Source organism: Deinococcus marmoris DSM 12784, from assembly GCF_000701405.1.
Taxonomy (GTDB): Bacteria; Deinococcota; Deinococci; order Deinococcales; family Deinococcaceae; genus Deinococcus; species Deinococcus marmoris.
Map to the genome: position 1 here is coordinate 1 of NZ_JNIV01000001.1, position 111,844 is coordinate 111,844.

Below are 111,844 nucleotides of genomic sequence, written 5' to 3' on the forward strand. Positions count from 1 at the left end.
CATCCACCTTGAAAGCGGCCACCACGGCAGGAATCGGACAACCGAAGATCAGCAGGGTCAAGATGATGAACACCACATGGACATCAGTTTTGAGGCCATACAGTGGCGTCCCATACGTCTGGGTGAAGGTTTTCTTGCACTGGTGGCAGCGGTAGCGTTGATCTGCCTTGGAGTGAACGCCAACTTTGGTTGGCGTCGGGCAGAACGGGCAGGGCGGCGTACATTGAGCGGGCCGGGCGGCTTTGGTTGTCTTCACACACTCCAGATACCAGCCCGGCCCTCTTTTTGGCTACTCCACGCTGTCCTGTGGCCCTACCGGAATTCCCATAGATGAAGTTTAAACGTCGCGGTGGGCAGCGGGGCGACCTTGAATCTGTCCGTTGAATTGTGGGGGCGATCTGACGGGTTAAGACTTTTGCGCCTGTGCCATAAGCCCCCGCCCGCGCGCCGAGCGGGTATGCTGTGCGGCGTGAGTCCCACCGAACCGCAGGCCGGAGGCCGCGCCGCTATCCGACTGTTGCAAGGCTATATCTGGCACGCCCAGGACGCCGACGTTGACCTGGAGCATTTCCTGCCCCGTGAACTGGACCTGCCCACCCCCCCCGGTCTGGCCGAGCAGGAAAGCGCCCATGTGCTGTGGGACACGGTCAATCCGCCCTTTGCCTTTTTCGAGAACGGCGATCCCACCGCTTCCCAGATCTTTTACCAGTTCACGGTGCTGCGCGTGTACGACGAGCGCCCCGACAACACCGAACTGCACGAGGACGCCGCAGCAGCCTCGCAGGCCCTGGGGCCGCTGCTGGACGGCACCCCCGAGGGCGTGGGCTGGCAGCTCTGGGAGGACCTGAGAGAGCTGTGATGTCTGGGCAGAAACTGTGATGGATGGGCGAGCGCTGTGATCGGCTGGCTCGATCTGCTGACCGAGGGGGATACCCACCCGCGTCGCTTTGACGGCCCGGCCAGTCTGCGCCCCTACCTGCTGCGAATCGAACGCCTCTCGGAGGAAGCCGCCGACGCGCTGATCAAGGATGGCCACGTCGCCCCGCCTCTGGCCCGCCGGGAGTACCGGCTGCGGCCCCTGGTCCCCTCTACCTCGCCGTGAGTGACTCCGGGGTGCAGTCCGCAGAGCAGGAAACTGGCGGTCCCATCGTCGCCATTCCCGTCTACGCGGGCGTCAGCGAACTGGAACTGGGCATCATGGTCACGGTCTGCCGCTTGTGCGGCGGCGAGGGCGCGGCCATGACGGTCAACCGCTCGCGTGCCAGCATCGTGACCGCCGGGGGACTGGTCAGCACGCCGCATGTGCTGTACGCCGCCCTGCCCGAGCCTGCTGCACTGCTGCTGCCCGGCGGCCCCGGAGCTTTAAAGGCGGCCCGCGATCCACTGCTCAAAACCTTTCTTCTTGCCCATGCCGCCCTGCCCATCGGCGCAAGCGGCAGCGGCCTGTTGCTGCTGGGCGAGGCTGGCGTGCTGACCGGGCGAGAGGTGGGCGGCCCGGCAGATCTGGCCGACACCCTATGGGGCCACGGCGCAGGCGACGTGCATGCGGGCGAGGTGTGGACCGACGCACAGCTTTGCACCACGCCGGGCGGCTTTCCGGCCCTGCACGCTGCCCTGCATGTCGCCGCTGCCGTCTGGGGCGTAGAGGCGGCGGCAGACGCGGCGCGGCGGCTGGGGACGCTGTAGGTCAATCTGGGCCGGGTTCAGTCCAGCCCTTCGCCCCCCGCCACACCGTCGAACAAGCCCTTCAGGGGCCAGTTGCGAATGGGTGTGCGCGTGCCGCCAATGCTGAAGTTCTCGTAGCCCAGCATGCGGGTTTCCATCTCGTCGCGCTCCTCTTGCGACATCTGGCCCAGGCGGCTGTCCGGCCCCATCTGGGTGCCGTGCGCGGCCAGCCCTGCTTTCTTGTTCTCGCGGTAGGGGCTGACATCCATGCTGACGGCGATGGTGCTGTCGGACACGCCGTAGACCTCTGGATCGAGATCGGTGCCCATGCGTGCCAGACCCTTGGCGGCCTCCACGTTCAGGGCCGTGAAATACAGCCGCTGCGGCCCCCCGTAGGGCAACACGCCCGTGCTGAAGAAGGCGGCGGTGGCGGCCCGGTTGATCTGGAGGTGATCGATGTGGCCGTACCCGCCGTGCGGATCGAAGGTCACCAGCACCTGCGGCTGATATTCCGCGATCACGGCGCGCAACTTGACCTCGATCTCCAGCGGAGTCACATTCATCATTGCCAGCGGATCGTCGTAGCGGGTGCGCTCGAAGCGGCCCGAGTCGTGGAAGTCCAGAAAGACGGGTTCAGGGATTTCCAGCGCCTTGCACGCCTCGCGCAGCTCATGTTCACGCTGCTGGCCCAGGTCGTCCACGGTCATCCCTGGCACGGTGATCTTGCCCGCCTCGCCCCGGTTGGCGCAGACCAGTTGCACGCGCACACCCTTGCGCGCGTAATGCGTCAGCGTGCCGCCTACGGAAAATGCCTCGTCGTCGGGATGGGCGAAAACGGCCATCAGGGTGGGTTCGTTGCCAGTCGAATCGTGTGAGTCGCTCATGCCCCGGAGTCTAGTGCGGGAACGCGCCCAGCCCGCGCAACGTATCTGAAAGCATGAAGCCGTCTCCAGAATCCGGCTCGCGTCGCGCGGGCTGGCCGCTCAGGCAAACGCCACCGCTTGTGCCATCCGGTCCGCTGTGGCTCTCTGTCCTGAAGGAGACGCTCAGAGACGCGGTGTATGCCGTGATGGACACCCTGAATTTCTTCGCCTTTGACGGCTGGTGGCACGCCAGAGGCAAGCCCCAGTATCGGCCCACCCGGCGCAGGCGTTTATTCGATGCGAAATGCCCTCAGCTCTCTCTGGGCCGTGTTCCGCGCCCTGTTCCTGGGAGTGATCGGTCAGCCGGATGGCGGCAGCGAGCCAGAAGCTCAGGCCAGAAAGGCCCGCCAGAGGGTGCACGTGCAGGAAAATCGGTCCAGCGGTCCCCTCCAGACCCTTGGGACGCTGATCCGCACAGTTTTCTACGCCGCCATTCATCAGCCTGACAGTCAGCCCCAGGACGGCGAGGACTCTCCAGCATCCAGGCGCAAACCGCGCAAATAGAAGTCCCACACGGCGTCCGGCCAGGTCTGGTAGATCAGGCGGCGGTTGGGTACGTCGGCGGCCTCCAACGCCTCCCCGATGGCGCGGTAAAAGCGGCTGCCCTGCTGTTTCATCGCCAGCGCCGTCCAGTACACCTCGGCGGCCATCAGCGTTTCCAGGCGTTCGGCGTCCATATCCATGCCCCCATCATGCCTGACGCAACCCGGCGGCCCGTCTGCTACGCTCCCTCCATGCCCCGCGTCCTTGCCATCACGTCCGAGAAGGGAGGCGTGGGCAAAAGCACGCTGGCGGTTCATCTGGCCGGAGCCTTCACCGAGCGCGGCCTGTCCACCGTTCTGATCGACGAGGACGGGCGCGTGGGCAGCAGCCTGCGCTGGGCCGAGCGTGCTGGAGAAGCTGGCCTGAGTTTTCCCGTGCTGACCCCGGACGATGTAAAACCCAAGAAACTGGCCGCCGCCGATGCCGTCCTGATCGACACCGAGGGCCGCCCCAAACGCAAGGAACTGCGCCGCCTTTCCGAACGCGTGGACCTGATCCTGGTCCCATCTGGCGTGAGTGCGCTGGAACTGGACTCCACCCGCGAACTGCTGGACTTCTTGCTGGAGGCGGGCGATGTGGGCCGCAAAACCCGCATCGTCCTGACCCGTGTGCCGCCCGTGGGCCACGCCGGAGAGGACGCCCGCGAGAACCTGCGCGACGAGGGCCTGACCGTCTGCAACACCCTCGTGCGGCAGTACGCCGCTTACCAGAAGGCTGCCGAACTGGGCACGCTGGCCCGAGACGTGCGTGACACCCGCGCCGCTGTGGCCTGGGCCGACATCCTGGCCCTGTCGCGGGAACTGCTGTGAGGGCTGGCTAGTGCCCCGCTTCGAGTATCTGGACGGTCAGAAAAAGAAGAAGATCAAACTCCGCAAAGCCGCCCCCGCACCCGATGGCCGCCACAAGGGCGAATCTGGCGAACGCGTGGAAGTCGTCTACATCCGCAAGGAGACGTTGCGGGCCGTATGGCGCGAGGTCCGGCGTGACGGCGACACCGCCGAGAGCGTCAGCGAGCTGGTGGAAGACCTGTTGCTGGCGTGGCTGCGCGAACGGGCGTAAACGGTGACTCCGCTTCAGCGCAAGGCGGCACGTATCGCGGGGTTGCTCGTGGCTCTTATTTTTATCGTCCCAGGCGTCATTCACCCGCTTCAGAACCATCCCCTTGATCTGGTCAATCTGATCTTCCACGAGGCGGGCCACGTTCTGCTGATCTGGGCGGGTGAAACGGTCATGCTGCTGGGCGGCAGCCTGTTCCAACTGCTGATTCCTGCCGTCTGTATCGCCGCTTTCCTGCTGCGTGGGGACCGCTACGCGGCGGGCATCGTGACGCTGTGGCTGGGGCAATCCTTCGCGGGGGTGTCCGCCTACATCCGCGACGCGCCCACCCGCAATCTGGACCTGATTACAGGCGATCCCGATACCCATGACTGGTGGCAACTGCTGGGTGGCTGGGACGCGCTGAATCTGGCCGAACCGCTGGGCCGGGTGGTCTTTTTCCTGGCGCTGGCCTCGGTGATCGTCGGCGCGGCTCTGGCGTTGTGGGACGACGTGCGCTGAATCGCCAGACCTGTGCATGACAGCAAAAAGCCCCCTCCACGCGGGAAGGGGCAACAGAGGATTCTTTCGCCGCTTACGCCGGGTTCAGAATTTCCTCGATCTTCTGCTGCACGTCGTCGCTGAGGCGCACGCCGCCCGCTTTCACGGTGTCCTGAATCTGGGAAACCTTGGTGGCCCCGGTGATCACGCTGCTGACCCCCGGCTGGCGCAGCAACCATGCCAGCGCCAGTTGCGCCCGGGTGATGCCCAGATCGTCGGCAATCGGCTTCAGGTCCCGCACCTTCTGAATGTTCTCTTCCGTCAGGAAGTTCTTGCCCCAGTTTTCCTTCTCGGTCAGGCGTGCGCCCTCAGGTTTGCCGTCGTCGTACTTGCCGGTCAGCAGGCCCATCGCCAGCGGACTCCAGACCACCAGACCGATGCCCGCACTCGCCGTGTAGGGCAGGATTTCCTTCTCCACGCGTTCGCGGCGCATCATCGAGTATTCCGGCTGCTCGGTCACGGGGCCGTGCAGACCGTTGGCGCGGGCAAATTCTGCGGCCTGGGCAATCCGTGCGGCGGGCCACATGGAGGTGCCCCAGTACATGGCCTGACCGTTGCGGACCACCTGATCAAAGGCCATCACGATTTCTTCCATCGGCACGTCGGGGTCATAGCGGTGGGCGAAATAGATGTCCAGATAATCGGTTTCCAGACGCTTGAGGGTCTTGCCGATGCTTTCCAGCACATGCTTGCGGCTCAGGCCCCGGTCATTGACGTCGTCGCTCATGGGCCAGAAGACCTTGCTGGACAGCACCAGCGTGTGCCGGGGCAGTTCCTTGAGGACCGCGCCCATCAGTTCCTCGCTGCGGCCCTTGGCGTAAATGTCGGCCTGATCGAAGAAATTCACGCCGCCCTCGTAGGCCGCCGTCACGATATCGCGCACCATCTTCTGATCGTCCACGCCCACGCCGTAGGTTTCCCAGCCGCCCAGCGCGACTTCACTGACTTTCAGACCACTCCTGCCCAGATTCCGGTATTCCATAAGTTGCTACTTTAACTCTTAAAGCATGGAGTGAGGCCAGATTCAAAGTTGGGTGAAGGATTCGGGGTCGGGAACGGGTGGGGAAAAACCCGATTTACGTCCCTTCTTCCCCTAGCAATTCCACCAACAACTCCACGTCCAGATTGCCGCCGCTGACCACTGCCACCACCGGGCCAGGGCCGAAGTCGTACCCGCCGTACAGGGCCGCCGCCACCGTCACTGCGCCGCTGGGTTCGGCTATCAATCGGGCGCGCAGGGCCGTGTCGCGCACCGCCCGCCGCATCTGCACCTCGCTGACCGTCACGATGTCATCCACATGGGCGCGGATGTGTTCCCAGGTCAGCTCGCCCAGTGTCGTCACGCGCAGGCCGTCGGCCAGGGTGCGGGCCACCTGCGCCGGTTCCCAGTTCACACGCTGCCCGGCCCGCAGACTGGCCTGCGCGTCCGCCGCCAGTTCGGGTTCGACACCGATCACGCGCACATCCGGGCGCTGAGATTTGATGGCGATGGCCACCCCCGAAATCAGTCCGCCGCCGCTGACGGGAACCAGCACCGTGCCGACTGTGGGCAGATCCTCCAGAATCTCCAGCCCCACCGTTCCGGCCCCGGCGATGATGTGCGGATCATCGTAGGGCGGCACTGGGGTCAGACCGCGCTCCGTCGCAAGTTCTCTGGCTCTGGCGGCCCTTTCCTCGCTGGCGTTGCCCACCAGCACGATTTCCGCGCCGCACGCACGGGTGGCGGCCAGCTTGGTCTGCGGCGCACCGGAAGGCATGACCACCACCGCCGGAATACCCAGCGCCCGCGCCGCATAGGCCACGGCTCCGGCGTGGTTGCCGCTGGAATGGGCGACGACGCCTCTGGCCCGTTCATCAGCCGTCAGCGACAGCAGCTTGTTGAAGGCCCCGCGCAACTTGAAAGCCCCAGTGGGATGCAGGTTCTCGGCCTTGAGCCACAGTTCCTCGTTGGGAAAGGCGATGAGCGGTGTGCGGCCCACCCAGCCGTTCAGGCGGGTCTGGGCGGCCTGAATGTCGGCCAGGGTGACGAGCATTTCGGCATTGAGGGTCATGGGTGCGCCTCCTGCCTCCACGCTACCCTGTCTGCCATGTCCCTGATTGCCCTGGCCCCCGGCGTCCTCTACTTTCCCGGCGCGGTGAACAGTTTCGTGGTGGTGGGCCGGGGAACGGACGCGCTGCTGGTGGATACCGGCCTGGACGACTCGCACGCGCGCAAGCTGCTGCGGGCGGTGGCAGAGGCGGGCCTGACGCCCAGCGGCATCCTGAACACCCACAGTCATGCGGACCACCACGGCGGCAATGCGTTTATCCTGGAGCGTTTTCCTGAGCTGAAAGTCTTTGCCCCACCGCTGGAAGACGCCATCATCACTCACCCGATTCTGGAGCCGCTCACGCTGTTCGGCGCACGCCCGCCGCGCGAGTTGCAGAACAAATTCCTGCTCGCGCCGCCCAGCCCTGCCCGACTGGCTCCTGAGCCGGGTCTGTGCCGCATCGGTGGGGCCGACATCGAGCTGATCGAGGTGGCCGGGCACGCCTCCATGATGTACGCCGTGCGCGTGGGCGAGGTCCTGTACGCCGCCGACGCGCTGTTCGGCCCGGAGGCACTGAATAAACACCCGCTGACCTTCTGCGCCGATTCGGCGTTGCAAAAGCAGAGTGCCGCGAAACTGGCGGAACTGGAGGGCGTTCGCACCGTGCTGCCGGGCCACGGCGATCCATCAGATGATTTAACTGGAATGGTGGCCTTCAACCTCGCCTCCTATGAACGGACGACTGAGGCGGTGTTGGATGCGGTGAAGGGGGGAGAGGCCAGCATCGACGAACTGCTGGCTCGCGTCTGCGGCGCACTAAATGTCGAGATGACCAACGCCGGGGCTGTCCTTCTCAACCGTGCGGTGGTCAGCGCCCATCTGACCGAACTGCTGGAATCCGGGCAGGTGGAGATGAAGGTTCTGGGCAACAAACTCATCTTCGGCGCACAAGGGTAAAGAAACACGCATGGCCCGCACCCGTGCGGCGGGGGTAGCGTGGGGTATGACCAAGAAGAGCAAGACCGATCCCTCCAGCCCCAGCAAGGCCAGCAAAAGCGCCGCCGATCAGGCCAGCAAGGCCAAAGCTGCCAAGCCCGGCGTGACCCCCGGCGGTGAATCCAAGGCCGACGCTGCCCATCTGGACACCCCGTTCAACGCCTTGGTGGACCACAACTACCTGACGGAGAGCGAGTTCGACACCGTGGCCGAGACGCTCCAGCGCAACCTCGCCACCACCATTACTCTGTACCTGAAGTTCAAGAAGTACCACTGGGACATCCGGGGCCGCTTCTTCCGCGATCTGCACCTGGCCTACGACGAATTCATTGAGGAAATCTTCCCCGGCATCGACGAGCAGGCCGAGCGTCTGGTGGCCCTGGGCGGCAGCCCCATCGCCGCACCCAGCGATCTGGAGCGCTTCAGCGTGGTCAAGGTGCCCACCGAAACCGTGCGCGACGCTCGCGCCCAGGTGGCCGATCTGGTCAGTGACCTGACCCGCGTGTCCAGGGGCTTCCGCGACGACAGTCAGACGGTGGACGAGGCCAACGATCCCGCCACTGCCGATATGTATAACGGCTACGCGGGCACCATCGACAAGATTCGCTGGATGCTCCAGGCGATGATGGACGACGACCGCATGAACTGAAGTTTGAATGATTGAAAGTGGGTTACTGGTTAAGTCCGGTGGCCCATTTTTTCGTCTGTGAGGAGGGGAAATGCCCAAATTCGACTATGACCTGAACTACGCCGAACTCGATCTGCGTGCCCAGCCCGAGCTGTACCGCGTGGGCCGGGGCGAACAGGGTGTCCTGCTGGTGCAGCCATACAAGGGTGAGATTCTGCCCCACTGGCGGTTCGTCACGCCGGACGCCGCCCAGGAAAGCAGCGAGGCAATCTATTCCATGTTCGAGAAGTATCTGAAAGACGGTGATTTTGTCGGCGCAGACATGGCCCGCAAGTTTTTGCAGATGGGCTTTACCCGTGCCCGCCGCTACGCCAACCACAAGGGCGGCAAGAAATACGACGGTCCTGTCCCCGACGATAAAAAAGGCCAGAGTGGCGCGCACGGACGGGCCGAGTTGCCCCGCCAGCCCGAGGACCCCGTGAAAGCCGAGTCCGCCCGCATCTTCAAGGCGAAATGGGATGAGGCGGAGGCGAACGAGGAATACGCGCGTCTGAAGAAGGAACACCGCACAAAGTACGGCTGACCCTTTATTTCCCCACGCAGAAGTTGCGGAACACGGCGTCCACCACATCCTCCTGCACGTCCTGCCCGGTGATCTCGGCCAGGACACGCAGGGCTTCTTCCAGCTCGTACCCTGCCAGATCGTCGGGGAGGGTCTGCGCGGCCTGCACATGGCCCAGCGCCCGCCGCGCCGCGTCCGCCTGTCGCTCGGTGGTCAGCCATGCCTCGCCGCGTGCTGCGTCTCCCAGCAGGGCCATCCGCACCGCCTCGCGCAACTGGGGGAGGCCAGCGCCCGTCACCGCGCTCACGTCCAACGACTCCAAATCGGTCCACGCGGCGGGCAGATCAGCCTTCGTTCTGAGCCGGATAACGCGGGCGGGCGTGCCAGTCACGTCCAGCGGCAACTCCTCGCGCATTGTGCTGCCGTCCTCTAAAACCAGCACCAGATCGGCAGCTTCGGCCAGTGCCCGTGCCTGCCTCACGCCCGCCGCCTCGATCTCGTCCACCGTTTCGCGCAGGCCCGCCGTGTCCACCAGCGTCACGGGCACGCCTGCCAGCTCCAGCCCGGCTTCCAGATAGTCGCGGGTGGTGCCGGGTGTGGGCGTCACGATGCTGCGCTCGAAGCCCACCAGGGCGTTCAGCAGGCTGCTTTTCCCGGCATTGGGCCGCCCGATCAGGGCCAGCCGTGCGCCGCGCGTGCTGACCTGTCCGGCACGCGCGCTGGCGAGCAGGGCCTCCAACTCGGCCTGGGCCTGGGCCAGCGGTTCGGCGCGGTCCTCGTCCGGCACGCCTTCTTCCGGGTAATCGAGCATGGCCTGGATGGCGGCCAGGGCGCGGATCAGTCCAGCAGCCACCCGCGACACCCGCGCGCCCAGCGCCCCGGACAGACCCAGGCTGGCCTGCCGCCGCGCGCCGTCGGTCTGGGCTTCCACCAGCCCCAGCACGGCCTCGGCCTGCGCCAGATCCAGGCGGCCCGCCAGATACGCCCGCAGGGTGAATTCGCCGGGCCGCGCCGGACGTGCGCCCAGTTCCAGCGCCCGTGCCAGCACGCGACTCAGCACTGCCGGGCTGCCGTGCGATTGCAGTTCCACCACATTCTCGCCCGTGTAACTGCGTGGTTCCCGGAACACCAGACACAGCCCCTCGTCCAGCACCTCGCCGTCGTCGGCAATCAGTTCGCCAAAGAGAAAACGCCCACCCGCCGTTCTGGAGGGTGCGCGCTTGCCCTTAAATACGCCGTCTGCCACGTTCAACGCGTCCGGCCCGCTGACCCGCACGATGCCCACGCCCGCGCTGCCGGGGGCGGTGGCGATGGCGGCGATGGTGTCGGACAGGCCAGAACGGGTCACGGGGCCAAGGGTAGCAGGGGGGAGGGGGATCTGGAGTTCGTCAGGCTCTCAGCGTTTCCAACGTCCCCGCCCGCGCGCCCCCGCCTTTGCCCCTGGCGTGCTGGTGCGGACCCTGATCTGCTCGTCGTCGTAGCGCAGCATCACGGCCAGCCTCGCGCGGCTGATGATGTGGTGCGGGTGCCTGGGCACGAAGGCCGTTACGATGTCCAGATGTCCATCCCGATGATACTGCACCACCACATGCAGCGGCAGGGCCACGCCGCAGGCTTCAAAGGAGCCGTGAACCAGCCAGCGCCGGTCTTCCGGGTACACCGCCCGCACGCGCCCGCACAGCAGCACATCGATAATGTCGTGTTCCAGAAAGCCCTCGGCGCGGGCGTGGCCGATGGCGTGTGGGCACAGGTGATAGTGCGCGTCGTACACGGCGTCACGCAGCCGGGCGTGGGCGCGCGACAGGCTGAAATCGTCGGTGGCGATTCCGGCCAGCTCCACCTCGCGCTGGGGCTTGACCGGGGCCGGGCGGACCGCGCGGGCGGGCAGAGGCGTGGGGGCGCGGCGGGCCGCCTTCTCGGCGCGCGACAACTGGGCACGCAGGGCCAGCAGATCGGTTCCGGTCTGGACCTCGGCCAGCAGGGACTTCTGCGGCGCGGCGGGCACGCTGTGGCGGCCTCCCTGACGGTTGTGGTTGATCCCAAGCGGCTTGCTGGACTGTTTGGTCACGGCGAACACCTCCGAAAAAACGTTCCCGCCTCCCTGCCCTCAGTCCTTTTTGTCGGGTCAAGCTGCTGACCTGCATCCCCCAAAAAAGAAAAGGCCCCTCAAACACGGCTTCGTGTCTGGGAGGAGGCAGGCGTCGTACCCTGTTCAGGGCATGCGCCCAGCATAGCACGGCGCGGCAAAAAAGGGCGTGACGCACTCGGCAGACAGCGCACCATTCCGCCTCCTAGGCTGGGAGGTAGCACCTCAACCTGCCGCCAGAACCTGCCGCCAATCCGCATCGCCTTTCCGCACGGAGGACACCCCCATGATCCGTTCCATGCAGGCCACCGATATTCCCGACGTTCTCGCGCTGCTGCACTGGATGGACGCGGCCCCCGAACGCGAGGTCTTTGCCCCCGATTCCCGTGACCCACGCGAACTGCATCTGGAGTGCGAGGAGGGGTTGTGTCTGGTCGAGGAGGATGACGACGGCGTGCGCGCCTACTGCGCCCTGTCGCCCTTCCGCGACGGTCTGGTGCTGGAAGGCCCCATTGCCGAGAATGCTGGCAGCGAGGGCGGCTCGATGAAGGCCCTGCTGGGCCGCGCCGTGCAGCACACCGACGGTCAGCCGGTGTACGCCTTCAGCGCCCGCGACAATCTGCCCGTGCGGGCCGCGTTGGAGAAGGCGGGATTTGCACCCCTGCACAGCACCGCCTTCTATTCTGCGCCGCTGGCCCAGATCTCGCGTGGTGCCCGTGTGCCGGACGGAATGCGGACCACGGACAGCCTGCCCATCGCCGAGTACCGCGCCCTGTACCGCGCCGCCGAGGACGCCTGGGCCGGACGCCTGGACTGGACCCCCGAGCAGTACGCCGCCCACTTTGCCGACGACACCGTGCGGCTGGTGGCCCTGTGGCGCGGCAACCATCCGGTGGGTTTTGCCGAGCTGGAATTCAGCCCGGACGACGCCCGCGCCGACGTGACGTATCTGGCGGTCCACCCCGCCGAGCGCGGGCAGGGCCTGGGCCGCGTGCTGCTGGCCCTGGCCGCCGCCGAGGCCCAGAGCCATCCCGAGTTGCGGACCCTGCGCGTGCGCGCCCACGATCACCTGCACTCCGCCCGCACCCTGTACGCCCGCATGGGCTTCACCCACTGCCGCAGCATGGTGACCTACCTGCTGGACGGGGATGAGGAGGCGTAGGTTTCTGCCTTTCAGCATCAAGATTAAGCAGAACAAAGCCGCCCGGAGCTGGTCTCGCGGGCGGCTCTGCTGAATTTGAGGGCTGAAGCTCAGCTTCCCCGGTAGGTGCTGTAGGACCACGGCGTCATCACCAGCGGAACGTGGTAATGCGCGTCCGGGTTGCCCACCGTGAAGCGCAGCGTCACCACGTCCAGAAAGGGTGGATCGGTGGCCGCGTCGAAATCAGAGAAGTAGTCGGCCACATGAAAGGTCAGCTCATAGGTGCCGCTCTGGAGGCTGCCGCGCTCGATCAGTGGGGCGTCGGTGCGTCCGTCCGCATTGGTGACCGCCTCGGCGAGCGGCTTGCGCGTCTCACCCTCGACGCGGTGCAACTGGACCGGAATGCCCTGCGCGGGACGGCCCCGCGCGGTGTCCAGGACGTGCGTACTCAGTCCGGCGTGTGCGCCCATCAAGCGCGCTCGACCCAGCCTTCCATCAGGCCGTAGGGTTCGGGATCGACGTGCATGATCTCCAGGTTGTTGTCCAGGTCGAAGCGGCCCAGGTTGTACTGGAGGTGGTGCATGTTGGGCATGCGGAACCAGATGCGCGAGATTTCCGGGCACAGCGACAGCACGGCCTCGCCCATCAGGTACAGCGTGTTCTGGAGGCTGGGCGAGTAGTGATCGGTCAGCGTTTCCTGAAGCTGCGTAAACACCTTTTCCCACACGGCGTCGTAGTCCACGTCATCGGTGTTGTACTCCCACCTGGCGGTCACGAAGGTGGCCATCACGCGCTCATGCGTTTCGGGCAGCGTGGTGAAACGCTCCTCCAGCAGGTAGTTTTCCCAGCCGCTCTCGGTGGTCTTCAGCACGTACAGCTCTGCGATGCCGGAGGTGACCTTGAACGCCTTGCCGTCCTCGCTCTCCACACGTCCGGTGCGCTTGGGCATCTGGCGCACGAAGGAGTGGTCATGGCCCTGACCGCCGACCTGTACGCGGTCCCACAGGTGTTCGGTGAATTCCATGAAGCCGCCAGTCACCCTGGGGCCAGTCTTGACGAAGTGCGCGATCAGTTCCTTGCCGAACACTTCGGGGCTGCTCGTGAAGCCTTCCTTGGCCAGCCCGTACACGGTGTTGCGGACGGTATCGGTGGCAACCAGTTCGGAGTTGTCGCCCTGGCTGTGCGCGGCATCGAAATCGCCAGTCATCGCCACGCGCACCTGCAATTCACGAATCTCGTGGCGCTTGCCGCCCCGGTTGATCTTCATCAGGTTAATTTCGGCCTTGCCGTAGTTGTTCTCGCCGAGTTTGACTTTCACGGTGGCCTTCTTGCCTGCATTGTTCTGGTCTGTGGTCTGCGTCATGTCGCTTCCTCCCCTTATTTCCCGTCGCCGTCGGCGATCAGGTCCAGAACGCGGAGCCGGGCAATCCGGCTGATCTCGTGCAGGGCGGCCTGCCTTTCCTGCTCGGGGGTGTTCGCCAGCCGCCGCCTGGCCCCCTCGAAGATGCTGTCTTTATCGTTTTCGCGCACGCAGACCACGTAGGGCAATTCAAATTTCTCGTGGTAGGCGTCGTTCAGCCGTCCGAACTCGGCAAATTCCTCGGGCGTCAAGCGGTCTAGACCCGCCGAAGCCTGCTCGTGGGCGCTCTCGGCGGTCAGTTCCCCGGCCAGCGCCGCCTTGCCCGCCAGATCCGGGTGGGCGCGGATCAGCCGCAGTTGCGCGCTCTCGGAGTCGGTCTGCACGGCGTCCTTGAAGGCGTCGGCCACCTCTTCGGCATTCTGAAATGGGCGCTGGGCGGCAGCGGCCTGGGCATACTGCGGCGAGTACTCCAGCACCCCGGCGAAGTAGTCGGTAAAGGCGTCGGCGCTCAGCGCGTTCACGGCTTCAAGGCTCAGCGGGGCGGTGTGGGCAGGACTTTGCGTCAAGAGATTCCTCCGGCGGGTGGGGCAGCAAAACTACTTAGATGACTAACTAATTGGACCTCTGCATCTTACGGATTCATGACCGGGGTGTCAAGCCGGGAATTTTTGGACCCAGTGCAGGCTGGCCTTGCCGTCACGCTCGAAAGTGGGGGCGGACTCCAGGCCCTGCTTCCTGATGCAGACCCGCGACTGCGCCGCGCCTACTTTTCCTGAGTGTGGTCATGTTAACCTATTGAGCGGAGGCCCGGCACCTCAGAGTCAGTGATGACGCCCCAAGATGAAGGCTGCCCGGCGGAATACGACACATGGATTATTACGAATTACTGGGCGTGACCAGAACTTCAAACGCCGACGAAATCAAATCTGCCTACCGCAAACTGGCCCTCAAGTACCATCCGGACCGCAACAAGGAAGAGGGCGCGCACGAGAAATTCGCCCAGATCAGCGAGGCATACTCGGTGCTGTCTGACGCCGAGAAACGCGCCCACTATGACCGCTTCGGCTCGGCTCCGGGGGCGAACATGCCTGGTGGCGATCCCTTCGGCGGCATGGGCGGCGCAGGCTTTGACCCGATGGACATCTTCGAGCAACTGTTCGGCGGTATGGCAGGCGGGCGCGGGCGGCGCGGCCCGGCACGCGGCGACGATCTGGAAACGGAAGTTCAGGTCACGCTGCTCCAGGCCCGCGCGGGCGAGGAAGTCGAGGTGGTCGTGGACCGCCTGACCGAGTGCGAACACTGCCACGGCAGCAAGACCGAACCGGGGGGCAAACCGCCCAAAACCTGTGCCACCTGTGGCGGCGCGGGAGCCGTGCGCGCCCAGGCCCGGACCATCTTCGGCGTGGTGGAAACCCAGCAAGCCTGCCCCACCTGTCGGGGCGAGGGCCAGATCATTCAGGACCCCTGCACCGTCTGTAAAGGGCGTGGCCGCACCCTGAAGGCCGAGAAAGTGGGTGTCAAGCTGCCGCGCGGCATCGACGAGGGCTACCGCATTCGCGTATCCGGCATGGGCAATGAGGGACCGGGAGGCAGCGGCGATCTGTACGTGCACATCGAGATGGAACCCCATCCAGCCCTGCGCCGCGAGCAGGAACACCTGATCTACCCGGCCCGCATCGGCTTTGCCAAGGCGGCGCTGGGCGGCCAGATCACGGTGCCCACGCTGGACGGCGAACAGGCCGTGGAGGTCAAGGCGGGCACCCAGTACGGTGAGTTGCACCGCCTGACCGGTCAGGGCATGCCCCGCTTGCAGGGACGCGGCAGCGGTGACCTGATCGTGGAATACGACGTGATCGTGCCGAAGCCCAAGGACCTGACCCCCGAGGCTCGTGAAGCGCTGCTGGCCTATGCCCGCGCCGTGGGGGACGAGGTCAACGAGAAGCACGAGGGCTTTTTCGACAAGGTGGGCAAGATTTTCAGAGGCGACTGAGCCAGGGATTTTCTTGCAGTGGACTCCGAGCCTTAGCCTGGAGTCCACCCTTTTTGGTCAAGTTCTGGTGAGAGGGGAGGTCACATCGCCGTCAGTCGGGCGGGCCAAGATGATGTTCGACACGCCCCGGCGTGAACTCTGGAAACGATATGAAACGAAGCCTTTTGACCCGCTGTATGATCCTCTGCGCCGCCCTGACCCTGACCACCGCCTCTGCCGCGCAGATCGCCGACGGCACCTGGACGCTGAGCCGCCTGAGCGACGCTGAGGGCACCGTCACCACGGGCGGCCTGGACGCGCCCACGCTGAAGCTGCTGGGCACCAGTATTTCCACCGCAGACGGCACGCAGGTTTCCGGGTCTGCCGGGTGCAATGTCTTTAGCACCTCCGGCATATTCGGAAACAATCTTCAGATGGGCGGCACCCTCAAACTCGGCCCGATTGCGGCCACGCGCAAGCTGTGCGCCGAGGCGCAGATGACGCTCGAAACGCGCTACCTGAACGTGCTGGCCCAGGCCCGCGCCTTCGTGCGGGTGGGCGATACATTGATTCTGACCTCTGGCACATCAAAGGCGGTGTTTACGTTGGGAAGCGAGATGGAAAAAAGGCTGCGGGCCACCTGGCGGCTGGTGGGCGGACAGGGCAACGAACCTCTGACCCTGACCTTCGGCGAAGGCGGACGCATGAGCGGCACCACGGGCTGCAACAACCTGATGGGCCAGTATGACGTCATGGACGGCGGGCTGACCTTCGGGCCGCTGGCGACCACCCGCCGCGCCTGTGCCGATCCCGCGCTGGCCGAGCAGGAGCAAGCGTTCCTGAAAGACCTTTCCGAAGTGACAAGTTATGAAGTCGCTGGCTCGATGCTCAAGCTGACCACCCGTTCCGGCAAGGTACTGGAGCTGGCGCGTCCGGTGAACTGAAACTAGAAAACTGAGGCGGGGCAGACGGTGGGCGTTCTATGCTGGCGGGAGAATTTATATCCGTTCAGCACAGCACCCACCGTCTTTTCTTCAGGAGGCCCACCCCATGCTCTGTCCATCCCGATTGCTGGCCCTGTCGGCCCTCGCCTTCCTGAGTCTTGCCCACGCCCAGCAGCCCGTCACGGTTCAGACGGACCAGGGGGCGGTTGTCGGTCAGCAGGCCGCCGCCCGCACTTTTCTGGGCATTCCCTACGCCGCGCCGCCCGTGGGCGAGCTGCGGTGGAAACCGCCCCAGCCTGCCGCCGCCTGGAACACGCCGCGCGACGCCAGTAAATTTGGCGGCGAGTGCGCGCAGACCGTGCTGGCGCTGTTCGCCCTGCCCGGCGAGACTCCCGGTGCGGTCAAGGGCCAGGAAGATTGCCTGTACCTGAACGTGTACGCGCCGAAGGGGGCCACCCCCGCCAGCAACCTCCCGGTGATGGTCTGGATTCACGGCGGGGCCTACACTGCCGGGTCCGCCAACGCCTATGACGGCAGCGTCCTGGCCGAGAAAAACAACATGCTGGTGGTCACGCTCAACTACCGTCTGGGCGCGCTGGGCTGGCTCTCGCTGCCTGCGCTGGGGGGTGAGGCAGGCGGTGGTCAGTCTGGCAACTACGGCCTGATGGACCAGCAGGCAGCGCTGAAATGGGTGCAGAGCAACATCACGGCCTTCGGTGGCGATCCCGCCAAAGTCACCATTGCCGGGGAATCGGCAGGCGGCATGAGCAACTGCGCGCATCTGGCCTCGCCCGCCTCTGCCGGACTGTTCCGGGGCGCGATCATCCAGAGCGGGCTGTGTACCAGCCCCGGCAACAGCGTCACCCTGGCCGACGCACAGAACCGCAACCAGAAGTACGCCTCGAATCTGGGCTGCAAGGCCGACGATCTTGCCTGTCTGCGCGCCGCGCCTGTAGACAAACTGCTCTCCACTAAAGTCCCTGGCCTGCGCCCGGCAGCCAATCTGGTGTGGTCCCCGGTGTATGCCTCAAAGCTCCTGCCGCTGACATTGCGTGACGCCTTTACCACTGGGCAGTTCAACCGCGTGCCCGTCATGAACGGCACCAACCACGACGAGGGGCGGCTGTTTGTCTCGGTGGCCTCGCCAAATGGGAAACCGATCAGTCCGGTGGTGTACTGGGGCGGCACGGGTCTGACGGTGGGGGCCGCGAATACGACGAAGGTACTCAGGCAGTACCCGTACCGCAACTTCGGCACGCCCGCGCTGGCCTTTGCCACCATGTTCACCGACGCGGTGTTCAGTTGCCCGGCGCTGCGGGTGAATGCGGCGCTGTCGAAATACGTGCCCGTCTACGCCTTCGAGTTCAACGATCCGAACGCCGTCACCATCGTCAAGACCCCTGTGGATTTGCCGAGTTTGGGCGCGCACCACTCCAGCGGGCTGGCCTACGCCTTCCAGAGCAAGGTGGACGGTCTGGCCGACTTCGCCGATTTCACCCCAGCCCAGCGCCAGCTCTCGGACGCCTTCAGCGCGGCGTGGGTGGCGTTTATCAAAACTGGAAAGCCTGCCTCGGCGGACTGGAAGACCTTCGATCCTGCCCAGAACAACGTGCAGGTCTTCACGCCGGACGGGGTTCGGCCCAGCATCCTGTTTTCCAATGACCACCGCTGCAACTTCTGGCAGGAATTGGACTTGAAATAAGGGATACCCTTTCTGCGCCCCTCTTCTACCGGAGGGGCTTTTTTGGCGCTGTTCATCCCCAGGACACGTTGAAACCGGTGTTCAGTTGCCCACGGTCCCACGCGTCAGCTCCGCCGCCTCACCGTCGCCCGGATCGCCCAGCAGGTCGGCGCGTTCCTGCGGGGTCAGGGCCACCATCACGCGCCGCAAAACCACGTCCACGGCCTGATCGGCACTCTCGTCCAGGGTCAGGCCGTCCAGCAGCGGCACGTCCTCCTGGCGGGCCAGATCTTCCAGCTCGTCCTGCATGGCGCGGATTTCACCGAAGTACTGCATGTAGCGGTGCAGCGGGCGGCTGGCGGCAGTCTCCACGTCGCGGCTCTGGAAGTGGCGGCGGTGTTCCTCGGGATCGGGTAGGGTAACCAGCATCGGGATCACCAGCGCCCCGGCGAAGGCGTCGGCACGCAGGTAGCCGGGCACCAGATGCACGCCCTCCAGCACCAGACTGCTGCCCTCCTGTACCGAGCGGGCCACCACCGCGCCCAGCCCCACGTTGACCTGTTGCACCTGATCCCGAAAACCTGCCAGCAGCTCGGGCTTGCTGGGGGTTTCGGGGCGCGGCGTGCCGGGGGGCAGCAGCGCTTCCCAGGCGCTGAACGTGCTGGCGTGCAGCGTGGGCAGCAGCGCTGGGGACACCATCGCGCGCATCACCTCGCGGATGGAATCGGTGCTGACCACACGGGCAATGCCCAGGCGGTAGGCGATTTCTGCGGCCAGAAAGCTCTTGCCAGTGCCGCTAACGCCGCCCAGCAGCACGATCACCGGGCGCGGCGGGCGGCGGATCACGCGCAGCAGGCGGTAACGGGCGCTGACATCCGGCCCTACCTCGTCGCGCAGCAGGGCCTCCACCTTGGCGCGGATGGCGGCGCGGGTCACCACGCGGTCTTCCTGGCCGCGCAGATCGCGCTGGGTCACGCGGGCCACCTTGCGGGCCACGTCCGGCGTGACCCCGGCGGCCAGCATGGACTGGGTCAGGATGCCCTTGGAAAACGGTGTGGGCAGCGTACTCCCGCTGCTGATCACGCCCAGCTTGCCCCGGTTGTGGCGCAGGTAGCGGTAGGTCAGGCGCAGATGTTCGCCGTAACGCGACGCCAGCGCCCGCTCGGTGCGGTTGTCGATGTCCTCGGCGCTCAGGCTCCGCACGCCCTCCTGGCGCAGTTCCACGTCCACGGCGCTGGCGGTGGCATACGCCTCGCGCCCGGTCAGGCCCGCGTCTTCCAGCGTGCGGGCCAGCACGCCCCGGCTGAACGGCAGATCACCCTTTCTGGCCGTGACCAGAATGTCCACGAAGGCGGGAATTTGCGCCTGCGCCGCCCGCGCCACCTCTTCCCCGGCCAGATCACGCGCCACCTCGACCATCAGGGCCTGCAATTCGCCCGGCGTGACCAGACTGCGCCGCGACAGCCGCAGATTCTGCTCGATGCGCCGCGCTGCCGCCGCCGCCACGTTGCCCGAGGCCCCAGCGTTCACCAGAGACTCCACCACCAGCCCGCGGCTGAACGGAAAGGCGTGCCGGGGCGTGCCGATACGCAGTTCAGGCTGGGTCAAGGGGAAGGCTCCTTCGGAAACGGGGGAGAGGGGAAAGGGCGTTCCTGGCAGTCTAGCCGGGAAAGTTGCAAGGAGGGTGATGGGATGCGGGTGAGCTGGGTTGGGACAAGGGGGAAAGTGCCGTGAGATGGAAGGCGAACCCCTCAGTCTGCTTTGCAGCCAGCTCCCCTCAAAGGGAGCCAAGAAAAGCGACTGGCACGGCAACTCCGCAACTCTTGCCTCCCTTCTAAGGGGAGGTGGCGCGGAGCGCCGGAGGGGTTAAACCGCAAACTGCCAACCAGCAATCAAAGTTCGCGGTGAAGCTACTGCCGCACCAGATCACGCCGAACCGCCCCTTCCAGCAGCAGATTCAGCGCCAGCCGCATTTCCTCCTGCAAGGGGCGTTCGGTGCCGTAGGCGCTCCAGCGCAGGGCCACCATCAGGTACGTGTCGGCGATCAGGTTGCTGATGCGCTGCAAGCTGAGGTCCGTCCGCATCTGCCCGCTCTGATGCAGTGGGCGCAGGATCAATTCGATCACCTTGCTCAGTGGCAGCGCCTGATACGCGGTGCGGGCGCGTTCAGGGTTGGGGTTCATGACCTCGTAGGCCAGCGGTGGGAACAGATCGCGCTCGCGGGCATTTTCCTCGGCCAGTGCGTCCCAGACCTCGTACAGTACGGTCAGCGGGGCAACACCCTGGGCCAGCCGCGACTCGGCCTGATCGCGCAGGCGCTCCATGACCTCGGAGCCGTAATCGAGCAGCACGGCTTCCTTGTAGGGGTAATAGTTGAAGAAGGTGCCGCGCGAGACGTTGCTGGCCTTGGCGATGTCGGTGGCCGTGGTGGTCTGGAAGCCGCCGCGCTTGAACAGCTCAATGGCGACACTGTAGATCCGGGCGCGTCGGCGCTCCTTCTGACGTTCACGCAGCGAGGAAGAATCCATAGGGGTGACACAGGTATAGCGCTTCCAGTCTAAAATTGCACCCCGTCTAAATTAGGGAAGACCCAAGGCCGAAAAGAAACCCCTCAGTCAGCTTCGCTGCCAGCTCCCCTCAAAAGGGAGCCAAGAGTGCGCTGCTGGCCGGGCAATTCCGAGACCCTTGCCTCCCTTCTAAGGGGAGGTGCCCCGAAGGGGCGGAGGGGTTAAGCGGGCAGGGCGATTCCAAAACCGGACTCCATATTCGCCACACCCCAGAGCCGTGATGAAGAAAATTGAGTCTTCCAAAAGCGACTTCTTCCCCAGCGTCACGGGCCAACCTGCCCAACCTCACCCCGTCGCCCACCCCGGCACCCAACTTCGCTTAGGCTGTAGCGCATGAGCGTGATTCTGGGCATCGACATCGGCGGCAGTGGCATCAAGGGCGCACCCGTGGACACCGCCACCGGCAAGCTGCTGGAAGAACGGCACCGCATTCCCACCCCCGAAGGCGCGCACCCGGACGCGGTCAAGGATGTGGTGGCCGAGCTGGCAAAGCACTTCGGCGTGGGCGGCCCCATCGGCGTGACCTTTCCCGGCATCGTGCAGCACGGGCGGACCCTGAGCGCCGCCAACGTGGACAAGGACTGGATCGGGCTGGATGCCGACGCGCTGTTTACGAAGGCCACCGGGCAGGACGTGTATCTGATCAACGATGCCGACGCCGCCGGACTGGCCGAGGCCCGTTTCGGTGCGGGCGCGGGCGTGGACGGCGTGGTGCTGGTGCTGACCTTCGGCACGGGCATCGGCAGCGCTTTAATCCACAACGGCGTGCTGGTGCCCAACACCGAACTGGGCCACCTGTGGCTGCGCGACAAGGAAGCCGAGGGCTGGGCCTCTGACCGCGCCCGCGAGCGTGACGATCTGAACTGGAAACAGTGGAGCAAGCGCGTCAGCACCTACCTGCAACACCTGGAACTGCTGTTCAGCCCGGACCTGTTCATCATCGGCGGCGGCGTGAGCAAAAAGGCCGACAAGTGGCAGGACCACATCAAGCTGGAGCGCAGCAAACTGGTGCCCGCCAAGCTGCTGAACGACGCCGGAATCGTCGGCGCGGCGATGCTGGCGCAGGAATCTCAGAATGAAGAGGCGAAAAAGTCTGTGGCCTCCAAAGCCGCGCCGAAGGCTGAGAGCAAGGCGGGCAAGAAGAAGTAGGATTCGCGTTCCAAAGAAGCTTCAGGCAGGGCCGAGGGCGAAAATCCCCGCCCCACCCCACTAACATGCCCACATGACCCTTTCCACGCCTGATCCGTTCACGCCGCGCCTGCTGATCTGCGACGTCCTTTACACCGGCATGGGCGGCGGCCACGCGCCCGGCGGAGTCGTGGTGGTGGGCGGTACGGTGGCGGCCACGGGCGATCCGGCGCAACTTCGCCTCCAGTATCCGCAGGCGGTTGTGGAAGAGATTGGAGGCATCATCGCCCCGCCGCCGATCAACGCGCACACGCATCTGGACATGAGCGCCTACGCGTTTCAGGCCCTCCCTTATTTCCGTTGGCTGCCCGAAGTGGTGATTGCCCAGCGCGAGCAGCGGGGCGTATCAGGCGCAGTGGCCGGAGCCGACAAACTCTCGCGGCTGGGGGTGGGCGGCGTGGGCGACATCGTGTGGTCAGGTGAAGTGATGGACGCCCTTTTGGCGCGGGAGGATCTGCGCGGCGTCCTCTACTTTGAGGTCCTGAATACCTTTCCCGGCAAGGCCGACGAGGTGTTCGCCGGAATGCGGGGACGGGTGGAGGCGTGGCGCAAGCTGGAGCGCCCCGGCGGCCCCCGCATCGGCCTGTCGCCGCACACGCCCTACACGGTCAGCCACCGCCTGATGAAACTGGTCTGCGACTACGCGGCGGGCGAGGGCCTGCCCCTCCAGATCCATGTGGCCGAGCATCCCAGTGAACCTGAGCTGTTTGCCACGGGCGCAGGGCCGCTGTGGGAACATCGATTCGTCGCCATGACACCCGATAACTTCGCCGAGGTCATCGGGCGCACGCCGGAGCCGGAACTGACCCCGGTGCGCTATCTGGACGAACTGGGCGTGCTGGCCGCCAAACCCACGCTGATTCACATGGTCAACGTCACCCCAGACGACATCGCGCGGGTGGCGCGGGCTGGTTGCGCGGTGGTCAGTTGTCCGCGCAGCAACCATCATCTGGAATGCGGCACCTTTCCGTGGACCGCTTTTGCCGCCGCTGGGGTAGAGATCGCGCTGGGTACGGATTCCGTCGCCAGCGGCGAGAGCCTGGATGTGCGCGAGGACGTGGCCTTTGCCAGTGGCCTCTACCCAAAGCTCGATCCACGCCTGCTGGTGCGCGCCGCCGTCAAGGGAGGCGGGCGCGTGGTGGGCCTGCCCGCACCATTTATCCGGCGCGGAGAGGCGTGGTCAGAGGCTTTCGTGTGGAGTCGGGGCGACTAGGACTGGCTGCTGAGGTTGGCTTCGCAGGTGCCGTTGGCCACCGCTTTGCCGTTGCGTGTGTAGGTCAGCGTGCCGATCAGCGGATTGCCCGCCAGATTGTCGAGCTTGCAGGTGTAGACCACCTTGTCGAAGCTGGCTGCCCCGGCGTCGCCCACCCAGCGGAACTCGGCGTTGCGGCGGTCCGGGTCATAGGTGGCCACGGCAAATCCAGCGCGGTTGTCGTCGAAACCGGTGTACTCGTCCCGAGCGCTGTAGGAGGCGAATTTGCCCTGCACGTTCACCAGATCGGGAATCTTGACGGTGGTGACCACGTTGCGGCTGTCCACCACGCCGCTGAGGGTCCAGGTCTGCCCGACGGCCAGCGGCCCGAATTGCAGCGGCCCCTTCTCACCGTCGGTAGAGGAGAGCAGCGAGGCCACTGGCCCGCACGCTCCCAGCAGCAGAGGCAGGCCCAGGGCCAGCGGTAAAACAGCGCGTTTCAACATGCCCGCAGGATACGGGCCATACATGAGGAAGCTGGGAAGCGCGTGACGGGTCAGGGTTGCGCTGGAAACAAGCCGCCCCCGCCCCCTTCCAGCAGTCGCCGGATGGGCGCAAAGGTCCGGCGGTGTGCCGCGCTCACGCCCAGTTCCTCCAGCGCGGCGCGGTGGGCGGGTGCGCCGTAGCCCTTGTGGGCAGCGAAACCATAACCCGGATGCCGAAGGTCCAGTTCGCGCATCACGGCGTCACGCTCTGTTTTTGCCAGCAGGCTGGCGGCGGCCACGCTGTAGCTCAGGGCGTCGGCCTTTGGGGGGGCGCTGATGGGAATTTTGACGCGGAGTTTCAGGTAATCCGTGACCAGCGCCTGTGGGGGCGGGTCCAGCCTTTCCAGCGCCAGCAACGCCGCCGCGTGCGTCGCGCCCAGGATGTTCAGTTCGTCGATTTCATCCGGCCAGGCGTGTTCCACGGCGTAGGCCAGAGCCACGCGGCGGACCTCGGCGGCGTATTCCTCGCGTTGCGGCGCGGTCAGTTGCTTGCTGTCCCGGAAGGGGTAGTCCATCGCCAGACCGGGGAGGATCACCGCCGCCACCGTGACCGGCCCGGCCCAGGCCCCGCGCCCGGCCTCGTCCACACCCGCCACCCGGAAATACCCGCGCCGCCAGTGTTCGCGCTCATAGGCCCAGTCCGGCGTGACAGAGGGGGGCAAAGAAGGCATGGGGAGAGGCTAGCAGGCGTGGACTGCGCCGTGTTTCCAGCCCGCCAGTCTCAGCCGCCTCCACATTTGTGAGCTATGTCGTAAACTGCCCGGCGTGAGTGCCCAAGTCGAGACTGCTCAAGACAACTCTGCCCGCCCCGTCAAACTGGCCCCCAGCATCCTGTCGTGCGACTTCGCGCATCTGGCGGATGAAATGGGGGCCATCGCCGGGGCCGACTGGGCACATGTAGACGTGATGGACGGGATGTTCGTGCCCAACATCAGTTTTGGGCTGCCCATCCTGGCGGCGGCGCGGCGGGCCAGCAACCTGCCGCTGGACGTTCACCTGATGATCGAGCGCCCTGAACGCTACCTCAAGGACTTTGCCGCCGCCGGGGCCGACAGCCTGACCGTGCATGTCGAGTCCACGCCGCACGTTCACCGCGCTGTGCAGCAAATTCGGGAACTGGGCAAGCGGGCAGGCGTGACCCTCAACCCCGGCACACCGTTAGAGGCCGTGCGGCCCCTGCTGGGCGACGTGGATCTGGTGCTGGTCATGAGCGTCAACCCCGGCTTTGGTGGCCAGAAGTTCATTCCGGCCAGCCTGGAGCGGGTTCGCACGCTGCGCCGCTGGCTGGACGAGATGGGCAGCGACGCCGAATTGCAGGTGGACGGCGGCGTGTCCAGCACCAACGCCCGCGCGGTGGTCAGTGCCGGGGCCACGGTGCTGGTGGCCGGGAGTGCCGTCTTCGGGCCAGGGGGCGCAAAGGCCGGGCTGGAACGCCTGCGGGAAGCCCTGAAGTGAAGGGCGCGGCGGCATGAAACTGCGCATCGATCTGCTGCCACACGGGAATTACCCGGACGTGGTGCTGGTGATCGATGTGTTGCGCGCCACCACCACCGCCGTTGCTTACCTGGAACGCGGCGCACAGGCGCTGCTGCTGACCAGCACGCCGGAAGTGGCGCTGGCCCTGCGCGGCACGCAGGAAAACCTGCTGCTGGCCGGGGAACGTGGCGGTCTGCCCATCCCCGGCTTCGATTTCGGCAACAGTCCGGCGGAAGCGGGCACGCAGACGTTCGCGGGCAAAACGGTGGTCATGAACACCACCAACGGCACCGGGGCCGCCCACATCGCCGCGCAGAGCGGCAAACATGTGCTGCTGGCCGCCCTGACCAACGCCCACGCCGCCGCCCGCCGCGCCCGCGCCCTGGCCTCCGAGGGCATTGCCATCGTCTGCGCCGGGACGGATGGGCGGGTGGGCCTGGAAGACGTGTATACCGCTGGCGTGCTGGCCGAGTACCTGCTGGCGATGGGCGAATTCACGCTGGACGACGGCGCGCGAATCGCCCTGACGGTGCGCCGGGGCGACGGCAGCCCCGGTGAAGCCCTGGCAGGGAGCGATCACGGCGTTCATCTGGCTGCGCTGGGTCTGGGCGAGGACGTGCGGCTCGCGGCGGGCCTCAGCACCAGCACAGTGGTTCCCACACTGGAGCGCGGCGAGGATGTGCCAGAGGGAACGCTCCGGTTTGTGGCAGGCTGACAGAAAACAAGGACGCCACTCAAAATCTGGGTGGCGTCCTCTAATGGTCCGTATCAGACCCGCGTGAAGTCCGGCCCTTCCTCCAGATCCTTCACCCACGCCGCGATGATGTCGATGCACGCCTTGACATCATGGGCGTCCACCATTTCGCTGGGGCTGTGCATGTAGCGGTTGGGAATGCTGACCACGGCGGTGGGCACCCCTGAACGCACCAGCGTCAGCGCGTCGGCGTCGGTGCCGGTGCGCGAGGTGTTGGCCCCCAGCGTGAAGGGAATGCCGTTCTTGCGCGCGGCCTCTTGAAGCTGGCGCACCACCACCGGGCTGCTGGTTGGCCCCACACCCAGATTCGCACCGCTGCCGAAGTGGATCACGCCGTATTTCTTCTCGCTGACGCCGTTCTGCTTGGTTTCATGCGTCACGTCCACCGCGATTCCGGCGATGGGATCGATTTTGTGGCCGCCCATCTGTGCGCCGAACAGCCCGATTTCTTCCTGGCTGGTGCCCACCGCCACCACGCGGTGCTTGAGGTCCGTATCTTGCAGCGCCCTGAGCGCTTCCAGCACCACGAACGCGCCCACGCGGTTGTCCAGCGCACGGCTGACGATCCTGTCGCCCACCATGATCGGTCCCTGCTCGATCACGCCGTAGGTGCCCACCGGAATGCGCTCCTGCGCGGTTTCCTTGCTCAGGCCCACGTCGATCCACAGGTCTTCCAGTTTGCTGGCCTTGCTGCGCTCCTCGGATTCCATGACGTGGATGGCCTTCTTGCCGATCACGCCGATCAGGTCACCGCTGGGGGCCAGCAGGCGGATGCGCTGGCCCACCAGCACCTGCGGGTCCCAGCCACCGATGGGCAGCACGCTGAGAAAGCCCTCGTCGCCCACATGCGAGACGATCAGACCGATCTCGTCCAGGTGGCCCATCAAGGCAATCGCGGGCGCGCCTTCCGGCCCCAGTTCGGCGTACACGTTGCCGTAATGGTCCTCGGAGACGCGTGCAAAGGCGCTGGCCTCGGCCTTCCAGACGTCGGCGGCGCGGCGTTCCAGACCGCTGGGTGCAGCTTCGGAGAGCAGCGCGAAGAGGAAGTCCTTGTTGATGCCCAGTTCTGAATTAGAAGTCACGCAGGGCAGTGTAGAGCAGGCTTCCGCGCGCTGTCTTCAGTACATGACCCACCGATTGCTCATGCGGTCTGTCGGGGCTTGTTGCGGCGGTGGCCTCCGCTATCCTCTGAGGGCCATGAGCCGTCCTCCCCCCGATTCAGAACGTTCAGACCCTCCCAGCCCTGATTCTGTGGCCGACACCGCGCCGGACATCCGCGTCAGCGTGCAGGTCAGCCATCTGGCCGCGCAGAGTACGCCGGAGCGCAGGGTTTTTTCTTACGTGATCCGCATCGAGAACCACCACGATCAGACCTGGCAACTGCTGGCCCGCCACTGGGACATCGTGGACGCGCACGGCCACGAGATCAACGTGGACGGCGACGGCGTGGTGGGTGAGCAGCCGGTGATCGCGCCGGGCGGCACCTTCGTCTACGATTCCTTCGTGACGGTAGAGGCCACGCCGGGTGTGATGCGCGGCTATTATGTGATGCAGGACGCCTGGGGCGCGCGGGTGCGGGTGCCGATTCCGGCCTTCATGCTGGATGTACCGGGGCAACGGACGCTGAATTAGGTTGATAGTAGATGGAGAAATGTTGATGAATAAAGCCCACAAATCTCCATCTACCATCAACTTTCAACCATTGCCCCGTTCCAGCAGCATGGCGTCCCCCAGAGAATAGAAGCGATAATCCCCCACCAGCGCCGCGTCGTAGGCCGCCCGGACGCGCTCCTCTCCACCAAAGGCAGACACCAGCAGCAGCAGGGTGCTTCCCGGCAGGTGGAGGTTGGTGATCAGCAGGTCTGGAACGTGAACGGGGGTGCCGGGCGTGATGAAAATTCGCGTGTCGCCCTCGCCCGCCTGCACCATCTGCCCGTCCCAGGCGCTTTCCAGCGTGCGAACCGTGGTGGTGCCGACGGCCACGATGCGGCGGCCCTCGGCCCTGGCGCGGTTGATGGCCTGCGCGGTGGCCTCGCTCACCGAGTACCGCTCGGCGTGCATGGTGTGGTCCGCCACCGATCCCTGGATGGGCCGGAAGGTTCCCGCGCCCACATGCAGGGTCACGGCGCAGCGTTCCACGCCCATGCTGTCTAGCTTTGAGAGCAATTCCGGCGTGAAGTGCAGCCCGGCAGTCGGGGCGGCCACGCTGCCGGGATCACGGGCATACACCGTCTGGTAGCGCTCGCGCCACACCTCATCGTCGTCGCCCGCGTCAATGTACGGCGGCAGCGGTAGCCGTCCGATCTCGTCCAGGTGGGGCTTGAGATCATGTTCGAAACGCAAAAGGCGTGCGCCATCTTCCAGAATGCCAACGACTTCGGCCCGATGCTGCTCACCGTCAGCCTGGCCCAGCCACAACTCTTTTCCAGCACGTTTCGCGGGTTTGAGATATGCGCTCCACACGTTGTTTTCTTCCTCGCGCAGCAGCATGACTTCTACACTGCCACCGCCGTGGCCTTCAGGGGTCACGGGCTTGCGGGCCATCACACGGGCCGGAATGACGCGGCTCTGGTTGGACACCAGCAAGTCGCCGGGGCGCAGCAGCGTGGGCAGATCGCTGAAGACACGGTGCGAAATCTGGCTCTGGCCCACCACCATCAGGCGGGAGGAGTCGCGCGGTTCGGCCCCGGTCTGGGCGATGCGCGCCGGGGGCAGATCGAAGTTCAGGCGGGCGAGAACGGCGTCGGCGTCGTGGGTATTTGGGTCGTGCAGATTCGAGTCGGGCATCGCTGGATTACTGAACGGGTTCTTCCGGCTTCGGCTCGTCGGCCTTGGCGTTGTTGCGCTGGCGGGCGGGCATCAACGCGTCCTCAATGTCGGGCAGGTGCATAAAACGATCTGCGGCGTCGATCAGGCGCTGGGCGGTGTGTTCCCGGAAGGCGATGACCTCCACCCGCTTGCCGCGCTCCTGCAAGACCTCCACCATGTCGGTAAAATCGCCGTCGCCGCTGCCCAGCACCACCACGTCCAGATGGTCCATCAGGCGCACCATGTCGGCCACGATGCCCATGTCCCAGTTGCCCTCGTAGATGGGCTTGCCGCCGTCGGTAACATGGTGCAGGTGCAGGTTCATGCGCCGCACCTTGAACCCCAGCGTGGATAGCTTGTAGATGAAGGGCCGGGCAGTGGCCTCGTTCTCGCGCTCCACCGTGTAGGAGATGGCGTGCAGCAACTCGCGGCCATCCACGGCCACGTTCAGCAGCGTCTCGAAGTTGACGGTGCGCTCCAGCAGGTCACGCGCGGAGTGGTACAGGTTCTGGGTATCGATAAACACGCCCACGCGGGGGCGGTGAACAACGTATTGCATTGTGGTTTCTCCTGTTGTGGTCAGAGCAAAAAGGGATGGGGCGGAAAATGGGATGCTCTCAAAGGGCTTCCTCGGCTCAGGAGAGCTAGGTCTGCCGCAGGAAGTCTAACACCGGGGCATGTTCTGAAAAATGGCCGGGGTGAGATTGTCAGTGGCCGGGTGACACCCAGAATTCTCCAGCTCCTGCAAATCCATCCCGTCAAATCCTGCCCGCTCCCACAGCCTGCGCCCGCGCGACCCACTAGAATCCTGGGCAATGATTGCTTACCTGTCCGGCGTGGTGCGCGAGGTGCGCGAGAACAGCGCCGTGGTGGTGGCTGGCGGCGTGGGTTACGAGGTCCAGTGTCCGGCGGGAACGCTGGCGAAACTGGTGGCTGGGCAGCCCGCCGAACTGAACACCCGTTTCATCGTGCGCGAGGACGCCCAGTTGCTGTTCGGTTTTGCCGACACCGACAGCGTGCGGCTGTTTGACCTGCTGACCGGGGTGAGCGGCGTGGGGCCAAAGCTGGGGCTGGCGATGCTGTCGGCCATGCCGGTCTCGGCGCTGGCGCAGGGCCTGCTGAGCGGCGACGCCAAACTGCTGTCCAGTGTCTCTGGCGTGGGCAAGAAGACCGCCGAGCGGCTGGTGCTGGAGCTTCAGGGGAAGGTGCCCGAACATCTGGCCGCCCCTGCCGTGGGCGGCGTGAAGGCTGCCAGACCAGTGACGACAGAGGGCCGTGACGCCGTGGACGCGCTGCTGGCCCTGGGCTTCCGCGAGGCCGGGGTGCGCGCCGTGGTGGCCGAACTGCTGTCCGCCGAGCCGGGGCTGAGCGCCGACGCGCTGATCCGCAAGGGCCTGGGCCGTTTAAGGTAACGGGAAGACCCAGGTGACGCACGGACAGCCCGATCACGTCGATATCCAGAGGACGGTGGACCCCCCCGCCAGTCCACAGGATCAGGCCACCCCTCAGGATCAGGATAGTTCTGTCTATCAGGAACAGAAGGTGTCCTGGCTGGAACTGTTCTTTGACCTGATCTTCGTGGTGGCCTTCGATCAACTGGCCAAGCGGCTGGGCCAGTCGCCGGACGCCGCCAGTCTGCTGCATTTCGGGCTGCTGTTCGTGGCGGTGTGGTGGGCCTGGGCAGGCAACGCCACCTTTGCCGCCCGCTACGGCAACGAGACCCGCACCTACCGCTGGGGCACGCTGGCGCAACTGGTGTCGCTGGGCATGATCTCCCTGACTATCCGTGGGGACCTGATGGACACGGGTTCGGCCTTCGCGCTGGCGTATGGGGTCAACCGCATGATTCAGGCGGCGCTGTATCTGATGGTGTCGCGGCGTTCACCTGGTGCAGCCGCGTTCGCCGGACGCATGGCCCTGTCGTTCGGCACGGCGGCGGCGCTGTGGCTGGTCTCGGCAGCGTGGCCCGGCGGCTCGGCGGTGCAGATCGGGCTGTGGTGCGTCGCGCTGGCGCTGGACGTGCTGACCCCGGTTTTCATCCGCAACCACAGCCGCCACGCCCTGCCGCACGAGGGCCACCTACCGGAGCGCGTGGGCCTGCTGCAAATCATTGCGCTGGGGGCCATCGTCACCGAGATCGTGGGCGGCAGCCGTCAGCAGGCGCTGGACGCGGGCAATCTGATTCCGGCGCTGGCGGCCATTATCACGGCGGTGGCGCTGTGGCGGATGTACTTCGATCAGGCACGCGCGTTGCCGCTGCTGGGGGCGCGGGTGGAGCAGCGTGTGGGCCGCATGCTGGCGTGGCTGTACGGCCACATGCCCTTCACGCTGGCGGTGGTGCTGCTGGGTGTGGGGCTGGGGCATGGCCTGTCCTCTGCCGGGTCCAGAGAGGCTGCCGGGGACCAGCGGCTGGTGGCCGTGGCGCTGGCACTGGCGCTGCTGACGCTGGCCTTTTTGCGCTGGAACTCCCTGCGGGTCACGCGCCGCTTTTTCCCGGATAGAAGCTTGCCCGCGCTGCTGGTGGGGGCGGGGCTGGCCCTGGGGCTGCTGTCCATCGATCTGGATACCCTGCGCGTGCATCTGGCGGTGGCCGCGCTGACCACGCTGCTGGCCCTGATCATTGCCACTGATCCGGTCACGCAGCGGCTGGGCCGACTGGAAGAAGCGGTGATGGAGCGGCTGGGAGAGGGCGATCAGCCCGATTCGGTGGACGAAGCCCTGGATGGGCCGCCCCCCGCCCCCCCCGCCCACAGTGCCGAAACGTCCGGGTAGCCGCCGACGAACAGGGCCACGCGCAATTCCCCAATGAAGTTCGCCAGCCAGTCCTCCACGGCTTCAGCGCTGTCCAGCGCGGGCGCAAGCAGGGGCCGGGCCACCGCCACCACCCGCGCGCCCAGGCTGAGGGCGCGGGCGGCGTCCAGCCCCGTGCGAATGCCCCCGGAGGCGATCAGGGGCATCTGGGGCGCAGTGGCGCGGGCGTCACGGAGTGCCTGGGCCGTCGGCACGCCCAGCTCGCACAGATCGGGGCTGATCACCGCGCCGTGTTCCACCAGTTGCTCCACCCGCGCCCAACTGGTGCCCCCGGCTCCGGCCACGTCCAGCGCGGCAAATCCCAGGTCACGAACGGCGGCAACGGTGCGGGCGTCCAGCCCATGCCCCACCTCCTTCAATACCACCGGGAAGGGCAGGTCCGGCAGCAGTTCGGCCAGCCGCGCAGTCAGGCCCGCCCAGTTCGTGTCGCCACCCCGCTGCAAGGCTTCCTGCAAGGGATTGACGTGGATCGCCAGCGCGTCGGCCCCCACCGCCTGCACGGCGCGGCTGGCCTCTTCTGCGCCGTAGCCCAGCAGGAACTGTGCCCCGCCCAGATTGCCGATCAGCAGGATGTCGGGGGCCAGTTCGCGCACCTGGAAGGTGACAGCGGTGTCGGGGCGCTCCAGCATCACGCGCTGCGAACCCAGCATCAGGCCAATGCCCAGCTTCTGCGCGGCCTGTGCCAGATGGGCGTTGATGCGCCCGGCCCGCTCGGCCCCGCCGGTCATCGCGCCGATCAGGACCGGGGCCTTCAGAGTGTGGCCCAGAAACGTGGTGGTCAAATTTACCTCGCTCAGGTTGCGCTCCGGCAGGGCGCGGTAGGGCCACGGCACCGCCTCCAGCCCGGTGGTCACGCCCGCGTACTGGCTTGCGGGCAGCAGGCAGGCGTCCACATGGCGCAGTTTGCGCGCCGCGATTTCGGAATCTGCCGTGGGGGTCACGCCCCCAGCCTAGCGCCCGTCGGGTCAGGCTGGCGCACGAATTCACGCACTGCTTTCCGCACCCCACCGCCCTATGGCAACCCCATGCACAGTTGACAGTCCGGGCGGGGGGCTGTACTATTCCCAAGCGCTGAGAAGAGGAAAGGCAGCGTGAGGCACGTCAAAAGTGCTATGGAGTTTCAAAAGAGCTTTAAAGGGTAACGCAGGGTAGAGCAGTCTGGTAGCTCGTCGGGCTCATAACCCGGAGGTCGCAGGTTCAAATCCTGTCCCTGCAACCAAAGTCAATAGAGTCCCCACTTCGCGGTGGGGCTTTTTTATGTCTACCAGGCAAGGATAGGAAACTTCAGCGCTCTCCGGGCCGTACTGTGGAGCGATATGAGCCTCGCCTTTCTGATTTTTCTTGTCGCCTGGATCGTCGGCATGGTGGCGACCTTCGTGCCAGTGCTGCCCGCCACCCTGATCATCTTTCTGGGGGCGCTGGGGGCCACGCTGCTGGACGGCTTTCAGGTCTGGCCGGATCTGCCCTTTCTGCTGACCTTCGGGGTCATCACTATCCTGATCGGCTTCGTGGACAACCTCGCCTCGGCGTGGGGGGCCAAGCGCTACGGCGGCAGCAAACAGGCGGTGTGGGGCGCATTGATCGGCGGGCTGGCCGGGCTGTTCATTCCCTTCGGCCTGATCGTGGGGCCGCTGGCCGGGGCGCTGCTGGCCGAACTGCTGGTGGTCCGCAAAAACCTGCCGGACGCGATGCGCTCGGCCTGGGGAACGCTGGTGGGCCTGCTGACCGGCTTGACCGCCAAGCTGATCCTGCACCTGCTGATGGGCATTTACGAGCTGTGGCGGCTGTGGGAGCCTGCGCGGAGTGTGGTGGGCGCTTAGAAGGTTGGTCTGCAAATAAGAATGCTCAGCTCAAGGCCCCGTGAACCCCGCCCAGCACAGCCCCACGCCGCGCCGCTCTAGCCTGACCCCCATGACCACACTCAATAGCGTTCCCCTGACCCTCACGGTCAACGGGCAGGCGCACGCGCTGGATATTCCCGTGCAGGCCACCCTGCTGGACGTGCTGCGCGAGCGGCTGCACCTGACCGGCACCAAGAAGGGCTGCGATCACGGCCAGTGCGGGGCCTGCACCGTGTTGATGGACGGCGAACCCCACCTGAGCTGCCTGACCCTGGCCCTGAGCGCCCAGGGCCACGAAATCCGCACCATTGAGGGCCTGAGCGGGCCGGACGGTGAGCTGCACCCGATGCAGGCGGCCTTTATCGAACACGACGCTTTTCAGTGCGGCTACTGCACGCCCGGCCAGATTCTCAGCGCGGTGGCCTGTGTGGAAGGTGGACATGCCGCGAATGACGCCGAATTGCGCGACTTCATGAGCGGGAACCTGTGCCGCTGCGCCGCCTATCCGCAGATTGTCGAGGCCGTCAAGAGTGTGGCTGGAGAACGCCAGTGAGGCCCTTCGAGTACGCGCGGGCGCAGAGTGTGGAAGGTGCAGTCGGTCAGCCGGGTAAATTCCTGGCAGGCGGCACCACCCTGATCGACCTGATGAAACTGGATGTGGAACGCCCTACGCACCTGACCGACATCACGCCGCTGCGCGAGGACGGGGAGTTGTCGCAGATCGTGGAGGACGGCAAGGGCGTGAGAATCGGCGCACTCGCCAGCATGTCGCAGACCGCCGAACACGCTCTGATTGCTGACCGTTACCCGGCGCTCCGTGAAGCCCTCCTCGCAGGAGCCTCCCAGCAGATTCGCAACATGGCGAGTATGGGCGGCAACATCATGCAGCGCACGCGTTGTCCGTATTTCCGCGATCTGGCTTTCACCGAATGCAACAAGCGCGATCCGGGCAGCGGCTGCGGCGCAATTCAGGGTCATCACCGCAAGATGGCGATTCTGGGCGGCTCGGATCAGTGCATTGCCACCCACGCCTCGGACGCTTCGGTGGCGCTGGTGGCGTATGGAGCTAACGTGATTCTGCGCGGCCCGGATGGCGAACGCACCGTCAGGCTGGAGGACTTTAATCTGCTGCCCGGCGACACTCCAAATATCGAACACGACTTGAAAGAAGGGGAGTTGATCGTGGCGCTGACCCTGCCCGCTCCCGTCGCTGAGAACGGCGTGTATCTCAAGGTGCGGGACCGCGAGAGCTACGAGTTCGCGCTGAGCAGTTGCGCCGCCGTGCTGGACGTGCAGGACGGGAAAGTGAATGCGGCCCGTGTCGCGCTGGGTGGAGTCGGCACCAGGCCCTGGCGTTCGCCGGAAGCCGAAGCCGCGTTAACCGGCCAGCCCGCCACCCGTGAAACCTTCGAGGCCGCCGCCCGCGCCGCACTTCAGCACGCGCACCCGCTGGCGCAAAATGCCTTCAAGGTGCCGCTGACGGCCCGCGTGATCGTCCGGGCGCTGATGCAGGCGGCGGGGCAAGTGGATGAGGCCGGAAATCCTATCGAAGGAGCAGACGCATGACCGTTCAGAAAGGCCAGCCTCAGAACTACGTGGGCCAGCGGGTCAGCCGCGTGGACGGCCCCGACAAGGTGCGCGGCGCGGCGACGTACACCGCCGAATTCGATCTGCCGGAACTGGCGCACGCCGTCCTGGTCAGCGCCACGATTCCCCACGGCAGCATCAAAAGGATCGACGAAAAGGCCGCCCGCGCCGTGCCGGGGGTGCTGGACATCCTGACGCACGAGTCTCAGGGCATAGAGCTGAAGCCGGTCAAGGCGTACCCGCGTGGCCCCGCCGGAACCTCCGTTTTGCCGTTGCAATCGCCTAAAATTGAGTTCCGGGGGCAGCCGGTGGCTCTGGTGGTGGCCGAGTCGCTGGAAGCCGCGCAGCACGCCACGCAACTGCTGGAAATTGAATACGACGCCTCCGACTTCCGCGCCACGCTGGAGCAGGGTTTACATGGGCTGCCGCTGCTGGACAAGCTGCCGCTGCCGCCGCTGGGCCATTCGCGTGGGAATGTTAAAAAAGCTCTGAAGGCCGCCGCCAGCACCTTCGAGGCCACCTACGACACACCTGTCCACCACCACAACCCGCTGGAAATGCACGCCGTGATTGCCGCCTGGGACGGCGACGAGCGCGTCACCATCTACGAGCCGACGCAGTGGATGCAGTCCGCCCAGCACACCCTGGCCGCCATGCTGGGGCTGGAGCCGGACAACGTGCATGTGATCAGCCCCTTCGTGGGCGGAGGGTTTGGCAGCAAGGCCACCACCTGGCCGCACCTGCCGATTGTCGTGCTGGCCGCGCGCAAACTGGGCCGCCCGGTCAAGCTGGTGCTGTCCCGCGCCCAGATGTTTGCCGCCGTGGGCTACCGCGCCGCGACGACTTCAGCGTACTCGGTAGGGCTGGACGACAACGCGCATCTCACGGCCATGAAATTGGACGCGCAGACGCAGACTGGGGTGTCGGACATCTTCCCCGAGCAGGTGGGCAACGTGCCCAAGATGCTGTACGCCAACCCGAACATGGACCTGAAGTACACGCTGATCCGCACCCACGCCGGGCCGAACATCATGATGCGCGCCCCCGGCGAGGCCAGCGGCAGCTTTGGTCTGGAAGTGCTAATGGACGAGCTGGCCGAGAATGCGGGCCTGGACCCCCTGGAATTCCGCCGCCGCAACCACGCCCCCGAAAACAGTGATCCAGAGAGCGGCAAGCCGTACAGCAGCAAGCACCTGCTGGAATGCTATGACCGCGCGGCAGAAGCCTTCGGCTGGTCTGAGCGCAATCCCGAAATCGGCTCCATGCGCGACGGCAATACCCTGATCGGCTGGGGCATGGCCACCGCCACCTACCCGGTCTACGCCAGCGCCGCCACCGCCCGCGCCCGCCTGTGCGCCGACGGCCATGTGGAAATCGAGGCGGGCAGCCACGACATCGGCACGGGGACCTATTCCATCCTGGCCGGAATTGCCGCCGATTCGCTGGGTCTGGACATCGAACGGATTACGGTCAAGCTGGGCGACTCCCGCTTGCCCAAGAACGGCTATTCCGGGGGCAGTCGCACCGCCAGCAGCGTGGGCAGCGCCGTGCTGGCCGCCGCGATGGGCCTGCGCGAGGAGCTGATGGAAGCCGCCACGCACAATTCCGCCTCCCCGTTGTTTGGCGTGGCTGGGCGGGACATCCACCCACGCGACGGCGGCCTGTATCTGGGCGAAACGGATCAGGGCGAGGATTACACCGCCATCCTCAAACGCCTGGGCAAGGACCAGCACGAGGTCTACCGCGAAACCATTCCGCACGAGGGCAGCCAGAAACACCTCGATCAGCTCAAGGCGGGCAAGGACGGCAGCGTGGCGGCAGTGGCCGAACGCTTCGCCCGCCATTCCTGGGGCGCGGTGTTCGTGGAGGTTCGCATCGATCCCGACTTCATGACCCCGCGTGTCAGCCGGGTGGTGGGGGCCTTCGACATCGGGCAGGTGATCAATGCCAAGACCGCCGAATCGCAACTGACGGGCGGCATGGTCTGGGGCGTGGGCATGGCGCTGCACGAGGAAACCCACACCGACGCGCGCACGGGCCTGATCCTGAACAGCAATCTGGCCGAGTACCACATTCCCGTCAATGCCGATATCGGCAGCGTGCAGGCCATCGCGCTGGACCATCCCGACTTCCACGTCAGCGCTCTGGGGGCACGCGGCGCGGGCGAAATCGGCATCGTGGGCACTGCCGCCGCCGTCGCCAACGCCATCTACCACGCGACAGGCAAGCGGGTGCGCGAGACGCCGATCACGCTGGACAAGCTGTTCTAGGGGCTGATTTGAGAGGAAGCGCATCGCGGAACCAGGGGATGAGCCGTGGGGCCAGCCCTTCCTCTCCTTCCTCTCCTTCCTCTCGCCACCCTCTGCCGCGCTACATTCATTCCCGTCATGACCTCATCCACACCGCCCCGCCTGACCGTCTGGAACGAGTACCGCCACGAGCTGGAAAACCCCAAAGTCAGCGTTCATTATCCAGATGGCATCCATACCGTGATTGCCGACGGGTTACGGGCGCACGGCTTTGAAAGTGTCCAGACCGCCACCCTCGATCAGCCGGAACATGGCCTGACCGACGAGGTGCTGAACAAGACAGACGTGCTGCTGTGGTGGGGACACAAGGCACACGGCGACGTGTCGGACGCCGTGGCGGCGAAAGTGGTGGCCCGCGTGCTGGACGGTATGGGCCTGATCGTGCTGCACTCCGGGCATTTCAGCAAGCCATTCAAGGCGCTCATGGGCACCGGCTGTGACCTGAAATGGCGCGAGGTGGGCGAAAAGGAGCGGCTGTGGGTGGTCAACCCGGCGCACTCCGTCGCGCAGGGCGTGGGCGAATTCATCGAGCTGGAGCATGAGGAGATGTACGGCGAGCATTTCGACATCCCTGCCCCCGACGAACTGGTGTTCGTGAGCTGGTTCGCGGGCGGCGAGGTCTTCCGCAGCGGCTGCACCTTCACGCGCGGCAGCGGCAAGATCTTTTACTTTCGCCCCGGCCACGAAACATTTCCGACGTACCACAACCCGCAGATTCAACAGGTGATTGCCAATGCTGCACGCTGGGCCATGCCTACCGCCAGTGCGCCGCGTTCGTTCGGACACCGGCCCCAGCCACTGGAAACACTGCCGCTGGAAAAGCTGTGACCACTGTGCTGCCTCAGTCTGCCCCGCTGAATGTCGGCATCATTGGTGCGGGGGCCATCTCGCAGCGGCACTTCGAGGGCTACAGCCACGCCGGGGCCAATGTGGTGGCCTTTGCCGAAACGAACGGGGCTGCCCGGCAGCGGCGCGAGACCGAGTGGAACGCGCGGGGCTACAGCGACTTCACGGAATTGCTGGACAGTGGCGGGGTGCAGGCGGTCAGCATCTGCACACCCAACGCCTTCCACGCGCCCGCCGCCCTGGCTGCCCTGCGGCGCGGCATTCATGTGCTGTGCGAGAAACCGCTGTCCCTCGATCTGGCCGCCTGCGACGAGATGATCGCGGCGGCGCGGGAGGGTGGAGCCATTCTGCAAACCGGGCATCACCTGCGCTCCAGCCCACTGGTGCAGACCGCCAAACGCCTGATGGACGAGGGCCGCATCGGGCGCGTGACCTTCATGCGGCTGCGGCAGGCGCACGACTGGGGCGGTGCGCCGGAAGTGCGCGGGGCCTTCGGCAGCCTCGCGGCCAGTGGGGGCGGCACCCTGCTGGACAACGGCTGCCACATGATGGACCTCGCCCGGCACTTCGGCGGCGACGTGGAGAGCATCTACGCCCGCATGGCCACGCTGAAATTTGAGATCGAGGTAGAGGACACCAGCATTGCCACCCTGGAGTTTAAAAACGGCGGCTTTGCCAGCGTGGAAAACGCCTGGACCGCCACCGGCTGGGAGGAGAGTTTCGCCGTCTACGGCACAGAGGGAGCGCTGGAATGCAGCAACCGCCTGGGCAAACCGCGCCTGCGTTTCGTGAACCGCGAATCGGGTTACGGGCAGTGGGGCCAGACGGACGAGACGTGGTACGACTTCGCCGCGTCCGACAATGCCCACGTCCGCAGCGTCGTGCGCTTTGTCCAGAGCATTCAAAGCGGTGCGCCCGTCGTCTGCACGGGCGAGGACGGGCGCGAGAGCGTGCGGCTGGTGCTGGGCGGCTACGAGAGCGCGCGGACGGGACTGCCTGTTCGCTGGTGAATTGCTCCGGGCTGGCGAGTCAATCGTGTGTGCAACAGCAGAAAGGAGGTGGCGTGAATAGACTGCCCTATTCGCTCCACCTCCTCAAACCCTGGATTCAAAACCTGTCGATCAGAACAGCGCCTCTCAGCGTCGTCCGCTGAACATCCCGATCAGATCGTTGAGGGCATTGCCGTCGCCGTCGCGGTCCAGCACATTGTTGAGGGTGCCGACAATGCCGCCCGCGCCACCCTTCTGGGTGTCCTGCTGTGGCTGGGCATTCTGTGGGGGCAGGCCAGAAATGACCGGGCCGCCGCCCAGTATGCCGCCGCCGCTCTGGGGTTGCTGGGGTTGTGGGGCCTGCTGACCGCCGCCCAGAAGACCACCGAGCATGCCGCCCAGACCTCCAGCGGAACCGCCGCCGAGGAGTCCGCCCAGCAAACCGCCGAGGTCCGGGCCACCGCCCTGCCCCCCCTGCTGACCGCCGCCCTGCTGCTTCTGACGGCCCAGGTAGGCCAGCACCAGTGGCGCGGCCATGCTCAGAATCTGCATGGCAAGCTGGGGATCGATGCCCGCGCGTTTGCCCACCGCATTGGCGGCAGACTGCTGCTGGTTGCCGAACACATGGCCCAGGATTTTCTGGCCTTCCTGCATGTTGGGTGCGCCGCCCTGGCTGAACATGTCCAGCGCACTGCCGTCGTGCTGGCCCAAAGCCCCGGCCAGCGAGGCCGCACCCTGGGGGCTGCCCGCGTTGCGGGTCATGGCCCCCAGCAGCAGCGGAATGGCCGCTTCCATCGCGGACGCGGATTGTTGTGGGGTGGCCCCGGTCTGCTGGCTGACCTGCTGCTGCGCGTTGCCCATCCCGCCGAGCATGTTAAAGATGTCCATCATAATTGTTGACCTCCTGTGGGTGAATGTGAACTATTGAAGAGAGGCCAGCCTATCCCTTGCGTCTGAGGCCGGGCTTCAGAAAAGGCAGAGGTTGGGAGGGGTGTGGCGCACGGACCACTCCGCCATCTGGCCCATGCGCCCCGGCCCAGGCAGCCGCTAAGCTTCTTGGCCTGTATGCGAGCGGCCCCCAGTATTGCGCCAAGCCTCAACCTGCCGCTGTACGCCTCGGTGGCGCGGCTGGGCTTCCGGCGGCAGTTCGCGTACCCGCAGGCGGCGCTGTGGGGGCTGATCACCAACCTGTTTTTTGGCGTGTTGCGAATCTCTGTGCTGGTGGCGCTGTTCGGCAGCAAGCCGCAGGTGGCCGGATACACCGTTCAGGACGCCATTACCTACACCGGACTCACGCAGGCATTCATCATGGCCCTGTCCCTGTTCGGCTGGACCGATTTCATGCGGACGGTTCACCGGGGCGAGGTGGCCTCCGATCTGCTGCGCCCCCATAACCTGCTGGCCTTCTGGGCAGCGCAGGACGCGGGGCGTGCGGTGGGCCAGTTCGTGCTGCGCGGGTTGCCGATGCTGGCGCTGTTCGCGCTGATCTGGGGCGCTACGTTTCCCACTGGGTTTACGGGCTGGCTGCTGACCACCCTGAGCCTGCTGCTGGCCTGGGCCTGCGGCTTCGCCTTCCGTTTTCTGGTCAACTGCGCGGCCTTCTGGTCCCCGGACGCCGTGGGCTTCGGGCGCTTTGCCTGGGCGGTGCTGGGCCTGGGCAGCGGCTTTCTGATGCCATTGGCCTTCTTCCCGCCGTGGTTTCAGGGCGTGCTGGCCTTCACTCCCTTTCCCAGCATGATGAACACCACCGTGGAAATCTGGCTGGGCGTGAAAACTGGTACGGAAGCGTGGACGGGATTGGCCGTGCAACTCGGCTGGGCGCTGCTTCTGTCTGGAGCGGCGGCGTTCGTGCTGTCGCGCGGATTGCGGCGCCTGGAGGTAGCGGGTGGCTAGGTCATTCAACTCACGCCCAGGCCAGAAAGAGGGCCTGCTTCCATCAACCATCTACCATCTCCGTCTCTACTTCCTGCTGCTGCACGCCCAGGCCCGTTCGCAGGCCGTCTACCGGGTCTCATTCGCGCTGGACGCGCTGGGATCGGCCCTGATCACGCTGGCGGAATTTGCCGCCTTTGCGCTGGTGCTGCCGCGTTTCGGTTCGCTGAGCGGCTGGACACTGGGCGAGGTCAGCCTGCTCTACGGCCTCGCGGAAATCGCCTTCGTGCTGATGGACCTGCTGTTCGGTGGGTTTGACGCCCCCAACCTCAGTCAGCATGTGCGGAGCGGCAGCTTCAACACCTTTCTGCTGCGGCCCGCGCCCCTGCGCCTGCAAATCTTCGGCTCGGACTTTGCGCTGCGGCGGATCACGCGGGTCTTTCTGGCGGCGGGGATTCTGGCTTATGGCGTGGGCGCGTCCGGGGCTGTGTTCACGCCCGAAGCTGCCCTGCTGCTGGCTGGCAGTGTGCTGGGCATGATCGCCTTTTTCGGCGGCCTGTTCGTCATCGGCGGCACGCTGACCTTCTGGACGGTGGAAAGCGTGGAGGCCATGAACGTGCTGACCTACGGCGGACGCACCCTGATTTCCTACCCGATGGACATCTACGGCCAATTCCTCCGCAAGACCTTCACATACCTGATTCCCGCCGCCTTCCTGTCCTATTTCCCCGTGCTGTACGTTCTAGGCCGCCCGCTGCCCGATGGTCTGCCCCTGCTGGCCGCTTACCTGTCGCCCCTCGTCGGCCCGCTGATGCTGGCGGCGGCGTTTGCCTTCTGGCGCGTGGGCGTGCGGCATTACGGGGGAACGGGCACATGAGGGGCGGCGGGCTACCTGCATCTTTTAGCTCCTCCCCCCTTGCGGGGGAGGCTGGGAGGGGGGGCCACCGGGCAGGCCACAACGCCAGCAAGTCCCCCAGGCCGTTCCCATATCCCATTTCAAAAGGAGCGTGCATGATCACCGTTCACAACCTCAAAAAAACTTTCCGAGTGCGCCAGGGCGGACTATTGCGCGGTTCCAGCGTCGTTATGGAAGCCGTCAAAGACGTGAGCTTCAGCGTTGAACGCGGCGAGATCGTGGGCTATCTGGGGCCGAACGGCGCGGGCAAAAGCACCACCATCAAGGTGCTGACCGGGCTGCTGGTCCCCGACAGTGGGCGGGTGGAGGTGGGCGGTCTGGTGCCGTGGAAGGACCGCCGGGCGCATGTGGCACGCCTGGGCGCGGTGTTCGGCCAGCGCACGACGCTGTGGTGGGACCTGCCCGTCCACGAGTCGCTGGACCTCCTGCGCCACATCTACCGCGTGCCCGAAGCCCGGTTTCGCCAGAACCTGCGCGACTTTACCGAACTGCTGGAGCTGGGGCCATTCCTGAACACCCCGGCCCGCGCCCTGAGCCTGGGCCAGCGGATGCGGGCCGATCTCGCCGCCGCCCTGCTGCACGATCCCGAACTGCTGTTTCTGGACGAGCCGACGGTGGGCCTGGACGTGGTGGCAAAGGAACGCATCCGCGAATTTATCCGGCATATCAACGCCATCCGCGAGGTCACGGTGCTGCTGACCACCCACGATCTGGGCGACGTGGAGCGGCTGGCCCGCCGCGTGATGATCATTGACCACGGCTCCCTGCTGTACGACGGCGCGCTGGCGAGTTTGCAGGCCCGCTACGGCAGCGCCCGCGAACTGGTGGTGGATTTTGAGGCCGCGCCAACTGACCCGCAGGTGCCGGGTCTGGAGCTGTTGGGCGCAGACGGCCCGCGCGTTCGCTACGGCTTCACTGGCCCCGCCGCCGCCCCGATTGCCCGCGTGACCGCCCACGCCCCGGTGCGCGACATCACGGTCAGGGAACCGGATATTGAGGCCACGATCCGCCGCATTTACGAGGGTGGGCTTTTGCGGAATGGGGTAGCGTAGAGCGTGATTCTGATGCATCCTTCCTACCCATTTCCAGCCGTTTTAAAACGCCGCGCTCAGGCTCTGGCGATGCTGGACGCCATTGTCTGCGAGGAATGGTCTGGGCGGTTTTTCTCCTTCAACAACACCTGGGATGAGGAATCTCAAATGGCGTCAGGGCGCAATGGTAGCGGCGATGAATATTTTATGCTGTTCAGAGGCGGCGAATGCGTGTTCAAACAATTTCTCCACGAGCTGGAGCCATGTTCTGAAACAAGTGAATTTCTGAGCGCCGCTGAACAGGCTGCGCCTCTCTCCTCCGGTCTGCTTACTGCCTTCATCGGTGAGCCAGCTTTCAGCGCGGGAGAGATCAGTCAACTTGCCTGGTACGGTCTGGACAGCCAGAAGTGGTTTGACCTGCAACCCGTCCCGATTCCCAAAGCCGATTCATTGCTGCCGATGATCCTGAGCGGCTCATCGGCGCAATACATTGCCTGGGCCAACGATTACTTTGAGGCTGATCTTTCACAGGTTGCCGTTCAGGCCATTTTTGAGTTTGCACCACTGACTGCTGAACTTGTGAACCGCGTCAACCCTGCCGCTGATCTGAGTGGCGTGCTGGCTGATACCAGGGAAATTGGCTACCCCAGTGAATTTGAGTAAAGGAAGCCTGTTGCGTCACGGGTCCAGCTCAGGCGGCAGCCCTCCTCCCCCTCCAACCGCTGACCATTCTCATTTCCCGCCCCCCTAGGTTCAAGGGCGTGTTTGATGCTCTGACTGCCGACGCCCTGCTGGGCGCACTGCTCATTTTTTCCCTCAGAATCGTGGACGTGTCGCTGGGCACGCTGCGAATCGGGATGCTGATCCGGGGCAAACGCACGGCGGCGGGGGCGCTGAGTTTCTTTGAATCGCTGGTGTGGCTGATGGCCGCCGCCAAAGTCCTCAGCACGCTGGACAGCCCACTGCAATTCATCGCCTACGCAGGCGGCTACGCTTCCGGCACCATGCTGGGCGCGAACATTGAACGCTGGCTGGCAGTGGGCAAGGTGGTGCTGCGAATCATCGTTCCCGTCAGCGCCCCCGACGTGCAGGAGGCGCTGCGCAAAGCCGGATTCTATGTCACCACCGTCAACGCCTCGGGCCGCGACGGAGAGGTAAGGATCATGTTCAGCGTGATCGCCCGCAAGAAGATGAAGCAGGCTATCCGCGCCATTGAACAGGTGTATCCCAAGGCGTTCGTCACCGTGGAAGAGGTCACCACCGCCCAGCTTCAGGACACCGTGACCCACCAGGAAGGCCAGCTTTTCCGCCGCCTGCGGATGATGCGGAAGTAAATGACTCCGCCTCTGCCTCCCGCCTTCTTTGACCGCGATCCGGTGCGGGTGACCCGCGAGTTGCTGGGCGGCACCCTGGTTCACGTCCTGCCCGGCGGCGAAATCCTCAGTGGCAGAATCGTGGAAACCGAGGCTTATGACTGCCCCCGTGACCCGGCCTGCACTGCCGGGCGTTTTCATGCCGCCCGCAGCACCGAGATGGCCGTGATGGCGGGCCGCTGGCTGTTCTGGAGTACGCACGGGCATCCGCTTTTACAGGTCTCCTGCCGCCCGGAAGGCATCGCCGCCAGCGTCCTGATCCGCGCGCTGGAGCCGCTGGAGGGCAAAGGACAAATGCTGACGCACCGCCCCGTGACCCGCGAACGTGACCTGACCAACGGCCCCGCCAAACTGGTTTACGCGCTGGGTATTAAACCTGCCGAGGTAACGGGGACGGCGGTGGACAGCGCCGCGCTGCATCTGTTCGCGCCGCCTGTGACGTTGCCTGATGAAGAGGTGGAGATCACCGCCCGCGTGGGCATCAGGGAGGGGCGCAATCTGCCGTGGCGGTTTATCGTTCGTGGGAGTCCGTGGGTGTCGCCGGGCGTGCCGAGTATGGATCTGACCCGGCTAGCATAGGGGAGAGGCCCTACAGCCCCAGCATCCCCCGGTAGCCCGCCACAATGCCCGCGCCCCAGATCAGGGCCACCAGCGCGCCGAAGGCCAGGAAGGGACCGAATTTGACGCGGTTCTCCTGCTTGCGCGCCAGTTGAAAGACTCCAATGATCGCCCCGGCGAAGACGGCCACGAGCAGGGCCACCAGCAACCGCTCCCAGCCCAGGAACGCGCCGATCACGGCAGCCAGTTTTACGTCCCCGAAGCCCATTGCGCTGGCGTCGTACTGCTCATCTGCGCCGTCGTCCTCTGCCTCATCCGCAGCGCCGGGGCGGTGTTTGACCCACCAGTACACGCCCGCCACCAGAGACACGCCGCCCGCCGCCGCCAGTGAACCCTGCACCATCAGGATCAGGCCGGGGCCGATGCCCGCGCTGCCGATCACCACGCTCAGGAGCAGGCCGCCCAGGGTCAGCAGTTCGGGAATGCGGACCACGCGGCGGCTGACCGCATTCACTGCCGCCGACAGCAGGCCCACGCCCGCGCCCCACCACGGCCCCAGCCACGCGCCCGCCAGCAGGCCCAGGCTGATCTGCTGGAAACCGATGGGGAATTCGGGATACTGCCGCTCGCGGAAGCGCCGCATCACCCACGAGCCGAACTGGTTGATAGCAACGAGCAATCCCGCGCCCAGCAAAGCCCCGTTGACCGCGCCCGCCAGATCGGGCAAGCCCTCCACCGCGTTCCTGCCGTTAAAGAAGCCGAAGATCAATCCCAGTGCTACCCCCGGCAGCGTCAGCTCGTCGGGAATGGTATAGGTGTCCAGATCAATGGCGCTGCCCACCAGCAGCAGCGTGAACAGCACCATCAGGCCCAGGCTGCCCGCGCCGTAAATAAAGATGGGAAACAGCACGGCGATGCCAGCGTAGCCCAGCCCGGTCAGCGCCTCGATAATCGGGTAGCGGGTCTTGATCGGCGCGCGGCAGTAGCGGCATTTGCCGCCCAGTGACAGCCACGAGAACAGCGGCACCAGATCGCGCGGGCTAAGGGCGTGGTCACAGTGGGGGCAATGGCTGGGCGGAAAGGCGATGTTCTCGCCGCGCGGCAGCCGCCAGATCAGCACATTGGAAAAAGACCCCACCAGCAGGCCGAACAGACCCGCGAAGACCACCAGCAAGACGTCGATACTCACCGGAAAAGTGTAAGCGCCGTGGCCTTACAATGGCCTTCCACCTCGAATCTGCCCCTCAAATCTGCCCGCAAAGACCTTGGCACGGCCTTTTCCAGTCGTCCCAGTTCGCCTCCGTAGCGCCGCCTACCTTTTGACTGCGTTCCAACTTGGGCAGCGTTCAGACCTGATGCGGGATACTGAGGGACTTTCGAATCTGGCCGGTGCCTGCTTTCTCGCCCCGGCTGCCCGATTCCCCCAACGCGCCCGGCTGCTTTCAGTCCGGTCTCTCTCAACAAAAGGGTTGAACTGAACATGACGCAAACTTCCTCCAACACCCAACCGAATATTCCCCTCTCCGCCCAGATCACCGCCCCACTGCCGCAGATCATTCAGGGCGGCATGGGCGTGGGCATCTCTCACTGGGGGCTGGCGCAGGCCGTGTCCCAGATCGGGCAACTGGGCATCGTGTCCTGCACAGGCATTGATAACGTGCTGGTGCGCCGCCTTCAGGACGGAGACAAGGATGGCGGTGTGCGCCGCGCCCTGGCCGCGTATCCCAGCCAGGAACGTGCCGAGAAGGTCATCAAGATGTACTTTCTGCCCGAGGGGCGCGAACCCGGTCAGTCTTACCGCCGCGTGCCGCTGCCCACCGTGACCAAGCACGGCGCAGCGTGGGAACTGGGCGTGATGGGCAGCTTCGTGGAGGTCTTTCTGGCCCGCGAAGGCCACGACAATCCGGTGGGCGTCAACCTGCTGACCAAGCTGCAACTGCACACCGTCCCCGCCCTCTACGGCGCGATGCTGGCCGGGGCCGACACCGTGATCATGGGCGCGGGCATTCCGCGCGAGATTCCCGGTGTGCTGGACGCCTTCGCGGCAGGGGGGCAGGCCTCCATCAAGCTGGACGTGAAGGGCGGGGACGCCGCTGTCCTCACCTTTGATCCCGCCGACTACGGGCTGGAGCGGCGCGAGTTGCCGCGCCCGAAGTTCTACCCGATTGTGACCTCGCACATTCTGGCGGGCGTGCTGATGAAAAAGGCCAGCGGCTCGGTGGAGGGTTTTATCATTGAAGGCCCCACCGCCGGGGGCCACAACGCCCCGCCGCGCGGCACGCCCACCTTTGACGAATCCGGCCAGCCGATCTACGGCGAGCGCGACATCGCCGATCTGGACGAGATGAAGAAGCTGGGCCTTCCCTTCTGGCTGGCCGGGAGCCGGGCCACCCCCGAAGCCTTGCAGGAAGCGCTGGCACGCGGCGCGGCGGGCATTCAGGTAGGCACGCTGTTCGCCTACTGTGCCGACAGCGGACTGCGGAATGACTTGCGCGAACAGGTGCATGTGCTGACCAAGGACGGCGGCGTGGAGGTCTACACCGATCCGCTGGCCTCGCCCACCGGGTTTCCGTTCAAGGTGGTGCAGGTCGACGATACGCTGGCCCGCGTGGAGCAGTATCTGGCCCGCCCGCGCGTGTGCGACATCGGCTATCTGCGCGAAGCCTACGCGGGCGAGGACGGCAAGACGGGCCTGCGCTGCGCCGCCGAACCCGTGGACGCCTACCTGTCCAAGGGCGGGAAGATTGAGGACACCGTGGGCCGCAAATGCCTGTGCAACGCCCTGATGACCGACGCCGGATACGCGCAGGTGCAGAAGGGCGGCTACGTGGAAGACTCGCTGATGACCAGCGGCGACAGCCTGAACGACATCGCCGCCTGGCCCTTGGGATATAAGGCGGAGGATGTGGTGGAGTTCTTGCTGGGGCGGTATGTGCCGGGCGTAGATTGAACCATGCAAGATACGGCAGCGGAATACTTTGAGCGCTCAATCGTCAGAGCCAGAGATGCCACCATCAGTAATTTTGATGGCTACTTTACAGGCAAGTCCGGTGCTGAGTACGCACAATTTATCCACAGCATCTACTTGCAGATTGACGACAGGTCACGAGTTGCCGTAGATTCTCTACTCCCATGCATCGTGGACGAAACCATCGGAATCATGCTTCAAGTCTTTGATGAGATGATTGACGCGTACAAGATCAAATTAAATCTGGGCGACTCTGAAGTGTCAGTCTACGAAATCTATGAGTTGCTGGAACCTGAGTTAAGACCCAAAGACGGCTGGATTCATAAATACAGCCGTCAAAGAATAGTGGAGATGTAAGGTTCTCCCAACCCTGACTCAATGCCCCCCGAAATGCCCCAACTGCGGCACGTTCGGCTTCCACTCAGGCTGTTCCACCACTTCCCCGAACAAATCGTATTCGTCGCTGTCCTCAATCCGGGCGCGCACGATGTCACCGATTTTCACCTTGCCTGCGAAGTCGCCCGCGAACAGGTAGACCTGACCGTCAATGCCGGGCGCGTCGCCCTTGGTGCGCCCGATCAGGCGGGTTCCCGGCGCGTCGCCCTCGTCGTCGTTGAATTCGTCCACGATCACGTCCATCACGCGGCCCACCTTCTCGGCCAGCCGCTCGGTGCTGATGCGCTGGGCGACTTCCATAAAGCGGGCCAGCCGCTCCTGCTTCACGTCCTCCGGCACGGGGTCCGGCAGGGCGTTGGCGTCGGCTTCCTCCACGTCCGAGTAAGCAAACGCGCCCACACGGTCCAGCCTCGCATCCTCTAAAAAGGTCAGCAGTTCCCCAAACTCTTCCTCGGTTTCGCCGGGAAAGCCCACGATAAAGGTGCTGCGGATGGTCAGTTCGGGGCAGATGCCGCGCCAGCGCCGGATGGTGTCCAGTTGCTTGCCCGCGCCGGGCCGCCGCATCAGCTTCAGGATGCGCGGCGAGGCGTGTTGCAGCGGCACGTCCAGATACGGCAGGATCTTGCCCTGCGCCATCAGCTCCACAATCCGGTCCACATGCGGGTACGGATAGACGTAGTGCATCCGCACCCACGCGCCCATCTCGCCCAGCTTGACGGCCAGATCGGTCAGGTGGGCGCGCACCTGTTCGCCCTGAAACTCGGACTCGCGGTAACGCACGTCCACACCGTAGGCGCTGGTGTCCTGCGAAATGATCATCAGTTCCTTGGTGCCGCCCGCGATCAGGCGGAAGGACTCGTACAGCACCGCGCCCGCATCGCGCGAGACTTGAAGGCCGCGCAGCTTGGGGATGATGCAAAAGGCGCAGGTGTGGTTGCAGCCCTCGGCGATCTTGACGTAGGCGTAATGCCGGGGCGTCAGCTTGATGGTGGGCGCGAACACGTCGCCGTGCTTGGTGGCCTCGCGCTCGGGACGCATTCCGGGCGGAGAGACGGGCAGCACCCCCGTAAACTCGTCGGTTTCAATGGGCAGCAGCTCGCGCACATGCCTCATCACGTCGTCCACGGCCTCAGAGCCGGTAATCGCAGCGACTTTGGGGTGGCGTTCCAGAATCTTGTCGGGGCGCTCGCCCAGGCAGCCGGTGACGATCACGCGGCCCGTGGCCTCCAGCGCCTCGCCGATGGCGCTTAGCGATTCCTCCACGGCGGGGGTGATAAAGCCGCAGGTGTTGACGATCACGGCGTCCGCGCCCTCGTAGCTGGCGGCCACCTCATAGCCCTCCACCCGGAGCTGGGTCAGGATGCGCTCGCTGTCCACCAGGGCTTTGGGGCAACCCAGGCTGATAAAACCGACTTTCCTGCTTGCCATATTTTGCTTGCCCACTGTTTGTTTATCTACAGTTGTGGGCGAATCTACCGTTTGAGTCATGCGCTCTCCTCCGTCCTCTCGCCTCTCTCCAGCAGAGGCCAGAGGCAGGGTCAGCCCGTCAGTTTACAGGAAAAGGGGGAGTTGAAGAGCGGGCTGCGAAGGCTTGAGGGAAAGTAGGGCTTGTTCTGGGGTGGCTCCCACGGTTTAACCCCTCCGCCCCTTCGGGGCACCTCCCCTTAGAAGGGAGGCAAGGGTTGCGGAATTGCTGCGCCAGTCGCGTTCCTCGGCTCCCTTTTGAGGGAAGCTGGCGGCAAAGCCGACTGAGGGGTTATCTTTTCACCTTCCAACTTACCGCCCTCTGGATCGGTGACGCCGCCTTTGCGGTAGCCCTGCCACGCGCTGGAGCAACTCAGCGTTTCACCAGCAGCGCCAGCGGAAAGTCTTCCAGCACCTTTGCCACCGGAATCTTGCCGCCGCGCACCTTGAAGCGTTCGCCGGTCAGGACATTCTCGAACGTGCCGGAGGCAGGCAGCGTGAGCTGGCGCGTGCCCCACGTTTCGCCCAGCGCCCAGGGAACCGCCTGACGGGTCAGGGTCAGCGTCAGGCGCGGCGCAACCGTCACCGCCAGTTCGCCCTCGTGTTCGCGGGCAAAGGCCAGCAGGTGACGGCCAGCGTCTATGGAGCGGTAACTCCCCGCCTGGAACAGTTCCGGGTGGGCGGCGCGGGTTTGCAGGGCGGCCCAGGTGACCAGCGTTTTCACGCTGCCGTCCTCATAGCTCCCCAGCAGTTTGCGGGCCAGCGGCAAACCCACGCCCTTTTCCAGCCGGGTCAGGCGGCGGGTCAGCCCCTGATAATCCACCGGGCGGCGGTTGTCGGGGTCCACCAGACTCTGGTTCCAGCCCTCGGACCCTTGATAGGTGTCAGGGACGCCGGGGGCGGTCAGGCGGGCCAGCGTGGCACTCAGGCCGTTCTGCGCGCCGTAAGGGCTGATCAGCGTATGCAGATCGCGCAGCGCACCAGCGAAGCCGCTGTCGGCCAGCAACCCGCGCACGAATCGGTCCATCGCCGCCTCGTATTCCTCGTCGGGGGCGGCCCAACTGGTCCGCAGCTTGGCCTCGCGGCTGGCCTTGAGCATGTAGGCGCTCAGGCGGTCCGGGAAATCATCCAGATCGCCGGACAGCGGATAGGCCCCCAGCGCCGTTTGCAGCAGGGTGTAGGAGTCCAGCGGACTGGGGGCCAGACCCAGCTCCTGCTCCTGGCTCAGCTCCAGAATGGGGGCGGCCCAGCGGCGCACGAAGGCCCCCCACGCCTGCGGCAGCTCGCTGATCACGCTGATGCGGGCGCGGGTGTCCTCGCCGCGTTTGGTGTCGTGGGTGCTGCCCGACAGCATGGCGTGCGGCCAGCGCTGTGAGCGCTCCTGCGCCGCCCTATGAAAGTCCTTCAAGCGCGTGCCGAAGTGGGCCGGATCGCCGCCCACCTCGTTCAGCGAGATCAGGCGGGCGTAGCGGTAAAAGGCGGTGTCCTCCGCGCCCTTGGCCGTCACCGGGCCGGTCAGTTGCTGGAAGCTGAGGGCGAAGTCGGCGTAAGCCTCGCGCGCCGCTCCGTCGGGCACGTCCATCGTCAGCACCGAACCCAGGTAATCGAAGACGCTGGGGTCCAGTGGCCCGCCCTCGCGGCGGTTCTGGATCTTGGCGTCGCGCACCGCTTTGGCGATCTTGGCATTGTCGCCCGGTTCGCGGTCCCCGTTGGCGCGCAGATACGTGCGGTACACCGGGAAGGTGGCGATCACCTCGCGCACGGCGTTTCTTAGCGCCGAGAGGGTAAAGTCGCGCGAACGCAGGTCCGATTCGCCCAGCCGCTCCAGCGATTCGGTCAGCACGTTGACCTCGCCGGGCAGGCTGACGCGCTGGATCAGTTGCTTGCCCCGGTACAAGTGCTCGCCGTAGCTGAGGCGGTCCCCGGTGAAGCGGCGGTAGATGGCCCCCATCTCGTCCTCATGGGTAGAATCCACGAAAACGCCGTTCAGCTCGGCCAGGAAGTCGTAGCCCGTGGTCCCGTCCACCGCCCAGTCGTTCGGGAGGTGTTCCCCCGGCTCCAGGATCTTCTCGGCCACCACGTACAGCGGCAGCGGGCCGTCCGCACCGGGTTTCCACTCCACGCCAAGCGCCTCGGCGGCTCCGGCTTGCAGCGCCTGAAAGTACCCGGCAGGATCGTACAGGCCATCAGTGTGGTCCAGCCGCACACCCTGAACGACGCCCTCGCGGATCAGCCCGAACAGGGTGGTGTGCGCCCAGGCAAAGACGCGCGGGTCTTCCATCCGCAGCGCCGCCAGATCGTTGATGTCGAAGAAACGGCGGTAGTTGATTTCCTCGGCGGCCACCTTCCAGAAGGCCAGCCGGTAATTCTGCTCACTGATCAGTGCATCGAGCTGGGCCGAATCGGCGTTGATGGCAGCGAGTGCGGCGTCCAGCGCAGTCTGCACCTCACTGGAGGTTTCCAGCAGCGCCCGCAGGCGGCGGGTCATGACCTCCAGTTCCTGCGCGCGGCCCAGGCGGTCCACGTCGGTCAGCGCGTCGGAAGAGCTGCGGGGCAGGCTCTCCATGCTGCGTGCCAGGCTGGCGAGTTCCGCCCGGATGCTCTCGGCGGCGGCGCGCGGAAGCTGTTGCCCCACCGCCGCCAGCACCGTGCCAATGCTGCGCGGCGACATGGGCAGCTTGCGTTCCCAGTAGCGCACGAAGAAGCGGCCCCCGGCGTGTTCCAGCGCCAGCTCACCGTTCTCCAGCACCCGCCCGTACTGATCGCCCAGCACTGGCAGCAGCACTTTCCCTTCCAGCGCGCGCTTGAGCGGCTGCCACGAAATATCGAAAAAGTGCGCGTAGCGGCTGGCCTGCCCGTGCATCAACACGTCTTCCCAGTACGGGTTGTGGCCGCCCTGAATGCCCATGTGGTTGGGCACGAAATCCACGATGACGCCCAGCCCCAGCTCCTGCGCGCGCGCCGAGAACCTGTGCAGGCCCGCCACGCCGCCCAGTTCCGGGTTCACCGCCGAGTGATCGGTCACGTCGTAGCCGTGCGGACTGCCCGGCGTGCTGGCCCAGATGGGGGACAGGTACACGTCCGAGACGCCCAGCCGCGCCAGATACGGCAGGATCTTGCGCGCGTCGGCGAAATTGAAATCCCTGTTCAGTTGCAGGCGGTAGGTGGAGGAGGGGATGTGGGTTGTTGTGGGCTGTGGGTTGTGGGCTGTGGGTTGTGGGTTGATGGCGGTCATACGTCCCCCAGCAGAACAGCCTCGCCCACGGGCAGGGAGGTGAGGGTGGTGGGCGGTCTGTCGGTCTGCTCGGAATGGAGAACGACGCGGGTGGGCAGGGGGTGGGGCAATCTCAGGCTGCCCAGCGTCACCTCTGTCTTGCTCACGTTCCACAGCAGCAGGCGTTCACCTGCCGGGTTGCACTGGCGCACCCACAGCACCTCGCCCTCGCTGCCCGCACTCAGATACTGGCGTGAGCGATTTTGCAGGACCGGGTCTTCACTCCGCAGCTTGAGCAGGGTTTTGTAGAGGCCCAGCGTCCGGGCGTGTTCGCCCGCAGTCTTCTCGGTCCAGTCCAGCTTGGCGCTCTCGAAGGTCCTGCGGGCCTGTGGGTCCGGTACTTCCAGATGCTCGAAGTCGCTGAAATACGCGAATTCCTTCTTGCGCCCCTCCGTGACCAGGTGGCCCAGTTCCCCGACGTGATCGCTGAAGAACGGAAACGGCGTCCCGGCGGCCCATTCCTGCCCCTGGAACAGCAGTGGCGTCATCGGTAGCGTCAGCAGCAGCGTGGACGCCCCCCGGAACTGCTGAATGCTGACCTTCGCATGCTGCTGAAGCCGGTCCCCGAGGGCGCGGTTGCCGATCTGGTCATGGTTCTGGATGCAATACACGAAGCTGGGCGCTTCCAGGGCGTCGGCGGGTCTGCCGCGCGCGTGTTCCTCGCCGGTCACGGACCAGAACTGGCCCTCGTATTTCCAGCCCCGGTTGACCACCTGCGCCAGTTCGGCGGCGCTGCCCTGAAAGCCGCCGTAATAGCCCTCCTGTTCGCCGGTCAGGGTCACGCGCACTTCATGGTGGAAGTCGTCCACCCAGATGCCGTCCAGACCATGTTCGGTGACCACTTCCGGGATGTTGCGGTGGTCCTCGGCCAGCAGCAGATGGGTGCCCCCCAGTTCATGAACCTCCGACGCCAGCTCCTGCAAGATATGCAGCGGGCTGTCGTCCTGCATGGCGGCGGTGGCGTCCAGGCGCAGGCCATCGAAGCGGTACTCGTCGAGCCACATCAGCGCGTTGCCAGTCACGTAGCGGCGCATGTGGACCTCGGCGTAATCCAGGCCCATGCCCCAGGCGCTGGAAAAGCGCTCGGTAAAGTGGCTGGGGCTGTAGCTGGGCAGATAATTGCCCGCCGGACCAAAATGGTTGTACACCACGTCCAGCAACACGCCCAGACCCAGCCCGTGCGCGGCGTCGATGAAGGCCATCAGCTCCTCGGGCCGTCCGTAGGGCGCGTGCGGCGCGTACATTGCCACGCCGTCGTAGCCCCAGCCGCGCTCGCCGTCGTAAGCGGCCAGCGGCATCATCTGAATGGCCGTGATGCCCAGCTCCTTCAGGTACGGCAACTTTTCCTGCGCGGCCCTGTATGTTCCTTCGGGTGTAAAGGTGCCGACGTGCAGCTCATAGAACACGCACTTGTCCAGCGCAATACCGTTCCAGTCGGTGTTCTGCCACTGATAGGTGTCGGGATGGTCCACCTCGGCCTCGCCGTGTACGCCGTCTGGCAGGAAGCGGGCGTAGGGATCGGGCACTTCCGTGCCGTCCAGCACGAACAGGTAGCGTGTGCCCGCGCCGACGGGCAAAACCGCCTCGAAAAAGCAGTCGCCCAGAGGGGTCATGGGGTGCAGCGTGCCGTCCACTTTGACCTGAACAGCCGTGGCCGTCGTCGTCCAGACCCGGAAACGCGTCTGTTCTCCGCCGGGCAACAGGTGCGCGCCCAGCCGGGTTTCGGGGGCGTCATGGGGCAGGGCAGTGATAGGGGCCGGGGCGTTCCCGGTCAGGTCTCGTGAGGGGGTGGTCATAACTTGCTCCTTCCAGGCTGCCTTGAATTCGGGCAGCTAACATTTCAGGTTAAAGGCTGAGGTGCGTCCTGCCATGAGAAAAGTGCGAAGGGACACCCACGCATTTTCCGCGCCGGGCGTCCCTTCGAGTGGTTGAAATAGATGTGAAGCTAGCCGCGCACGCAACGGTACAGTTTGACGCTGCGCGCCTTGAGCGTGGTTTCCTCGCCCGTCTTGATCTGTTCCTCGGCCCCGTCGTCGGAAGTATCCAGCAGCAGTTCCCAGGTGTCGCAACTGTCCAGATCGGGCAGGCGGAAGGGCAGGTCCACGTAGGAACTGCTCAGGAGCAGCAGCAGGTCGTCGTCTTGCAGCGGGTTGCCCTCGGCGTCCACGTCGTCCAGACCGTCGCCGTCCAGAAACAGGCCCAGGCTCTGGGTCTGGTTGTTGCTCCAGTCGGCGTCGGTCATGGTCTGGCCGTCGAAACGCAGCCACACCAGATCCTGAATGTCCTCGCCCCGGATGGTGCGCCCGGAGAAGAACTTTCGGCGGTGCAACGACGGGTGCGCCTTGCGAAGGGCAATCACCTTTTTGGTGAAGGCCAGCAACTCCTCATCCACGTTGTCCCAGTCGTACCAACTGATCTCGTTGTCCTGGCAGTAGGCATTGTTGTTGCCGTCCTGGGTGCGCCCGATCTCGTCGCCGCCCAGGATCATCGGGGTGCCCTGGCCCAGCAGCAACGTGGCCAGGAAGTTGCGCTGCTGCTGGCCGCGCAGGGCATTGATGGCCGCGTCGTCGGTCTCGCCCTCCACACCGCAGTTCCAACTGATGTTGTGGTTGTGGCCGTCGTTGTTGCCCTCGCCGTTGGCGTCGTTGTGCTTGTGTTCGTAGGTCACGCTGTCGCGCAGCGTAAAGCCGTCGTGCGCGGTCACGAAGTTGATGGAGGCATACGGCGCGCGTCCGTCGTTCTGGTACAGATCGCTGCTGCCGGTCAGGCGATAGCCGATCTCGGAGGCCAGCCCGCCCTCGCCCTTCCAGAAGGCGCGCATGTCGTCGCGGTAGATGCCGTTCCACTCGGCCCAGTTGACCGGGAAGTTGCCCACCTGATAGCCGCCCTCGCCCACGTCCCACGGCTCGGCGATCAGCTTGACCTGACTGATGATCGGGTCCTGGTGGATGATGGTGAAGAAGCCCGACAGTTGATCCACTTCATGCAGCCCGCGTGCCAGCGTGGAGGCCAGATCGAAGCGGAAGCCGTCCACGCGCATTTCCGTGACCCAGTAGCGCAGGCTGTCCATGATCAGTTGCAGCGTTTGCGGGTGGCGCACGTTCAGGCTGTTGCCGGTGCCGGTGTAGTCGAAGTAGAAGCGCGGGTTCTCGGCCACCAGACGGTAATAGGTGGGGTTGTCGATGCCCTTGAAGCTCAGCGTCGGCCCCATGTGGTTGCCTTCGGCGGTGTGGTTGTACACCACGTCCAGAATGACCTCGATTCCGGCGTCGTGCAGGGCGCGGACCATGTTCTTGAACTCGGCCACTGCGCCGGACGGGTTGCCCTTGCGGGCCTCGGCGGAGTAGCGCACGTCGGGCGCAAAGAAGCTCAGCGTGCTGTAGCCCCAGTAGTTGGTCAGGCCCTTGTCCAGCAAAAACGGATCGTCCAGATGCTGATGCACCGGCAGGAACTCGATGGCGGTGATGCCCAGTTCCTTGAGGTAATCGAGCATCGGCCCTGTCGCCACGCCCGCGTAGGTGCCGCGCAGGGCCTCGGGAATGTCCGGGTGGGTCATGGTCAGGCCCTTGACGTGCGCCTCGTAAATGACGGACTGGTGAAAGGGGACGTTGGGTTTGGTGTCGCCCACCCAGTTGAACACCGGATCGATGACCACGCCTAGCGGTGCGCCGCGCTGTTCCTCAGTCTGCATGGTCAGGTCGTCGCCGCCGGGCACGTAGCCGAAGACGCCCTCGGCAAACTCCTCGGTGCCGCTCAGGGCCTTGGCGTAGGGATCGAGCAACACAACGTTGGGGTTGAAGCGCAGGCCGCGTTCGGGGGCGTACTCGCCGTGAACCCGGTAGCCGTACTTCTGCCCCGGCGCGATGTTGGGCAGATAACCGTGCCAGACAAAAGCGGTCTGCTCGGTCAATGGGTGGCGGGTTTCAACGCCCGCATCGTCGAACAGGCAAAGTTCCACGCCGCCCGCGTTCTCGCTGTACAGGGCGAAATTGGTCCCCTTGCCGTCCCAGGTGGCCCCCAGTGGGTAGGGGGTGCCGGGACGCATTCGGATGGTAACGGGAGGCTTTTCGGTGGTTCGCATATCGCGTGAAACTCCTTGAAAGGGTCTGAATCCTGTGAACGTCACTTCTTTTCCAGTGGTCACGAGGTCAGGCCCGCAAATAGCAAGAGAATAGGGGAGAGGACAGTTTGTTGCATCTGCCCTCTACCCCCTTGTGGAAACGCTACCAGAACTGAAGCCCCGCATCTGTAGGCCGATTTGCAGGTCCCCTTAATCATTCTTGAGAGAGCCGGGGCGGTCTAGAGCAGTTCTCCGAATTACGTCACCGGAAAAAGAGACTTCCGGCGACTCCATTCTCCGCCCTGTCCGGCAAAATCTACTCGCTTCGCTCGTCATAAAGACAGTCTCTTTATGCCTGATGCTCTAGAACTCCAGCCGTCCGCGCGGGCCGCTCAGCCGGGCCAGCTTTTCGGGGGTCCACAGTTCGTAGTCGTACATCGGGTACTGCCGCTTGAACCGGCCCACCTTGTCCCAGACCTCGCGCGACTCGAAGGGGATCACCATGATCAGGCGGATCACGCTGTCCTCGTAGTCGTAGACATAGAAGTCGAAGTGGAAAGCCGACTCGTTGCCGCTGTCGCTGAACAGCGGGAAGGGAAAGGGGCGGTAGCGCCACGCCTTTTTCTTCTCGGTCAGCACGGCAGCGGCCACCCGTTTGAGGTTGCTCTCGGGAAAGGTCAGCTTCTCGCCGTCGCGGTCCTTGAAGACCGTGTCGGGCGGCGGCGCGTCCAGTTGCACCCGCTTCAGCTCCGGCATGGGCTTGCGGCCCAGCTTGGGGGGCGGTTTGCGTCCGGGGGCAGGCTTGAAGGTCCGTCCCGCCGCGCCTTCCTTGCGTTCGCCTCTGCTGTCTGCGCTGCGTTCGCCTGCCGCCCGCTCCCCCGGCCCGCGCCGCGCCGGATTGGTGGCACTTTTTGCCCCGCTTGCCCCGCCGGGCCGCCGTTCCGTCTGGGTTGCCCGGCTGCCTGATGGTTTTGCAGGTCCTGTTCTGGCTCCCGTCCTGGTTCCTGGCCTGCCGCTTCCTGCGGTCTCTACCTCACTGCCGCGTGAGGTGGTGCGTTCGCGTGGCGCAGGTTTGACCGTGTCGCGCGTCGCTCCGCCGCGTCCCTGCGCCGTGTTGCGCTTTGGGGCGCGTCCCCGTGATCCTTTCTTTGGCCCCGTCATGTGGTCAGTCTAGCGGCTGAAGGAAGAGGCCACTGGAAGACGGTGGACCGACAGGCCCGCGCGCCCTGACTTTTTATCGCCGCCCACGCCCGTTTCACCCCACTCCGAGGAATTCCACCTGCACGCCCGAAGCCTCCGCCGCCTGCCGGGCGCTGAGCAGGGTGGCCTGGGCGGCGGGGCGCAGCGCGCGTTCGGGGCGCTGCCACAACGCCTGGGCCACCTTGCTGGCGCGGCGAACCAGCAGCGATTCACCGGGCTGGGCCATTTCCACCGCCGCCAGCAGGGCCTGGGCGCTGGGCGGCACCTCCGACATGGGGTCCAGCGTGACGTGCGCCGTGACGCGCTCGCCGCTGCGACGCAGGCTGACGCGGGCCTCGGTCAGGGCCGGGCGCTGCTCTATAAGCACGTCGGCCTGGGCGGAGTTCAGTCCCGGTGTGCCATTGCCGCGCCGCGCATCGTTCGCCAGATTGTGAGCCGAGAGCATGTGCCGCCGCGTGCGCGGCAGATAGCCCACCCGCAGGACCACGCCGCGCGTTTCGGCCTCGTCCATCACCTCGCGCGCCCGTTCGCCCAGATGCTGGCCCCCGCGCCCGCGTGAGACGGCGGCGATCACGGCCTGATTGTCGGTAAACACACTCAGGGGTTCGCCTGCTGGGGCCAGCCGCACCGCCTCCAGCACAGCGCGCAACTCTGCGGCGTTGTTGTCGGGGGCCTCCAGTTGACCCTGAAAACGCTGCGGCAGGCTACCCGGTGTCCGCAGCACCAGCCCCCAGCCGCCCACGCCGGAGCCGTCCGGGAGTTCATGCCAACTGGCATCCACGTAAGCGTGATTCACGGCCCGCCTCCTCTTGGGTGTCTCGCGGCGCTCCGTCCTTCCGTCTGTTTCACTGTGGGTAGGAGTCTAGCAACTGGGTGGAGCGGGTTCTGTGTGTTTTGGGGAGAGGATTGAGGAAGCTCAGATTGCCGCCGGGGTCAAGGGACGGTCAGCACCACTTCAGGAGCCTCTACCTTCACAGTTTGAAACGCCTGCGACGGCCCCCCGTCCATACCCAGCGCGAATTTCGGCTCGGCCCAGGCGTTGATGGTGTAGGTCCCGGCGGGCAGGCGAACATTCGCCAGACTTCCACTCCGCGTCTGACCCACTTGCCACAGTTCTGGCGGTGTGTAAATGGCTGGGCAGATGTCCGGGACGGCAGACAGTCGGCCATAATTCTTAAGCAGTCTGTTGGGCAACTTCTCGCTGATCCTGACCAGCACATCGCGGGGGCAGGCGTTCGACTTGATCCACAGATCCGAAGGCCCCAGATTGGTCACGACGACGGCCACCCGTTCTCCCTGAAGCTCGGTGACGGCTGAAAACTGTTGCGGCGCTGGCCTCGTGGCAGGCGCGCAAGCAGCCAAACTGCCCAGTAGGGCGCAGGCCAGCAGCCACCGCCTCATCTATTCGCCGCCCAGCAAAAACCTTAAAGCCCCCGGCAACCGCACCTTCCACGCGGTCTCTCTGTGGATTCCTTCCGGGTCCGCCTGGAAGCGCAGGCGTTCGCCCAGGCCCTTTTCCAGCAGCAGGTCACGCATGGCGTGGGCGTCGTCCCAGTACGCCTGCTGCTGCTCCGGGTGATCGGTGCCTTCCTTACCGCCGATGTCCATCCAGACCCTGCCCGCAATGGGCGGACTGTTCCGCACGCGCCCAAACGCCTCGCCCGCGCAGGCCCAGAAAGCAGGACTCATCACGCCCGCGCCGCTGAAGACCTCCGGGCGCGTCAGCAGGGCGTGCAGGCTGATCAATCCGCCCATGCTGGAGCCGATCAGCGATGTGTGCGCGGCGTCCGGCAGGGTTCGCAGGTTGTCGTCGGCCAGCGGCTTGACCGTATCGATCAGAAAGCTGAGGTAATCGTCCCCGCCCCCGCCGCCTTCCACTTCCGGCGGAAAGCTGGGATGACGCACCGGGCTGTACTCGTGGTAGCGCCGCTCGTCGCCGTTGGGAATGCCGATGGCGATGGCTTCCAGCCCATCCGCCGCCAGATCGGTCAATGTCTCGTCGGCTCCCCACTCGCTGATGTTGTAACTGGTGGCCGCATCGAACACGTTCTGGCCGTCGTGGAAATAGACCACCGGATAGCGTTTATCGGGCTGCGAGTCATAGGAGGGTGGCAGCCACGCCAGCACGGTGCGGGCCGCGTGTTTGTCGTCGCCCACACCCTCCCACTGGAGCAGCGTTCCGGTCACGGTGCTGTCCGGCTTCGCGGCGTAGGGTTGCCAGCTCACGCTTCCGCCTCGATCAGGTATTCCATCCCCAGACGGTAGCCCAGAAAGCCCAGACCGCTGATCTTGCCCTTACACACCGCCGCCGTCACCGACCTGTGCCGGAACTCCTCGCGGGCGTCCACGTTGCTGATATGCACCTCTACCACGGGGAGCGGCTGGCCCGAAATAGCGTCGCGCAGGGCGTAGCTGTAGTGCGTCAGCGCCCCTGGATTGATCACGATGCCAGAAAAACCCTGCTCCTGCGCTTCCTGAATCCATTCCAGGAGCTGGCCCTCGTAGTTGCTCTGGCGGCAGGTGACGGCCTCGCCCAGTTCCGCGCCCCACGCCTCGCACTGGCGCTCCAGGTCTTCGAGGGTCTGCGAGCCGTACACGCCCGGTTCGCGCAGGCCCAGGCGGTTGAGGTTGGGGCCGTTGAGGATCAGCAGCATGGGGGCAGGGTAGCAGGGCGAACGGTCAGGGGGTCAGGCGCGGCGCAGCAGCGGTTTGGTCAGGCAGGTGGGACCGCCCTCGGCCTTCAGCGACAGTTCCTCGCCCACGTAGGTGTGAACGGTAAAGCCTGCCTCTTCCAGCCGCTGTTGAGTGACCGGATTGCCCGCCAGCATCAGGCAGGTGGTGGGCGACAACGCCAGCACGTTGGACGCCTGGGTGGGGAATTCGGCGTCGGGAATCTCGATCAGGCGCATGTCCCGGCGCTGCAATTCCTGCCACAGCGGCACGGGCATCAGGCGCGGGTAGACCACGGCGGCGTCGGGGGCCAGCGGACTGATCACCGACATCAGGTGCAGGCACGCCTCGGCCCCGTCGTAGACCGGCATGTCGTAGGCCAGCACCGTCACGCCGCGCGGCTCCAGCAGGGCGCGCAGGGCCGCCACCCCCGCCTCGTTGGTGCGGAAGGTCCGGCCCACTGCCAGCGTGCGGTCATCCAGCCAGAACATGTCGCCGCCCTCGGCCCGCTGCTCCCCCGTCAGCCGTCCGATGACGGGAATGCCCAGCGCCTCGAACTGCTGGCCCAGCGCGGCCTCCTCACCCTCGCGCAGCGCCTTGCCCAGTTGCAGCAGAATCGCGCCGTCGTTGGTGATCAGCGCCGGATCGTACACGAACACCGAGTCGGCCCGCATGGGCTGGTCCACCTCATGGTAAACCACCTCGGCTCCGGCCCCCCGCAAGATGGCCGTGAAGGCGTCGTGTTCGGCCTGCGCGGCGGCCAGATCGGGGCGGGCGGTGTAGTGCCAGGCCACCGGATCATCGACGGCAAACGCGCTGTCGGGCCGCTTGACCAGCACCCGCCGAAGCGGCGCGGTCATGCTCTGGTGAAAGGTGGGGGTGGGCGTCGTTTCCGGTGTGGTCATGGGGACTCCAGCAAAAGGTGGGGCGGAGAGGGCAATCGAACCTCTCCGGGGCATGGGTTCAGAGAGTTGGCTTTACTTGCAGCGAATATCGGTCTTGAAGTATTTCTGCGAAATTTTGTTGTACGTGCCGTCCTTCTGCATGGCGGCCAGAGCGGTGTCCACGGCAGTCTTGACCGCCGCGTTCCCCTTGCCGATGGCAAAGCCGATCTTTTCCTGAAACAGCATCGAGCCGATCTGGAGCTTGGCTGCCGGGTTCTTCTCCTGCGCGGTCAGGGCCACGAAACGGTCCGTGACAAAGGCGTCCGAGCGTTTGGCCAGCAGGTTTTGCAAGGCGGCGGGATCGCTGGGCAGCGTTCTAATCTCGCCCACCCCCGGCACCTCGCGCAGCCGCTGGAAATAGGTGGTCCCCACCTGCACCACCACCGTCTTGCCCTTCAGGTCCGCCACCGTTTTTGGTCCACCGGGAGGGCTGAGGATGACGCCGCCAGAGCAGTAGTCGGGCGTGCTGAAATCCACCGCCTTCAGGCGTTCGGGCGTGATGCCGTGCGATCCCACCACGATATCGAAGCGCTTTTGCCCCAGCCCGATCAGCAGATTGTCGAAGGGCTGGTATTTCCAGACTGGTTTCAGGTCCAGACGGCGGGCCACCTCGTTCATGACCTCCACCTCGAAGCCGCTCAGGGTCTCGCCTTTCAGAAAGATGAACGGCGGGTACGTGGGATCGGTGCCGATGGTCAGGCTGCCAGGGGTCAGGAGTGTGGAAATGGGCGCGGCAGAGGCGACACCTGTTCCGATCACGGCGCTGAGGGACAAACCTAGAACTGTGGACTTCCACTTGAACATACGGTCCTCCTGAAGGGGTTCAGTGTGACAGGTCAGTGCGCGGCGGGAAGGCGGCTCATCTGTACCTGCCATTCCGCAAACGCTCCCTGCAACACGGGTTCCGGCACCCGCGTCAGGTACGGCTGGGCCAGATCACACAGCAGCACGAAGCGCACGCCCTGTGCATCGGCTTTCTTGTCGCGCGCCATGTAGGGCATGACATCCTCGAAGGTCAGCGGGGGCAGGGGCGCGGGCCGTTGCCATTGCAGAAAAGCCAGCGTGTGCGGTGTCAAATCTGCGCCGCCCATTGCTCTGCTCAGCAACGCGGCGTAATGCATGCCATAGCCCACCGCCTCGCCGTGCGTGACCGCGTGGTCCGTGACCGCCTCCAGCGCGTGCGCCAGCGTATGCCCGAAGTTCAGATAGGCCCGCTCGCCCTGCTCGGTCAGGTCACGGGTCACGACTCCGGCCTTGACGGCAATCGCGTCGGCCAGCGTATCTTCCAACTTTGCGCCGCCGGGCCTGAATTCCGGCGAAAGCACCCGCTCCAGCAGACTGGGATCGGAGATCAGCCCGTGCTTGTACGCCTCGGCAGCGCCCTCGCGGAACACAGCGTCGGGCAGGGTTGCCAGCGTATCGGTGTCGCACCACACGGCCTTCGGGGGCCAGAACGCGCCCACCAGATTCTTGCCCTCGGGCAGGTTGACGCCCGTCTTGCCGCCCACCGCCGCGTCCACCATGCCCAGCACCGTCGTGGGCAGCGTGTAGAAGGCCACGCCGCGCAGGTAACTGGCGGCGGCAAATCCCGCCAGATCGGTGGCCGCGCCGCCGCCCAGGCCCACCACCGCGCCGTCGCGGGGAATATTGGCGGCGGCAAGCTTGGACAGCACGCCGCTCAGCACTTCCAGCGTCTTGCAGTCGTCGCGGGCGGGGACTTCAATGGTCACCGTAGGGGAGAGGCTGGCCTGCACTGCCGCCACGAATTGCGCGGGCAGGTCAACCGGATGAATCAGCGCGATATGGCGTTGCGGAACTTTCAGAATGGAGAGTAGTCCCGCACCCACCTCCACCCCGTATGGCTGCGTCCCGCCAACCTCAATCCGCCGCACCCTCAGTCCGCCACAGGTTCGGGAGCGTCGGCCCAGGCATGGGCGGCGTCGGACCAGGCCCACAGGCGTTCGATGATCTCCTCCACGATTTCCTCGGAGGGTCTGCCGTCGCTGTGGACGTGGATGGTGCCCTGGCGGTACACGCCCTCGCGCTCGTCCATCAGGCTGCGGATTCGGCCCAGCGGGTCCTCGGCGCGCAGCAGCGGGCGGTCACTGTGCTTGGTGCGCTGGTACACGGTTTCGGGCGTGGCCCACAAGACCACCACCGGACCACGCGAGAGCAGCGCGGCGCGGTTGGCTTCATGGATAAAGGTGCCGCCGCCCAGACTGATGACCGCGTGTTCCAGCCGGGACACGCGGCTGACCACCTCAGCCTCGCAGGCGCGGAAATAGCCCTCGCCCTCCTGCTCGAAGACCTCGGGGATGCTCTTGCCCACCACCCGCGTGATCAGCTTGTCGGTATCGACGAAATGCAGCGCCAGCGCACGCGACAGCTCCCAGCCCACGCGGCTCTTTCCAGTCCCCATGAAGCCAGCCAGCGCCACCCAGTCGACTGGGCGTTCGATCAGGCCCGTACCCCACATGGGGGACAGTCTAGAGGACTCACCTGTGAGGGAAGTAACAAAGGCACGGTCTGACGTGCCCTCGGGCGGTTCGGGCGGCGCGGCCAGCAGCACCTGAAGCGCGTCCTCCACGCATTCGGGCAGGCATTCCAGAGCCGACTCCGGGTGGGACGTCTGCGGCGCGGCCTGACCTGATTCCACTAGTACGACTGCGCGTAGGCCCGCGCCGCCGCCACCCGCTCCTGTAACTCGGCCAGCGTGTCGCCGCCAAATTTTTCCTGAATGGCATCCGCAATCACGAAGCCGATCACGCATTGCAGGATCACCCCGGCAGCGGGTACAGCGGTGGTGTCGCTGCGCTCGCGGGCCGCGTCCGACGCCTCGTGCGACACGACGTTCACAGTGGGCAGCGGCTTCATCAGGGTGGCAATCGGCTTCATCGCCACGCGCACCACGATTTCTTCGCCGTTGGTCATCCCTGCTTCCAGGCCGCCCGCGCCGTTGGTGTCTCGGGCGTAGGTGCCGTCCCGGTAATGGATGGCATCATGCACGCCGCTTCCGGCCTTCACGGCGTTGTCGAAGGCCCGCCCGATTTCCACCCCTTTCATGGCCTGCACGCTCAGACACGCCTGCGCAATCCGCCCGTCCAGCTTGCGGTCCCAGTGGACGAAGCTGCCCAGACCCACCGGCAGCCCCCGGAAGCGCACTTCCAGAATGCCGCCCAGCGTGTCACCGTCCTTTTTGGCGGCGTCGATGCGTTCGCGCATCTTTTCTGCGGCGTCGGCATCCGGCGTCCGCAAATCGCTGTCCTCGATGGCCTCCAATGCGTCCCAACTGAAGTCCTGCCTGGTCTCGATTCCGGCCAGACTGGACACGTAATTTGCGCCCTGAATGCCCAGTTCTTCCAGCAGCTTCAGGGCCACGCTGCCCACCGCCACCCTCGCCGCCGTCTCACGGGCGCTGGCGCGTTCCAGCACGTCACGCAGGTCCTTGTGGCGGTACTTGATGCCGCCCGTTAAATCCGCGTGGCCGGGGCGGGCGTCGGTCAGGGCCTTCTTACGCGGCTCGCCGCCCGGTTCCGGCGACATGATCTCGGTCCAGTTGCGGTGGTCCCTGTTCTCGATCACCAGCGCAATCGGCGCTCCGGTGGTGCGCCCGGCCCGCACGCCGCCCGTAATCGCGGCCTCGTCGGTCTCGATCACCATGCGCCGCCCGCGTCCGTAGCCGCCCTGCCGCCGCCGCAGCCACGGGTCGATGTCCCCTTTGCCCAGCGGCAGCCCCGACGGCACCCCCTCGATGATGGCCGTCAGTTGCGGCCCGTGCGATTCTCCAGCGGTCAGATACCTCATATGGGGTGACTGTAGCGCCCGGTCCACGTCATTTGACCCGCCATGCCCAAACAGGGGAGGGGCAGAACAGAGACGGCAAAAAGCCCCCTTCCGCTTTTAGGAGGGGGGCGATGGATTTGAGTCTTACTTGACGATGTTTCCGGTAATGACCACCAACAGTTGGGTCTGTTCCTTGCGGGTGGATTCCTTGCCGAACAGGCCGCCGATCACCGGGATGCTGGACAGGAACGGCACGCCGTCGTTGTTGCGGGTTTCCTTGGTCTTCAGCAGGCCGCTCAGCAGCAGGGTCTCGCCGCTCTTGAAGGTCAGCGTGGTCTGGGCTTCACTGTTGGTGAACTGAAGCAGGTTGGGCACCGTCGTAGCGGTGATCACGGTGGTCAGATCGTTGACCTGGCCGCGCACGCGCATGGTGATCGAGCCGTCCGGGGCCACCTGCGGGCTGTAGAAATCCAGGTTGACGCCGTAGTCGATCTGTTTCTGAATGCCGGGCACATTGGCCGCCGCCGAGGGAATGTTGAGTTCCAGTCTTCCGCCGCTCTTGACGCTGGCCGCCGCCGTGCCCGAGGCGTTCTGGGTCTGGCCCTCGCTGCCCAGCGAACGCTGACCGCTCTGCATGGTGATTGCGCCGTCGTAGACGCTCTTGGACAGGCCCTGGTTTTGCAGGGTGTTCAGGGTCGCGCCCAGGTTGAAGCCCATCAGGCTCTGGGTGGGGTTGAAAGCCGCGCCCAGCCCGCCGCCCCCCGCCGAGACCTGGAAACCGCCGAAGCCGATCTTCCAGTCCATGCCCAGGCTGCGGGCCGCCGTTTCGGTGATTTCCTGAATGCGGACTTGCACGTTGATCTGCGGCACTTTCTGGTCCAGTTGCGGAATCAGTTGCGCCACCTGCTCGACCTGATCCGGCGTGCCGCGCACGATCACGGCGTTGGTGCGCTTGTCGGCGATGATGGTGGCGGGCTGGGTCGCAGGTGTGGCCGCGCCGTCTGCCGCAGCGGTGCCCGTGGTCTGGGGTTGTAGTGGCAGGTTGGCCAGGGGACCGCTGACGTAAGGCTGCCCGGTGATCGGGTTGATTAGGGTGGAATTGGGGGTCAGGGTGTTCGCGGTCACTTCCCGCGCCAGGGTGCCTTCCAGGGTGGCTTTGACTTCCTCGGCACTGGCGTTGATCAGCGTGAAGACGCGCTGCACGGTGCTGGGGGCCACGGGCGCGGCCATGTCCACCTGACCCAGTAGGGCCAGCGCGGCGCTGAGCTGTTCCTGCGGGCCGCTGATGACCAGCCGCTCGGTGGTGCCGATGGGCGTGACCTTCAGGCCCGGATACTGCGCGGCCAGGAACTTGGTCACGTCATCGGACTTGCCCCTGGCCGAGTAGACCTGGGTGCCCAGCTTGGGGTCCGGCGCGGCGCTCACGGGGCGGTCCACCTGCGCCAGCAGCTTCAGGGCCTCACCGAGCTGGTCCTCGGGGCCGCTGACCACGACCTGTCCGGTGGTGCCCACGGGCGAGACGTTCAGGGCCGGGTACTGCTTGCCCAGCAGCGCCACCACGTCTTCCTGACGGCCATTGACGCTGTACACGCGCTGGACAGTTGCAATGGGGGTGGGCTTGACCACGGCGGGAGCCGACGCCTGCGCGGCGATGATCTGGTTCAGCAGTCTTTCAACCTGCGCGACTTCCTGGTTGGTGCCCCGGATGATCACGCTGTTGGAGACCGGCTCGGCCACGATCCGCATGGTGGGCGAGTCCAGAATGATTTCCTCCTGGCTGGCCTCGGTGGTGGTGTTGCTGGCCTGTGCCCCGGCCACACCTGCGGCGGGCGCGGCGTTGGTCTGGCTGCTGGTGATCTTGCGCAGGCTGCCGAAGGACAGCTTGAGCTGCCGCTCGGTGTCGGCGGCACTCAGGCCAGCGGGCAGCCTGACGATCTTCTGAATGGGCTTGATGCCCACCCGCAGCACGTTCTTGCCGCCAATCCCCAGCGTCTCGTAGCTCAGGCCGTAGATGTCGAGCACCAGCGGCCAGACCTCGTTGAAGGGCTTGTCCTTGAAGGAGTACGACACGGCGCTGCCGGTTGCGGCGGGCGCTGCGCCAGCAGGAGCGGCGGCGTTGGCCGGGGCCGAAACGCTGTTGGCCTGCAACACGCCGTCCACCGAGGGTTCGATGATGATCTCGTAGCCCGCGCTCATGGCCAGGGCGATCAGCATGGAGGCCAGATCGCTGCCTGCGCGGCGGACCTCGAAGGTCACCTTCGCGCCGGAAAGCTGGGGGTCGGCCACGGCGGCCTGCGCGGCGCTGATCTTGGGAGAGGCGGCGGGAACGGCCGGGGTGGGGGTGGTCTGCGCGGCGGCCATGCCGAGCGCGGCGGTCAGCAGGAGGGCGTAACGGTTCATCATGGCTTGGCTCACCTTTGGTCCAGTTCGAGAGTTTTGAGTTCTTTGCCCAGGCTCAGTACGGCGGTGGTGGCGCTCACTTCCTTGACCGTGACCTGAGAGTTGGGGAGGGTCTGGCCCACGGCGACGACCACGTAGCCGTCTTGGCCCCGGAAGATGGCGGTGTTGATGGGGCCGAGGACAGCGGCGTTAAAGGCCAGTTGCTGCTTTTGCACGAACAGATCGAGCTTGCTGGCATCGGAAGCGGTGTCCGTCCCAATGCCCCCGGCGTCCTGGCCCAGCGAGGTGATGACCTGTGGGGTGCTGCCGGGAACAGGGGTGCCCGAAACAGGGCTGCCGGACGCGCCGCTGGACCCAGGGCGGCCAGCGCCAGTGGTGGCCGTGCTGCCCTGGGCTGCCCCCTGGGCGGGTCTGGACGGGGTGACGGGCACGCGGGTCACGTTGGGCACGTTCATCCCGGTGATGGGCGGCACGATGGGCTTGGGCGGCTTGGGCGCGGTGATGACCACGTTGCCCTGCGAACTGGTCTGGCCAGGGGTCCGGGCTGGAGTGCCTGCGGCGTTCGGGTTTCTGGATGAAGCCGTGCCCGAGCCTGTGCTGCCGCCGATCACGGTCACGCCGGAATCACTGGTGTTGCCGGAGATGGTGCGCCCAGGAGTACTACCTGAGACCGTGCCGCCCGGTGCCGATGCTGTGCTGCCGGAGCCGCCTGGAATGGCGTTGCTGGAAGGAACGCCGCTGCCGGGGATGTTCAGACCCGCGCTGGGGTTGCCCAGGCTGGAGTTGCCCAGTCCTGTGCCACCCAGCCCCGTGCTGCCGTCTGCGCCGGGAATGCTGGGCAGGCCGCTGACGCTGCCGGACGTGACGCCCGTGCTGCCGCCCGCGCCGGGGATCGGGCTGATCGCCAGCGGTCCGGCGTTGGTGCTGGGCGTGATCGGCGTGGTCTGCACACTGCCCCCCGCCGTGCTGGTCTGCGCGCCTGACGGTGTGCCGCTGCCCGCCAGGCCCGAGGTGGCTGCCGGAGCGGCGGCGTTCTGGGCGTCCTGGGCGCTGCGGTCCACGGACAGGGGCCGGAAGGGGTTGTTGCTGGGCACGCTGGCAATGCTGGCCTGGGGGTTGATGCCGCCGGGGGTGGTGGCCGCGCCGTCAGGTGCGCTGGGCACCTCGGGGGTGGGGAAGGGCGGAATGACCTCGATCTCCACGGGCCGGTTGGGCTGCACGGCCAGTGCGCCCGTATCCGTGCCGTTCTGGCCGGACGCGCCGGTGGCCGGGGTCAGGGGAACGGTCTCCGTACCTGTGGCCAGACCCGTGCCGCTGGGAACCGCGCCGGTGCCTGCCGTGGCGGTGCCGTCGGTGCTTGGAGCTGCGCCGTCGGTGGCAGCCGTGCCGCTGGCTGGATTGCTGGCTGTGCCGTCACCGCTGGCCGTCGCGCCCTCGTCGCCGGGGGCCGTGCCCGCTTCGGGACCAGTCGTGGGGCCAGTTGCCGGGTCAGTCGAGGGGTCAGGCGCGGTGCTGGGCAACGTCCCGGTTTGAGTACCAGTCTCGGTGCCGGTGTCAACGGTGCCGGTGTCGGTGGTTCCTGTGCCCGTGGACTGGGCGGCCAGGGTGCGGTTGTTGGTCCAGACGTACCACGCGCCGATCAGCGCCACCATCAGCAGCAGCAGCAGCAGCAGTTTCATCTCGCGGGAGAGTTTGATGGGCGCGCGGGTCACTGGGTTCCTCCTGGGGCGCTGGGAGCCGCTTCCGGTGCCTGCGTGGTGCCGTCGGCAGCCTGGGCGCTGGCCTGGGCCGGGTCGAAGGTGTAGACGGTCAGGCCCAGGGTGCCCTGCAATTCGGGATCGAAGCTGGTCGCGGCGGGCAGTTGCAGCGCCACGTTGTTGACGGTGGTAAAGCGTCCGGCGGTTTCCAGGGCGCGCAGGGTCTCGAACATCTGGGCAAATTTGCCGGACACGCCCATGCTCAGGCCGATGGGCCGCACGCCGCCGGGCAGATTGCCTGCCGCGCCGCTGCCCTGCACCGCAAAGGTGTTCAGGGTGGCCCCGCTGGCCGCCATGGTGCGGCGCAGTTCATCGAGGACCGCGCCGAAATTGGCGGCCTCGGGCAGGGCGGTCACGAACTCCTGCTGGTCGATACGCAGTTTGGCGACGCGTTCACGCAGTGCGGGCAGGCCCTGCGAGGCCGAACGCATGACGGTCACGCGGGTCTGGAGAGGCTCGACCTGACTTTGCAGGTCCGTGATCTGCTGCTGCCGGGGCTGAAAGCGCAGCACGAACCACAGCGCCAGCACCAGCAGGCACACGGCCACGACGATCAGGAACAGGTTTCTGGGAGAGAGTTTAGTTGACACTGCCCGCTCCTTGTGCTGGCGCGGCTGCCGGTGCGGCGGGCGTGGCCGGGTCCGTACCCGGAGCAGGCTGCACCGCTGGCGTTTCCGTCCCGGCAGGCGGCCCGCCCACGATCCCGACACTGGCCGTGAAGGTGTACTGCGGCCTGGATGCTGCCCCGCCATCTGCGGTCCCGCCGTTTGCCGCCCCGCCCTGCGCGTCACTTTGCAGCGACTTGAAGTTCACGCCGAAATTGGGGTTGTCCTCGTAGAGTTTCAGAAAATTCACCACGGCCTGCTGGCTGGTGGCCGTACCGCTCAGATCGATCTCGCGCGTCACCGCTTTGCCCATGTAGATGCCGCCCTGCTGCAACGTGACGAGGTTGCCCGCGTCCAGATTGCGGATGGTCATGGAATTGACCGCCAGGCTGCCGTCGTTGGGAAGCTGAGAGGTAAAGGCGGCCAGATCGTTGGTCCAATACGTTTTGCCGGTTCTGAGTTGCTGGGCGATGGACGTGACCTGTTCCAGCGTGCGCGCCTCCGCCGTCAGGGTGTCGAATTCCTGCTTGGCGGGGGCCAGGGCGGCCACCTCGCCGTTCAGGGCGTCGATCTCCCGGTTCAGGTCACCCACGCGGGTGGCAGTGACCACTTCTGGAATCAGGATGGCGGCCACCAGGGCCACCGGCAGGACGTAGGTGGCGTACTTCCAGGCACTGGGCGCAGACTGTTTGCGGTACTGCGCGGGCAGCAGGTTGATTTCAACCACGGCCACTCACCCCCCGCAGCGCCAGACCCAGCGGCACGGTGAATTCCGGCGCGTTGGTCTGAAGGTAACCGGTGTCCACGTTGGCCTGATCGGTCTGCACGGTCAGCCACGGGCTGGCGATTTCCACCCGGAAGCCCAGCGCGTCGCTGATGGCCGCCGCCAGACCGCGCAGTTTCGCGCCGCCCCCGGCCAGGAAGGTCCGGTCGATGACCACGTCGCCGCTCTGAACGCGGTAGAACTCCAGCGAGCGGCGGATCTCGGTGATCAGGTCGCCCAGCACCGGGCGCACCACCTCGAACACGCGCGCCGGGCTGTACTGCTCGCGGGCCATGTCGAAGTTCAGCAGGTCTTCCTCGTCCTCGGTGGGGGTGGTGGCCGTCGCGTAGCCCAGCTTGACGTCCTCGGCGGCGCTGAAGTCCAGATCGAAGGCTTTTTGCAGCGCCGTGGTGAAGTCGTCGGCGGCCACGTTGATGTTGCGCGCCATCAGCACCCGGTCACCGCGCACCAGACTGATCACCGAACTGCTCGCGCCGATTTCCATGACCAGCGCGACCTCGCCGGACTGGGTGTAGTTGGTGCCGGTCAGGGTGCTTTTGGTCAGGTGTTCCCCGAGCAGGTTGCCGCGCAGGGCGCGCAGGGCCGCGAAACTCTTGAGATCGATCACGGTGGGTTCCAGACCTGCCAGCCGCAGCACCTCGATCTGCCGGGCCACCGCCTCGGTGGGGGCGGCGGCGATCACCACTTCCAGTTGCCCGTCCTCGGGGATGGTGGCCGGATCGTCCAGGATGTCAAAATCCAGGCTGACGTCGTTGATCGGATACGGGATGTAGCGTTCGGCCTCCCACTTGATAGCTTCCTGAAGGTCCTTGCGGTCCATCTTGGGCACCATGATGTTGCGCGTGACCGCCGACTGGTTGGGCACGGCGGTCACCGCGTATTTGGTGGTGATGCGGTGTTCGGCCAGCAGCTTACGTAGCTCGTTGGCCACGGCCTGGGGTTCGACGACCAGACCGTCCTGCATGCTGCCGATGGGCGTGGGCGTCATCACGGCGTGCAGCAGCGAGGGCGGCGAACCGGCCCGCAGCGCCACCACCTTGATGGCGCTGGTGCCGATTTCCACCCCGAGCGCAGCGGGACGCGGGTTGAGCAGACGTTGTACGAAACTAGACATTCTCCCTCCAGATTAGGGTGGATTTTAGCAGGCGCTCATCTGTCGGGAGCTGTTCCAGACGGGAAAAAGAGACGGGTGACGGCGGGCGGGAAGACAGAACGCAGCGGCTACCATAAGCCCCTCCATGCAACCACTCCGGCGCTTACCGAACTCTGACACGGCGAAAAACCGTGTCTGGGCCTCAGAACGTGCCGTGCAGTTTGTCTGCATGGGGACAGGTTTCCTGCCACGCAGTAAAAAACAGGAAGCGTTAATGAAAAGTCTCTTTTCTAAGAAGTGTGTGGAAGGGTCTCGGGGAGATTCAGGCAGTTAAAAGAGCAGGAAGACGCTCCCCGCAGAGCTGACCCGCCGAACAGTATGGCCTGGAATAGATGTGACGCTGGCCGCATTGTCCACCTTGAACGGATAGGAGTTGGCGCTACGAACTGAAGATCTTCAGTCCTGTCCCGTCCGTATCACCCGCGCTCCCGCAAATCCAGGCCAAAGACGCGCACCCCACCCTGCGGGCTGACCGTCACCACATCCCCGCCCACCAGCCCCACCCGTCCTGGCCCGTGCGGCACGCGGCCCACCACGCCGCCCGCCGTGTCCAGCCGCTGCAACTCCCCGTTCGCCAGGCGGTAGCTGCCGAAGTCGGTGTTCACGCCGGGAACGTCTGCCGACTGTGCGCCCGTGGGGCCAAATCGCAGATACGGCCCCGCGCCGTTTTCCAGCACCGCGCCGCCCTGTACCCGCAGCAGCTTGCCGCCCAGCAGCACGTAATCCTGGCCGCCCCCGCCCGTGATGGCCGCCGAGGGAGCGCCGATCACGCCCTGGACCGCCACGCCCGCGTAATTGACGGCGCTGCCGTCCTCGCGGTAGGCGCGGGTGCCACTCAGGGCCACCACCCGGCCCACCTGCACGGTCTGTGCGGCGCGGTCCAGCGTGATCACCGCGCCCAGGCCCGGAATGGCCGCCCAGGCGTCCCCGCCGTTCCAGCCCACGTCCACTGCCGGGGGCAGGCTGGGGCAGCTCACGCGGTACGACGGCACACGCGCCACGCAGGCCCGCCCACCCGAGACCCAAGCCACGCCTTCGGGGGCAAAGGCGGCGCGGAAGCCGGGGTCTGCGGGCGCGGCGATGGCAGCGGGGCCAGTAGGCCGGGGCTGGGACTGGGCTGGGACCGGGGCGCAGGCCACCAGCGGCAGCAGACCCAAAGACAGTGGCAAGAGGCGGCGCATAGAAGTCATTGTTCCCGGCATTAGGCTGGGGGATATGAGGCAGCCCATCACCGTCTTCGCCCGGACCCGCGATCAGTTCGACAGCGCGCGCCTGAGCTACCAGCGCCCGGATGTCGCCTTCTTCTCGGCGGGCGCATGTCAGATCCTGGCCTTCGCCTTTCTGGAAACGTACCCGCACGCGGGCTTCCGGCCCCGCTTCATCTACCCCACCCCCGGTTTCGACGGCAGCCACGTCTATGTCACAGACGGCCAGACGGCCTTCGACGCGCAGGGCTACGTGTCCGAGGCCGGGTTGCTGCGCCGCCACCACGCCGCCTACGCCCCGTACTGGCAGGGCGGCGTTGTGGATATCACCGTGCCGATGGCCGAGTTCTGCGCCGCCAACGATCACGCCGCCCCCGGTTATTTTCCGCCGGGCGCATGGGAACGGGCGCTAGACTATCTGGCTCAGTTTCCAGAACCGTCTGCACTGGCGCTGTCCCGCAACTGAACCCGGTCACGTAACTGGAGCAGCGCGTCCACCACCACGTCCAGCCCCACGCCCTCCTGCGCGCGTTTTTCTGGCGTGTAGCTGATGCCCCGGCTGGCCTTGATCAGCACCACATCACCGTCCCTGACTTCTCCCAGCAGGGCGGCAGTCAGTTCCGGCACGGTGGCAAACGCCCGCTCGCCCAGTTCGGCGGCGAAGGCACCCACGCCGTAGGTCAGGTCTGCTTTTGCCCGCGCTTCCTGGCCCACCTGTGCGTGCAATTCGCGCTCCGTGCCCCCCAGTTCCAGCATTCGCCCCAGCACGCTGATGCGGCGGCCTGGGAGGCCACTCAGGGCGTCCAGCGCGGCACTGACCGCCACGGGTGAGGCGTTGTAGGCGTCGTCGATCACCGTAAAGCGGCCCGCGTGGACCCGGTAGCGGCCCCCCGGCACGCTGACTTCCGAGAGCCGCGCCGCCGCCTCTTCTAAATCCAGACCCCCTTCCCGCGCCAGCAGCAGCCCCAGCACCGCCGCCTCGGCCTGCACGCGGGCCGCCAGGGGCAAGGTGACTTCTCTTCCCTCAAAAGTGAATGTTGCGCCCTGTGACGTGACCGCTAATCCCTGCCCAGCGTGCGTCACGTCTCCAAAGCCGTAACTCTCTGTGCCTTCGTAAAATGGCGCGGCCTGTGCGCCCACCAGCCCGCGCACCCCGTCCAGAATAAAACCCTTCTCGCGCACGATGTTCTCCACGCTGCCCAGCCCCTCCAGATGAGCGGGACCAATCGCCGTGACCACGCCCACGTCCGGGCGCACCAGCTCTACCAGTTCGGTCATCTCGCCCAGGCGGTCAATGCCCATTTCCACCACCAGCGGTTGCGTGGAGGCCCCGAACTCGACGAGAAAACAGGCGATGGCGGGCTGGGTGTTGAACACTGGCATGAAGTGGGCGTTCAGCGCCGCCGCCGCATACGCTTTAGCTGTGGTCTTGCCCGCGCTGCCCGTGATGCCCACCACCAGTTTGTTTTTTGCACGTTCGGCCTGTGCCCAGGCTTTCAGGGCGGCCCAGGCATCCGGCACCCGCACGGCGCGCAGTACGTCCAGATCGGTCAGGATGAATGGTGCGCCCGCGTCCAGCGCCTTTTGAACGAATTGATTGCCGTGCATCTTCTCGCCGGGCAGGGCGACAAAGGCCACGTCCGGGCCTGCCTCGCGCGAATCCCAGGTCAGGCGGGCGGCGGAGCGGGCGTCCGGGTGGACGGCGGCGGCAAAGGGGAGGGCGGCGTGTGGGTCTGGCATCTGTCCTCAGATTAACGCGGCGCAATATCTGTAGCCTGGGCCGCATGGCTGACCATCACCTGAGTGCCACGTCCATTCACACCGTCTGGGACCGCACGCTGCCGCCTGTGCTGCGGGTGCGGCCCGGCGACAGCGTCACCCTCGACACGCTGGACGCCTCGGACGGTGGGGTGGCGCGGAGGGTGGTGGCCGGGGAATTGCCGGCCCCTGCCACGCTGGACGCCCTGATTCGCGCCGATGCTGCTCCGGCGCGCGACGGTCCACGCGGCCACCCACTGACCGGCCCGGTGTTCGTGGAGGGCGCGCAGCCGGGTGACGCCCTGAAGATCGATATTCTGGACGTCCGCCCCGCCGCCTGGGGCTGGACCGCCTGCCGCCCGAACGGCATTGGCCTGCTGGACGCCGCGCTGGCCGAAGAAGGCTTGCAGCCCTACATGCATTTCTGGGACTTGCGTGTTGACACCCACGCGGATTTTCTGCCAGGGATTCGCCTGCCCCTGGCCCCCTTTCCCGGCGTGATCGGTCTGGCCCCCGGCGCGGACGGCCCGCACCCCACCGCACCGCCCCGGCAGGTGGGCGGCAACATGGACATCCGGCAACTGGTGGCCGGGGCAACGCTATATCTGCCTGTCGAGGTTCCCGGTGCGCTGCTCTCGGTGGGCGATCTGCATGCCGCCCAGGGCGACGGCGAACTGTCCGGCACAGGCATAGAAATGGCAGGCCAGATCACGCTGCGCGTGGGTGTGGAGAAAGATGTCGGGCTGACCACACCCGAATTCGTCACGCCCACGCACGGCGGCAGCAGTTCGCGCTGGCACGCCACCACCGGGCACGATCCAGACCTGATGACCGCCGCCCGCACCGCCCTGCGCGCCCTGCTGCGGCGGCTGACGGCGCGTGGCCTGAGCCTGGAGCAGGCCTACGTGCTGTCCAGCGCGTGCGTGGATCTGAAGATCAGTCAGGTGGTGGACGCGCCGAATTACACGGTGAGCGCGTTCCTGCCGCTGGATATTTTTGTGGACGGATAGATTGCAAAAAGGGAAGTAGCAGATGCGCCCCCTCATTTCGGGCCATCTGCCACTGGCTTACCTCTTCAAATCTCGCCCCGTGCGAACGCCGTCATCACCCCCGGCGCTGCCGTGTCTAAGCCCACCACATCCAGCATGTCGGCCCGCGTGGGATCGGCAATCGTGAATTCCGTGGACGTCAGGCCCACCACGATCAGGCGTGCGCTGATGCCTGTCTTCTGGCGGTACGCGTCCAGCGCCACTGCCGGGTGAACCTTGCCCGCCCAGGTTTCGTTGTCGGTGTAGACCACGAAGGTGTCCACATCCACGCCCTGCTGGGCCGCCCACAGCATCGGCTGGGCGCAGTCGGTGGCTCCGAAGCTGGCGCTCTGGGCCTTGCGCATCGCGCTTTCCAGGGTGTCCTTTGGGGTGATGCCCAGCGGGCGGAAAGAGTCGGCAAAGCCCATCGTCAGCGCGTCCGGCTCGGTGCGCAGGGCCACCATGCCCATGGCGGCGGCGGCCATGTTGGGGGTCAGGCCGGGAACGCCCCCCACGTTGCCCCAGGTCATGCTGCCCGACACGTCCAGCGCCAGCAGGTGCCGGGTTCCGGCAGGCTTGATGCTTCCGAAGGCCAGCATGAAGGCGTCCTCCAACGCGTCCACTACCCCCGGCACGGGCAGCCATTCCCCCTTGCCCTTCACGCCGCGCCCCTGTGCGTACACCAGCCGGGCCTTCAGGGCGTCCAGCGGGTGAATACGCCCCCGCTTCAGCGCCTCCACGTCGGTCACGCGCTTCACGACTTCCTGCACGATTTCGCGGTCATTGACGGTCAGCACGCCCACGCGGCCCAGGTTGCCCAGGTTCCGCAGCAGCCAGGTCAGGCCGTTGGTCTGCATGGCGGCGCGGTAGACCCCGGACCCACGCAGGTGGGTGGGCACGGCTTCGATGGGCAGACCGTACTCGGTCATCAGTCCGGCGGCGTCCGCGTCAGAAGTCGCTTCCAGCGCCCGCAGATGGCCCTCAATCACGCGTAGAGAGGCGTCGTTCGCACCCTCCGGCAGCACGCCGTCCACCATGAACTTCAGCACCGCGTTGCGGCCCGCGTCCTCGGTCTTCGGGTGCGCCTTGCGCAGGGCGTCGGCCTGGCTCCAGCCGTCGCGGGCCTTGTACTTCACGGCCCACAGCGCCAGCTTTTCCAGCGGGGCGTCCTCGTACACGCGCGCCACGCCCTGACGGGTCAGGCGGCCCCAGCCTCCCAGCGCATCGGCAAACGCCAGGAAGTGCAGCAGCATGGTGCCGGTGCGGGCCACTTCAGGCAGCGCATCCCAGGCGGCCTTGCGGTCTGCGGCCTCTGGGGCGGTCTTGGCGATCAGCGCCAGCACCAGCAACGCCGGGTCCGGCTTGGGCGCACGGTTGCCGCGCACCACCTCCAGCGTCACGCGCAGGGCCAGGGCCGCGTCGCGCGCCACCAGTTCGCGCACGAAATCGGTGGCCTGAACGGTGTGCTTGCGCTCGGCGGCGTAAAAGGTGCCGCCATCGGTGCCCAGCACCAGGAAACGGGTCAGGCGGCCCTCGTCGCTGACGGTGTACACGAATCCGCCCGCGTTGTTGCGCTTCTGGCGGGCATTGAGCCGCTCGGTCTGACGGCGGTGCTTGGGGCTAATGACGCTCAGCAGGTTCTTCATGGTTCGGCCCTCCTTGTGTCAGGGCGAGACGGGCAGGCTGGATTCGCCAGCGGCGACGCGACACATCGGCGTGTCAGGTGGTGGACATGGGGAGATTCGAACTCCCAACCTTCCCCGTGCAAGGGGGTTGCGCTCCCAGTTGCGCTACAAGCCCGTAAGGTCCGCCCCTTCTTCCCAGTCCCTGCGTGGCAGGGCGGCGGCGTAACTGTCTGTTTGGAGCTGTTGGATTTGCGAACTTACGCCCACTCGCTTGTAAGGTGAACGCTCGATTGAACTACAACTCCAGTGGTGAACCGGGCAGGACTTGAACCTGCGACCTCCCCGTTCGTAGCGGGACGCTCCTCCATCTGAGCTACCGGTTCATTGGGGAGAGTGGCGGGAGTTGAACCCAAAAACCTCTGCCTCCACAGGGCAGCGTGCAGCCGTTACACCACACCCTCCAGAGCTGGCCCGCTTCTTCCCCGGCAAAGGCTTACGCCCCTGGTGGCGGTCCGGTCTGACTGGTCTGAACGGCAAGATTTGAACTTGCGACCTCTTTGAATCCGAATCAGGCGTGCTTCCACTGCACTACGTCCAGTTGCTGTGTTCTTAAAAAGAGGTGGTGGAACGGGCGGGAATCGAACCCGCGACCTTGCGAGGAGAAGTCGATAAGCCTTCACAGTCGGCCCAGCCGCCTTTGCAGGAGCGGGCAAGTGTGGTGTGGAGGCAACATGCTCTACCGCTGAGCTACCGTTCCATCGAGTTTTGTTGCTGTGTGGGAGGGGGACGGACAGGATTCGAACCTGCGAAGACCTTTCGGCCTGTATGTTCCAGGTAACCTTCGTCAATCGGCCCAGGAGGGCGAGGTGGCGTCGAAGGAAATGCCCGTTGCGGGGCAGACATATGTGTTTAACCGCTCCACCACCGTCCCCACGGGGCGTTTGAACTGTTTGAAATTGATGTGTCCTCTGATCTGGCGGGGCGGGACTCGAACCCGCAACCCGGCCATTACAAGTGGTAATTTTCGCACTTCGGCCCAAAAGGTTGCGCTGCTGGGCAAGGGATGTGGAACGAGTTTTCCTGCTCTACCATTGAGCTACCCGCTCAGGTCAGAAGGACTGGTGGATGGAGCAGGATTTGAACCTGCTAAACCCGAAGGTATCGGTTTTACAGACCGGCGCGACTCGCCATCGTCGCCGTCCATCCAGGGTGCCGGAAAGCTGGTCTTCGGCGATGCTTGGGGTGGGTGGTCAGAATCGAACTGAGGGAACCAATAACCCTTGTGCGTCGGCCCAGGCGCAAAAAACGCCGATCTGGGCAAGAGGTGCGAAGGGCCACACCCACCGTATTTGGATCTCGCCTGTTGCCAGGCTGGTACTCCGAGTCAGACTTGAACTGACACTGACGCGCTTCTGAGACGCGTTCCTCTACCAGATTGGGATACCGGAGCATAAAGAGACCTCTGAACTTGGGGCGGTGGTGGCGGGGCGGACTGGAGCAGGCTGGACGGAATTGCACCGCCGTCTCCCAGCGGTTGCTGGGCATCTTGCTGACTAGAAGAAACCTGCATGTATGGGGTGCTGGGCAAGGGATGAAGTCGGATGCGGGAGTTGAACCCAGGTCCGTAAAGGACCATCACCAGAGATAACCGAGGCCTCTTCGGCCCAGCAGGAGGGTTTGAGGGAGGAGACTCAGGGCAAGGGGCGGCCACGGGAAAGAGGGGCTTGCGCTGGCCTCTGCTCCAGGGCGGAATCTTTGCAGACGCGCCGTGGGGTTGTCCGAAGTGGTGGGCAAAATAACCGTGACCTGTCGGCCCTTGAGTCGAATATTGGCGGCCCCAGCGGGAATCGAACCCGCGTTTTCCGGCAGACAACCGGGCGTCTTGAAGCCGTTAGACGATGGAGCCAGTGGAGTGTTGAACCAGGCAAGTGATTGACAGTGGGGTGTCGTTTCAAGAGATAACCCAGTGTCTTCGGCCCGGCTCAATGTGGGCTACTCGCCCTCACCTGTGCCAGAGTTTACGGGCTGGGTAACGCGCGGCACATTCGCCGCATGGCGTAGACCGGATATAGGTGAAACGGCGCAGACCAGCCGTATTCTGTGCCCATGCTGACGCCCTGGGCCGGAATCCTGACTCTGGTTTGCTGCCCCGTTCTGCTGCTGTGGGCGCTGCGGCGGCAGGGCTGGCTGGCGCTCTCGGCTCTGGCCGTGATGCTCGTGCCGCTCGTCTCTCCACCCTTGCCAGAAGGCTGGTATTTCCGTTTCGTCTGGGCCAACTGGTTCGGTGCGGGCGCGTCAGTGATTGGCAATGGCCTGTGGTGGGTTGGACTATGGAAAGCCAGCCTCGGCGTGCTGCTGGGGCTGGCGCTGCTGTTCGCGGGGCTGGCGTTCAGGCAGGGTGGAGCAGGAAAAAGGTGGGCCGCCCTGCCCGCTTTCGCGGCACTGATCGCGGGAACCCACCTCCTGTCGATGCCCTGAGCGTTACTCCAAAGTCACCAGATAGTCGTACAGATCCGGCCCGCCCGCGTGCGCTTCCACTTCCGCGCCGTCAAACTGCTCGCCAATCCGCCCAGCCAATGCGTCCAGATCGTCCTGCGACTTCTGCGGCCCGCCGAAAATGGTGATGATCTCCTGCCCGGCGTAAGCCTCAGCCAGCATCCTCAGCACGCTGTCCTCGGGGCTGCCCCCGGCCTGCACCAGTTCGTCGTCCTGCAAGCCGATCACGTCGCCCTCGGCAATAGCAAGCGTCTCGCCTTTTTTGGTGGTGATGTTGGTGGTGCGGCTGGCGCGCGTGACCTCGAAGGTGGTCACGGCTCCAGCCGCCTCGGTCATGGCGTCTTTCAGCTCGTCGGCGGAAATGTCGGGCTGAAAGGCGAGGGCCGCGCCCATGCCCTGCCCCAGCGTGCGGGTGGGCACCACCACGGCGCGGCCTTCCATCAGCTCTATGGCACGCTCGGCGGCCATCAGCACGTTCTTGTTGTTGGGCAGCACGATCACGCGCTCGGCGCTCACCGAGCGAACGGCGTCCACGATGTCCTGCACGCTGGGATTGGCAGTCTGCCCGCCGGACACGATGCGCGCCCCCAGGCTGCGGAACAGCTTGACCAGACCGTAACCGTTGGCCACCGCCACCAGCCCCGAGAGCGGCAGCTCCTCCTCGGCGCGGGCGGTGGCCCCGGCCATGCCCAGAATCTCGGTGTGCTGCTCGGACATGTCCTCGACCTTGGTCTTGAGCATCCTGCCGTAGCGGCCCACGGTGGCCAGCAATTCATCTGGCTCGTTGGTGTGGATGTGGCCCTTGACATAGCCCTCCGCGCCCACCACCAGCAGGCTGTCGCCGAAGGGACTGACCAGCTCACGGATGTCCTCGATGGATTTGGTGGATTCGGACATTAAAAACTCGGTGCAGAAGCCGAATTCCTCGTTCTCGAAGCTCTGGGCGGCGTACTGGGTGATCTCGGGGGCCTCGGGCAGCTCGTCGCCGCGCAACTCGGCCAGCATCCCCTGAACGATATACAGGTAGCCCTGGCCGCCGCTGTCGATCACCCCGGCCTGCTTGAGCGCGGGCAGCATTTCGGGGGTCTGGTCCAGCAATTCCTGACCCTTGAACAGTGCGTTCTCCAGCACCATATCCACGCTGTCGCCGCGCGCACCCTCGGCAATGCCGCGCGCCACGGTCAGGATGGTCCCTTCCACCGGCTTCATCACCGCGCCGTACCCGCTTTTCTGGGCGGCGTCGAAGGCGCGGATCAGCGTCGGAGCGTCTACCTCTGCCTTGTCCTTGATGACTTCCGCAAAACCTTTCAGCAGTTGAGACAGGATCACGCCGCTGTTGCCGCGTGCGCCCAGCAGCGCGCCGTAGCTGATGGCGCGGGCCACCCCGGCCATGCTGTCTGTGTCGGCGGTGTCCAGTTCACGGCGCACCGACTGCATGGTCAGGTGCATGTTGGTGCCAGTGTCGCCGTCCGGCACCGGATACACATTCAGGGCGTTGACTTCCTCGCGGTACACGCCCAGCCAGTCGGTGGCGTAGCGCAACATGCGGGCGAGGTCGGCGGGCGTCAGCGTTGCTTTGTGTTCAGGCACGCTGAACCCCCACCGCATGGACGCGGGTGGCGCTCAACTCGATTCCGGCCAGGGTCTTGACGGTGTGTTCCACACGCTCGACGATATTGCGCGCCACCGTGGGAATGCTGACGCCGTAGGCCGCCACGATGTACAGGTCTGCCGTGTAGGTGTCGCCCCCCTTCTCCTTGCCGATCACCACGCCGTCGCTGACATTGGCGCGGCCCAGCACGCGGGAAATCCCCTCCTTGAGGTTGGCGGGGGCCATGCCCACCACCCCTGGAATCTCGTGGGCGGTCAGCCCGATCAGGGAGGCCAGCGCCGCCTCGGAAATAGTTATAGAGCCAGTCACAGTAAAGGTGAGTATAGGGGTGTGTGCGGCGGGGGTCGTGTGTTGTGGGGAAAGGAAGTTCAGCGTGCCGCCCGCTCCACCCGCAACACCACCCGCTCCCGGCCCAGGGCTTCGAGCATCTGCGGCAGATCGGGACTTTCCAGCGTTCCGGCGACGGCGGCGCGCACCGGGGGCATCACCTTGCCCAGCTTGAGGCCCTTTTCCTCTGCGAAGGCGTGGAACATGGCGCTGAGGCTCTCCGCATCGAAACTGGGCAGGTTCTTGAGGCGGCCAGCCAGCTCCGGCAGCAGCTCCCGCGCGTTGTCGATGGCCTTTTGCGCCTTCTCGTTCACCGGATAGTCTTCGGACCAGTAGTAACCGGTCTTGTCCAGAAAATCGCTGAACACTTCGATACGCGGAATCAGCAGCCGGGTCACGGCGCGGAAATAATCATCTAAAGGCAACTCGGACTTGTGGGCCAGCAGGTAGTCGTGCAACCGCTTGACCACCTCCTCCTCGCTCAACACCTCGCGCAGATATTTGCCGTTGTACCAGCGCAGCTTGTCCTGATCGAACACCGGGCCGCCCAGCGTCACGTCCTCCAGCCGGAAGGTGCGCTGAAACTCGTCCAGATCAAAGATTTCGGTGCCGTCCGGGTGGGTCCAGCCCATCGTCGCCAGGAAGTTGAGCATGGCTTCGGGCAGATAGCCCTGATCCATGTACCACTCGACGCTGGTGGGGTTCTTGCGCTTGCTGATCTTGGATTTGTCGGCGTTCCGCAGCAGCGGCATGTGGGCGAAGCGGGGCGCGTCCCAGCCGAAAGCGCGGTACAGCAGGACGTGAATGGGGGTGCTGGTGATCCATTCCTCGGCGCGCACCACGTCGGTCACGCCCATCAGGTGATCGTCCACCACGTTCGCCAGATGGTAGGTGGGGTAGCCGTCGGCCTTGAGCAGCACCTTGTCGTCGATCTCGGCGTTCTGGAACACAATTGGCTCGCGCAGCAGATCGTTGACCACCGTTTCGCCGTCGTGCGGCACCTTCAGGCGCACCACCGCCGCGTCCCCTGCCGCCACCCGCCGCGCGGCCTGTTCGGGGTCCAGATCGCGGCTGGGCACGGCGATCACGGTGCCGTCCGCCTGCGCCTTCTCGCGCAGCTCGGTCAGTTCGTCGGGCGTCTCGAAGGCGTAATAGGCGTGGCCGCCTTCCACCAGTTGCCGGGCATGCTGGCCATACAGCTCGGTGCGCTCGGACTGGCGGTAGGGACCGTTGGGGCCGTCCTGAAGCGGGGACTCGTCGGGGGTCAGCCCCAGCCACTGCATCATCTGAAAGATGCGCTTCTCGCTGTCGGCCACGTAACGGTTCTGGTCCGTGTCCTCGATCCGCAGGATGAACTTGCCGCCGCCCTGCCGCGCCAGGACAGAGTTGAACAGGCCGATATAGGCGGTGCCGACATGCGGGTCCCCGGTGGGACTGGGGGCGATGCGGGTCACGGTGGGCGGCGTGTTGGGCTGGAGGGAAGACATGGGCCACAGGATACGGGGCATGGGGCAGGCGTCCGCCCCTGTGCGTCCCTCCAGTGTGTTTATGATGCTCTATGCGACTGTTGCTGCCCGTGCTGACTGCTGGCCTGAGCGTTTGCGTCCTGGCCTCCTGCAACGCCTTTTCCCCGATTCCCAATGAGGCGGACATCAACGTGAACGGCAGTTACACTGGGCGGCTGGTGGGGCAGAACAACGACAGCGCCGTTCTGGACATCACCATCGTGGAAAAGGACTTGGCAGTCACTGGCACGGTCAGGAGCCGCGCGACAAATGAGAGTTACACCCTGATTGGCACCCGCAGCGTGTACAAGGCCAGCCCGGTCACACTCAACGCCACCTCCAACCTGGGGAGCGGCAGCCCCTGCTCCGGCGGCTTCACCGAGCGTTACGGCGTGCAGGTCACGTTCTACAACGTCAGCAAGTACAGCGGCGCGGGCGGTACCGGTTTTGTGAACCATGACGTCTGCAAGTCCGGGCAGTGGGAGCGCACCGAACTGAACAGCGGGCAACTGGAACTGGCGCGCAAGTAGGACGGGGTCAGGTACGGCGGCAGATGCTGACCCCGCCCGCTATCCTGCCTTCCATGCTCAGCGAGACAGGCACGCAGTTTTTCGGCTATTACCCCGGCACGGTGGCGCTGGTCACTGCCGAACACACCACTTCCGAACATGGCCTGGTCCGCAACGTGATGGCGGCGGGCTGGCACACCGCCCTGAGCGCCCAGCCCCCGATGTACGGCGTGCTGATCGGCAGGGAGCGGGCCACGCATGGGCTGGTGGCGGGGAGCGGCACGTTCGGGATCAATTTCCTGCCCGCCTCGCACGCGAAGCCGGTTCAGGGGACGGGTGTGCTGTCGCTGCACGACCTGCCCCAAAAGGACAAGCTGGCCCGCCTGGGCCTGCAAACCCTGCCAGACGCGCCGCTGGCCCTGGCCGACGCTTACCTGTACTACCGCTGCCGGGTGATTCAGACCGTGCCCACCGGGGACCACGATCTGTTCGTGGGCGTGGTGCTGGAGGTTCGCCACGATCCCGCCTTCTACAATGAACGGCGGCTGTTCACGGGCGAGGCGGCGGTGTATCTGGGCCGCAGTTCGTATGTAAAAACCAAGCAGGGGCGCGAGGTCTACCCGCCCGAAAGTTTCGATTGAAGAGAGAACGCCCAGTAGCGTGGGGCCTATTTCTCATTTGGCCCTTTTCAAGCCCACAATCCGCGTTGCATAGTTAAGAAGACTGCAAAGTCGGGTGAACCGGGCCGAGCGCCTGACGCCACCGGGGGAGCTTTTGACTGACGCACTGCATGGATTTCTGACCATTCTCGATCTGCTGGGCCTGCTGATGCTGGGCCTGTACTTTCTGCAAATGCTGCTGTCGGCCACGTTGCCCCGGCCCCGGCGGCTGTATCCGGCAGACGAGGCATTGCGTTTTACCTTCGTGGTCCCCGCGCTGAACGAGGACGCGGTGATCGAGGCCACCGTCCGCAACCTGCGCGAGGTGGCCCCCGAAGCCCGCGTGGCCGTGATCAACGACGGCAGCGATGACCGCACGGCAGAACTGGTGGAACGGCTGGCGCGGAATGACGCGGGCGTGATCCTGCTGCGCCGCATCGCCCCGGAGGCCCGCCAGGGCAAGGGCAAGGCCATGAACTGGGCGGTGTCGATCCTGCTGCGGGACCTGCGCTCAACGGGCGCGGACCTGCAAAAAGAGGTCTTCGTGGTGGTGGACGCCGACGGGCGCGTGACCCCTGGCCTGCTGCCCGAGGCGCGGCGCGTGCTGGCCCACGCGGACGTGGTGGCCGCGCAGGCCCGCGTGCGAATCCGGCAGTCCCCCGGCAAATTGGGATTAAAAAACGTGGTGGGCCGCATGCTAGAGCAGCAGCAGGACCTGGAATTCTTCATCACCCGCCACATTCAACTGATGCGCTCGTGGTGGCACAGCGCCGCCCTGTGCGGCAACGGGCAATTCATGCGCGCCAGCTATGTGGCGGCCATGTTCGACGCCGGGCGGACGCCGTGGCCTGACGTGCTGCTCGAAGATTTTGGCAGCGCCGCCGAGGCCCGGCTGGTCAACCCGCGTCACCGGCTGGTCTTTTTAGAGGCGGCGGTCACGCAGCAGGGCCTGCCCGATCTGCGCCGCTTCTCGCGCCAGCGCGCCCGCTGGACGCAGGGCACCATGCAGTGCCTGCCGTATCTGGCGCAGTTGTGGCGCAGGCCCGTCCCAGTGCTGGCCCGTCTGGACCTGAGCTACTTCATCCTGGGACCGTGGCTCAGCGGCATCATCGTGCTGTCGTTCCTGACCCAGCCGCTGCGCTGGGCGATGGGCACGCAGGGGCTGGTGCTGGACGCGAAAGTCAGCCTGATCATCACTGTCATCAACCTGATCATTCAGTTGCAGTGGGTGGCCCGTTACAGGCGCGAGAACCGTCTGTCGCTGGGCCGCACCGCCTTCACCCTCGCCAGCCTGCCCGTCTACGGGTTTGCCCTGTTCCTGAGCCTGCCGATGGCCTATCGCCACTACTTCATGGGCCGCGTGACCTGGGACAAGAGCCTGCGTCACGCCGAACCAGGGGAGGGACAGCCGGGTGAACTGCTGACCGTGGGCCGGGGCAGCGACTAGAGATTGGAGGAGATGAAAGGCCCTCTTCCCTGCGGAGAGGGCTTTTCTGGTGAGGGGGAGGGATGATGAGTTTGGCTCCTACTCCACCGCCTCCCCACGTTGTAATTTCACTGCGCGGACGAGGTTCTGGTACATCAGGGCGCTGGTCAGCGGGCCGACGCCGCCGGGCACGGGCGTCTGCGCCCGCACGGGGAGGTCCGGCATGGCATCCCCTACCATCTCTCCCCCGTCCTGCACGTTGATTCCGGCGTCGATCACGACGTGATGGGGTTGGACGTGTTCAGGCTTCAAAAGTCCGGCTCTGCCCACGGCCACCACCACCGCGTCCAGCGGAGCCAGCACCCCGGCCAGATCACGGGTGTATTCGTTGGACAGCGTCACCGTGACGCCCCGGTTGTTGAGCATGAAGGTCAGCGGGCGGCCCACCGTGCGCCCCGGCCCGATCACGGCCACCCGCAGGCCGCGCAGGTCGTCACCCAGCACGCGCCGCAGCAAAAAGCGCACGCTGCGCGGCGTGGGCGGCAGCAAAGCTTCAGATTCCCGTCCCGCCGCGATCAGGGCGAGGTTGGCAGGGGTTAGCCCCTCCACATCCTTGCGCGGCGCGATGTGCAGCAGGGCGGCGTCGGCATCCAGCCCAGCAGCCAGCGGCAGCTCCAGCACGACGCCATGTACCGAGTCGTCCGCTGAGAGTTCGCGTAGCGCCCCTTCCAGCTCCTGCTGAGACGCCCCGGCCCCCAGCTCGCGCACGCTGAAGTCCACGCCCAGCCGCCCGGCCCGCCGTGCCTTGCTGTCCACATACACCCGCGAAGCCTCGTCGGCAGAGGCCAGCACGCTGACCAGATGCGGGCGGAAATCCCAGCCAGCGAGGGCTACTCTGACGCCCTTGATGACCTCATCAGCCAGTGGCTTGCCGAGGAGCGAACGGGGAGATGTGCCTCTTTCACCGTCAACCATCAACCATCAACCTTCTTCATCAGTGCCGGAAGTGACGAGAACCTGTGAAGACCATGCTCAGGCCCAATTCGTTGGCGGCGGCGATCACCTCGGGGTCACGTTTTGCGCCCCCCGGTTGCAGAATGGCGGTGACTCCAGCGCCCGCCGCCAGCCGGACCACATCGTCAAACGGAAAGAACGCCTCGGAGGCCAGGGACGCGCCGTGCGCCCGCTCTCCCGCGTTCGCCACCGCGCGTTCGGCAGCCCAGATGCGGCTGACGGCCCCCGCGCCCAGGCCCACGCTGACGCCGCCGCGCGCCAGCACCACCGCGTTGCTGCGGGCGTGCTTGACCACCGCCCACGCGAAGCGCAGATCGTTCCATTCCTCGTCGCGGGGCTGCCGCGTGGTCACCACTTCCGGGCACAGGTCATCCCACGGGCGGGTGTCGCGTTCCTGCACGGCGAATCCCCCGACCAGCGGGCGCAGGTCCAGCACGCTGACGGCTTCGGCCTTTCCGGCGATCAGCACGCGCAGATCGGGCTTTTTGGCGGCGAACCACTCCACGGCTTCCGGCGTCACGTCTGGGGCGATCAGCACTTCCAGAAAGGTGCCGCGCATGGCCTGGGCCGCGTTCAGATCAACCCTTCCACTGACCGCCACCACGCCCCCGAAGACGCTGAGGGTGTCGGCGTCCCGCGCCAGTTCCCAGGCCGCGCGCACGTCGTTGGCCCGCGCCACGCCACAGGGGTTGCCATGTTTGACGGCCACGCAGACCATGCCTTCTTCCTGTGCTGCCAGTTCCGTACACAGCGCCCAGGCGGCGTCCGCATCGGCGTAGTTGTTGAAACTCATGGGTTTTCCAGCCACCACGCGGGCGTCCATCACCGGGCCGTGCGCGCCGCCCCAGCGGTAGATCGCGCCGGGCTGGTGGGGGTTCTCGCCGTAACGGACCTCGGCCACCTTGGACAGATTCAGCGTCAGTTCGGGCGGGAGTCTGGTAGGCAGTTCGTCCGAATCGCCCTCCAGATACGCAGTGATGGCGGCGTCGTATTCGCTGGTGTGGCGGTACGCCTTGGCGGCCAGTCGGCGGCGTTCGGTCCCGCTGACTTCATCCTGAAGGGCCAGCTCGTAATCCGCCGGATCCACCAGCACCAGCACGCCCGCGTGGTTCTTGGCTGCCGAGCGGATCATGGCCGGGCCGCCAATGTCGATGTTCTCGATCACGTCGGCGTCGGGTGCGCCGCGTGCCACCGTTTCGCGGAAGGGGTACAGGTTGACGCACACCAGATCGATGGTGCCAAAGCCCTGGGCCGCCAGTTCGGCCAGGTGACCGTCCTCGCGCCGGGCCAGGATGCCGCCGTGGATGGCCGGGTGCAGCGTCTTGACGCGTCCGTCCAGCATCTCGGGAAATCCGGTCATATCGCTGACCGCCGTGACTGGCACGCCTGCTTCCTGCAAGGCCGCGAAGGTGCCCCCCGTGCTGAGCAGCGTCCAGCCGCGTTCTGTGAGTGAACGCCCGAATTCCACCACTCCTGTCTTGTCGCTGACCGAAATAAGAGCTTGTTTGCCCATTGTTTATCGCCTCCGAGAAAGGAACCCGGACGCGCCGCGTGTGCGGCAGACGTCCGACCCAGGCGCGCGATCAAATGGAATTCGGAGCGGCTTCCCCGTGGTTGGCCCACGTTCAGCGCCAGTTGCCGTCCGCTGTGGGGCCAAGCATAGCGCAGGTGGAGTGTTTTTCTGGAGAGTCGTTCGGGCAGCCCCACCCCCCAGCCCCCTCCCCCAGGGGGGCAGGGGGAGCCAGCGTTGCACTGGGCAGGAGGATTGGGCGTTCTGGACGGAGATGGGCGGCGGTATCCGGGTCTGATGCCCGGCTCCGCCCAGTGACGTGCGGCCCGTGCGCTACGCGCCCGACGGCCTTCGGTTGCCGTTTCGGTGGGGGTGCTGGGTCTGGCGTTGAAGGCTTGAACATTTTCAAGAGTGTCGGGCCACTCGCCGATTCCCGCTTCCTCCACCTCAAGGCGGGACTCGTTGTCAGGCACGCTCTGGCCTGGAGAAAGGAGGATCAGAAGAACGGGCGAAGTTCGTGTCTTCTGCCCACCGCTCATCCAATAGTCGGGCGCAACTCCCGGCCCCCTGGGCCTACACTGGGCCGGATGACCGCTGCCCGCCGCCCGCCGCGTCACCTGCGTCTGATCCTGATGGCCGGACTGCTGGCGCTGCTGCTGGGCACCCTGCTAATTCCGGAGGTGCGGGGGTTTCTGGGACGCGGCTACGCGGCGCTGATCTCGCAGGACCCGGAGGTCACGCACCGTTTTGTGTACACGCTGGGCTGGGCCGGACCCGTCGCCCTGCTGGTGGCCTATGTGATCCAGGCGGTGATTCCGGTGCTGCCCTCGCTGGTGCTGACGGCGGTGACGGTGCGGGCCTACGGTTTCGTGGCGGGCTTTTTTATCGTGCTTGCTGGGGCGCTGCTGGGGGCGGCGGCGGGCTACGGCCTGGGGCGGGTGCTGGGCGAACCCATGATCCGCGCGCTGGCCGGGGAACGGGCCAGGACGCAGGCGCAGAGCTTCATGAATAGGTACGGCGCGCAGGGTGTGCTGCTGGTGCGCCTGATGCCGGTGCTGCCCGCTGAGGTCCTCAGTCTGGTGGCGGGGGCGGCCCGCATGGGGTTCCGTCCGTTCATGCTGGCCACCGCCGTGGGCGTGCTGCCGGTCACGTTGCTGGTGGTGTGGCTCAGCGGGTCGGCGCAGCGGCTGCTGTGGGGGCTGGTGATCATGTCGCTGGTGGTGGGGGGGCTGGCGCTTGGGCGCTGGTGGCTGGCACGGCGGGCGGGCCGTGTGGATGGTCAGGCCCAGGGACAGACAGAGGTGGACCCGGTTCAGGACGCTCAGCCCAGAACGTGAACTGGCCCAGAGCCTGAATCACCCCGGAATCTAAAGCCCCGGCTCGGGTAAACTGCGTCCCATGCCCGTCCATGCGGCGGGGCAGGAGGACCATGACTCAGACCGATAGGGACGCCCCAGCCGCGTCCGCCTACGAACGCGCAGGCGTCAGCATCGACGCCGGACAGCGCGCCGTGGCCCTGATGAAAGACGCCGTGGCCCGCACCCACACCCCCGCCGTGCTGGGCGGCATCGGCGGCTTCGGGGGCCTGTTCAGCGCCTCGGCCTTCGCGGGCCTGTCAGACCCGGTGCTGGTGGCCTCTACCGACGGTGTGGGCACCAAGACCAAGGTGGCCGTGCGGCTGGGGCAGCCCGGCGGCCTGGGCGCGGACATCGTCAACCACTGCGCCAACGACATTCTGGTGCAGGGCGCGCGCCCGCTGTTTTTCCTCGATTACGTGGCGATGGGCAAGCTGGCCCCCGAAACTGTGGCCGCTGTCGTGACGGGGGCGGCGCGGGCCTGTGAGGCGCTGGGCGTGGCCCTGCTGGGCGGCGAGACTGCCGAGATGCCCGGCGTCTATGTGGACGGCGAACTGGACATCGTGGGCACGATTGTCGGGGTGGTGGACCGGGGAGCGCTGGTGGACGGCTCACGCATCAAGGCCGGGGACGTGGTGATCGCCCTGCCCAGTGTCGGCCTGCATACCAATGGCTTCTCGCTGGCCCGGCTGGCCCTGGACGGGCTGGACTGGCAGGAGGCCCGCGCCGATCTGGACGGTCAGACCCTGGCCGAGCTGCTGCCCGTGCCGCACCGCGCTTACGTCTCGGCCCACGACGCGCTCATGGGGGGCGGTGTGGACGTGCGCGGCATGGCCCACATCACGGGTGGCGGTCTGGTGGACAACCCGCCGCGCGTCTTTCCGCCCGGCGTCGGCATGAGCATCAACACCTCATCGTGGACCGTGCCGCCGCTGTTTGAATTGATCGTGAAAGAGGCGCAGGTGGAGCGTGCCGAAGCCTTCCGCGCCCTGAATATGGGTGTGGGCTTCCTGTTCATCGTGCCTGCTGCCGACTCGGAGGCGGCCCTGTCCGCCCTGCGCGGCGCTGGCGAGCAGCCCTGGGTGATCGGGCAGATGGTGGCGGGGGGCGGCGTGGTGTTTGACGGAGCGGCGTTCGGTGGAGGAGAGGCTTGACCTCTTCCATCAGACCCCGCAGCCACAAGGGCAGGCTGGCCCCCTTCGGGTTCACGCCGCCGGACCGCCGCAGCGCCACCGAATTCTGGGTGGTCCGTCACGGCGAGAGTACCTGGAACACCGAGGGACGCTACCAGGGTCAGGCGGACGTGCCGCTGAGCCATGTCGGCATCTTGCAGGCGGCCAGCCTCGCGGAACGGATGACCGGGCAGCACTTCGATGCTGTGTACACCAGTGACTTGCGGCGTGCGGCCCAGACGGCGGAAGCGGTGGCCGAACGCCTGGATGGGCCGCCCCCGGTCCAACTTGATCCCGGCCTGCGCGAGATCGACGTGGGCGAGTTGTCCGGTCTGGTGATCGCGGATATTCGTGAGCAGTACCCCGAGTATCTGGAAGCCCTGAAGGCCGATCCCTGGGCCACCCGGCGGCCCGGCGGCGAGAGCATGGAAGACCTGTATGCCCGTAGCGGCGCGGCGTTCGAGACCCTGCGTGCCCGGCATCCGGGACAGCGCGTGCTGGTCTTCACGCACGGCGGCGTGGTGCGTGTGGCGGTGGGGCTGGCGCTGGGCGGCGTCCCCGCCAATGCCTGGGCACGCCTGAGCGTCACCAACACCAGCATCACCCGCGTTCTGCTGGGCGAGAACAGCGGCACCCTGCTGGGCTTCAACGACGACGCCCACCTGGAAGACCTGATCGAGGCCACCGAGGCCGACGACGTGCTGGGGCAGGCGCAGTGACCGTTCCGGCCACGGACCTCGCCGCCCGCTACGCTGCGGGCGATCTGCGCGCCCTGGCCCGTGCCGTCACGCTGGCCGAGGCCGGACTCCCCGCCGCCCGGCCCCTGCTCAGGATCGCGCGTTCGGGCGGAATCCGCTCGGTGGTGGTGGGCATCACGGGCAGCCCCGGCAGCGGCAAAAGCACCCTGACCGACGCGCTGATTTCCGTGCTGCGGGCGCAGGGCAAACGGGTGGCGGTGCTGGCGGTGGACCCCAGCAGCCCTTATTCCGGCGGCGCGATTCTGGGGGACCGTATCCGCATGTTGCGTCACCACGCCGATTCCGGGGTGTTCGTGCGCTCGCTGGCCAGCCGGGGCGCGCTGGGCGGTCTGTCGGCCCGCACGATGGCGGTGCTGGCGCTGCTGGAAGGCGGCGGCTTCGACTGGATCATCCTCGAAACCGTGGGCGTGGGTCAGTCGGAGGTGGACGTGGCTGCCGCGTGTGACCACACCCTGCTGGTGGTCACCCCTGCGGGGGGCGACGGGGTGCAGGCGTTCAAGGCCGGAATCATGGAGATCGCGGACGTGATCGCCGTGAACAAGTCGGACCTGCCCGGCTCGTCCCGCACGGTGCGCGAATTGACCTCGGCGCAGGCGTTGGGCTGGCACGACGAACACACCTGGCTGGCCCCGGTTCGCAAGACCATCGCCTCGGCAGGCGAGGGCATCGAGAGCGTCGTCGAGGCCGTTCTCAAGCACCGCGCCCATCTGGGCGACGCGGGCCTCGCGGAACGCCGCCGCCTGCGCGCCGAATTCGAGGTCCGCTCGCTGGTGCAAGAACGCCTGCTGCGCCGTGCCCGCAACGCTGGCGGTGACCTCTACGCCCGCGTGGCGCGCGGTGAACTGGACGCCGAGGCGGCGGCGGATGAGCTGCTGAGCGGGCCATGAACGCGTGAAGGCCCGTGCCCTCGCCCCAGTTCTCCTCGCCTTTCTCGGCGTTCAGCGCCTGCTGGAGCTGCGGCTGGCCCGCGCCAACGAGCGCTGGGCACGCGAACGCGGCGCGGTGGAATACGGGCGGGAACATTACCCGCTGTTCTTCGTGCTGCATCCGGCCTGGATGCTGGCCACCTTTTTAGAGGGCCGAGCGTCCGGTCAGCGGGTGAACTGGCCTGCGCTGGCGCTCTTTCTGCTGGCCCAGCCGCTGCGGTACTGGGTCATTCGCACGCTGGGAAGGTCCTGGAACACCCGAATTCTGATCGTGCCGGGTGGAGAGCGCATCACGGGCGGTCCGTTCCGCTTCCTGAAGCACCCCAATTACGCGGTGGTGGCGCTGGAACTGGCCGCCGCGCCGCTGGCCGTGGGGGCGTGGCGCACCGCCCTGGCCTTCACGCTGCTGAACGCCGCGCTGCTGCTGCTGATCCGCATTCCGGCAGAGGAGCGGGCGCTGGCGCACTACGCCCTGACCCGGCCTGACCCGAATTGAAGACAGGCTCAGCGCCGGCTATTCAGGATTGGGAAAACGTCTCTCCAGTTCCAGCCCTCTGGGCGTGTCGGCGATCTGCAAGGCGGCGTGGACCGCCATGCCCTGCAATTCCAGGCGCGTGCGGCCTCGGAAATTGGTGCGCTCCACCACGGCGGCCACCGCGCGCACGGTCCAGCCGCGCTTGGCGGCCAGCAGCGCGACGAGCAGTTCAGGCAGGCCGTCCTGAAGCTGCCGGGTCAGGATCACGGCGGTCCGAATGTCTTCGGGCAGGGGGTCCGGCGTGGGCAGGGACCAGTGGTTCACTTCCTCATCTGGCAGTTCCGCACTTTCTGCATTGGGGTGTTCGTCTTCCGTCTCGGGCGACGCGGTCCCGTCGGGCTGGGCCACGACGACGGGCGTGCCGCGCATCCGGGCCAGCCCACGCGCCATCTTTTCGGCGTCTGGCAGGGCGATCACCACATCGAAGCCCGGCATGAGCAGATCGAGGTGATCCAGCACGGCGGCGCGGTCACGCAGGCTCAGGTCGCTCAGGCGGTCCTCGAACAGGGTCTCGCTGGGGAGTGCCCGGGTGATCACAGCGAGGAGCGGTCGGGCCATGCCCTAGCCTAGCGGTTTTTGCTGGTCTTGGAAGCACTCTGTTCAGAGTGGCTGCTGCTGTTCAGATGGAGTCTTGCCGGGGGCACGCTGGGGACAGGGACCAGCCGCACCGTGAAGGCCAGGGGACTGATCCGTCTGCCCGGACGGCCTGCGCCCAGTTCAGCACGGCGCAGAGTAATCTGCGTCCCATGCAGGTCCGTGTCAGCACTCCGACTCCCGTGATCCAGCACGGCACGGCCATTGCCCTGGCTGTCACTGCGGGCCACTTCATCAACGACGCCTACGGCGCGATGCTCACGCCGCTGATGCCCGCGCTGCAAAGCAAGTACGGCGTGAGCATCGCCGCCGTCACGTTGCTGTCCAGCGTCTACAGCCTGACCAGCAGCGTGATGCAGCCCCTGCTGGGCATTCTGGGCGAGCGGCTGGACCGCCGCTACTCTGCCGCGCTGGGGCCGCTGATGACCGGGCTGGGCCTGACCCTGATGGGCTTCGTGCCGTGGTTTGGCGCGCTGATCCTGCTGGTGGCGGTGGCGGGTTTCGGCAGCGGTTTCTTTCATCCGGCGGGGGCGGCCTACGTGGCGCAGAACAGCCCACCCAATAAGCGGGGCCTGTGGGCCAGCATCTTCAGTGCGGGCGGCACGGCGGGCATGGCGCTGGGGCCGGTCTTTGCCGGGGTGGGCCTGACGCATCTGCCGTGGTTTGCGCTGATCGGCGTGGTGTTCGCGGCCATCACGTTCGCGGTCACGCCGCCGGGCACGCAGAAGGCCCGCAAGATCAAACTGCGCGAGTACGTGCAGATCTTCCAGGGGCCGATGCAGTGGCTGTGGGGCATGGCGGTGCTGCGCTCGCTGGCCAGCATGGGCTACAACACCATGCTGCCCTTCATGCTGTACGCGCGCGGCTTCGGGCTGCGCGAGGTGGGCGTGACCCTGGCGATCTACGCCATTGCCAGCGCCATCGGCGGCATCGTGGGCGGACGCCTGAGTGACCGTTACGGGCGCACCCCGATTCTGCGCGCCGCCATCCTGACCACCATCCCGTTCTTCGCCGTATTGATCCTGTCCAATCCCAGCCAATGGTGGTTCTACCCTCTGACCTTCATGGTGGGGGCGGCGGTCAATGCCAGCATTCCGGTGGGCGTGGTCACCGCGCAGGAGTACGCCCCGGAGCATGTGGCGGTGGCCAGCAGCATCATGATGGGCTTTTCCTGGGGCTTTGCGGGCCTGCTGATCTTTCTGGTGGGGATGCTGGCCGACGCCACCACGCCCACCACGGCAGCCCTAGTCAGCATCAGCCTGCTGATTCCCAGCGCCATGATCGCCTACCGCCTGCCGGAACCGGAGAAAGCGGAGTTCAGCTAGAGCCTGCCGCTTGGATAAGAGGCGCGGGTGGGTTGACCTTCCCGCGCTTTTTCAGCTCTCCCGAATCAGGACCACGCCGCCCCGCGCCCCCACTTCCAGTTCCGCGCCTTCCGCCAGTTCGTAGGTCTGACCGCTCAGCACATCGCGGTACGTCCCGGCCTCCACGCCAGTCAAGGGCAGGCGGACCGATTCGTGGGCGCAGTTCAGGGCCACATAGGCGCAGCGTCCCTCGTGGCAGCGGGCGTACAGAAGCGATTCCCCCTCGGCGTGTAGAACCTCAAAATCCCCGCGTTGCAGCGGGCGGCTGGTGTGGCGGGCCGCCGTCAGCCTGCGCGTCAGCTCCAGCGTGTCCGTGTCCCACTCTGAATCGTTCCAGGGAAAGGCCCGGCGGCAGTCGGGATCGGGGCCGCCGTGCAATCCGATCTCGTCGCCGTAGTAGATGCACGGCGCGCCGGGGTAGGTCATCTGGAAGATGGTGGCGAGGCGGAAGGCCGTGGCGTCGCCGCCCACCGCCGTAATAAAACGGGCGGTGTCGTGCGAGTCCAGCAGGTTGAGCTGGGCGCTGACGATCTCGGGGTGGTACATGCGGGCCACCTCCGTCATGCGGGCGGCGAAGGCGGGGGCGTCTACCGGGTCCACACGGCCTGTGCCGCTGCGCTCGTTCATGGGATGGTCCAGCGTGCGTGCGCCGAAAAAGGCCAGACAGGGGCGGGTGAAGTGGTAGTTCATCACGGCGTCGAACTGATCGCCGCGCAGCCAGCGGTGGGCGTCGCCCCAGATTTCACCGACGATGTACGCCTCCGGGTTGACTGCCTTGACGCGGCGGCGGAACTCCTGCCAGAAGGAATCGTCGTCGATCTCGTTGGGCACGTCCAGCCGCCAGCCGTCGATGCCGAACTGGGTCCAGTACTCGGCCACCTCCCACAGAAAGTCGCGCACGGCGGGATGGTTCGTGTTGAATTTGGGCAGCGCGCGGTTGCCCCACCACGCCGCGTACCCGGCGGGTTTTTCATCGTTGTAGGCGTGCAGCGGCCAGCCTTCCGGGTGAAACCAGTCGCGGTAGGCGCTGTCCTGGCCCTGTTCCAGCAGATCATTGAACTGGAAAAAGCCCCGGCTGCTGTGGTTGAACACGCCGTCCAGCACCACGCGCATACCGCGCCCGTGGGCCTCGTCGATCAGCGCCCGCAAGGCCGCGTTGCCGCCCAGCATGGGGTCCACCTGAAAGTAATCGTGGGTGTGGTAGCGGTGGTTTGAAGCCGACTGGAACACCGGGCAAAAATAAATGGCATTCACGCCCAGGCTCTGGATGTGGTCCAGTTTCTCGATCACTCCCCACAGGTCGCCGCCCATGTAGCGGTTAAATTCCGGCTTGTCACCCCATGCCTGCAAATTCATTCCGTTCATGCGCCCGCTGCGGGCAAAGCGGTCCGGGAAGATCTGGTAGAACACGGCGTCCTTGACCCATTCGGGCGTGGTGGGATGGGCGGTGTCGGGGGCGGTCAGCACGGCGGTCATCTGCGCGCCAGCATAGCGGAGAGGGACTGACAGGGTTCATTCAGTCGGGCGTGTTCTGTCTGCCCAGTCCAGCACGAACGCCCGCGCCTCTACTTCATCCAATACCTCGCCCAGCGCCACGGCCTCGTTCAGCGCTCGTATCGCCTCGCCAATGCGCGGGCCGGGTGGAATGTCCAGCAGCGCCATCACGTCCGCGCCTGTCAACAGCGGCCTGGGAGGTGCGGGCTGCACTTCCAGCGCCTCCAGCACGCGGCCCATCGCCACGGCGTAGGCATGACGGCTGGCCTCGGAACTGCTCGGCCCACGCGCTGCCTCGCGGTCTGCCAGCATCACCCACAGCAGGTCCGGCAGCAGATCGCGGCGGCGGTGAACGAAGCGGCGGGCCTCCTTTTCTCCGGCGGGCAGCGGGACCATGTGGGCCTCCACCAACCCGGCAACGTGCTTGATGTCGCCTGCGGGCAGCTTGAGGCGGGTCAGCATCTGCGTGGTCAGTGCCGCGCCCAGCTTGTCGTGGCCGTAGAAATGGGTGTGGCCTGTTTCGGGATTAACTGTGTGGGAGCGGGGTTTGCCCACGTCATGCAGCAGGGCGGCCCAGCGCAGGGGCAGCGGCGCGTCCGGCAGACGGGCCAGAAGCTGGTGCAGCGCCTCCAGCCCATGTTCGAACACGTCCAGATGGTGAAAACCGCCCTGCTGCAAGCCCATGCCCTCGCGCAATTCGGGCAGGGTCAGGGCCAGCAGTCCCAGGTCTTCTAAACGTTTCAGGCCATGTGCGGCGTCCGGGTGCAGCAATAGGGCGTGCAACTCGTCGCGGATGCGCTCGAAGGCGGGCATCCTGAGCGTGCCGTCGGCCAGATGCGCCGTCACCTCGCGCACCACCCGTTCGGTCTCAGGCTCCAGCCGGAAGCCCAGCGTCAGCTCCAGCCGCGCCGCCCGCCACGCCCGCAACGGATCGGCCCTCAGGTTGGCCGCCGAAACCATTCGCAGCCGCTGCGCCCTGAGATCGGCCTGCCCGCCTGCTGGGTCCACAATCTTCCTTGCTTCAGTCAACGCCAGCGCATTCACGGTGAAATCCCGCCGCAGCAGATCGTCGTTCACGTCGGCGGGCAGCGGCACGAAGTCGTGGTGCGCTTCGCCGTCCAGATGCACCCGCCAGTAGCCGCGTTCCTCGTCCAGCGGGAAGGCCGAGCCGCCCAGCGCGTCCGCCATCGCCCGCGCCGCCTGCGCTGGGTCCGGCACCGCCCAGTCGTAATCCTTCGGGGCCACGCCGCGTAGCCAGTCACGCGCCGCGCCGCCCACCAGCAGACCACCAGGGGGAAAGGGGGGGAGCGGCGGGCGGCGGCGGAACATGTTGGACATGGTAAGGGTGCCGGGCCGCCGGTGTGTCTCAATTTCCCTGTTCCGACTGCCCTATACTGCCGCCGATGGGCGTGGGGAAAGCCGGTGACTGCTCTGCTTAGCGGGCATATTCCGGCACTGTCGCGCAACGGTAATCCACTTTAAGAGGTGGAAAGTCCGAACACCTGCCCTGTCCACGCTTCCCAGTGCGGAGGCGTGCGGCTGACCTCTCGCGGGAAGGAGGGAACGCCCGTGCGTGGCCCCCTTTGTTGCTGGCCCAGCGCAGCGGACGATTCTACTTTCCGCCCCAATTTTCGGGGCGGTTTTTCTGTGCGTGGGGGCGGTCAAGGAGCCACCATGAAATCAATCCTGACCCTGACTTTTGCTCTCGCCAGCCTGGCTGGAGCCACCACTTACCCGCTGACCCTGACCGACGATCTGGGGCGCAAGGTGACTCTCAAGGCCGAGCCGCAGCGCATCGTGAGTATGTTGCCCAGCGACAGTGAAACGCTGTGCGCCATCGGGGCCTGCGACAAGCTGGTGGGTGTGGACGACTACAGCGACTACCCGCAGCAGGTCACCAGGTTGCCGAAAATGGGCGGCCTGTATGATCCCAAGATCGAGGCCATCGTGGGGCAGCGGCCCGATCTGGTGCTGGTCAGCAAGTACGGCAAGATCGCCGAATCGCTGACGCAGGCCGGGATTACCGTGATCGCCGTGAACCCCGAAACCTACGAGGAAGTCTTCTCCAAGACGCTTGTGCTGGGCAAGATCGTCAACCGCGAGGCGCAGGCGAAGAATCTGGTCACGCAGATGCGCCGCGACATCGCCAAAATCGAGATTCTGACCAAGAACGCGGTCAAAAAGCCCACTGCCTACTATGAGGTGGATCCCACGCCATACAGCATCGGCCCCAATTCCTTCATGGGCGTGCTGCTGACCAAGGCCGGGGCGCGCAACATCATTCCGGCCAGCATGGGCGACTTCCCCAAGGTGGACCCGGAATTCATCGTCAAGGCCAATCCGCAATTTATTCTGGGTGTGGACGCCAAAACCGCCGCCGCCCGCCCCGGCTGGAGCAGCATGACGGCCATCAAGTCCGGCAAGACGCTGGCGCTGCCCAAAGGTCTGGACACCATCTTCTCGCGCCCTGGCCCGCGCATGCCGCTGGCGCTGGCACAGATGGCGAAGATCATTCACCCGGAACTTTTTAAGTAAGGCTTTGAGGTGACACGGATTCCGTCTGTTTCGTTAACAAACCGGGAAAGCGCCGGTTTGCCAACTCCACGCCCGGAACCCGCTCTTCTCCTTCTCGCGTCCGCTCGGATTTCATCATTTTTGCAAACGATTCAATCGGAGTTCGTATGAGAAGCGACGCGCAGCAGCCCGAGGCCCTGACCTCTGCCGCCCCAGGAGAGAAATCGCGCTGGGTCTGGCCGCGTACCTTTCTGCTGCTGCTCCTGCTGCTGTCAGCCATCGTGTTCGGCACTGGGCTTGGCAGCGTGAACATTGCGCCGGGGGATGTGCTGGGGGCGCTGTGGCGCGGGCTTGCCAGCCAGTTCACCGGGGCGGAGCTGGTCAGCAACGACGTGATCGTGTGGCAGATCAGGTTGCCGCGCGTGGTCATGGGCGTGCTGGTGGGGGCCAGCCTGTCGGTGTGCGGGGGCGCGTTTCAGGGCGTGTTCCGCAACCCGCTGGCCGATCCGTACCTGCTGGGTGTGGCGAGCGGCTCGGCGCTGGGGGCGACACTGGCGATTGTGCTGGACTGGCCGCACGCCCTGATTCCGGTGTCGGCGCTGGTGGTGGCGCTGCTGTCCGTGGCCGTCACCCTGTCGCTGGCACGCGAGGGCCGCCGCTTTCCACCCACCCGCCTGATCCTGGCCGGAGTGGTGGTGGGTAGCGTCCTGAGTGCCGCCACCACAGCTCTGATCCTGCGTGGAGAGGACCGCGCCCGGCAGGTGCTGGCCTATACCCTGGGCGATCTGGGCTTCAGCGGCTGGCGCGACGTGCTGACGGTGCTGCCCTACGCGGCGCTGGGCTGCGGCGTGCTGCTGCTGCTGGCCCGCGCGCTGGACACCCTGCAACTGGGTGACCTGACCGCCCGTTCGCTGGGCGTGCCTGTGGAACGGTTGCGCCTGATCGTGGTCATCGCTGCCAGTGTTGCCACGGCGGGAGCAGTGGCCTACGTGGGCATCATCGGTTTTATTGGACTCATTGTGCCGCACATGGTCCGCCTCGCTTTTGGCGCAAGCCACCGCATTCTGCTGCCGCTCTCGGCCTTGCTGGGCGGCGCGCTGCTGGTTTATGCCGACTTGCTGGCCCGCACCTCGCCGCTGTCGCAGGTGGGGATTGTAACCACGCTGCTGGGCGGCCCGTTTTTCCTGTGGCTGCTGCGCCGGGAGAAGGAAATATGAGGGGTCTGAGGGTCAAAGGGTCTGAGGGTCCAAGGGCTTCAAAATCAGCCGCTCTCGAACCATCAACCATCAACCATCAACCGTCAACGGCGCTGGAAGCCGTCAACCTGCGCGTCCACGCCGGAACCTTCCCCGCCGTGCGCGGCGTTAATGCCCGCTTTGATGTCGGCACCTTCTCGGCAGTGATCGGCCCCAATGGCGCGGGAAAGTCCACGCTGCTGCGGGCGCTGCTGGGTCTGAATAAACCCCAATCTGGCGAGGTCTGCCTGTTCGGGCGTCCGCTGCAAAGCTGGAGCCGCCCCGAACGCTCGCGGGCGCTGGCGTATCTGGCCCAGACCGAGGGACTGTCCGATGCCACGAAGGTCCGCGACGTGGTGGCGTTGGGACGCGGTGCGGGCGACTGGCGCTTCGGCCTGCTGCCCACCCGCCCCTGGACGGACGACGATGACGCGGCGGTGGACAGCGCCCTGGACCGCACCGACACCCGCCGTTTTGAGGCCCGCAAGGTGGCCGAACTCTCCGGCGGCGAACGGCAGCGGGTGGCCCTGGCCCGCGCCCTGGCCGGGCAGCCACGTTTCCTGCTGCTGGACGAACCCACCAACCACCTGGACCTCGCCTACGCTCTGGAAGTCATCCGTTACCTGCGCTGCGAGGTGGCCGGGGGCCTGGGCGTGGTGGCCGTGCTGCACGACCTGAATCTGGCGGCGCGGGCTGACTGGCTGTTGCTACTGCATCAGGGAGAAGTGCTGGCGGCAGGACCACCCGCTGAGGTGCTGACCCCCGAAAACCTGCTGGCCTCCTACGGCGTCCGCGCAAGAGTGGTGCGGGATGCAGACCGCCTGCTGGTCATCCCGGAGGATTAAACCGGAAGAGGTAAACACTATGGCTCCAAAGTATTTCAAAACCTCCGGTCACATCCTGGTCTGCCAGGGGCCAAACTGTCAGGCACGCGGCTCCGTGTTGCTGTACAAGGCGCTGTGGAAGCATCTGGAAAACGCCTCGCTGGCCTACTACAAGACGGGCGGCAGCATTCGCCTGAGCGAGAGCGGTTGCCTGGGTTCGTGCAGCTACGGCCCCAGCCTGTGCATCTACCGTCAGACGCAGGAGGGGCTGGAGGAAGGCTGGTTCGCGGCGGTGGACTTTCCGCAGGCGGCGCGGCTTGCCCAGGCCGTGCATGACGGGGTGGCGCTGCCGGATGAGGGAAAGTATGGGCCGGAGTAGGGCAAGTGGCGGATGACAGTTAGCGTGTCAGCCCTCAGACTTGAGCGATGGAATGGACCCACCGCCCGTACCGTGACGAAAAGGATTTCCTGGCGCTGCTGGCCTTTCTGAGTGACTGCAATGCGGCGGCCCCCACTGCCGGATACATCCAGCCGGGCGATCTGAGCTGGTGGCTGCGGCAAAACGAGATTCTGAATCCACCGGATTGCGTTGAGATTTTTGAGGATGATGCCGGGAAGATTCTGGGTTTCACCTTCAACAACCCGCTCACCTGGGCCGCGATTCAGGCGCTGCCTGGCACCCCAGGAGCTGTGCTGGACGACATGCTGCGTCATGTGCGCGGGCGGGCCGGAGACGCGGAGCTGACTGTGGCGGCCTTTGATGGCGACGGCCCACTGATGGAGACACTGGAGCGGCAAGGCTTCAAGCGCAACGGCGAACGAATGCTCCAGTATGAATATCATCCCGCCGACCAGGGCGTGCCAGCGCTGCCCAGTCTGCCCGCCGGATTCTCGTTCATCTCAATTGCGGACCACCGCGAACTCAGCGCGGCGCGGGTGGAGTTGCACCAGGCGGTCTGGCATCCATCGCGGGTCACGTTGACGGCCTATCAACATCTACGGGCGTCTCCGGCCTACGACCCCGAACTGGACGTGGCGCTGATGGGTCCAGACGGACAACTGGTGTCCTACGCGCTGGGCTGGTTTGACCCCCACGCCAGATCGGGTCTGATGGAACCCGTCGGTACCCATCCCGAATACCGCCGCAGTGGGCTGGGCCACCTGACCGTGCAGGAGGTCAATCGGCGACTCACAGAGCGCGGCTCCGAGAGAACTGTAATCGTCTCCTTTGAAAAGAACGCGGCGTCAGTCAGGCTCTACGCCTCCGTCGGGTTCAAGGTCACGGGCTATGTGAATGACTACGTGGGCTAAACCCGAGTCAGATCCTTCGGCAGCGGTAGGAACTCAATTTCCGGGTGCTGCTCGGCGGTGTATTCCAGATCGTATTTGCTGCGGAACAGCATCACCGGGCGGCCCTGATCGTCCTCCACATGGCGGGCGAAGCGGGCCACACTGCTGGCGTCCCCGGCCAGCCAGCGCACGAGCTGATAGCCGGTGATGTTCATGTCCACATCCACGCCGTACTCCTCCTGCAAGCGGGCCTGAAAGACCTCAAATTGCAGTGGCCCCACCGCGCCCAGATACGGGTCACGCGCGCCGTCGGTGGGGAAGAAGGTCTGCACGACGCCTTCCTCGGCCAGTTGGGTCAGGCCCTTCATGAACGCCTTGCGCTTGCCCACGTCCTTGAGGGCCAGCGTGGCGAAGGTTTCGGGCGTGAAGCGTGGGAAGCTGGGCAGCGCTACTTTCGCGTCTAGGCTGATCACATCCCCGATCTGAAACACGCCGGGGTTAACCAGTCCCACGATGTCGCCGGGAAACGCTTCCTCCACCTTCTCGCGGTCCTGAGCAAACAGCGTGTGCGCCTGAGAAAGCCGCAGCTTGCGCCCGCTGCGGGTGTGCGTCACGTCCATGCCGCGCACGAAATGGCCGCTCATCACGCGCATGAAGGCCGTGCGGTCCCGGTGGTGCTTGCTCATGTTGGCCTGCAATTTGAAGATGAATCCGGCAAACGGCGCTTCGGGGTCACGCTCACCCAGCGTCGTCTCGGTGGGGCCGGGCGGGGGGGCCAACTCCACGAAATTGCTCAGGAAGTGTTCCACGCCAAAGTTGTTCATGGCGCTCCCAAAAAAAACCGGGGTCAGCTCGCCCGACAGAAAGGCCGCCGCATCAAATTCGGGCATGGCCGCCTCGATCAGCTCCACATCCTCCTTGAGCTTGGCCGCCAGATCAGCGCCTACTAGCCCGATCAGGCGCGGATCGTCCAGGCCCGCCGTCTGCATCGGGGCGCGGTGCTTGCCGCCGGAGGTGCGCTCAAAGGCCAGCACCTGCCCGGTCTGGAGGTCATAGACGCCCTTGAAGTCCTGGCCGTCCCCGATGGGCCACGTCAGCGGAACTGCCGTGATCTGGAGGACGTTTTCCAGTTGCTGAAGCAGGTCAAAGGGGTCCAGTGCCGGACGGTCCATCTTATTCACGAAGGTGAGAATCGGCGTGTGGCGGTTGCGGCACACCGCGAACAGTTTCTCGGTCTGGATCTGCACGCCACGCGCCGCGTCCAGCACCATCAGGGCGCTGTCGGCGGCGGTCAGGGTACGGTAGGTGTCCTCGGAAAAATCCTGGTGACCGGGGGTATCCAGCAGATTGATGTGCCGTCCCTCGTACTCAAAGGTCAGCGCCGAGCTGGAAATGGAAATCCCGCGCTGCTGCTCAATGCTCATCCAGTCGGACTTGGTGTGGGCGCGGCCTTCCTTGGCGGTCACCGATCCGGCTTCCAGAATCGCGCCCCCGTACAGCAGCAGCTTCTCGGTAATGGTGGTCTTGCCCGCATCCGGGTGAGAGATAATGGCAAAGGTACGGCGGCGGGCAATTTCTGCGTCTAGCACGGCATTATGGACCTCGGCGGTCTGTGGTGCGGCAGCCTGGGTCTCCGTCGGGTTGGGTTCGGTGGTGGTCATGGGTGGCTCCTGCGGGGGCTTGTCAAACAGCGCCGCTCGTTCTGAGAAGGGGGTAGAAATGGGCGTCCTCAACTCTCGCTAGGGCGGCGGAAGGAGAACGGTCATGCGCCCATTCTAGCGCGTCACCGGGGAATCCGTTTGGAGGCGGTACCCGGAAGCATCCCCTGGTGGGTGTCTCCGATTCTGCCCATATCGCTCTGGCCCCGGCTGCGGTATCCTGGGAGCACGTTTCGGGGTTCCTCTATTCCCCTTCGGTTCAAGGCCCCGGCCACTTGCGCTTCACTGCGCCAGGAGAGTGCCAGCCCTATGTTTCCCCCAGAATCCAGTTCACCGCAGGCCACGTCCACGACCCGCAGCACGGCGCGCGGTGAGGTGGAACGCGCCCGATTGATGAGCGATGTCCGCGATCTGGTCGCCATTCTGCGTCGCCAGCCCAACGAGCTGCTGCCCTTCGAGTGGGTCAAGCATCTGGCCCCGCTGGGCGAACATAGCCTGGGGGTGCAGGCCATCGAGGTGGCCCACATCATTGGCTCGGTGGACCGCTACCGCGAATTTGACCGCCACTATCTGCCCAAGGAAAAGCATCTGGACGAGCGCTGGATCGGCGTCCGCAGCGCGCAGCTCCAGGGCAAGGAATTGCCGCCCATTCAGGTGTACAAGGTGGGCGAGCTGTACTTCGTCAAGGACGGCAACCACCGCGTTTCGGTGGCCCGCCGCCAGGGACAGGCGTACATCGACGCGCATGTGATCGAGCTGAACGTGACCGTGCCGCCGGAGGAAAGCGACACCCTGGTGGACCTGATCATCAAGGGGGAGTACGCGCAGTTTTTGCGGGCCACCAATCTGGATGTGCTGGTGCCCGGCCACCGCGAGATCCTGTTCACCACGGCGGGCCGGTACGACAAGCTGCTGGAACACATCCGCACCCGTCAGTATTTTCTGGACCGCAAGCCGGAGCGCGCCGGACTGCCGCCCGTGACCTGGGAGGAGGCGGTGGTCAGTTGGTACGAGCGCCTGTACCTGCGGATCGTGGACAATCTGGACCTGCACCACGTCATGTTCCGCTTTCCGGGCCGCACCGAGGCGGACCTGTACCTGTGGACCATGGACCACCGTTACTTTCTGACCCAGAAGTACGGCCATGACGTGGGCAGCGAGGAAGCCGCCCGCGACTTCGGCAAACGCCACTCGCCCCCGGCCTACAAACGTCTGGGCCAGCGCATGCAACTGCTGCTGCGGGGCAAGCTGGACTCAGCGATGTGATGTGTCGGCCTGAATTACAGCAGGCTCTTGCGCTCGCTCCAGAAGGTCTTGAGCTGGGCCACCCGGAAACCGTACCGCTCCAGATTGCGCTGGCTGCCTGAAGCGAAAGCCGTCGTGACCGTGACAAGTTCGCACTCCGCTGTCAGGGCATTCAGGCGGCAGTGGATCAGGGCGGCCTGTAAACCCCGCTCACGGAATTCGGGCAGGGTGGCGGCCCCAGCAAGGTAAGCCACGCCGTTCTGAACGCTCAGGGCGGCAGCAGCAGCGGTTTGCCCGTCTACGCAGGCCAGAAAGCGGCGCAGCCCTGCCCCCTCGTTTTCAAGAATCGCCAGCGCTCTCTGGACCAGATCGGTGAAGCCGTAGCCTGCCAGCAGCACAGCATTGAACGTCGCGGTGTCCTCGCCCGGTTCCAGTTCGCGCACTTCCACACCAGCGAACGTGCGGGGCGGGGGAGCCTCTGCTGCCGCGTAAAGCGTCGCGCCCATCCCGACGGGTGTAAATCCCCGGTCAAACAGCGCGGCTCCCAGAGTCGGCGTCAGGTGCGTTGCCCAGACACTGAGGCGAGGGGAAATCCGTTCAGACTGATACACGGACAGCACCTCGTCCAACTCGGTCAGTCGGTGCTGGGTCAGCTCGGAGACCATGTTGTACCAGGGCAGTTCTGGCAAGGTGCGCACCATAGAGGCCCACAAGCCACCGCGCTCGTACAGGGTGACACCGTGCGGATTGCCCTCCAACTCGGAGGCCCGGCGCAATGCGTCCCAGCCCTTGTGGCGAATGGCCGCTTCAAGCCGCTCAATCAGCTCTGGCGTCAGCGGCGGCGTGGCCGTCAATCCTGACTCTCGCCCGCCAGCACGTATTCCACCAGCGTCCCCACGCCCCACCCCGTCGCCACATCTTCCTTCGCGGCGTTTCCGGCGATGTCCAGATGCGCCCACGGACGGGTCACGAACTGCTGCAAAAACAGCGCGGCCTTGATGCTGCCCCCGGCAGGCACCATGTCGCTGTTCTTCAGGTCCGCGATGGTGTTCTTGCGGTACGACTTCAGGTACGGCTGGTGCAGCGGGAATTCCCACAGCAGTTCCCCGGCGGCCTCTGCACCTGCCTGTAAGCGGGCCGCCAACGCACGGTCAGAGCTGAACAGCGCGGCCATATCGTTGCCCAGCGCGGCCACCTTCACGCCAGTTAGCGTCGCCAGATCTACGATTTCGGTTGCGCCCTCGTCGCAGGCCACGGCCAGGGCGTCAGCCAGAACCAGACGGCCCTCGGCGTCGGTGTTGGTCACTTCCACCGTCTTGCCGTTGGCGGCGCGGTACACGTCGCCGGGGCGCATAGCGTGGGGGCCAACCATGTTTTCGGCGGCGGCCACGTAGGCACGGACCTCGGTGCCGTCCGGGATGCTGCCGCGCAATTCGGCCAGGGCACGCATGGCCCCCAGCACTGCGCCTGCGCCGCCCATGTCGTTCTTCATGCCGTACATGCCCGCGCCCGACTTGAGGCTGTACCCGCCGGTATCGAAGGTGATGCCCTTGCCCACCAGCGCGATGATCCGGGTGGCTTTCCCCTTCGCGGGCAGGGTCAGGCGAATGAGCCGTGGCCCGGTTACGCTGCCCGCCGCCACCGCCGCCAGCAGGCCCATCCCGCGCGCCTCGATATTGGGGCCGTCCCAGACCTCTACCTCGACGCCGTGCCCGGAAAGCTTCTGTGCCTCGCGCGCCATCGTCGCCGGGTTCAGGTGGTTGGCGGGTGCGCTGACCAGTTCGCGGGCGAAGGTCACGCCTGCCGCCATGCCCTGGATACGTGCCAGGGCAGCAGCGTCCAGCCCCTCTACCTGAAGCTGAACTTCTTCCTTGTGGCTGTCCACACCCTTGTATCGGCGGTCCTGCCAGCCTGCGGCCAGCGTCGCGGAGGCCAGCGCGTTGGCGTGGTCCGTCGCGGCCACCTGCACCGTTTCCGCCTTCAATTCACGCGCCAGCTTTGCCAGGGCCGCACCCAGTTCGCGGGCGTCCTGCGCGTCTGCGGGGGCCAGGGCCAGCGCCGTATCCCCATCCTCACCGCGTGCGATTAGCCGGACCTCGCCCGCTTCCAGGCCACGGGTCAGGCGTTCGGGCCAGTCCGCGCCCATCCCGGCGAAGGTCAGCGAGAGGGCGGGGCGCTCCAGCGAATCCACGAGTTGCATGGGGGAAGTAAAGCACGGGTGGGCGGCGCGTGACATACGAAATCCCGAGTTTTCAGGTGGCCTGCATTCTCATGCTTGCCGTGCTGGCCGCGCCGTAATGCCTCCGTAATGCTGCTCCCTCACTCTTGCGGGCATGGAGGAACAACATGCTGGTCCATGAGTTAATGAGCGCCCCAGTCGTCGTCGCGCCGCCTTCACTGCCTTTGCCCGACGCGGCGCACCTGATGAAATCGCGCGGGATTCGCCGCCTTCCGGTGGTGGACGGGTCCCGGCTGGTGGGCATTGTCACAGACCGCGATCTGCGCGAGGCCCTGCCCAGCAAGGTCAGCAGCCTCTCGCCGTGGGAGGCCACCACCCGGCTGGCCGCCGTGAGCGTGCAGGACGTGATGCGCCGCAGCGTGCTGACCACCACGCCCGACGCGGACGCCCGCGACGCCGCCCATACCCTGCTGCACCACCGCGTCGGGGCGCTGCCCGTCATCGACGACGCGGGGACCGTGGTGGGCCTGCTGACCGTCAGCGATGTGCTGCGCGACTATGCCCGCCCGTCAGACAGCCAGGGCAATACGGAGGCCAGACCATGACCCGCGAAAGCCCCGAAGTCGTGAAGATCCAGGTCCGTGAAGAAGCCCTGCCCCCACAGGAGCCGGAAACGCGCGGCCCGGCCCCTATCGGCACGCTGGTCGTGGTGGCGGTGGTGGTCCTGTCGATCATCTGGCTGTGGATGCTGGTGCTGGGCATTCAGCAGGGGCGGGCATAGGTGTCGGCTCCGCGTCCAGCCGGGCAGCGTCTGGACCACCACACGCTGGAAAAGTACGAGAACATCTGGTTCGGTATCGCCACCGTCATGGCGCTCTTTCTGTTCGTGACCGTGCTGGCCAGCTTCTTCAGCGGCACCTACCCGTCCCTGACCGGGGAGGGCGGCCATCACATCACGGGCGTCAAGAACGGGCGACTGAACCCCAAGAACTTCGCGGCCACGCCGTTTGCCACCCCCGGCCTGCGCCAGAACGCCGACGGCACGTATGAAGCCTTTGTGGTGGCGAAAGCCTTTCAGTTTGAGCCTGCGGTGCTGAAAGTGCCCGTCGGCAGGCCCGTGACCATTCACGTCACCTCGGCGGACGTGCTGCACGGTTATTACATTGAAGGCACCAACATCAACGCCACCGCCATTCCGGGGCAGGTGACCAGCTTTACCACCACCTTCCGCCGCCCCGGCACCCTCAACCTGATCTGCAACGAGTACTGCGGGACCGGGCACCACAACATGATCAACAGCGTGAAGGTAGAGGTTCAGGAGCCGTGATACGGATTCCGTCTGTTTCGCGCAGAAATCGGGACAGCGCAGGGTTCCTGCACTCCACGCCCGGAACCCGTTTTTCTCCTGCTCACTCTCGTCGCGGACAGACGCCCATGAGGACGCTTGGACGCCCGTTCGGATTTTCAGGTGTTTTCAACACCTTTCAATCGGAGTCCGTATGAGGCAGGGCGTCAACCCGTCCGAAGGTCCAGCCGCCAAACCGCTTCAAGCTCCACCTTTCCTCCAAAGGAGTCTCAACCTGTGACCACCTCACCCGGCTTCTCCCCGGCACCACAGCCAAAGTCAGCACAGGCCCCACAGCCCGCATCGTCGTCCCACTCGGCCCGCCAAGCGCCCGTGATCGCGGACGCGGCGTATCTGGCCAGCCTCAAGAAAGTCACGCAGTATTACCTCGTCACCGCGTTCCTGGCGCTGCTGGTCGGCACGCTGATGGGGCCGCTCCAGGCGCTGAATTACGGCGGCATCAACGTCTACGACAACCCCATTCTCAAGGCACTGCTCAAATCGTATTACCAGGGGCTGAGCCTGCACGGCGTTCTCAACGCGCTGGTGTTCACGCAGTTCTTTATCAGCGGCTTCCTGCTGTACCTGCCCGCGCGTGATCTGGGCATGAAAATCAACATGAAGTTCGCGTGGTTCACGTATGTCCTGATGACCGCCGGGCTGCTGACCGCCGCCGTGCCGCTGCTGACCAACGACGCCACACTGCTCTACACCTTTTACCCGCCGATGGAAGGCAGCCCGGTGTTCTATATCGGCGCAGCGGTCATGGTGGGATCGAGCCTGCTGGTGGTGGGGCAGGTAGTCAATATGTGGATGCGCTGGAAACGTGCCAATCCGGGCAGCGTGACCCCGCTGGTGGCCTTCATGTCCGTCGCCACCTGGATGATGTGGGCGGTGGCCGCGCTGGGCATCGTGACCGAGGTGGTCTTTTTGCTGATTCCCTGGTCGCTGGGCTGGGTGGCCGGGGTGGACCCGCTGATCTCCAAAACACTCTTCTGGTGGACCGGGCACGCCATCGTTTATTTCTGGGTGCTGCCCGCTTACATCGCGTGGTACGCCTTCCTGCCCAACCACGCCGGGGGCCGCATCGTCTCTGAACCGCTGGTCCGGCTGACCTTCGTGATGTTCCTGCTGAATTCCACCCCGGTGGGCCTGCACCACCAGTACGCGGACCCCAACATCTCGGTCACCTGGAAGACCATGCACATGTTCCTGACCTTCCTGATCGCCATTCCCAGCCTGCTCACCGCCTTCAGTGTGGCCGCCTCGCTGGAAGACGCGGCGCGGGCGCGGGGCGGGCGTGGCCTGTTCGGCTGGATGCTCAAGCTGCCGTGGGGCAGGCCCACCTTCAGCGCCCCGGTGCTGGCGATGGTCTCGTTCATCCTGGGCGGGGCAGGGGGCATCGTGAATGCCAGTTCCACATTTGCGCCCGTCATCCACAACACGGCCTGGATTCCCGGCCACTTCCACATCACCGTGGGCACGGCCACCACGCTGACCTTCATGGGCATCTCGTTGTGGCTCATTCCGCACCTGACCGGCAAGCGGATGCCCAGTGTCCGCCTCGCCTCGGCGGCGGTCTGGACGTGGTTCGTGGGTATGATGGTCTTTGCGCTGGGGATGCACTGGCAGGGCCTGTACGGCGTGCCGCGCCGCGCCCTAGTCAGCGCCACGGCCCAGAGCGTCTACCGCGATATGCCCATAGCCATTCCGCAACTGCTGACCGCCATCAGCGGCGTGATCCTGCTGGTCAGCGCCGTGCTGTATTTCTACGTGCTGTTCCGCATGTTGCTCTCCAAGCGCGTGGACGACGGCGAGGTCAGCTCCCCGATTCCCTACAGCGAGGTGATCAGCCCCGCCGGAACCAAGCTGGCCGGAGCGAGCGCCCTGGTGCGCTACACCGAGCCGTTGCTGGCGCTGTGGGGTGTGGCGCTGCTGCTGGTGCTGCTGATGTACGGTCCGGTGCTGGCCCGCCTGTTTGCCAACGCCGAACTTGTCCCCGGCTGGAGGCTGTACTGATGAGCGATGAAACTGGACACGAGCGCGGATTTTCAGGCCGCGAGATCACTGCCGCCGTGGTGTTCGTGGTGCTGGCGGGGGTGATCGCCTTCACCTCCTATTTTGCCGGAATGGGCATGTCCGGCGGCGCGGGCGCGGGCGAGATGACGGCGGCGGTGGCCAGCGCCCCGGTCAACGGCGAGTCGCTGTACGCCAGCAGTTGCGTGGGCTGCCACGGTGCGGGGGCGGTGGGCGGCATCGGCCCGGCCCTGCTGCAAAGCGCCGCGTGGAGTGCTGCCGACTTTAACGGGGCGGTGCTGAACGGCAAGGCTCCGGGGGGCCGCGTCCTGGCCCCGGTGATGCCGCGCTTCGCCGAGTCGGGCTTTGGCGGCGAAACGGCCACCGACGAGCAGGTGGAGGCCATCCACGCTTACGTGAA

At 65.8% G+C, this 111,844-nt stretch carries 110 protein-coding genes, 11 tRNA genes and 1 riboswitch (1 of these 122 cut by a window edge); of the genes, 58 read left to right on the plus strand and 63 right to left on the minus strand.

Annotation, left to right across the window (positions count from 1 at the left end):
- Positions 1-256, minus strand: a 256-nt coding sequence (locus tag Q319_RS0100005) for a hypothetical protein (RefSeq protein WP_029479662.1), incomplete at its 3' end; no start/stop codon positions are given.
- 213 nt (positions 257-469) lie between these two features.
- On the opposite strand from Q319_RS0100005, the gene Q319_RS0100010 reads away from it, so the two are divergent.
- From Q319_RS0100010 to Q319_RS0100020, 3 genes are read left to right on the plus strand one after another with little or no spacing between them, the layout of a single operon-like run.
- Positions 470-859 (plus strand): DUF3208 domain-containing protein, encoded by a 390-nt coding sequence (locus tag Q319_RS0100010; protein ID WP_156039105.1) that lies wholly within the window; start codon positions 470-472, stop codon positions 857-859.
- Positions 860-895: 36 nt separating this feature from the next.
- Positions 896-1,102 carry a hypothetical protein gene (locus Q319_RS0100015; protein ID WP_029479664.1) on the plus strand — a complete coding sequence of 69 codons (207 nt, stop codon included), beginning with the start codon at positions 896-898 and terminating at the stop codon, positions 1,100-1,102.
- A complete protein-coding gene (locus tag Q319_RS0100020; protein ID WP_156039106.1) occupies positions 1,099-1,686 on the plus strand; it encodes a type 1 glutamine amidotransferase family protein in 588 nt (195 codons plus the stop codon). Before Q319_RS0100015 ends, Q319_RS0100020 begins: the two co-directional genes overlap by 4 nt.
- Positions 1,687-1,703: 17 nt before the next feature.
- Here the strand turns inward: Q319_RS0100020 and Q319_RS0100025 are convergent, their stop codons facing one another.
- Positions 1,704-2,549, minus strand: a complete 846-nt coding sequence (locus Q319_RS0100025; RefSeq protein WP_029479666.1) for a PIG-L deacetylase family protein — start codon at positions 2,547-2,549, stop codon at positions 1,704-1,706.
- Positions 2,550-3,037: 488 nt separating this feature from the next.
- Complete coding sequence (locus tag Q319_RS0100030; protein ID WP_415814330.1) at positions 3,038-3,271, minus strand: hypothetical protein; 234 nt, start codon at positions 3,269-3,271, stop codon at positions 3,038-3,040.
- A 51-nt stretch (positions 3,272-3,322) separates the two neighbouring features.
- Between Q319_RS0100030 and Q319_RS0100035 the strand changes: the two genes are divergently transcribed.
- From Q319_RS0100035 to Q319_RS0100045, 3 genes are read left to right on the plus strand one after another with little or no spacing between them, the layout of a single operon-like run.
- Entirely contained in the window at positions 3,323-3,940 is a 618-nt protein-coding gene (locus tag Q319_RS0100035; protein ID WP_029479668.1) for a ParA family protein, read from the plus strand.
- Between the two features lie 10 nt (positions 3,941-3,950).
- Positions 3,951-4,190 carry a hypothetical protein gene (locus Q319_RS0100040; protein WP_029479669.1) on the plus strand — a complete coding sequence of 80 codons (240 nt, stop codon included), beginning with the start codon at positions 3,951-3,953 and terminating at the stop codon, positions 4,188-4,190.
- A 3-nt stretch (positions 4,191-4,193) separates the two neighbouring features.
- Positions 4,194-4,688 (plus strand): hypothetical protein, encoded by a 495-nt coding sequence (locus Q319_RS0100045; RefSeq protein ID WP_156039107.1) that lies wholly within the window; start codon positions 4,194-4,196, stop codon positions 4,686-4,688.
- A 73-nt stretch (positions 4,689-4,761) separates the two neighbouring features.
- Here the strand turns inward: Q319_RS0100045 and Q319_RS0100050 are convergent, their stop codons facing one another.
- Entirely contained in the window at positions 4,762-5,709 is a 948-nt protein-coding gene (locus Q319_RS0100050) for an aldo/keto reductase family protein (protein WP_029479671.1), read from the minus strand.
- A 94-nt stretch (positions 5,710-5,803) separates the two neighbouring features.
- Complete coding sequence (locus Q319_RS0100055; protein ID WP_029479672.1) at positions 5,804-6,778, minus strand: threonine ammonia-lyase; 975 nt, start codon at positions 6,776-6,778, stop codon at positions 5,804-5,806.
- Positions 6,779-6,814: 36 nt separating this feature from the next.
- Here Q319_RS0100055 and Q319_RS0100060 point away from each other — a divergent pair, with 36 nt between their 5' ends.
- From Q319_RS0100060 to Q319_RS0100070, 3 genes are all read left to right on the plus strand, one after another.
- The gene (locus Q319_RS0100060) at positions 6,815-7,714 is read left to right on the plus strand and encodes an MBL fold metallo-hydrolase (protein WP_029479673.1); all 900 of its coding nucleotides are present in this window, start codon (positions 6,815-6,817) and stop codon (positions 7,712-7,714) included.
- A gap of 46 nt (positions 7,715-7,760) precedes the next feature.
- Positions 7,761-8,402: a Dps family protein gene (locus Q319_RS0100065; RefSeq protein ID WP_029479674.1), complete on the plus strand. Its 642-nt coding sequence runs from the start codon at positions 7,761-7,763 to the stop codon at positions 8,400-8,402.
- A gap of 70 nt (positions 8,403-8,472) precedes the next feature.
- Positions 8,473-8,964: a DUF4385 domain-containing protein gene (locus Q319_RS0100070; protein WP_029479675.1), complete on the plus strand. Its 492-nt coding sequence runs from the start codon at positions 8,473-8,475 to the stop codon at positions 8,962-8,964.
- Between the two features lie 4 nt (positions 8,965-8,968).
- Here the strand turns inward: Q319_RS0100070 and mnmE are convergent, their stop codons facing one another.
- Positions 8,969-10,291 (minus strand): tRNA uridine-5-carboxymethylaminomethyl(34) synthesis GTPase MnmE, encoded by a 1,323-nt coding sequence (gene mnmE / locus Q319_RS0100075; RefSeq protein WP_029479676.1) that lies wholly within the window; start codon positions 10,289-10,291, stop codon positions 8,969-8,971.
- A 48-nt stretch (positions 10,292-10,339) separates the two neighbouring features.
- Entirely contained in the window at positions 10,340-10,948 is a 609-nt protein-coding gene (locus Q319_RS0100080; protein WP_051654972.1) for a DUF4258 domain-containing protein, read from the minus strand.
- A gap of 367 nt (positions 10,949-11,315) precedes the next feature.
- On the opposite strand from Q319_RS0100080, the gene Q319_RS0100085 reads away from it, so the two are divergent.
- Entirely contained in the window at positions 11,316-12,191 is an 876-nt protein-coding gene (locus tag Q319_RS0100085; protein WP_029479678.1) for a GNAT family N-acetyltransferase, read from the plus strand.
- A gap of 89 nt (positions 12,192-12,280) precedes the next feature.
- On the opposite strand, the gene uraH is transcribed toward Q319_RS0100085, so the two are convergent.
- Genes uraH through uraD form a run of 3 tightly spaced genes read right to left on the minus strand, consistent with a single transcriptional unit; the run spans position 12,281 to position 14,096 of the window.
- Positions 12,281-12,640 carry a hydroxyisourate hydrolase gene (uraH, locus tag Q319_RS0100090; RefSeq protein ID WP_029479679.1) on the minus strand — a complete coding sequence of 120 codons (360 nt, stop codon included), beginning with the start codon at positions 12,638-12,640 and terminating at the stop codon, positions 12,281-12,283.
- Complete coding sequence (gene pucL, locus Q319_RS0100095; protein ID WP_029479680.1) at positions 12,640-13,533, minus strand: factor-independent urate hydroxylase; 894 nt, start codon at positions 13,531-13,533, stop codon at positions 12,640-12,642. Before pucL ends, uraH begins: the two co-directional genes overlap by 1 nt.
- A 14-nt stretch (positions 13,534-13,547) precedes the next feature.
- Positions 13,548-14,096 (minus strand): 2-oxo-4-hydroxy-4-carboxy-5-ureidoimidazoline decarboxylase, encoded by a 549-nt coding sequence (gene uraD / locus Q319_RS0100100; RefSeq protein ID WP_211252319.1) that lies wholly within the window; start codon positions 14,094-14,096, stop codon positions 13,548-13,550.
- A 302-nt stretch (positions 14,097-14,398) separates the two neighbouring features.
- Here uraD and dnaJ point away from each other — a divergent pair, with 302 nt between their 5' ends.
- From dnaJ to Q319_RS0100115, 3 genes are all read left to right on the plus strand, one after another.
- The gene (gene dnaJ, locus Q319_RS0100105) at positions 14,399-15,520 is read left to right on the plus strand and encodes a molecular chaperone DnaJ (RefSeq protein ID WP_029479682.1); all 1,122 of its coding nucleotides are present in this window, start codon (positions 14,399-14,401) and stop codon (positions 15,518-15,520) included.
- A gap of 149 nt (positions 15,521-15,669) precedes the next feature.
- Positions 15,670-16,443, plus strand: a complete 774-nt coding sequence (locus Q319_RS25260) for an META domain-containing protein (protein WP_081845810.1) — start codon at positions 15,670-15,672, stop codon at positions 16,441-16,443.
- 106 nt (positions 16,444-16,549) lie between these two features.
- Complete coding sequence (locus Q319_RS0100115; RefSeq protein WP_081845811.1) at positions 16,550-18,145, plus strand: carboxylesterase/lipase family protein; 1,596 nt, start codon at positions 16,550-16,552, stop codon at positions 18,143-18,145.
- An 81-nt stretch (positions 18,146-18,226) separates the two neighbouring features.
- On the opposite strand, the gene Q319_RS0100120 is transcribed toward Q319_RS0100115, so the two are convergent.
- Together Q319_RS0100120 and Q319_RS0100125 are read right to left on the minus strand one after the other, a co-directional pair.
- Positions 18,227-19,732, minus strand: coding sequence for a 2-phosphoglycerate kinase (locus tag Q319_RS0100120; RefSeq protein WP_034413103.1), 1,506 nt, complete (start codon positions 19,730-19,732; stop codon positions 18,227-18,229).
- Between the two features lie 302 nt (positions 19,733-20,034).
- Positions 20,035-20,652 (minus strand): TetR/AcrR family transcriptional regulator, encoded by a 618-nt coding sequence (locus Q319_RS0100125; protein ID WP_029479686.1) that lies wholly within the window; start codon positions 20,650-20,652, stop codon positions 20,035-20,037.
- A gap of 372 nt (positions 20,653-21,024) precedes the next feature.
- Between Q319_RS0100125 and ppgK the strand changes: the two genes are divergently transcribed.
- Positions 21,025-21,840: a polyphosphate--glucose phosphotransferase gene (ppgK, locus tag Q319_RS0100130; protein WP_051654959.1), complete on the plus strand. Its 816-nt coding sequence runs from the start codon at positions 21,025-21,027 to the stop codon at positions 21,838-21,840.
- Between the two features lie 73 nt (positions 21,841-21,913).
- Complete coding sequence (locus tag Q319_RS0100135) at positions 21,914-23,092, plus strand: amidohydrolase family protein (protein WP_029479688.1); 1,179 nt, start codon at positions 21,914-21,916, stop codon at positions 23,090-23,092.
- Here the strand turns inward: Q319_RS0100135 and Q319_RS0100140 are convergent.
- Positions 23,089-23,577, minus strand: a complete 489-nt coding sequence (locus Q319_RS0100140) for a hypothetical protein (RefSeq protein ID WP_034413105.1) — start codon at positions 23,575-23,577, stop codon at positions 23,089-23,091. The genes Q319_RS0100135 and Q319_RS0100140 overlap by 4 nt on opposite strands.
- A gap of 50 nt (positions 23,578-23,627) precedes the next feature.
- Positions 23,628-24,287 (minus strand): ribonuclease HII, encoded by a 660-nt coding sequence (locus tag Q319_RS0100145; protein WP_029479690.1) that lies wholly within the window; start codon positions 24,285-24,287, stop codon positions 23,628-23,630.
- Between the two features lie 94 nt (positions 24,288-24,381).
- On the opposite strand from Q319_RS0100145, the gene rpe reads away from it, so the two are divergent.
- Positions 24,382-25,071 (plus strand): ribulose-phosphate 3-epimerase, encoded by a 690-nt coding sequence (gene rpe, locus Q319_RS0100150; RefSeq protein WP_051654960.1) that lies wholly within the window; start codon positions 24,382-24,384, stop codon positions 25,069-25,071.
- Positions 25,072-25,084: 13 nt separating this feature from the next.
- Positions 25,085-25,807: a 2-phosphosulfolactate phosphatase gene (locus Q319_RS0100155; protein ID WP_029479692.1), complete on the plus strand. Its 723-nt coding sequence runs from the start codon at positions 25,085-25,087 to the stop codon at positions 25,805-25,807.
- A gap of 53 nt (positions 25,808-25,860) precedes the next feature.
- Here the strand turns inward: Q319_RS0100155 and Q319_RS0100160 are convergent, their stop codons facing one another.
- Complete coding sequence (locus Q319_RS0100160; RefSeq protein ID WP_029479693.1) at positions 25,861-26,928, minus strand: M42 family metallopeptidase; 1,068 nt, start codon at positions 26,926-26,928, stop codon at positions 25,861-25,863.
- A gap of 115 nt (positions 26,929-27,043) precedes the next feature.
- Between Q319_RS0100160 and apaG the strand changes: the two genes are divergently transcribed.
- Positions 27,044-27,478 carry a Co2+/Mg2+ efflux protein ApaG gene (apaG, locus tag Q319_RS0100165; protein ID WP_081845813.1) on the plus strand — a complete coding sequence of 145 codons (435 nt, stop codon included), beginning with the start codon at positions 27,044-27,046 and terminating at the stop codon, positions 27,476-27,478.
- Positions 27,479-27,541: 63 nt separating this feature from the next.
- Here apaG and queA read toward each other — a convergent pair whose 3' ends face one another.
- Positions 27,542-28,633 carry a tRNA preQ1(34) S-adenosylmethionine ribosyltransferase-isomerase QueA gene (gene queA, locus Q319_RS0100170; RefSeq protein WP_029479695.1) on the minus strand — a complete coding sequence of 364 codons (1,092 nt, stop codon included), beginning with the start codon at positions 28,631-28,633 and terminating at the stop codon, positions 27,542-27,544.
- A 7-nt stretch (positions 28,634-28,640) separates the two neighbouring features.
- Positions 28,641-29,213, minus strand: coding sequence for a LabA-like NYN domain-containing protein (locus Q319_RS0100175; protein ID WP_029479696.1), 573 nt, complete (start codon positions 29,211-29,213; stop codon positions 28,641-28,643).
- Between the two features lie 256 nt (positions 29,214-29,469).
- Here Q319_RS0100175 and ruvA point away from each other — a divergent pair, with 256 nt between their 5' ends.
- Both ruvA and Q319_RS0100185 read left to right on the plus strand, forming a co-directional pair.
- Positions 29,470-30,066: a Holliday junction branch migration protein RuvA gene (gene ruvA / locus Q319_RS0100180; RefSeq protein WP_029479697.1), complete on the plus strand. Its 597-nt coding sequence runs from the start codon at positions 29,470-29,472 to the stop codon at positions 30,064-30,066.
- Positions 30,067-30,079: 13 nt separating this feature from the next.
- Positions 30,080-31,426, plus strand: a complete 1,347-nt coding sequence (locus Q319_RS0100185; RefSeq protein WP_034413110.1) for a low temperature requirement protein A — start codon at positions 30,080-30,082, stop codon at positions 31,424-31,426.
- Here the strand turns inward: Q319_RS0100185 and fni are convergent.
- Positions 31,348-32,406, minus strand: a complete 1,059-nt coding sequence (fni, locus tag Q319_RS0100190; RefSeq protein WP_029479699.1) for a type 2 isopentenyl-diphosphate Delta-isomerase — start codon at positions 32,404-32,406, stop codon at positions 31,348-31,350. The two genes, Q319_RS0100185 and fni, sit on opposite strands and share 79 nt — an antisense overlap.
- A gap of 201 nt (positions 32,407-32,607) precedes the next feature.
- Here fni and Q319_RS0100195 point away from each other — a divergent pair.
- From Q319_RS0100195 to Q319_RS0100225, 7 genes are all read left to right on the plus strand, one after another.
- A tRNA-Met gene (locus tag Q319_RS0100195) sits at positions 32,608-32,684 on the plus strand.
- A gap of 97 nt (positions 32,685-32,781) precedes the next feature.
- Positions 32,782-33,285: a DUF456 domain-containing protein gene (locus Q319_RS0100200; protein ID WP_029479700.1), complete on the plus strand. Its 504-nt coding sequence runs from the start codon at positions 32,782-32,784 to the stop codon at positions 33,283-33,285.
- Between the two features lie 91 nt (positions 33,286-33,376).
- On the plus strand, positions 33,377-33,859 hold the full coding sequence (locus tag Q319_RS0100205) for a (2Fe-2S)-binding protein (RefSeq protein WP_029479701.1): 483 nt from the start codon (positions 33,377-33,379) through the stop codon (positions 33,857-33,859).
- On the plus strand, positions 33,856-34,872 hold the full coding sequence (locus Q319_RS0100210; RefSeq protein WP_029479702.1) for an FAD binding domain-containing protein: 1,017 nt from the start codon (positions 33,856-33,858) through the stop codon (positions 34,870-34,872). The genes Q319_RS0100205 and Q319_RS0100210 overlap by 4 nt, the downstream gene beginning before the upstream one ends.
- Complete coding sequence (locus tag Q319_RS0100215) at positions 34,869-37,163, plus strand: xanthine dehydrogenase family protein molybdopterin-binding subunit (protein ID WP_029479703.1); 2,295 nt, start codon at positions 34,869-34,871, stop codon at positions 37,161-37,163. Before Q319_RS0100210 ends, Q319_RS0100215 begins: the two co-directional genes overlap by 4 nt.
- A gap of 117 nt (positions 37,164-37,280) precedes the next feature.
- Entirely contained in the window at positions 37,281-38,030 is a 750-nt protein-coding gene (locus Q319_RS0100220; protein ID WP_029479704.1) for a ThuA domain-containing protein, read from the plus strand.
- Positions 38,027-39,058 carry a Gfo/Idh/MocA family protein gene (locus Q319_RS0100225; protein WP_245618848.1) on the plus strand — a complete coding sequence of 344 codons (1,032 nt, stop codon included), beginning with the start codon at positions 38,027-38,029 and terminating at the stop codon, positions 39,056-39,058. Before Q319_RS0100220 ends, Q319_RS0100225 begins: the two co-directional genes overlap by 4 nt.
- A 126-nt stretch (positions 39,059-39,184) precedes the next feature.
- Here Q319_RS0100225 and Q319_RS0100230 read toward each other — a convergent pair whose 3' ends face one another.
- Positions 39,185-39,928, minus strand: coding sequence for a DUF937 domain-containing protein (locus tag Q319_RS0100230; protein ID WP_029479706.1), 744 nt, complete (start codon positions 39,926-39,928; stop codon positions 39,185-39,187).
- Positions 39,929-40,102: 174 nt separating this feature from the next.
- Here Q319_RS0100230 and Q319_RS0100235 point away from each other — a divergent pair, with 174 nt between their 5' ends.
- From Q319_RS0100235 to Q319_RS0100260, 6 genes are all read left to right on the plus strand, one after another.
- A complete protein-coding gene (locus Q319_RS0100235) occupies positions 40,103-40,930 on the plus strand; it encodes an ABC transporter permease (protein ID WP_051654961.1) in 828 nt (275 codons plus the stop codon).
- Positions 40,923-41,786 (plus strand): ABC transporter permease, encoded by an 864-nt coding sequence (locus Q319_RS0100240; RefSeq protein WP_245618850.1) that lies wholly within the window; start codon positions 40,923-40,925, stop codon positions 41,784-41,786. Before Q319_RS0100235 ends, Q319_RS0100240 begins: the two co-directional genes overlap by 8 nt.
- Positions 41,787-41,920: 134 nt before the next feature.
- Positions 41,921-42,877, plus strand: a complete 957-nt coding sequence (locus tag Q319_RS0100245; protein WP_029479709.1) for an ABC transporter ATP-binding protein — start codon at positions 41,921-41,923, stop codon at positions 42,875-42,877.
- A 69-nt stretch (positions 42,878-42,946) separates the two neighbouring features.
- Positions 42,947-43,519: a hypothetical protein gene (locus Q319_RS0100250; protein WP_029479710.1), complete on the plus strand. Its 573-nt coding sequence runs from the start codon at positions 42,947-42,949 to the stop codon at positions 43,517-43,519.
- A gap of 98 nt (positions 43,520-43,617) precedes the next feature.
- Positions 43,618-44,190: a DUF2179 domain-containing protein gene (locus tag Q319_RS0100255; protein WP_034413114.1), complete on the plus strand. Its 573-nt coding sequence runs from the start codon at positions 43,618-43,620 to the stop codon at positions 44,188-44,190.
- Positions 44,191-44,808, plus strand: a complete 618-nt coding sequence (locus tag Q319_RS0100260) for a DNA-3-methyladenine glycosylase (RefSeq protein ID WP_029479712.1) — start codon at positions 44,191-44,193, stop codon at positions 44,806-44,808.
- A 10-nt stretch (positions 44,809-44,818) separates the two neighbouring features.
- Here Q319_RS0100260 and Q319_RS0100265 read toward each other — a convergent pair whose 3' ends face one another.
- Positions 44,819-45,976, minus strand: a complete 1,158-nt coding sequence (locus Q319_RS0100265) for a prepilin peptidase (protein WP_029479713.1) — start codon at positions 45,974-45,976, stop codon at positions 44,819-44,821.
- Between the two features lie 291 nt (positions 45,977-46,267).
- Here Q319_RS0100265 and Q319_RS0100270 point away from each other — a divergent pair, with 291 nt between their 5' ends.
- Positions 46,268-47,737 (plus strand): beta/alpha barrel domain-containing protein, encoded by a 1,470-nt coding sequence (locus Q319_RS0100270; RefSeq protein ID WP_029479714.1) that lies wholly within the window; start codon positions 46,268-46,270, stop codon positions 47,735-47,737.
- A gap of 3 nt (positions 47,738-47,740) precedes the next feature.
- On the plus strand, positions 47,741-48,112 hold the full coding sequence (locus Q319_RS0100275; protein ID WP_029479715.1) for a hypothetical protein: 372 nt from the start codon (positions 47,741-47,743) through the stop codon (positions 48,110-48,112).
- An 18-nt stretch (positions 48,113-48,130) separates the two neighbouring features.
- Here the strand turns inward: Q319_RS0100275 and rimO are convergent, their stop codons facing one another.
- From rimO to Q319_RS0100375, 20 genes are all read right to left on the minus strand, one after another.
- Positions 48,131-49,579 carry a 30S ribosomal protein S12 methylthiotransferase RimO gene (rimO, locus tag Q319_RS0100280; protein WP_156039116.1) on the minus strand — a complete coding sequence of 483 codons (1,449 nt, stop codon included), beginning with the start codon at positions 49,577-49,579 and terminating at the stop codon, positions 48,131-48,133.
- Positions 49,580-49,988: 409 nt separating this feature from the next.
- Positions 49,989-52,850, minus strand: a complete 2,862-nt coding sequence (gene treY / locus Q319_RS0100285) for a malto-oligosyltrehalose synthase (protein ID WP_029479717.1) — start codon at positions 52,848-52,850, stop codon at positions 49,989-49,991.
- The gene (treZ, locus tag Q319_RS0100290) at positions 52,847-54,685 is read right to left on the minus strand and encodes a malto-oligosyltrehalose trehalohydrolase (protein WP_029479718.1); all 1,839 of its coding nucleotides are present in this window, start codon (positions 54,683-54,685) and stop codon (positions 52,847-52,849) included. Before treZ ends, treY begins: the two co-directional genes overlap by 4 nt.
- A gap of 149 nt (positions 54,686-54,834) precedes the next feature.
- Positions 54,835-56,970 carry a glycogen debranching protein GlgX gene (glgX, locus tag Q319_RS0100295; RefSeq protein WP_029479719.1) on the minus strand — a complete coding sequence of 712 codons (2,136 nt, stop codon included), beginning with the start codon at positions 56,968-56,970 and terminating at the stop codon, positions 54,835-54,837.
- 342 nt (positions 56,971-57,312) lie between these two features.
- Positions 57,313-58,110: a hypothetical protein gene (locus Q319_RS0100300; protein WP_029479720.1), complete on the minus strand. Its 798-nt coding sequence runs from the start codon at positions 58,108-58,110 to the stop codon at positions 57,313-57,315.
- A gap of 94 nt (positions 58,111-58,204) precedes the next feature.
- Complete coding sequence (locus Q319_RS0100305) at positions 58,205-58,945, minus strand: RNase H family protein (protein ID WP_029479721.1); 741 nt, start codon at positions 58,943-58,945, stop codon at positions 58,205-58,207.
- Between the two features lie 137 nt (positions 58,946-59,082).
- Positions 59,083-59,550, minus strand: a complete 468-nt coding sequence (locus Q319_RS24100; RefSeq protein WP_034413121.1) for a hypothetical protein — start codon at positions 59,548-59,550, stop codon at positions 59,083-59,085.
- Positions 59,551-60,375 (minus strand): alpha/beta hydrolase, encoded by an 825-nt coding sequence (locus Q319_RS0100315; protein WP_029479723.1) that lies wholly within the window; start codon positions 60,373-60,375, stop codon positions 59,551-59,553.
- Complete coding sequence (aroQ, locus tag Q319_RS0100320; RefSeq protein ID WP_029479724.1) at positions 60,372-60,803, minus strand: type II 3-dehydroquinate dehydratase; 432 nt, start codon at positions 60,801-60,803, stop codon at positions 60,372-60,374. Before aroQ ends, Q319_RS0100315 begins: the two co-directional genes overlap by 4 nt.
- Positions 60,804-60,836: 33 nt before the next feature.
- Positions 60,837-61,724 (minus strand): dimethylarginine dimethylaminohydrolase family protein, encoded by an 888-nt coding sequence (locus Q319_RS0100325; RefSeq protein WP_051654962.1) that lies wholly within the window; start codon positions 61,722-61,724, stop codon positions 60,837-60,839.
- Positions 61,725-61,796: 72 nt separating this feature from the next.
- Positions 61,797-62,567 (minus strand): ABC transporter substrate-binding protein, encoded by a 771-nt coding sequence (locus tag Q319_RS0100330; RefSeq protein ID WP_029479726.1) that lies wholly within the window; start codon positions 62,565-62,567, stop codon positions 61,797-61,799.
- Positions 62,568-62,599: 32 nt separating this feature from the next.
- Positions 62,600-63,655 (minus strand): 3-dehydroquinate synthase, encoded by a 1,056-nt coding sequence (gene aroB / locus Q319_RS0100335; protein WP_029479727.1) that lies wholly within the window; start codon positions 63,653-63,655, stop codon positions 62,600-62,602.
- Between the two features lie 2 nt (positions 63,656-63,657).
- On the minus strand, positions 63,658-64,419 hold the full coding sequence (locus tag Q319_RS0100340) for a shikimate kinase (RefSeq protein WP_245618852.1): 762 nt from the start codon (positions 64,417-64,419) through the stop codon (positions 63,658-63,660).
- Entirely contained in the window at positions 64,419-65,567 is a 1,149-nt protein-coding gene (gene aroC / locus Q319_RS0100345; protein ID WP_029479729.1) for a chorismate synthase, read from the minus strand. The genes Q319_RS0100340 and aroC overlap by 1 nt, the downstream gene beginning before the upstream one ends.
- A 123-nt stretch (positions 65,568-65,690) precedes the next feature.
- A complete protein-coding gene (locus Q319_RS0100350) occupies positions 65,691-67,949 on the minus strand; it encodes a secretin N-terminal domain-containing protein (RefSeq protein WP_029479730.1) in 2,259 nt (752 codons plus the stop codon).
- Between the two features lie 8 nt (positions 67,950-67,957).
- Positions 67,958-69,658, minus strand: a complete 1,701-nt coding sequence (locus Q319_RS0100355) for a hypothetical protein (protein WP_029479731.1) — start codon at positions 69,656-69,658, stop codon at positions 67,958-67,960.
- Positions 69,655-70,293 carry a type IV pilus inner membrane component PilO gene (locus tag Q319_RS0100360; protein WP_029479732.1) on the minus strand — a complete coding sequence of 213 codons (639 nt, stop codon included), beginning with the start codon at positions 70,291-70,293 and terminating at the stop codon, positions 69,655-69,657. The genes Q319_RS0100355 and Q319_RS0100360 overlap by 4 nt, the downstream gene beginning before the upstream one ends.
- Positions 70,283-71,041 carry a hypothetical protein gene (locus Q319_RS0100365; RefSeq protein WP_051654963.1) on the minus strand — a complete coding sequence of 253 codons (759 nt, stop codon included), beginning with the start codon at positions 71,039-71,041 and terminating at the stop codon, positions 70,283-70,285. The genes Q319_RS0100360 and Q319_RS0100365 overlap by 11 nt, the downstream gene beginning before the upstream one ends.
- Positions 71,028-72,206 carry a type IV pilus assembly protein PilM gene (gene pilM / locus Q319_RS0100370; protein WP_029479734.1) on the minus strand — a complete coding sequence of 393 codons (1,179 nt, stop codon included), beginning with the start codon at positions 72,204-72,206 and terminating at the stop codon, positions 71,028-71,030. Before pilM ends, Q319_RS0100365 begins: the two co-directional genes overlap by 14 nt.
- Positions 72,207-72,661: 455 nt before the next feature.
- Positions 72,662-73,426 carry a hypothetical protein gene (locus Q319_RS0100375; protein ID WP_029479735.1) on the minus strand — a complete coding sequence of 255 codons (765 nt, stop codon included), beginning with the start codon at positions 73,424-73,426 and terminating at the stop codon, positions 72,662-72,664.
- Positions 73,427-73,460: 34 nt separating this feature from the next.
- Between Q319_RS0100375 and Q319_RS25265 the strand changes: the two genes are divergently transcribed.
- Positions 73,461-73,916: a hypothetical protein gene (locus Q319_RS25265; RefSeq protein ID WP_051654964.1), complete on the plus strand. Its 456-nt coding sequence runs from the start codon at positions 73,461-73,463 to the stop codon at positions 73,914-73,916.
- Here the strand turns inward: Q319_RS25265 and murF are convergent.
- A complete protein-coding gene (gene murF, locus Q319_RS0100385; protein ID WP_029479737.1) occupies positions 73,874-75,190 on the minus strand; it encodes a UDP-N-acetylmuramoyl-tripeptide--D-alanyl-D-alanine ligase in 1,317 nt (438 codons plus the stop codon). The two genes, Q319_RS25265 and murF, sit on opposite strands and share 43 nt — an antisense overlap.
- Before the next feature lie 44 nt (positions 75,191-75,234).
- Here murF and Q319_RS0100390 point away from each other — a divergent pair, with 44 nt between their 5' ends.
- Entirely contained in the window at positions 75,235-76,218 is a 984-nt protein-coding gene (locus Q319_RS0100390) for an acetamidase/formamidase family protein (RefSeq protein WP_029479738.1), read from the plus strand.
- Positions 76,219-76,283: 65 nt separating this feature from the next.
- On the opposite strand, the gene rsr is transcribed toward Q319_RS0100390, so the two are convergent.
- The 11 genes from rsr to Q319_RS0100430 form a co-directional block, all read right to left on the minus strand.
- A complete protein-coding gene (gene rsr, locus Q319_RS0100395) occupies positions 76,284-77,882 on the minus strand; it encodes an RNA-binding protein Rsr (protein WP_029479739.1) in 1,599 nt (532 codons plus the stop codon).
- Positions 77,883-77,960: 78 nt separating this feature from the next.
- Positions 77,961-78,036 (minus strand) — tRNA-Ala (locus Q319_RS0100400).
- Positions 78,037-78,168: 132 nt separating this feature from the next.
- A tRNA-Arg gene (locus Q319_RS0100405) sits at positions 78,169-78,244 on the minus strand.
- Between the two features lie 2 nt (positions 78,245-78,246).
- Positions 78,247-78,322: transfer RNA gene (locus Q319_RS0100410), tRNA-His, on the minus strand.
- A 61-nt stretch (positions 78,323-78,383) separates the two neighbouring features.
- Positions 78,384-78,459, minus strand: a tRNA-Pro gene (locus tag Q319_RS0100415).
- A gap of 22 nt (positions 78,460-78,481) precedes the next feature.
- Positions 78,482-78,618 (minus strand) — tRNA-OTHER (locus Q319_RS26765).
- A 25-nt stretch (positions 78,619-78,643) separates the two neighbouring features.
- A tRNA-OTHER gene (locus Q319_RS26770) sits at positions 78,644-78,792 on the minus strand.
- 42 nt (positions 78,793-78,834) lie between these two features.
- Positions 78,835-78,968 (minus strand) — tRNA-OTHER (locus Q319_RS26775).
- 12 nt (positions 78,969-78,980) lie between these two features.
- Positions 78,981-79,067: transfer RNA gene (locus Q319_RS0100420), tRNA-Tyr, on the minus strand.
- Between the two features lie 166 nt (positions 79,068-79,233).
- Positions 79,234-79,311, minus strand: a tRNA-Leu gene (locus Q319_RS0100425).
- A 379-nt stretch (positions 79,312-79,690) separates the two neighbouring features.
- Positions 79,691-79,767: transfer RNA gene (locus Q319_RS0100430), tRNA-Asp, on the minus strand.
- A gap of 200 nt (positions 79,768-79,967) precedes the next feature.
- On the opposite strand from Q319_RS0100430, the gene Q319_RS0100435 reads away from it, so the two are divergent.
- Complete coding sequence (locus tag Q319_RS0100435; RefSeq protein ID WP_029479740.1) at positions 79,968-80,339, plus strand: hypothetical protein; 372 nt, start codon at positions 79,968-79,970, stop codon at positions 80,337-80,339.
- Positions 80,340-80,342: 3 nt separating this feature from the next.
- Here the strand turns inward: Q319_RS0100435 and Q319_RS0100440 are convergent, their stop codons facing one another.
- From Q319_RS0100440 to gltX, 3 genes are read right to left on the minus strand one after another with little or no spacing between them, the layout of a single operon-like run.
- Positions 80,343-81,902, minus strand: coding sequence for a DAK2 domain-containing protein (locus Q319_RS0100440; protein ID WP_034413172.1), 1,560 nt, complete (start codon positions 81,900-81,902; stop codon positions 80,343-80,345).
- A 37-nt stretch (positions 81,903-81,939) separates the two neighbouring features.
- Positions 81,940-82,278: an Asp23/Gls24 family envelope stress response protein gene (locus tag Q319_RS0100445; protein ID WP_029479742.1), complete on the minus strand. Its 339-nt coding sequence runs from the start codon at positions 82,276-82,278 to the stop codon at positions 81,940-81,942.
- A gap of 59 nt (positions 82,279-82,337) precedes the next feature.
- Positions 82,338-83,783, minus strand: a complete 1,446-nt coding sequence (gltX, locus tag Q319_RS0100450) for a glutamate--tRNA ligase (protein WP_029479743.1) — start codon at positions 83,781-83,783, stop codon at positions 82,338-82,340.
- Positions 83,784-83,854: 71 nt separating this feature from the next.
- Between gltX and Q319_RS0100455 the strand changes: the two genes are divergently transcribed.
- From Q319_RS0100455 to Q319_RS0100465, 3 genes are all read left to right on the plus strand, one after another.
- The gene (locus tag Q319_RS0100455) at positions 83,855-84,331 is read left to right on the plus strand and encodes a hypothetical protein (RefSeq protein WP_029479744.1); all 477 of its coding nucleotides are present in this window, start codon (positions 83,855-83,857) and stop codon (positions 84,329-84,331) included.
- A gap of 53 nt (positions 84,332-84,384) precedes the next feature.
- Positions 84,385-84,951 (plus strand): flavin reductase family protein, encoded by a 567-nt coding sequence (locus Q319_RS0100460; RefSeq protein WP_029479745.1) that lies wholly within the window; start codon positions 84,385-84,387, stop codon positions 84,949-84,951.
- 133 nt (positions 84,952-85,084) lie between these two features.
- The gene (locus tag Q319_RS0100465) at positions 85,085-86,416 is read left to right on the plus strand and encodes a glycosyltransferase (protein WP_245618854.1); all 1,332 of its coding nucleotides are present in this window, start codon (positions 85,085-85,087) and stop codon (positions 86,414-86,416) included.
- Positions 86,417-86,494: 78 nt separating this feature from the next.
- Here the strand turns inward: Q319_RS0100465 and Q319_RS0100470 are convergent, their stop codons facing one another.
- Together Q319_RS0100470 and purH are read right to left on the minus strand one after the other, a co-directional pair.
- Complete coding sequence (locus tag Q319_RS0100470; protein WP_029479747.1) at positions 86,495-87,370, minus strand: bifunctional 5,10-methylenetetrahydrofolate dehydrogenase/5,10-methenyltetrahydrofolate cyclohydrolase; 876 nt, start codon at positions 87,368-87,370, stop codon at positions 86,495-86,497.
- A 19-nt stretch (positions 87,371-87,389) separates the two neighbouring features.
- Positions 87,390-88,922: a bifunctional phosphoribosylaminoimidazolecarboxamide formyltransferase/IMP cyclohydrolase gene (purH, locus tag Q319_RS0100475; protein ID WP_029479748.1), complete on the minus strand. Its 1,533-nt coding sequence runs from the start codon at positions 88,920-88,922 to the stop codon at positions 87,390-87,392.
- Between the two features lie 49 nt (positions 88,923-88,971).
- Positions 88,972-89,058: riboswitch (ZMP/ZTP riboswitch) on the minus strand.
- 448 nt (positions 89,059-89,506) lie between these two features.
- Here purH and Q319_RS0100480 point away from each other — a divergent pair.
- From Q319_RS0100480 to Q319_RS0100500, 5 genes are all read left to right on the plus strand, one after another.
- A complete protein-coding gene (locus tag Q319_RS0100480; RefSeq protein WP_034413126.1) occupies positions 89,507-90,256 on the plus strand; it encodes a TVP38/TMEM64 family protein in 750 nt (249 codons plus the stop codon).
- A gap of 92 nt (positions 90,257-90,348) precedes the next feature.
- The gene (gene purM / locus Q319_RS0100485; protein WP_029479750.1) at positions 90,349-91,428 is read left to right on the plus strand and encodes a phosphoribosylformylglycinamidine cyclo-ligase; all 1,080 of its coding nucleotides are present in this window, start codon (positions 90,349-90,351) and stop codon (positions 91,426-91,428) included.
- Positions 91,425-92,165 (plus strand): histidine phosphatase family protein, encoded by a 741-nt coding sequence (locus Q319_RS0100490; protein WP_245618856.1) that lies wholly within the window; start codon positions 91,425-91,427, stop codon positions 92,163-92,165. Before purM ends, Q319_RS0100490 begins: the two co-directional genes overlap by 4 nt.
- Positions 92,162-93,091 carry a methylmalonyl Co-A mutase-associated GTPase MeaB gene (meaB, locus tag Q319_RS0100495; RefSeq protein WP_029479752.1) on the plus strand — a complete coding sequence of 310 codons (930 nt, stop codon included), beginning with the start codon at positions 92,162-92,164 and terminating at the stop codon, positions 93,089-93,091. Before Q319_RS0100490 ends, meaB begins: the two co-directional genes overlap by 4 nt.
- Positions 93,092-93,095: 4 nt before the next feature.
- Complete coding sequence (locus Q319_RS0100500; RefSeq protein ID WP_029479753.1) at positions 93,096-93,626, plus strand: isoprenylcysteine carboxyl methyltransferase family protein; 531 nt, start codon at positions 93,096-93,098, stop codon at positions 93,624-93,626.
- 18 nt (positions 93,627-93,644) lie between these two features.
- Here the strand turns inward: Q319_RS0100500 and Q319_RS0100505 are convergent, their stop codons facing one another.
- Complete coding sequence (locus tag Q319_RS0100505) at positions 93,645-94,223, minus strand: hypothetical protein (RefSeq protein ID WP_029479754.1); 579 nt, start codon at positions 94,221-94,223, stop codon at positions 93,645-93,647.
- Between the two features lie 188 nt (positions 94,224-94,411).
- Here Q319_RS0100505 and Q319_RS0100510 point away from each other — a divergent pair, with 188 nt between their 5' ends.
- Positions 94,412-95,584, plus strand: coding sequence for an MFS transporter (locus Q319_RS0100510; protein ID WP_029479755.1), 1,173 nt, complete (start codon positions 94,412-94,414; stop codon positions 95,582-95,584).
- A 51-nt stretch (positions 95,585-95,635) separates the two neighbouring features.
- On the opposite strand, the gene Q319_RS0100515 is transcribed toward Q319_RS0100510, so the two are convergent.
- Complete coding sequence (locus Q319_RS0100515) at positions 95,636-97,099, minus strand: glycoside hydrolase family 13 protein (protein ID WP_029479756.1); 1,464 nt, start codon at positions 97,097-97,099, stop codon at positions 95,636-95,638.
- Positions 97,100-97,135: 36 nt separating this feature from the next.
- A complete protein-coding gene (locus Q319_RS0100520) occupies positions 97,136-98,446 on the minus strand; it encodes a CCA tRNA nucleotidyltransferase (protein WP_029479757.1) in 1,311 nt (436 codons plus the stop codon).
- Positions 98,447-98,791: 345 nt separating this feature from the next.
- Between Q319_RS0100520 and Q319_RS0100525 the strand changes: the two genes are divergently transcribed.
- The 5 genes from Q319_RS0100525 to Q319_RS0100545 all read left to right on the plus strand — a co-directional run bounded on the left by Q319_RS0100525 (position 98,792) and on the right by Q319_RS0100545 (position 103,001).
- Positions 98,792-99,652, plus strand: coding sequence for an ABC transporter substrate-binding protein (locus Q319_RS0100525; RefSeq protein WP_029479758.1), 861 nt, complete (start codon positions 98,792-98,794; stop codon positions 99,650-99,652).
- 146 nt (positions 99,653-99,798) lie between these two features.
- Positions 99,799-100,848, plus strand: a complete 1,050-nt coding sequence (locus Q319_RS0100530; protein WP_029479759.1) for a FecCD family ABC transporter permease — start codon at positions 99,799-99,801, stop codon at positions 100,846-100,848.
- 137 nt (positions 100,849-100,985) lie between these two features.
- A complete protein-coding gene (locus tag Q319_RS0100535; RefSeq protein WP_245618862.1) occupies positions 100,986-101,711 on the plus strand; it encodes an ABC transporter ATP-binding protein in 726 nt (241 codons plus the stop codon).
- Positions 101,712-101,730: 19 nt separating this feature from the next.
- Entirely contained in the window at positions 101,731-102,069 is a 339-nt protein-coding gene (locus tag Q319_RS0100540) for a (2Fe-2S) ferredoxin domain-containing protein (protein ID WP_029479761.1), read from the plus strand.
- Between the two features lie 47 nt (positions 102,070-102,116).
- Positions 102,117-103,001: a GNAT family N-acetyltransferase gene (locus tag Q319_RS0100545; protein WP_029479762.1), complete on the plus strand. Its 885-nt coding sequence runs from the start codon at positions 102,117-102,119 to the stop codon at positions 102,999-103,001.
- Here Q319_RS0100545 and Q319_RS0100550 read toward each other — a convergent pair.
- Entirely contained in the window at positions 102,998-104,641 is a 1,644-nt protein-coding gene (locus Q319_RS0100550) for a peptide chain release factor 3 (RefSeq protein WP_245618858.1), read from the minus strand. The genes Q319_RS0100545 and Q319_RS0100550 overlap by 4 nt on opposite strands.
- A 306-nt stretch (positions 104,642-104,947) precedes the next feature.
- On the opposite strand from Q319_RS0100550, the gene Q319_RS0100555 reads away from it, so the two are divergent.
- Positions 104,948-105,904 carry a transcriptional regulator gene (locus Q319_RS0100555; protein ID WP_051654965.1) on the plus strand — a complete coding sequence of 319 codons (957 nt, stop codon included), beginning with the start codon at positions 104,948-104,950 and terminating at the stop codon, positions 105,902-105,904.
- 14 nt (positions 105,905-105,918) lie between these two features.
- On the opposite strand, the gene Q319_RS0100560 is transcribed toward Q319_RS0100555, so the two are convergent.
- Positions 105,919-106,737: an N-acetyltransferase gene (locus Q319_RS0100560; protein ID WP_029479765.1), complete on the minus strand. Its 819-nt coding sequence runs from the start codon at positions 106,735-106,737 to the stop codon at positions 105,919-105,921.
- The gene (locus Q319_RS0100565; protein WP_029479766.1) at positions 106,734-108,083 is read right to left on the minus strand and encodes a M17 family metallopeptidase; all 1,350 of its coding nucleotides are present in this window, start codon (positions 108,081-108,083) and stop codon (positions 106,734-106,736) included. Before Q319_RS0100565 ends, Q319_RS0100560 begins: the two co-directional genes overlap by 4 nt.
- A 146-nt stretch (positions 108,084-108,229) precedes the next feature.
- On the opposite strand from Q319_RS0100565, the gene Q319_RS24115 reads away from it, so the two are divergent.
- The 5 genes from Q319_RS24115 to Q319_RS0100585 all read left to right on the plus strand — a co-directional run.
- Positions 108,230-108,667, plus strand: a complete 438-nt coding sequence (locus Q319_RS24115) for a CBS domain-containing protein (protein ID WP_051654966.1) — start codon at positions 108,230-108,232, stop codon at positions 108,665-108,667.
- Positions 108,664-108,843 (plus strand): hypothetical protein, encoded by a 180-nt coding sequence (locus Q319_RS25270; RefSeq protein WP_051654967.1) that lies wholly within the window; start codon positions 108,664-108,666, stop codon positions 108,841-108,843. Before Q319_RS24115 ends, Q319_RS25270 begins: the two co-directional genes overlap by 4 nt.
- Positions 108,844-109,389: a cytochrome c oxidase subunit II gene (locus tag Q319_RS0100575; protein WP_051654968.1), complete on the plus strand. Its 546-nt coding sequence runs from the start codon at positions 108,844-108,846 to the stop codon at positions 109,387-109,389. It abuts the gene before it with no gap.
- Positions 109,390-109,644: 255 nt separating this feature from the next.
- Complete coding sequence (locus Q319_RS0100580; protein WP_081845816.1) at positions 109,645-111,426, plus strand: b(o/a)3-type cytochrome-c oxidase subunit 1; 1,782 nt, start codon at positions 109,645-109,647, stop codon at positions 111,424-111,426.
- Positions 111,426-111,844, plus strand: partial view of a c-type cytochrome gene (locus Q319_RS0100585; protein ID WP_029479769.1) — the 5' portion only. 13 nt of this gene lie beyond the right edge of the window; 419 of the gene's 432 nt are visible here — the first part of the coding sequence; its start codon is at positions 111,426-111,428; its stop codon lies beyond the right edge, outside the window. Before Q319_RS0100580 ends, Q319_RS0100585 begins: the two co-directional genes overlap by 1 nt.

What these genes read in the sequence shown, in the direction of transcription:
- ruvA (WP_029479697.1), top strand. Translation starts at nt 29,470, where the DNA reads ATGATTGCTTACCTGTCCGGCGTGGTGCGCGAGGTGCGCGAGAACAGC.
- Q319_RS0100050 (WP_029479671.1), bottom strand. Translation starts at nt 5,709, where the DNA reads ATGGAATACCGGAATCTGGGCAGGAGTGGTCTGAAAGTCAGTGAAGTC.
- Q319_RS0100505 (WP_029479754.1), bottom strand. Translation starts at nt 94,223, where the DNA reads ATGGCCCGACCGCTCCTCGCTGTGATCACCCGGGCACTCCCCAGCGAG.
- Q319_RS0100200 (WP_029479700.1), top strand. Translation starts at nt 32,782, where the DNA reads ATGAGCCTCGCCTTTCTGATTTTTCTTGTCGCCTGGATCGTCGGCATG.
- Q319_RS0100530 (WP_029479759.1), top strand. Translation starts at nt 99,799, where the DNA reads ATGAGAAGCGACGCGCAGCAGCCCGAGGCCCTGACCTCTGCCGCCCCA.
- Q319_RS0100065 (WP_029479674.1), top strand. Translation starts at nt 7,761, where the DNA reads ATGACCAAGAAGAGCAAGACCGATCCCTCCAGCCCCAGCAAGGCCAGC.
- Q319_RS0100085 (WP_029479678.1), top strand. Translation starts at nt 11,316, where the DNA reads ATGATCCGTTCCATGCAGGCCACCGATATTCCCGACGTTCTCGCGCTG.
- rimO (WP_156039116.1), bottom strand. Translation starts at nt 49,579, where the DNA reads ATGGCAAGCAGGAAAGTCGGTTTTATCAGCCTGGGTTGCCCCAAAGCC.
- Q319_RS0100350 (WP_029479730.1), bottom strand. Translation starts at nt 67,949, where the DNA reads ATGATGAACCGTTACGCCCTCCTGCTGACCGCCGCGCTCGGCATGGCC.
- Q319_RS0100525 (WP_029479758.1), top strand. Translation starts at nt 98,792, where the DNA reads ATGAAATCAATCCTGACCCTGACTTTTGCTCTCGCCAGCCTGGCTGGA.
- ppgK (WP_051654959.1), top strand. Translation starts at nt 21,025, where the DNA reads ATGAGCGTGATTCTGGGCATCGACATCGGCGGCAGTGGCATCAAGGGC.
- Q319_RS0100125 (WP_029479686.1), bottom strand. Translation starts at nt 20,652, where the DNA reads ATGGATTCTTCCTCGCTGCGTGAACGTCAGAAGGAGCGCCGACGCGCC.
- Q319_RS0100390 (WP_029479738.1), top strand. Translation starts at nt 75,235, where the DNA reads ATGGCTGACCATCACCTGAGTGCCACGTCCATTCACACCGTCTGGGAC.
- murF (WP_029479737.1), bottom strand. Translation starts at nt 75,190, where the DNA reads ATGCCAGACCCACACGCCGCCCTCCCCTTTGCCGCCGCCGTCCACCCG.
- Q319_RS0100515 (WP_029479756.1), bottom strand. Translation starts at nt 97,099, where the DNA reads ATGACCGCCGTGCTGACCGCCCCCGACACCGCCCATCCCACCACGCCC.
- treZ (WP_029479718.1), bottom strand. Translation starts at nt 54,685, where the DNA reads ATGACCACCCCCTCACGAGACCTGACCGGGAACGCCCCGGCCCCTATC.
- Q319_RS0100205 (WP_029479701.1), top strand. Translation starts at nt 33,377, where the DNA reads ATGACCACACTCAATAGCGTTCCCCTGACCCTCACGGTCAACGGGCAG.
- dnaJ (WP_029479682.1), top strand. Translation starts at nt 14,399, where the DNA reads ATGGATTATTACGAATTACTGGGCGTGACCAGAACTTCAAACGCCGAC.
- Q319_RS0100220 (WP_029479704.1), top strand. Translation starts at nt 37,281, where the DNA reads ATGACCTCATCCACACCGCCCCGCCTGACCGTCTGGAACGAGTACCGC.
- Q319_RS24100 (WP_034413121.1), bottom strand. Translation starts at nt 59,550, where the DNA reads ATGAGGCGGTGGCTGCTGGCCTGCGCCCTACTGGGCAGTTTGGCTGCT.
- Q319_RS0100440 (WP_034413172.1), bottom strand. Translation starts at nt 81,902, where the DNA reads ATGTTGCGCTACGCCACCGACTGGCTGGGCGTGTACCGCGAGGAAGTC.
- Q319_RS0100545 (WP_029479762.1), top strand. Translation starts at nt 102,117, where the DNA reads ATGGAATGGACCCACCGCCCGTACCGTGACGAAAAGGATTTCCTGGCG.
- Q319_RS0100375 (WP_029479735.1), bottom strand. Translation starts at nt 73,426, where the DNA reads ATGCGCCGCCTCTTGCCACTGTCTTTGGGTCTGCTGCCGCTGGTGGCC.
- Q319_RS0100250 (WP_029479710.1), top strand. Translation starts at nt 42,947, where the DNA reads ATGCTGGACGCCATTGTCTGCGAGGAATGGTCTGGGCGGTTTTTCTCC.
- queA (WP_029479695.1), bottom strand. Translation starts at nt 28,633, where the DNA reads ATGCCCGACTCGAATCTGCACGACCCAAATACCCACGACGCCGACGCC.
- aroQ (WP_029479724.1), bottom strand. Translation starts at nt 60,803, where the DNA reads ATGCTGCTGATCCTCAACGGCCCCAACCTCAACCGCCTGGGCCTGCGC.
- Q319_RS0100260 (WP_029479712.1), top strand. Translation starts at nt 44,191, where the DNA reads ATGACTCCGCCTCTGCCTCCCGCCTTCTTTGACCGCGATCCGGTGCGG.
- Q319_RS25260 (WP_081845810.1), top strand. Translation starts at nt 15,670, where the DNA reads ATGAAACGAAGCCTTTTGACCCGCTGTATGATCCTCTGCGCCGCCCTG.
- rsr (WP_029479739.1), bottom strand. Translation starts at nt 77,882, where the DNA reads ATGAAGAACCTGCTGAGCGTCATTAGCCCCAAGCACCGCCGTCAGACC.
- Q319_RS0100460 (WP_029479745.1), top strand. Translation starts at nt 84,385, where the DNA reads ATGCTCAGCGAGACAGGCACGCAGTTTTTCGGCTATTACCCCGGCACG.
- Q319_RS25270 (WP_051654967.1), top strand. Translation starts at nt 108,664, where the DNA reads ATGACCCGCGAAAGCCCCGAAGTCGTGAAGATCCAGGTCCGTGAAGAA.
- Q319_RS0100455 (WP_029479744.1), top strand. Translation starts at nt 83,855, where the DNA reads ATGCGACTGTTGCTGCCCGTGCTGACTGCTGGCCTGAGCGTTTGCGTC.
- Q319_RS0100035 (WP_029479668.1), top strand. Translation starts at nt 3,323, where the DNA reads ATGCCCCGCGTCCTTGCCATCACGTCCGAGAAGGGAGGCGTGGGCAAA.
- gltX (WP_029479743.1), bottom strand. Translation starts at nt 83,783, where the DNA reads ATGTCTTCCCTCCAGCCCAACACGCCGCCCACCGTGACCCGCATCGCC.
- Q319_RS0100520 (WP_029479757.1), bottom strand. Translation starts at nt 98,446, where the DNA reads ATGTTCCGCCGCCGCCCGCCGCTCCCCCCCTTTCCCCCTGGTGGTCTG.
- Q319_RS0100215 (WP_029479703.1), top strand. Translation starts at nt 34,869, where the DNA reads ATGACCGTTCAGAAAGGCCAGCCTCAGAACTACGTGGGCCAGCGGGTC.
- Q319_RS0100055 (WP_029479672.1), bottom strand. Translation starts at nt 6,778, where the DNA reads ATGACCCTCAATGCCGAAATGCTCGTCACCCTGGCCGACATTCAGGCC.
- pilM (WP_029479734.1), bottom strand. Translation starts at nt 72,206, where the DNA reads ATGTCTAGTTTCGTACAACGTCTGCTCAACCCGCGTCCCGCTGCGCTC.
- Q319_RS0100470 (WP_029479747.1), bottom strand. Translation starts at nt 87,370, where the DNA reads ATGGTTGACGGTGAAAGAGGCACATCTCCCCGTTCGCTCCTCGGCAAG.
- pucL (WP_029479680.1), bottom strand. Translation starts at nt 13,533, where the DNA reads ATGACGCAGACCACAGACCAGAACAATGCAGGCAAGAAGGCCACCGTG.
- Q319_RS0100245 (WP_029479709.1), top strand. Translation starts at nt 41,921, where the DNA reads ATGATCACCGTTCACAACCTCAAAAAAACTTTCCGAGTGCGCCAGGGC.
- Q319_RS0100480 (WP_034413126.1), top strand. Translation starts at nt 89,507, where the DNA reads ATGACCGCTGCCCGCCGCCCGCCGCGTCACCTGCGTCTGATCCTGATG.
- Q319_RS0100145 (WP_029479690.1), bottom strand. Translation starts at nt 24,287, where the DNA reads ATGCCTTCTTTGCCCCCCTCTGTCACGCCGGACTGGGCCTATGAGCGC.
- Q319_RS0100060 (WP_029479673.1), top strand. Translation starts at nt 6,815, where the DNA reads ATGTCCCTGATTGCCCTGGCCCCCGGCGTCCTCTACTTTCCCGGCGCG.
- purH (WP_029479748.1), bottom strand. Translation starts at nt 88,922, where the DNA reads ATGGGCAAACAAGCTCTTATTTCGGTCAGCGACAAGACAGGAGTGGTG.
- Q319_RS0100275 (WP_029479715.1), top strand. Translation starts at nt 47,741, where the DNA reads ATGCAAGATACGGCAGCGGAATACTTTGAGCGCTCAATCGTCAGAGCC.
- Q319_RS0100030 (WP_415814330.1), bottom strand. Translation starts at nt 3,271, where the DNA reads ATGGATATGGACGCCGAACGCCTGGAAACGCTGATGGCCGCCGAGGTG.
- Q319_RS0100175 (WP_029479696.1), bottom strand. Translation starts at nt 29,213, where the DNA reads ATGCAATACGTTGTTCACCGCCCCCGCGTGGGCGTGTTTATCGATACC.
- Q319_RS0100115 (WP_081845811.1), top strand. Translation starts at nt 16,550, where the DNA reads ATGCTCTGTCCATCCCGATTGCTGGCCCTGTCGGCCCTCGCCTTCCTG.
- Q319_RS0100270 (WP_029479714.1), top strand. Translation starts at nt 46,268, where the DNA reads ATGACGCAAACTTCCTCCAACACCCAACCGAATATTCCCCTCTCCGCC.
- Q319_RS0100510 (WP_029479755.1), top strand. Translation starts at nt 94,412, where the DNA reads ATGCAGGTCCGTGTCAGCACTCCGACTCCCGTGATCCAGCACGGCACG.
- Q319_RS0100540 (WP_029479761.1), top strand. Translation starts at nt 101,731, where the DNA reads ATGGCTCCAAAGTATTTCAAAACCTCCGGTCACATCCTGGTCTGCCAG.
- Q319_RS0100330 (WP_029479726.1), bottom strand. Translation starts at nt 62,567, where the DNA reads ATGTTCAAGTGGAAGTCCACAGTTCTAGGTTTGTCCCTCAGCGCCGTG.
- Q319_RS0100070 (WP_029479675.1), top strand. Translation starts at nt 8,473, where the DNA reads ATGCCCAAATTCGACTATGACCTGAACTACGCCGAACTCGATCTGCGT.
- purM (WP_029479750.1), top strand. Translation starts at nt 90,349, where the DNA reads ATGACTCAGACCGATAGGGACGCCCCAGCCGCGTCCGCCTACGAACGC.
- aroC (WP_029479729.1), bottom strand. Translation starts at nt 65,567, where the DNA reads ATGAGGTATCTGACCGCTGGAGAATCGCACGGGCCGCAACTGACGGCC.
- Q319_RS0100140 (WP_034413105.1), bottom strand. Translation starts at nt 23,577, where the DNA reads ATGTTGAAACGCGCTGTTTTACCGCTGGCCCTGGGCCTGCCTCTGCTG.
- Q319_RS0100325 (WP_051654962.1), bottom strand. Translation starts at nt 61,724, where the DNA reads ATGACCACACCGGAAACGACGCCCACCCCCACCTTTCACCAGAGCATG.
- Q319_RS0100135 (WP_029479688.1), top strand. Translation starts at nt 21,914, where the DNA reads ATGACCCTTTCCACGCCTGATCCGTTCACGCCGCGCCTGCTGATCTGC.
- Q319_RS0100555 (WP_051654965.1), top strand. Translation starts at nt 104,948, where the DNA reads ATGTTTCCCCCAGAATCCAGTTCACCGCAGGCCACGTCCACGACCCGC.
- Q319_RS0100550 (WP_245618858.1), bottom strand. Translation starts at nt 104,641, where the DNA reads ATGACCACCACCGAACCCAACCCGACGGAGACCCAGGCTGCCGCACCA.
- Q319_RS0100435 (WP_029479740.1), top strand. Translation starts at nt 79,968, where the DNA reads ATGCTGACGCCCTGGGCCGGAATCCTGACTCTGGTTTGCTGCCCCGTT.
- Q319_RS25265 (WP_051654964.1), top strand. Translation starts at nt 73,461, where the DNA reads ATGAGGCAGCCCATCACCGTCTTCGCCCGGACCCGCGATCAGTTCGAC.
- Q319_RS0100235 (WP_051654961.1), top strand. Translation starts at nt 40,103, where the DNA reads ATGCGAGCGGCCCCCAGTATTGCGCCAAGCCTCAACCTGCCGCTGTAC.
- glgX (WP_029479719.1), bottom strand. Translation starts at nt 56,970, where the DNA reads ATGCGAACCACCGAAAAGCCTCCCGTTACCATCCGAATGCGTCCCGGC.
- Q319_RS24115 (WP_051654966.1), top strand. Translation starts at nt 108,230, where the DNA reads ATGCTGGTCCATGAGTTAATGAGCGCCCCAGTCGTCGTCGCGCCGCCT.
- treY (WP_029479717.1), bottom strand. Translation starts at nt 52,850, where the DNA reads ATGACCGCCATCAACCCACAACCCACAGCCCACAACCCACAGCCCACA.
- Q319_RS0100230 (WP_029479706.1), bottom strand. Translation starts at nt 39,928, where the DNA reads ATGATGGACATCTTTAACATGCTCGGCGGGATGGGCAACGCGCAGCAG.
- Q319_RS0100025 (WP_029479666.1), bottom strand. Translation starts at nt 2,549, where the DNA reads ATGAGCGACTCACACGATTCGACTGGCAACGAACCCACCCTGATGGCC.
- Q319_RS0100300 (WP_029479720.1), bottom strand. Translation starts at nt 58,110, where the DNA reads ATGACGGGGCCAAAGAAAGGATCACGGGGACGCGCCCCAAAGCGCAAC.
- apaG (WP_081845813.1), top strand. Translation starts at nt 27,044, where the DNA reads ATGAGCCGTCCTCCCCCCGATTCAGAACGTTCAGACCCTCCCAGCCCT.
- uraH (WP_029479679.1), bottom strand. Translation starts at nt 12,640, where the DNA reads ATGGGCGCACACGCCGGACTGAGTACGCACGTCCTGGACACCGCGCGG.
- Q319_RS0100565 (WP_029479766.1), bottom strand. Translation starts at nt 108,083, where the DNA reads ATGCAACTCGTGGATTCGCTGGAGCGCCCCGCCCTCTCGCTGACCTTC.
- Q319_RS0100155 (WP_029479692.1), top strand. Translation starts at nt 25,085, where the DNA reads ATGAAACTGCGCATCGATCTGCTGCCACACGGGAATTACCCGGACGTG.